We start from the raw sequence: 115,343 nt of genomic DNA, 5'->3' as shown, positions 1-115,343 counted from the left end.
CAGCGGATGCAGGGTGTCCGCCACCTTGACCGCGGGCATGGTGCTCGCGCGCAGTTCCCCCTTGGGGGCGTCCGCGCCGGTGACGGACTGCCACGCACCGTCGTCGAAGCCGGGCCGGTCCCAGCCCTGCTGCTCCTCGCGGGCATCGTAGGACTCGCCGTCGTAGAGGTCGTCGGCGGTGACCGGACCGGTGGACCACTTCCAGGTCGGATCGGTCGTCAGCCGGCTGTGGCTGCCGTCGGCGTACGTGACGTCGAGCAGCATGACCGCCTGCCGCTTGCCGGTCCAGCGAAAGCCGTACGGGCTGAAGTTCTCGCCGTACCCGTTCCCGAGCCACAGCCCCACGGAGTTGGCGCCGCCCCGCAGCTGCCGGGTCACGTCGTAGGTGTCGTACAACACTCGCCGTTCATAGGGGGTGTTGGCCGGGGCGAGAACGTGATCACCCACCTTCGCCCCGTTCAGCCGCAGTTCATGGAGGCCGAGACCGGCCACATAGGCGCGGGCCCTGGCGACCTTCTTGTCGGCGACGCGGAAGTCCTTGCGCAGCAGCGGGGCTTCCGCCTTGTCCTCGGACGGGGTGATCCACTGCGCGCCGTGCCAGTCACCGGCCGTGCGCAGCGCCGCATCCCAGTGCGCGGGTGCGCTCCACGGGGACGGCCTGCCGCGCCCGTCCCAGACACGGACCGTCCAGTAGTAACGCGCACCAGGGGCAAGCGGTTTGCCGCCGTACTCCACAGCGACCGACTCGCTCGAACGACGCCTGCCGCTGTCCCACGCACTGCCGTGCCCGCGCGCCAGTTCAGCCGGGCTGCTCGCTACCAGGACCTGGTAGGCGGACTGTGTCGCGTTGCGCTCCCCACTGGTCAGCTTCCAGCCCAGCAGCGGGTGTTCGGCCTCGACGGCCGACGGATCGGTGCGTCCGTCGACGGTGACGCCTTGAAGGTGGAGCCCACCGGCCGCGATCGCGGGATGGGCGCTGCCGGTGAGCAGCGCCACCGTCAGGAGCGCAGCGGCACACAAGGGTGCCGGCGCTCGCCTGTGTGTGGCGCGGGTGCTGCGTAGGAGCATGGGGGGAGCCTTTCGCAGGCTGCTTGTTTCCGGGGCAGGGACCGTGGTGGGCCGGGGCCGCTTCCCGTGCCGTGTAAGCGCGGCGCCAAGTATGAAACGTTTCACGAGACCTTAGGTGGCTGCTGTGAGCAGCGTCAACGGCTACGTCAGGTTCAACTCACCGAATAACGCAGGTGTATGCGATCCGCTTGATGTGCAGAGGGTCAAGTTCTGAAACGCTTCATACATGGATTGCCTCACGCGAAGAGGCTGCCGGCCGCACAAGGTGGCGCCGCCTTCCACCGCGATGCCTTGCTTCGACTGGCACGCGACGAAGGTCACCGGCCCGCGTGCAAGGTGAGCTGCCGGTGGTCGACACCGCCCTCCCTCGTGCCGTACGGCAAGGTCGAGTTCGCCCCGGACGGCTGTCGGCAATGTCCGGTGAAGGCCGCCTGCACGAACACCGACGCCAGGAAGGTCAGGAAACCGACCACCGAATTCAAACCCGGCGCGGTACCCCCGCGAGGACCGTCCGTTCAGCTCGATGATCTGCCAGAAGGCGCCCGACCAAGATCCCCGACAGCGTCCGGTGGCGCCCGCACGGGCGGCGGCCGACAGGAGGCGTCCGCGCTCAGACTGTCCCTCCACGCCCACCGGCACGAGCATCCCGCTCCGCGCCCGCAGGCCGGGTGGGATGCTCCTGCGGATTGCGGTGGTTACCAGCCGGAGGTGAGTTTGGTGGCGGCGCCGAAGGTGGTGTCGCCGTGTCCGGCCCAGATGTAGAGGTTTCCGGTGGAGTCGTCGCGGGCGATGATGTCGGCTTTTCCGTTGCCGTCGTAGTCTGCGACGGAGGTCTGGGTGAAGTTCCAGCCTGCGGTGATTTGTTTGGCGGCGTTGAAGTAGCCGCCCGGGTTGTGGGTCCACATTTTGAGGTTTCCCGCGGTGTCGCGGGCGATGATGTCGGCTTGGTGGTCGCCGTTGAAGTCTGCGGCGGTTGTCTGGGTGAAGTTCCAGTCGGTGGAGAGTTGGGCGGCTGCGCCGAAGGTGCCGTCGCCGTGTCCGGCCCAGATCTTCAGGTTTCCCGCGTTGTCGCGGGCGATGATGTCGGTTTTGCCGTTGCCGTCGAAGTCTGCGGCGGAGGTCTGTGTGAAGTTCCATCCCGCTGTTACTTGTCGGGCCGTGCCGAAGGTTCCGTTGCCGTTGCCCGCCCACATTTTCAGGTTTCCCGCGTTGTCGCGGGCGATGATGTCGGCCTTGCCGTCCCCGGTGAAATCGCCGGCCGCGGTCTGGCTGAACGGACGCCATCCACCGGTAACCGTCACGGCGCCGGCGAACGTGCCGTCCGCGCGGCGCAGCCACATTCGCAGCTCGCCGGTGGAGTCATCGCGGGCGATGATGTCAGCCCGTCCGTCACCGTTGAAGTCCGCGCCGGCCGTCTGCGACATATTCACCGAGGGGCCGCCCGAGCCCATTGCCAGCGTGTCAGCGAGCTTCTGCGAGCCGGCGTCGTTGAAGTGCAGGTGGTCGTCGCCGACGGTGAAGTAGTCGGCGCGCAGTTGACCCGGCATGTCCGGATCCCGGGTCGCCAGATCGAAATCGGTCCGGCCGTCCACGTCCGAAGACGCCCTGATGTAGGCGTTGACCTGCTGCCGGACGGTGTCTTTGGCATCGCTGTAACCGGAGTAGCCGCCGAACGGCGGGATGGTCGCGGCCACGACGCGGATTCCACGGGCCCGCGCCCGCGCCGCGATGCTGCGGATGCCCTGCTCCACGGCGGCCGCCGATGCGTTGTCGAGCGCGATGTCGTTGACACCTTCGTAGAGCACGAGGGTTCGAACACCGGCCTGGGCGAAGACGTCGCGCTCCAGCCGTGTCTGTGCGCTCGGCCCCGACTGGTCGGCACGGTCGGTCAGCAGCCGGTTGCCCGACAGCCCCGCGTTGACGACTCCGGTCACCTGGCCCTCGCGGTTCACATCCTGTGCATAGAGGTCCGGCCAGCGCCTGTTGGCGTCCAGTGTCGAGTGCGCGCCGTCGGTCTGCGAATCGCCCAGCGTGACTGTCGTGCCGATGTCACTCGTGGTGGCGACGTCGATCCCGTTGAGGAACGTCCAGAACCTGAAAGTGCCGGGAAAGGCCGTCGCTCCGGTGTCAGCAGTGTGGTCCCCGGCCAGGCGGGCGCTGGTGTAGGACGTGCTGAGCGCGTGCGAATGCGTGGGTGCCGTTTTCACCGGTCCGGGAAGGTACACGCTGACCAACAGGGTCTTGCCGGCGGCGACCGGATACGCGACCGGATCGCTGTAGACCTCGGCCCCGGCTGCAAGGGTGGCGTTCCGGGCGCCGCTGAACGTCAGCGATACCGGCGGCAGCGCCGGGGTCGCGCCGCTCTGCTGCGTGGCCACCGTCACGTGCCCGAGGGCCACGGGGCTCGAGCTGAACGTGTTGGCGAACCGGAACCGGGCGGTGCTGCCGGTGGTATTGGGCCGCACGGCCATCCGCAGCGTCTGCCGACTCCAGTCGGGCGACTGCGGCACGGTCGGCGCCGAGCCGAACGACGTCGCCCAACTTCCGGTCCAGAATTGCCCGTTCGGGGCGGCCTCGGCGGCACGTACGGCTATGTCGAAGACATGCAGCGAGGCGCCGGAGGTACTGGCCTTCCTCGGCAGCGTGACGGACGCGACGGTCTTGCCGCGGTCGAGTGGCACGGTGACAGCCGAGAGCCGTCCCGGACCGATCTGCTGTCCAACCGCGCTGAGGCGCTGAGGTACCGCGACAGCGGTGCTGGCGTCGGCCGGCCCCGACCAGTCGTTCACTGCGAGGGTGTAGCGGGAGGTGGTCCCGTCGGTGTACGTGACCGTACCCTTCGCCGAAACGGGTCCGTTGGACGCCGCCGCGAGAAAGCCGAGGGCATCTCCTGAGCCTTTGACCGCAACGGTCTGGCCATCGGAGACGACGTTGTCGGGGGCGCCGGGCGGCACGTCCGCCCGGGTATATGTCGTGCCGTTGACCGTAGCCGTCACTCCGCGGTGCCAGCCGGCCCGGTTCAGGTCGGCCGCCAGGAAGGTGTTGCCCGCACCGTCGAAGCCAGCCGTCCGCGACACGACCGACCCCTCGTCGCGGACGGCTACGTTGTCGAAGGCGGCGCGCAGGCTGCCATGGGCTTCGGCGCCCTGTGCGGGCACCGGTGTGGCGGACAGCGTGCCGGCCGCCACGGCGCAGATGGCGGCGACTACGACTCCGACTCGTCTCTGGTGGAGGTTGTGCCGCATCGGAATTCCTCTCATGCGGTGGTTACCAGCCGGAGGTGAGTTTGGTGGCGGCGCCGAAGGTGGTGTCGCCGTGTCCGGCCCAGATGTAGAGGTTTCCGGTGGAGTCGTCGCGGGCGATGATGTCGGCTTTTCCGTTGCCGTCGTAGTCTGCGACGGAGGTCTGGGTGAAGTTCCAGCCTGCGGTGATTTGTTTGGCGGCGTTGAAGTAGCCGCCGGGATTGTGGGTCCACATTTTGAGGTTTCCCGCGCTGTCACGGGCGATGATGTCGGCTTGGTGGTCGCCGTTGAAGTCTGCGGCGGTGGTCTGGGTGAAGTTCCAGTCGGTGGAGAGTTGGGCGGCTGCGCCGAAGGTGCCGTCGCCGTGGCCGGCCCAGATCTTCAGGTTTCCCGCGCTGTCGCGGGCGATGATGTCGGTTTTGCCGTTGCCGTCGAAGTCTGCGACGGAGGTCTGTGTGAAGTTCCATCCCGCTGTCACTTGTCGGGCGGCGCCGAAGGTTCCGTTGCCGTTGCCCGCCCACATTTTAAGGTTTCCTGATGTGTCGCGGGCGATGATGTCGGCCTTGCCGTCCCCGGTGAAATCGCCGGCCGCGGTCTGGGTGAAGTTCCAGCCCGCGGTGACTTGTTTGGCGGCATTGAAGTAGCCGCCCGGGTTGTGGGTCCACATCTTCAGGTTCCCCGCGGTGTCGCGGGCGATGATGTCCGCCTGATGGTCACCGTTGAAATCCGCCGACGTCGTCTGCGAGAAGTTCAACGTGACGTCCTCGACGGTCTTGTTGTACTTCAGCGCTTGATAGTTACCGGTCGGCCAGCCCGCCAGCGTCGAGGCGTCGAAGTCACCGGTGTACTTGTTGGTGACGACATCAGGGTTGCTTTCCGCGTAGTAGGTGAACGTGTTGGCCGACTTGTCCTGCCAGCCGCCGAACAGCACCACGTGTCCGTTGGCGCGGTCGTTCAGGGCATCTCCTGCCTGGGCGTTCGATCTGTTGATCGCCGTCGAGACATTGGGCAGGGTCTCGGTCGTGTAGGAGCCGAGCCCGTCGGCGGACGTGTGCCAGGCCATCGAGATGTAACCCGAGCAGTCTTCGCGGTACGGCGTCCCTTGCGGGTCGTCGTGGGTGGCGCTCTGGCTGTACGGCACCTTCTGATCTACCCAGGTCTGGGCGCGGGCGATGATCTCACTCCGGGTGATGGTTCCGCCCTGACCGGATGCGGCCTGGGCGGGGGTCGGTGCGAGTACGACCGCGGGAAGGCCGGCTGCCAGCAGGCCGGTGACGCACCGCATGACGAGAGGACGACTGATGGACATGCAGGATCTCCAAGTGGTTTCGGTTCGGGCGTGGATGGACGGACGCGTGCAGGGCCGGGCCGGCGACGGGCAGGGGGACAACAGGTGGATCAGCGCGTCGGCAGACCGGCTGCCAGGGCGTTGAGGACGGCCGGGTCCTCGCGTGTGTCGTAGGCGGGTGCGGCGTTCTTCGCCCACTCGTCGAAGTGCAGGAGCATGAGAACTCGGCCGCGGCGCACGACGTAGACGTGGTTGGTCTGGATGCCGTCCGCTGAGATCCCCTGGACTCCGGTCCAGTGCCGTGACCACGCGGCAGCGTCGGGTGAAGTAGCGGTACGGCTTACCGTCGTGTCTGGTGCCAAGCCGTACCGCGCCTGGTAGTCATCGGTGCGCTGTCGGCAACCGCCCATGTCCGCGAGGAGCCTGAGGTACCCGCTCCGCGCTGCTGTCGGCGTCGTGAAGGACAGAATGTCTTGGACAGCCGGGGTCTTCTGGACGCTGATGAAGCCCTGCTGCCGCCAACCGGTCGCCCCGGCTACGGAGACGCACTCGTTGAGGGTAAAGGCCCCTTTGAGCTGCAGCGTCTGAGATTCCGTCATGGGCCGCCAGTGGCGCGTCGCGGCGGCAGGGAGCTGCGACGGGGCGATCTGCGCCACGGCAGACGGGGCCGCGGCAGCCGACCGGTGCGAGGACGGCGGGACATTGGCGGACGCGGTGCCGCCGTCCGGCGGGTTGGCCCCTTCGGCAGGGTCCGGTATGCCGACCATTCCGGGTGTCGTGGCACGTGCGGCGCCGTCGGCGGACTTTGGCTCGCGAACGGAGTGCGCGGCCGCCGCACCGGAATCCCGCGACCATCCGGCAGTACAAGCCACTCCTGAAGCCAGAATCACAGTGACCGTCACGGCCCCGACCGCTGTCCGGACGCGTGTCCTGGTAATCGACCCCATACCCGTACCCCCTCCGCCGATAATTCACGAATTCCCATCAGGCCTTCCATCCGCTTCTCAGTCGAAGTCTTCGCCGATCCCATCGGTCAGCAAGGAAACTCTCCAATGCCGGAATTCCGGCGAGGTCGATATTGCCTCGCGACATAGGTCGAGTGAGCGCAGTACCGGCTCCGTTCCCTCGGAGTCAGCCAGGAACAGGACAAGTTCGATACATCCGCGGCCGACCCGTGAACGCATGTGCTCAAGCCCTTCGCCGACAGTGCTGTGGGCCCAGATCACGTCTTGGAGGGAGTGCGCTTCCACCTTCGTGGGAGCTGGTCTCCAGAGGCTGCTGACGCTGAGACAGATGAGATACACACTCGCCAATACCCTTCGCTGCCCAGGATGACGGACGTCGGCGCGGCGAACCCCGGAAGAAAGAATGACAGTGGTCGATGTATCACCTTGACTCATGCTTTCCCTCCCCGCCGCGCCTAGAATTCTGTCGCCCGGAGACGGGCATGGAAAGTGTTTTGAAGTGGCATCAAATGGCCTGTCATCATGCTGCCTTCATGGTCAATCGGTACTATCCCGCCCTGCTGCCCGAACAGGCGGCTCCGCCTTGCGGCGGCACATGGCGTCTGTGAGGATCGCCTTGTACCGCGGGGTAGTTGACGGGAAACGCGGGACTGGAGGCATCGTGCTGGAAATGCTGGGTCTGAAGACAATCGACGAGCGGATCTACCTGGCCATGCTGACGACGCCGGGCAGCGGCGTCGCCGAGTTGTGCCATGAGCTGGATCTGCCGGAGACAGCCGTGCGGGAAGCACTCGACCGGCTGGCCGACCTCACCCTGCTGCGCCCCTCACTCGCGGTCGACGGCTCACTGCGCCCGGTGGCGCCACAAGTGGGCCTGGAAGCACTGCTGGCACGCCAGGAGGATCAACTGGCCGTGCGAAGACAGGCGTTGGCTGTCAGCAAGGCCGTCGTGGCTCTGTCCCTCGCCGACTGCCGCGTGCAGCCATACGCTCCGTCACCCACGATGGAGCGCCTCGTGGGCGCGGACGTGATCCACACCAGGATCGAGGTGTTGTCCCACGACACGCACAGCGAATTTCTCACCGTGATGCCCGTCGCCGCGCAGCCGCAGAACTGCCTCGATGCGCGCCGCTCAACGGACCGGAGCGTCCTGGAGCGCGGCGGCCGCGTCGCGACCCTCTTCCACGACAGCGTGCACGACGATCCGGCCGCGAGCGACTACGCGGCCTGGCTCACCGAGCTGGGCGGCGGAGTCCGCACGGCAGCGGCGCTGCCGCCGCGGCTGCTGGTCATGGACCGCCGGGTGGCCGTCGTCCCGCTCGACCCCGACGACCCCGAGTGCGGCGCGCTGTGCACCACTGAGCCCGGTTTTGTCGCCGCCCTCGTCGCCGTTTTCGAGCACGCTTGGGCCACCGCCGTCCCGCCGAGTCCCCGCCGCTCCCAACTCACGCCAATGGAAAGGGAGGTGCTGCGGCTGCTCGGCACCGGGCTGACCGACGAAGTGGTCGGCAGATGCTTGGGCATCTCGCTGCGCACCGTCCGCCGTCACATGTCGACGCTGATGCAGCGGCTCGACGCACGTAGCCGTTTCGAGGCAGGCATCAAGGCGGCGCGGAACGGCTGGCTATGACGCAGTGCGCGGGACTGATCGAGCCGGTATGCGCCGCAGAGCCCGTCCGTCGCCGGTTCTCATTCCCACCGAGCGGGTCGCCCCAACTCCGTTGGTGCCGTTCCCGCAGCATGACCGGGGTCGCACCCCCAGGGCCGACATCCGCGTCGCGTACACCAGCGGCAGCCGTGACCGATGCGAGCCGGAACAGTCCCATCCCGTCTGCGGCGATCGGCAGTCACAGGCTATTTACGGCGTCGTGGCGAAGCGACCGGGAAGGTTCGCCGTGGCCTGTATTGTCCGGCGGCCCCATGGCGGTCTCATGGCCGACGCGTCGGACAGTGCTGCGACGTCAGGGATGCGCTCTGGGCAGAGAGGGCCGACCCGCGGCGGCCGCGCATGTGGGGACGAGGCGGGCTTGGACTTTGGTGAACCGGTGCATGCGGGATTGTCGGCCCGCTCCGTGTTACGCCGTATGGGGTCGCTGCGGGGAGCGGAGTACGAGAAGGGTGATTTCGCTGGGGGCGAAGATGCGGAACGGCGGGCCCCAGAAGCCGGTGCCGCGGCTGGTGTAGAGGAGGGTGCGGGTGCCGTGGCGGCTGAGGCCGGCGAGGGCGGGCTGGTCGATACGGACGAGGTGGTGGAAGGGCCAGATCTGGCCGCCGTGGGTGTGGCCGGAGAGTTGGAGGTCGATGCCGCCCGCTGCGGCCCGGTCGACGAACTTGGGCTGGTGGGCCAGGAGCAGGACGGGAAGGTCGGGGTCGGCGCCGTTCAGGGCACCGGCGAGGTGGGCGCCGTGGCCGGCCAGGCCGGAGGACTCGGCGGTGACGTCATCCACGCCGGCGACCACAAGGGTGTCGCCGCCGCGTTCCAGCAGCAGATGCCGGTTGCGCAGCGGCTCCCAGCCCAGCTCGTCCATCAGGTCGACCCAGCCCTGGGCCTCGCTGTAGTACTCGTGGTTCCCGGTTACGTAGACGCGGGCCCGAGTGGCTCGCACGGTGCCGAGCGGGGCGGCCTGGGCGCGGCGGCGTTCGGCCGTGCCGTCCGCGATGTCTCCGGTGTGGCAGACGAGGTCGGCTTCCAGGGTGTTGACCGTCTCGCAGACCCGTGCCGACCAGCGGGCGCGGTCGAGCGGGCCGTAGTGGGTGTCGGTGATGAGGGCGACGCGCGTGCCGTCCAACCCGTGCCCCAGACGCGGCAGTTGAACGTCGAGTTGGCGTACCCGGGGTACCCGGCGGGCCTCGGCGTACCCCCAGGCGAGCAGCGCGGCGGCAACGCCGAGGACCGCCCAGGTGACGATCCGGGCCCGGCTCTCCCCGTCGCCCGCGCCGGCCAGGGTCAGGGCGGGGCGCAGCAGGGCGCCGAGCAGGACGGACCAGGTGAACAGTACCCAGCTGGTCCCGAGGAGGGTGTCCCCGACGATCGCCGCCCAGTCCTGCTGCCGTCGGCCGTGGCCGCGCACCATCGCGAGCGGCATACCGATCAGACCGAGGACGAACAGGACGGTGCCGCCCAGCGCCACGGGGAGCGGCCAGTGCTGGCCGGCGTGCACCAGCACCCAGCAGGGCACAGCCCACAGTAGGACGGGGGCGATCAAAGGGATGTAGCGCATCAGGCGGCGCAGTAGGCTTTGCTGGGGCGCATGCGCCGTACCGTCCGCGGATCGGGCTTCGCTGATGTCGGTCACGCTTCCCTCCTCAAGTAACCAGACTGCCAACGCGGCACTGTATCCGGTCGTCCTGGGGGGACGTCTTGCCGGTCTATTGATCGAGCCGGACGAGTGTGCTGGCGAGGGTGATCTCGGCGACGTGCCGCGCTACGCAACCCCCGCCGCCGCCCACGTCGCCAGTCAAGCCCGACAGCGGGCGCAGGTGATGGCGGAGGAGCTGCCGGCGGATGCCGGACCGGTGCGTTCGTGGTTGATGATGGCTTCTCCGACGACTGCTGGTACACGTGTGAGCGCCGACCCGGGCCGCCGCGTCGGACGCTGCGCCTGCCCCGGCGGTTCTCCGGCATCTGTCCCATGCCTCCGAGCCGGCCGGCGATGTAGGTTGCCGTGCCGCCTCGATCGCGGCCTGGGCGAGGTTTGCGTCCGTGGGCACCAGGTCGGCCTTCGCGATACGGACCGTTGCCTCCGCGCCGCCCTTTGATTCCGGGTCGTACGGCACGCAACTGACCACTTGACAGCCGAAATGCCGGCCGGCGGCAACCATCTGCGGATGCCGCACTGGGATCCCGGCGATGTGCTCGACGGTGACCGTCTTCGCGTTGCCGGTCAGCGTATAAGTCGGTGACCCGCCGATCCGGCGCAAGGTCCTGTCCAGACAGGCCACCAGTATGCCCAACGTGCAATCCCGGACCGGGATCACCACCCGGAACCGCGACCACGACAGCCACGCGCAGAACAGCCAGGTCCGACGCCCACCGATGCGGGGTCCTCTCCCAGTCGAACAGCAGCCAGCGGCCCGGCTCGGGAACCCACGGCTGATAGATACGGCGTTTGCCCGCCTTCCACGCCATCTTCGCCGAGTTCACCGCCCGCCTCGTCGAGCGTGCGCCGCCCAGGTAGCCCATCGTCACTAACTTCTCGTGGACCACATCGGCGCGGATCGTTGCCTTCGACTGCTCAACCCATTCCTCGACCTTCTCCAGGAACGTGTCGATCATCTTCGGCCGCGGCTCTCGTTCATAGGGATTGCACCTGCTGGCACGGGCTTCGACGTACCGCTACACCGTCTACGGGTCGTGTCTCGCCAAGGTCGCCGCTGACCAGACGGTCCCGGTCAGGTCATACGCCTCAAGGATTTCCATGGTCTCTTTGTCGGACTTCGTCACATGTCCTCCAGGCTTCACAGTTTCGCGATCGCTCCTGCGTGATCATGAGCACCATTACGGGTCTGCCGCGTAGACACAGGCGTCCACGCGGCAGACCCGTAACCGTGAGAGCAGGGCGTCGCCGCGCGTGCACATGCACGGCACTTCACCGTTCGTGCGGTGTCAGTTGAAGTCAGCGCGGTGCTCCTCACACCACTGGCGGAAGGTGCGCGGTGCGGTGAACGGTTAGAACCTGTATCCGAACCCCTCTCACCGGGTTGCTGAAGCTGGTTGAGGCTAGTGCCCCGTGGACGAGGGCTCATGTGCCACGTGCGGTGGCCGAGTGGGGGCGGCCTGCTTGACGAGGCGCCGTGGAGATCGGCCCGCTCCGGACCGCCCGCTCGCCGGTACCGATCGAGGGCACGCTCGCCACGCTGGCCCGCACGTTGCGAGTTACCTACCTCGTGGGCCTGTTCAGATACAGATCGGCCTGTTCAGATGCAGATCACGATCTTTCCTCGGGTGCGTCCGCGCTCGGCGTGCGCGTGGGCGTCGGCGATCCGCTCCAGTGGGTAGGCCTGTTCGATACGGGGTGTGTAGCGGCCTTGCCCGCCCAGTTCCGCCGCCGCGGACAGGAGAGTGGAATCGTTCTCCGCGTTGACCACATGCGTGCCCAGGCGCTGGCCGCCCACGTGGTCGGCGACCGTCGCGACGCGCTTCGGGTCGCCCGCGATCGCGACGAGGTCGTCCAGGGATCCGGAGGCCGCGGTGTCGAGCACGATGTCGACGCCGTGCGGAGCGAGGGTGGTGAGGCGCTGTGCGAGGCCGGGGCCGTAGGTGGTGGGAACGGCGCCGAGAGAGGTGAGGAACTCGTGATTGCGTTCACTGGCTGTCCCGATCACGGTGGCACCTTGCGCTGCCGCGATCTCGACCGCCGCGCTGCCCACGCCTCCGGCGGCGCCCTCGATGAGAAGGGTGCGCCCCGTGAGGGAGCCGAGCGCGTTCAGTCCACCCATCGCGGTCACTGACGCGAGACCGGCACCAGCGGCCTGCTCGTCGCTCCACGTGGCGGGGGTGTGCGCCCAGGCCGAGAGGATGAGCAGCTCCGCGGTCGCCCCGGTGACACCGCCCAGTCCGAAGACACGGTCGCCGATGCTCACCCCCTGCACCCCGTCGCCGATCTCGTCGACCACACCGGCGCCGTCGCGCCCGGGAATGGCGGGCAGTTCCAGGGGAATCAGCTGGTGCAGGGCGCCGGCGCGCAGCTTCCAGTCGATGGGATTGACGCCGGCCGCCGCGACGCGGACACGGATCTCACCGGGTCCGGGGTGGGGGTCGGGGGCCTGCTCGATCACCAGGCTCTCCGCTCCGCCGTATTCGTGGAACCGGGCTGCGCGCATGATGGTCTGCCTTACTTTGACGGGCCGGAATGACGTGTTCATCCGACGCTCGTCACTCTAGAACCTGACGTTGACGTGAGGTGCAAGCCGCAACTGCCGCCCGACCGGAGGAGGAGGGCAGGCGCGGATGGGTGAGGTTGCCGAGCGGGCAGGGGTGAGCGTGGAGGCCTGCGCCACTACGAGGAATCACGCCGCCCGTCACGGTCGACACCCATGTGCCCTCGGGCGGGCTCGGGGATCCCGGCGCGGCGCGAGGACTGCCGTGCGTACGTGAACCGCGTGAACGCCCTCGGGTCCGCCACCGGGTCATGATCAATCTCGGCGCCGGCAACGGTTCGATCGGCCCCCAGGGCTGCCCCCGGAGCCGGCATTGCTAGCCTGAACCTGACGTCAACGTGAGGTACGAGCGGGAAGGGAGTGACCTGCGTCATGCGCATCGGACAGCTCGCCAGGCGGTCAGGGGTCAGCGTGCGGGCCCTGCGCTACTACGAGGAACAGCGGCTCCTGGAATCGGCGCGGACGGCCGGCGGGCAGCGTGACTATCCCGACGAAGCCCTGGAGCGGGTCCAGCTCATCCAGGACCTCTTCGCGGCCGGCCTCTCCAGCCGTACCGTCGTCGAACTCCTGCCTTGCGTGAGTACCGGCGTCGCGACCCCCGCCATGCTCGACCAGCTCATCATCGAACGCGACCGCATCGCCGCACGCATCCAGGACCTGACCCGGGCCAAGACCAAACTCGGCCGCGTGATCGAGAACGTGACCGCGGCGAACGTGGCGCAGGACTGATCAACCCGTCGCGAGGGGCGGGGCCCCGACCTGTCCGGCATCTACCGGACACTGGCCGGCCGCGGGAAGCCCCAGCCGTATCCGGAGGCCGTCGAAACAGCGAGCGTCGCTCTCGCTACCCCGGACACACGCCGGGCAGCGGTGGGCAGGGCAGGCCGCGGCTGACCACGGTGCCGGCGCACCGCAGGACCGGTCAGCCGCAACCACTCCGGTCGGACAACGTCCACGAGCGGATAGCAAGGGTCCGGGCGGCCTGCGACTGGATCGACCACGCCACCGATACCGGAGAGGTGGACATGTGATTTCCTGTGGCCATCAGCCTGGATTCGTATGGCCGCTTACCTGGACTTCGCCATGGCCTCTCTCACACTCGCAGGCCCGGCATCCTGGCTGGTGCCGGGCCTGTGGGGCGCCGCGGGCCCGGCGTCAGCCGTTCGGGTGGGCCCGCCTATCTGCCTCCGCCGTTCACGACTGACTCACCTCGGCTGAGAACCAGTCCACGCTCATCCCCGCGCCGGAGCTGATGTCGGCCGAAGGGGAGGTGCAGCCGCAGACCTTGTCCGGATACGAACCGCCGATCGCCACATCGAAGATGGCGAAGTACCCGTGGTCGACGGCGGCCTTCCAGGTCGCGTCGGAGACCTCGTTCTGGTTCACCGCGAAGGTCTGGACGCCGTCCAGGTAGAAACGCAGCTGCTCGGCCGCCGTGTCTCTGCGGTCGACGGTCACCGAGTACGTGTGGTAGCCCGACTGGCAGCCGTCACAGGCCTGCAACCCGCTGCTGATCCCGTCAGGATCGTGGCACTCGCCGGCCCACTGGCCGCAGTGGAAAGTGGTGGAATGCTGGCTGAGTGCGTTGACGTCTTCCATGATGTCCAGCTCGCCGATGCTGGGCCAGTTGGTGGCCCCGGCCGGGCGGGCGTCGGCGCCCATCGCCCAGAAGGCCGGCCAGTAGCCGAGTCCGCTGGCCGGGTCGGGCTGTTTCAGGGAGGCGCTGAGCTGCATCTGTCCGCCTGCCGGTGCGGCGAAGTCGGTGCGTTGGGTCTCCACCCGGCCGGATGTCCAGTGCCCCGAGGCGTCTCGTATGGGCTTGATCACCAAGTGACCCGAGCCGTCTTGGTAGACGTTTTCCGTCGAGTCCGTGGATGTTTCGATCTCGCCGGTGCCCCAGTTGGCGGCGCCGCCGGGGTAACTCGTGCCCTTGTCGTAGAGCCAATCGGCTGTGTTGAGGCCTGTTCCACTCGCGCCGTCGAAGTCGTCCCTGAACATGGTGGTCCAGTCGGCGGCGGCTGTACGGGCCTTGGCGGCCGGTTCGCCGGCCGCGGCGGTGCCGGAGAGCCCGACGGGATCCGCCAGACCCGTGAGTCCAGCCAGTGGGAGGCAGAGTGCGAGTGCGGCGAGCGCGACCGGCAGACGCCGTCGGGTGCGGTCTCCGGGGCCGGGAGAGACATCTGGCGACCTGCTGAGGAAAGCGATCCTGTTCATGGGGGCTGCTTTCGTGGGGGTGGGGGGAGAGGAGACTGAGAGCGCTCTCAGCCGCCGTGCGAATGACTGTCGGGCACGGCGACTGACCCCGTCAAGGCGCTTGCAACGTTCACTTCCTGAAGTCAACTTGGCATGGGCGCAGGCTAGTTGACGTACGGCCTTCACCTGTCGATGTCGTGAGGGGCGTGCGTGACGAAGTGTGTTCAAGCCGCGGTGGCCTCTCAGGCCAGTTCGAGGTGTATCCGGTGCCGCCGCTCAAGGTTCGCGGCCACGGTGGCGCGGCGATGTCCGTCGACCGTGGACGACACGACACGACACGACACGACACGACGCGGTGGCCGGCGCCCGTGAGGGTGATGTCGAGTGTCGCCTCGCGGTAGGGCTGGTCTCGCAAGGCGGCCAGCACCATGACCTTCACCGAGGACGGCAGCTCGCCGGTGCGCGGGTGACGGTCGGTGAGGTCCACCGCGGAGAAGGCGCCGTCGTGGATGCGCAGGGCGAGACGGCCGCGCTGCAGGACGTCGAGCACATCGACGATGTGTCCAGTGCCACGGACCAGGCGGAACATTTCGGAGATGGGCGCTGTGTCGCCCGGCCGCGCGTAATTGAGCAGCTTGCCGCCCCTCAGCCGCTGCAGCGGGTGGAACTGCCTGAGTCCTCCTCGACGACGACCGGTCCTCGATCCCGGCCTCGTCCAGAACGAGGTTCTGCTGGGCGGTCGACTGCTGGTCGGTCGGGACCCGCCGCCGAGGGCCCATTTCCGTACGGAGGATCGGACTCTATCCGTCACCAAGCCCTGTCATTAATGAGGTTGAACTCGCGATGTCGTGCTGCTGATCAGGCGGGTCGGATGGTCAGGCCGGTCTTGGTGAGGCCGCCGTCTATGAGGTGGCCGCGGTACTGGATGTGCCGCAGGCTGCGCCGGACGGTCCGGACGAGGTGTTCTGGAGTGCTGAAGGCGACGTTGGGGAGCCATCCGCGCCGTAGGAGGGACCAGATCCCTTCCCTTCGACGGGGTTGAGGCCGGGTGCGTAGAGCGGCAGGTAGTAGACGGTCAGCCAGTCCCGGGCTTCGGCGAACTTCCGCAGACCGGCGGCCTTGCGGACGTTGAAGTTGTCCCGGAATCGCTGGACCGAGCGGACACTGACCCGCAGATCCTTGGCAATCGACGTACTGCCCTCGCCCCGGGTGAACCGCTCAGCCGCCTGAAGCCGTAACTCCTCACGCTTGAACTGCCGTTCAGTAGTCAACCCGCCATCAGCTGAGCAACTTCAGAAGGCGGAACGGTTCTATCGACAAGCTGCCGATCTTCCGCCTTCCCCGGTCCTACACTTTCCGGCAACAGGAGAACCATAGAATCAACACAGAAAGCGATCATGAATAGAACCATAAAGAGAGCCGCGAAACTCCTTGCGGCGCCGGCCGTCGCCCTGACCCTCCTCTTACCCGTGCTCACCGTGACTGCGACTCCCGCAGCCGCCGCGACCGATGCCTACACCTTCACCAACCCCGACGGCACCCTCAACGCGACGGGCACCGGTGACGGTAACCAGATATCCGTCACCCCCGACGGCACCAACTACACGAACTGGCGCCTGATCACGCTCAGCGACCCCGGCACCTTCAACATCGCCAGCACCTCCTCCGGGAAGTGCATCTACTCCGCCCAGCCCGCCGTACAGCAGTCCTGCGGCAAGGACGGCGAGCAGTGGCACTTCCGCCCCGTCGACGGCAAGCCCAACATCTTCGGCATCGTTCGTCGCGACGACTCCAGCGGCACCGAGTACTGCATGGACAACCGGGGCGGCCTCCATCTGTGGGGCATCCTCGCCCAGCCCAACGCCTGCAACGGCAGCGCGAGCCAGGAATGGACGATCCCCGCGTCGAAAGCGGCCGAGGCGCTGAAACTCTCCCTCGACTACTACGCCGACCTGTGCTCCAAGAAGACATCCACCTGTTCGTGGACCGAGAAGTCCGAGGGGCAGCCCGAAGCCCTGCCCCGCACGCCTGCCTCATCGGTCTGGTACAACGACACTGCTTCGTCCATGAAGCAGGTCTTCACCACCATTTACCACTCCGGATGGTCGCAGGCATACTCCGTGGGCGTGTCATCCTCCGTAGGGGTGTCCGTTCCGGTCCAGGCCATGATCTCCAGCCAGTTGACCGCGACGACGGTGTACACCTCCGACGAGACGACGATCAACGGCATCGCCGTGGACGTCCCGTCGAAGAACTACGCCTGGGTCGATTTCGCGGCCGTCGGCAAGAAGGTCACCGGAACGTGGACGTTCGACACCGACAACCAGCCGTGGACCACGGACTCGACGGTCACCGTCCCTGTCCTCAACTCGGCCGCCGGATCGACGATGTACATCGCGCGCACCAGCCCCGATGTGCCGGGCAGCAGCACGGGCGCGACCAGCCCTGACGTCAAGCCACAGACGTTCGCGAAGACCACCTCGAAGACGCTGGATCTGCCCGAAGACGCCAGCATGACCGCCATCAACAACACGGCGACGATCACCGCCGACGGCGGGACCACCGTCGCCACCGTCACCCCCGGCACCGTCACCGACACCGACGGCACTGTGCACAAGGTCGGCCTGACCGTCTCCGGCAACACCGTGACGCAGACGATCGAAGGCGCCACCGGCGACACGGTCACCGGCACCATGAGCCCGCCGGTGTACTCGGTGAAGGACGTCGGCGCCGCGTCGGTGGCCGCCGCGAAGAAGACGGCGAAGATGTCGGCGTTCGCGATCAAGAGCCCCGCACTCAGCGACGACAAGAAGAAGCGCCTCCAGTGCCTCGGAGACAAGATGGGCGAAGGCGCTACGTTCGGCCTCCTCGGTGCCGCCCTCGGACAGCCCGAAGCCGTCATCGGCGGAGTCTTCGGCGGCCTCATCATCGGCCTCGCCGAATGCTCCAGGTGACCTGACCCACTGCTGAACGAAGCGTCCCCTGCCTGTGACCGGGCGGGGGACGCTGTGTTTCCGGAGAAAAGAAGAGCTCCGCCAGCAGCGGTCCTTCCTGCCCTCCACGAGCTGGTGCTGTCGTACAGAGTGTGCGCTCCACCCATGCTCGCCGGTGCGGCGGCGCCCTGGCCGAGCGCGGCCATCCGTCACCCTGTCCCGGAGGCTCTGGCCCAGGGAAGCGGCAACGGAGCGCACTCGGGTGCCGGTGCGCTCCGTAGCCACCCCGCAGTGTGCCAATGCTGATACCCCTCAGGGGAGCACCTCCCGATTCCGGCACCGAGGACTGAGGCTCATACGAGCGCCGTCAGGAGGGAGTTCGGTGAGTGGCTGCCGGACGGCGCGCGGCAGGCCGAGCTGCTCCCGGGCGGCATGGACGGCATCGAGTTGAAGGGCACGGTCCGCACCCCAGTCGAAGAGCTCGGCTGCTTGTTCCGGTGTGGCGAGGAGACGGCCATAGGTCTGCTCGCTGGCCCCATCACGTGCTGAGGGGCCACACCCGGTGATGGCTGCGGCCATCCGCACACGGGCACACGGCCCGGCATCGTGGTAGGCGTGGCCCGAACCGTCGTAGAGGTAGCCGAGGTAGGCCGGCTCGCTGATGCGGACCGACGCCTCCTCGAACGCCTCTCTGCGCAGGGCGGCGGCAGGGTCACCTTGATCGCCGGGTTCCAGCGTTCCGCCAGGAAGACATGCGGAACCGGTGTCTTCACCGATGAGTACAAGGACCCTCCCATCAGGTGAAAAGCACCACCCCCAGGACTGTTTGGTTCGCAGCCCCGGTGTGACGGGCTCACTTCGCCAGGACCAGCGCTGTGACTTGCGATGGGTGCGAAGAACCCCGAGGCGGTCCAGTGCCGTGGGCGCGATCGGACGGCTGTCTTCGAGGAGAGCAGCGCCTGATCCGTTGATGCGGGCCCGGAGCGCGGACAAGGCTCGGCGTGCGTCATTCGGAGACATGAGCGCGGGCAGTTCCGCAGGTTCGACGAAGTCGACCCCCAGAATCTCATCAGCAGGGAGCTGGATGGCAGCGATCTGTTCAGGGCTCCAGACGCCTCCGTCGTAGACGTGCAGGACCTCACCCGGGAACGTCGCAGGGTAGCCCGGGGCGGTGGGAGGGACCCAGTCCACGGCCAGGCCGTGCACGAGAGACATGCTGACGCCGAGCTCCTCGAGGAGTTCGCGTGCCGCGGCCCGCGCAGGAGCTTCTGCGACATCAACAGCGCCCCCGGGCAAGAGACGCACACTTCGGTAGTCGACACGTTGAACGAGGATCCGGCCGTCACTATCGGTGATCAGCACGGACGCCCCGGCCCAGAGGGTAGAGCGTGAGCGTGCGTACTCACTCGTCGACATGCGGGGCCGCTGAGGACCAGCAGAGCCAGTGTCCTGGGAGGCATCCATCAAATTCTCCTTCAGGCGTCGTGCATCACGATGACAACCGCTTCGACCGGGCGAGAGCGGCCTGTTGCCGGTAAGAGGCAGTGCCGGTGCGCCGTGTCTCCGTGACGGGGGCGCGGTTGTTCGTGGTCCGCAGATGCTGCGAGCACGGTCTCCCCGTCCCGCTGTGCCCGATCGACGATCACGCGCTCTTCCCGGCCGCGACGGGAGCCTTCGTCGGCCCGACAGAGGTGGGTCGCAGCGCGCCGCCGCCGTTCCACTGCGCGACCAGACGGCACTGCTCCTTGTCGATGACGTCTCCAGACGGCAGGCGGTGACCAGGCGTACCGGCCGGGTACACGGTCACGACCGGGTCGGTTCCTTGTCCGTCGGCGCCACGCACGTCGCGGTCCCAGGTCCTCACGGTGTCCGCCAGTCGCTCGGCAAGAGCGGGGCCCCGGTCACCGAAGGCGTGAACGACCCATTCCCACTCGCATTCAGCGGGTGTGTCGCTGTGCCGGGTCCGGACGTGCTTGAGGTAGGCCAGTGAGCCTTCGTCCAGGAGCGCCGGCGCGTCGGAGCCGGACGCGATCCGGACGCTGGCGGCGTCCTTGCCTTCGGCGACGGCAAGGCGGCAGAAACCAGGCAGCAGAGTTGTGGACGCGTACAGCTGCAGGCTGCCGAAGTAGAAGTTCGGGCCCATGGTGACCCCGGTGGCGAGGTCGTGCCGCGGGCCGCGTAGCGCCTCCTCCAGCCCGTCGATGCTCTGGGGTCGACCGTCTTCGAAGCGGATCTGCACTGTGCCGTCCAGCAGATCGGCAACAGGGGTGGCGCGGGCGTGCGCGCCCTGGGCGGGAACGAACCCGCAGTGCGTGAACCTCTCAGCGACCAGCACATCGCCCTGGCGCTGGAAGGTGATCGCCCGGGTGTAGCCACCGATCTCGAGCGGCAGCACGAGCCGGCCGCCCTCGGCGAGCTGCTCCCGCCATGCCGCGGCGATGTCCCAGCAGTTGTACGTGATCACGATTGCGTCGAACCCGCCGCGCGGGACAAGGCGCGAAGGTGCGCCGAGGGCGGCGTCGCCGCGGAATACGGTGACGCCCTCATTGCCGGTCTCCGCGAGGAACCGCTGTGTCCGGTGCACGACGTATGCGTCGATGTCGCTCGTAACCACCCGGCCGCTCGGTCCAACCACATGGGCGAGCAGCGCGGCGTCGTATCCGCCGGAGCCTGCTTCCCACACGGCCGAGCCCTCTTCGAGGCCGATGCCCTCGATCATGTCGGCCTGCAGCCATGTCGCGGACACCGAGCTCGTCGCCCGCCCTTCCTCGTTGCGGCGGGTGACCATGGCCAGGTCGTCGTCGTAGGCGGTCTTGAGGTCCGTCTCGGGGGCGAAGCGGTGCCGGGGCACGGTGCGCAGCGCCTCGCACACAGCGGGGGAGGAGGCCCAGCCGCCGGCGATCACTTTGTCGGCCATCGCGTGCCGACGCCGGGCGGCTTCGGCCGGTTCACCTGGCACGGCCACCGCGGCTGACGTGCAGGCGTAGGAGTGGACGGGACCCAGCCCTGGTAGCACTCCGGGCCACACCTCGTTCAGCGCGTGGGCGGCTGGCATGAAGACCGATCCCAGGGTGGCCAGGGTATGCAGCGGGTGCCACTCCCAGCGCGAGAATTTGTCCGCCTCGGGCAGTCCGAGCTCGCCCTCCCATTCCGTGATGCGCACGACCGGGGTGATGCGGCGGAGGTCCAGCCGGTCATCGTGGAGGACTGTGATGACGTGGGCGTTCTCCTCACGGGCCGTCAGCCCGGTTTCCCCCGCCAGCTCCCTTACGGCAGCGGCCTGTGCGGACTCTCCTTTCTCGATTCGGCCTCCGGGCAGTTCCCACATGCCTTTGGTGGAGCGGCCCAGCAGAACCCGTCCCGAGGCATCGGTGAGCACAGCGGCTGCCCCCATCACCGCTTGCGGGGTCGGCCGCCCCTTCTCCACCGCGGTGAACGCCCCGCCCGGACCTCGCAGCATCAGCACCGCCAGGCCCTCCACGTCGAACCTCGTGGCCTCCTCGAAACCGTCCGTGAGCTGGATGAGCTCGTCCTCGTCCAGGGCGATGTGCCGACGCTCCCGCGAGGTGTGCTCCACGACCGGGGTGATGACGACGAGCGCACCCTCGTCCCGCAACTGCGCCCCCAGGGCTCGCAGCACCGCGGCTCGATTCCGGATGAAGGCGGCACTCAGCCGCATGGTCACCAGGTCGTAACCACGCGCGTGCCCCTCCGGCGGGCCGGGCAGCGCATCATCCTCGACATCCAGGCACAGCCACCGCACCCCCTGCACCTCGGGATGCTCCGCGCGGGCACGTGCGAGGGCCCCTTCGGTGAAGTCGACCGCGTCCACGCGGTAGCCCATGCTCGTGAGCACGACGGCAAGGCCGCCGGTTCCGCACCCGACATCGAGAGCCCGTCCGTTCTCGGGCGCAGGGACGTGCTCGGCCAGCAAAGCCCTCTCGGCATCGCTCAGCGGACGAAACCCCTTCCCCTCGTCGTAATGCTCCTGCCAGGCTTCCCTTCGGACACGCTTCAACGCTCTGCTCTCCTGTTCGCCGTACGGTTCTTGACGTCTGAACTCGATGGGGGGGGTGGGCCCTGCCGGGCCGTTCAGATCCAGTCCTTCGGCCCGTACCGCGCGGCCGGGTGCTCCTTCAGCAGGGCCCAGTACCGATCCCCAAGGCTGAAATGCCACCATTCCGTTCCATAGTTCACGAACCCCGCAAGTGTCATGGCGGTGGTAAGGATGGCCCTGTTCGTCCGGGCGGTTGGGGAGATGTTGGCGGCGTCGGTGAAGCAGACGCCCTCACTGTCTTCGGGGTTGGCGTTCATCGCCGTGCCCATGTCCAGTTCCCGGCCCGAGGTGTCAACGAGGGTCAGGTCGACGGCCGCGCCGGCACTGTGCGGGGCGATCTCCGGAGGCGACACGTAACGGCTGGCAGCGGACCGCACCGCCTGCTCCGTCCACTCCGGGTGAAGGTCACGAAGACTGCCGGCGTACCGGTCGAAGTACGTCCGCTGCAGGGGTGGTGGCCGGTAGCCCTCGACGACCAGCAGAAGAAGGCCGTCAGGAAGGCCCTGTTGGGCATCCAGCAGCTGTTCGCGGACGTGTTGACGCAGGTGCGCGAACGCCCCGTCCGGGTCGCTCCTGCGCTCATCGACCAGCAGTGGTGTCGGCCCCGAGCGGATGTCGACGAGCGGTTCGCCATTGTCGTGTACCGGAACGGAGGCCACCCGCGGGTCGGCCATCAGGATGATGCTCAACTGTTCCCTCAGTCCCAGGAGTCGAAGTACGAAGTCGTGCCAGTCAGCCGGGCCGTCAGCACTGCGTCCAGACGGGCGAAGTCCTGCGGCGGCATCAGCGGTTCCCACTCGTCCAAGGCGAGGACGGGCACCGCGTCATGCTCGTCCGGGTACGGCACGATGGACCGGATCTGTTCCTCGGTGAGCCGGCCGCCGTCGAAGACAGTCGCCGTCGTGCTGAAAGGCCAGTCGTCTCCGGGGAGACCGTCAGAGCGAGGCGAGCATGCGGGGCGGCCCCGCAACGTCGAGACCGGTTTCCTCCCGGCACTCGCGCTGCGCCGTCTCCCACGGCCGCTCACGGTGATCAACCGTGCCGCCCGGGACTGCCCGGTTTGGGTACGGACGATGCGTACTCCTCCACGGGGAGCAGCTTGCGAGCGGCCGACGTCACCGTGCGGGGGAGTGCCCCCGCGTGCAACGCCAGCAGAGCGGGCGGAAGCTGCCCCGCAAACGCCAGCAAGGCGACCTGACCGGTGGTGGCGTTCCGCTGGAGCACGGCCAGCACCCGAAGGGCCATGGAGCTGATCGAGCGGCCGGCGACACTGGAGGTGAGGGGTGTGGACACGAAGCACCCCCTCTGCCGGCTCCAGGCGCTGGGCGGACACACTCAGCGGTCTGCGCCGGGCCGTCTGAGTCCGGGGTGACCGGGCCCGGGGCACCGATGGGCCGGGTGCCCAACTCCTTTGGAGGCTGGGGATCCGCGGGCTCGCGCTCATCGTCACCAGCCCAGTTCCGTGTAGGGGCTGCCGGCGGAGATCCCTTCGATGGCCGCGCGGGTGTAGGCGACGAGCTGCTTCGGCAACTTCGTCGGCTCCCACCACTGCCAGGCCAGGCACTTGTCCGGTTCGAGAAGCTCGGGAACGCCCTCCCAGCGACGAGCCCGAAACACCAGCTGCATCAGCGGCTGTCCGCCGGGGGTGCCAACGACGTGCACTACGTGCGCAAGCCTTACGTCGGCCGGGTCAATGACCAGCCCTGCCTCTTCTCGGGCCTCTCGGACCAGACATGTGAGAGCGGACTCCTGCTCGCACTTCCCTGCCAGGTAGTGCCAGGTGTTGCCCGCGAAAGCGGAGTCGGGATGGCGTAGTCCGAGGAGGATCCGGCCCTCATCGTCCTCCAGGTGGAGGTGGACGCCCACTCCGTTCAGCACCGTCCGGCCACCCCCGTCCCACACCGGCCGTGCGGTGCCCGGTCGGGCCTTCGGGGCGTTTTCGGCCGCGTGGCGGTGGATCAGGTCGGCGAGTCCGGGGCTCAGGCGGAGTCTGTCCAGCTGGTCGGGAGTGAACCAGTGCAGCAGAACCCCCTCCCGCAGCTGGAGCCGGTCGGGGTCCCCGTTCCACCGGCCGGTGAAGACGCGGATGGGTACGTGGAGTCCGTCGACACTGATGGCCTCCTCTACGGAGTACGGCTCCAGATCCTGCAGGTGCAGACCGGGGACCTCCTCGGACAGCTCGCGCGTCACGGTGTCGGCGAGGTTCTGGTCGCCCCGCTCGCGGCCCCCGCCGAGCAGTGCGCATGTCCATGGCTCCCAAATGCCGGGACGGTCGTCTCGAAGATGGAGAAGATAGGACCCGGCTCCGTCGTGGATCAGGGCTGATGCGTTCACCGGCTCCGGCCGGCCGTCCAGCCCTGCGTCACGGATCTTGGCGCGCAGAGTCGGTGAGGTGACGTCGCAGAGCGGGAGCCACCGGGCGCCGGACACCTCCTGGTCCTGCAAGGCAATCTCGGGCGGCAGCTCATCGACGAGGTAGAACGCGAAGCGGAGGTCATAGTGCTGGTGCCGGGGTTCTCCCTTGGCAGGGCTCTCGTCGATGTCGTGAACGTCGATGTCGATCGGTGCGCCGAGTGCCTGCGGGGCCAGGCACAGGGCACCTGGTGGAATACCTGCCTCCTCCAGCAGCTCGCGCAAGGCCGCGGCAAGCAGAGTGGGATCACCGGGCTCGACGTGACCTCCCGGGACGAGCAACAGGCCGCCGGTTGCCCGGTGGACGATGTGCAGCACCCGGCCGCCGCGGTCGATGACAGCCGCGCGGCAGGTGACATGGCCGGGAAGAGTCGTACGGCTGGACGGGTCGTCAGGGCCGTCCAGGACGGCCGACAACCCGGCCAGGGACGCACGCTCCTCCGGATGCAGAGCCAGATAGCTTTCGACGGTCGCGCGGATGTGGGAGCGATCGACCGGCACGTCAACACCTCGGGGAAGCCTGGAAGGACTGGTGGACAGGTCGACGGAGTACCCAGGGGCCGCGGGCAGGCGCCGGGCCCATGAAGTGACGTCGGGGGCCCTCATGCGCGGGTCCCGTGCCTTTCGCCGTCCGGCTCCGAGGTGACCTGGTAGGAGAGCAACTGCTGGAACAGGCCGCCCTCGTGCTCGGCGAGTTCCTTGTAGGTGCCCTCTTGCACGACCCGGCCCTCGTCGAGGACCACGATCCGGTCGGCGACAGCCACGTTGGTGATGCGGTGTGTCACCAGCAACACCACCCGGTCCTGGGCCAGGTCCCGCAGCCGCTGGAAGATCCGGTACTCGGCACGAGGGTCAAGGTTCGCGGTCGGCTCATCGAGGACCAGGAGCCCGGCCTCGCGGAAAAAGGCCCTGGCCAGCGCGATGCGCTGCCACTGGCCGCCGCTCAACTCCTCCCCGTTCAGCCACTCGCGGGCCAGGAGGGTGTCCAGGCCGGCGCCGAGTTTGTCGACGACCTCGTGGGCGTCGGCGGCCTCACACGCTTCACGCACCGCCGCGTCACCGCGGGCCGTGGGCTGCCCCTGGTTCACGTTCTCGCGCACGGTCAGCGGCCAGTGCGCGTAGTCCTGCGGGACCAGAGCCACCTGCTCCCACAGCGCCTGCGGGTCGGCATCGTCGGTGGGGACGCCGTCCCACAGCACCTGCCCGCCCGTGGGCAAGTACAGCCCGCTGACCAGCTTCGACAGCGTTGACTTCCCCGAGCCGTTGAAACCGACCAGTGCGGTGACCTCGCCCCGGCGCAGAGTGAGCGAGACATCGGACAGCGCATCGTGGTCCTTCCCCGCGTAGCGGTGCGAGACCGACTTGATCTTGATCTCGTCCGGCGGCGTCGGGCGGTGCTCGCCGCGGCGCATGGTGTATCCGCCCGCCAAGTCGAGGAACCTGCTCCAGTCATCCATGTAAAGACCCGTACGCACAGCTCTGGCCCCGACGGCGACCAGCCCGCGGACCGACTGGCCCACCGCCTGCAGAGCGAAGACAGCCGTACCGGCGTGCCCGACGCTGATGCGTCCGTTGGCCAGCAACCACACCACCGCTGCCCACACGACGGCCGATCCGAGGCCGCCGCACAGCGCGCCGACCAGCGACATGCGGGCACCCTGGTCGGCCGCGGTCCGATCCTCGCGATTGATCCGGGCGACCGTCTGCCGGTATCGGCCGGACAGGAAACCGGCCATGGTGCCGGCGCGGATCTGGTCGGCTGCCTCGCGCGTGAAGATGTGCCAACGCAGCACCGACAGCATGCGGTTGTCACCGTTGCTGCGGAGGTTCGCCAGGTAGCGGACCCGGGCGGCGCTGACCTGGGCGAGGGCCTGCGGCAGGCTGGCCGCGACCAGGAGGGGAAGGAGCACCCAGCTCACACCGGCGAGCACGATGGCCCCGGCGAGGAAAGAGGCAGCCGAGGCGATCAAGTCCTGGCCCTCGTTGATCAGATCACCGGTGACCTGAGCTCCGCGGTCGGCGGCCTCCCGGTCACGGTTGAAGTCGGGGTCGTCGTAGGCGGAGAGCTCCACTGCGGCGCAGCCGGTGAGCAGCATCTGCTCGGCCTCGCGCGACATGAGCGGGCTCAGCCGGGAGGACAGCCAGTTGACGGTGATCCCCAACAGCGCCCGCACCCCGGATGCGGTAGCCAGCAGGGCTACGGACGGCCACGCCTGGAGGAGCCGGTGGTAGACGTCTCCGCTGGTCAGCAGCGCGGTGAGGGTGCCACTGATCGCGATGAGGCCGAGGGCCTGCATCACGCCGGCGGCCATCTGGCACACCAGGAGGCCGGTCGTGGCCCGTCGGTCAACGCGCCAGGCGAGTGCCAGCGACCGCCGGACCAATTGGGGCAGGCGCCGGGCCATGTCGCGCATCCGGATGGAGCGGCCGGCCGCTTCACGGCTGCCGGTCAGGTCCACGTACCGCATCTCCGGGGCGGGGATGGCCTGTCCGGCACCGGCGGCTGTCGCGGCTTCCGGTGACTCAGCGGGCGGGGTGGGCGGAAAGGAGGAGGGGCGCGGCCCCGGGACTGTCTCGGCGGCTTCATCGGTCGGCTCACTCATGCCGCCCACCCCGTATTCAGACGTGATGAGCGGCGGGTGTCGTCAACACGGAGCACCGTCGCGAAGGCAGGCTGTCGTTCGATTCCAGAAGGCTGATGCACGGGAGTGGGCGCGGGATTCATGACGTTCCTCCATCTGGCGGCGAAGTGGCACTGGTGCTCTAAAAAACGCGTCGGATCTGGTCTCGTCACGGCCCAAGGAGCTGGATTTACTGAACACGAGTTCTAATGGCGGGTGTTGGATGCGTCAGCTCTGGGCGGTGGTCTTTCAAACTCGTTCGATCAGGCGGTATCACCCTTGCGGGGGATTGCGCACGGGTGGACTTGCAACTGGGCATGAAGAGGTGTCGTACCTGCAAGACATCTGTCGCCGTCCCTGTTCGGCTTCCCGGCGTGGATGCTTAGCGGCTGTCTCCGTGAGGCACCGTCGATGGGGGCGCCAGGATGACTGGGCTGCTGTGCTGCGCCCACAACGCTGTCTCGACCGTCTGCTCCGACTGGGCGAGCTGTGCCGGAGCTCGGTGTCTTCTGCCTTGATCCGGGAGATCTGGACCTTGCGAGGGTCGGGGATCTCGCCGGCCTCGCGCATGACGTACAGGCGCCGCTCGAACTCGACGCGCAGATGAGCGTAGGGGTGTGTGCCGTAGAACGAAGAAGTCGATGTCACCGGTGGCCTCGATGCCCCGGCGTCCGATCAGCTGCTTGCTTGCTGGCCGACTGTGGCAGGGGCGCGATGCGGTGGGACGTGTGTCAGGGCAGCCGCTCGGCGACGGTGAGGGCTTTGGCGACCGGCTCGATGATCCACAGGAACAGCTCGGGCTGGGACGGGTCGCGGTTGATCTTGCGGGACGCGATGGCGGGGGACCCGAAGTAGCTGGTCCGTGCCTCGCGTTCGATCTCGTGGATGGCTGGCAGGAGGGGGTTATTCCGACTGTGCACTATTCCCACGATTGATCTCCGGTTCGGCCGGGTCTGGGCCTGCCGACGGTGTGCGGCTCCTTCGGATGTGAAGGTGAAGCCGTCTGTGAACAAGGCGCCCCGGCTCGGATTGCCCATAGGGCGGGCTCGGTGTGAACGGAGTCCGACGGTGAGCCTGGCCTCGGGGAGAGGCCGATCCAGAGGTGGTGGCAGACGAGGGCGTCGTCACGTCGGTCGGTCGCGTAGGCCGGCGTCTTGGGGTATCTGGGGTTGTTGCCCCCGAAGAGGACCGAGGACGAGGCGCACCCAGCGGAACTCGCCACGACCCGGAAGGTCATCGCGGAACTCGCACCGACCGGGGCCGAATCCGAACCGCCCGAGTCGCCCACCGCCTACCAGGCCATCCTGAATGCCTTCAACACCCACCCCGATCAGGCGTTCCGGGTCCGTGAACTGCACGAACTCTTTGGCATGCCCACCGAAGACCCGGCCATGAGCGTCACCCGCAGCCGCCTTGGACGCCTCACCCGTCAAGGCTCCCTCACTCAGAGGTCGTTAAGTCCGTTTCTGGCAGCGGCCTGGTCCGGGCTGGGTGAGGAAGCCCTGGCGAGTGAGGCGTCCGAGGCGAGCGCGGGTGACGTTGACCGATGCCTCGACGGTGGGCATGTCGAGTAGTTCAAGGAGCTCACGGGCTCGGTATTCCCGGTCGGGGTGCTGGTTGAAGGCGTTCACGATGGCCTGGTAGACGTTGTTCGTCTCGGGCGGTTCCGACCAGCGAAAACGACGCCCTCAAGTTCGGAACGACAACAGCGCCTGAGGCGCGCGTGTGCGGATCGCTGGACGGTGCGCGTTCTCAGCTGTGCGGAGGGAGGGACTTCACTCGATGAAGACCTTCACGGAGTCGGGGCTCCCGCCGTTTCGGTTGACGCCGATGAAGAAGTCGCTCCCAATGTGGGTAACATCTTCGAGCTCGTCGGTCAGGTTGTTCCCCGGGATTCCGATATCGCTCTCCACGTTACCTCCGGACCAGTTGTACTGGTACACCCAGTTCCACCCGGTATCGGGCGTTGAACTGTTGATGGACTTGGTGTTCCAGATGTAGTTCTCGGAGCAGTCAATGCCTTGGTCGGAACGATTGTCGTGACTCGTCAGGTTGCTCTTCACCAGCGTCCATCCGCTCGTCAGCGAACCGGCGCCGGGGTGGGTCCACAGGTTGCCCAAGCGGCGGGCGGCAAATTTGCCGGCTCCGTCGGCCGCCGTCGCGCTGTAGCAGAGGCCGCTGATATTGCCGATGGGTAGATGGACTACCTCGCTTGCGCCAACAGATCCCGACGAGTTCAGGTGAATGATCGTCACATCGGCGCTCGGGTAAGCCGATTGACTTCCTTGGGTCGCAATCAAGGCAGGCCCCTGGCCCTGATAGTTCGGATGGTAGGCGAGGTCGTTACCGTGGCCGAGTGCGGGTATGGAGGTCGGCGCCCCGGCGCAGGTCCAGCTGGCACCGTCCCAGGTTGAGCCGTCGCGCGACCATCTGGACAGGACCGGCTCCGCCCCGCCCGCCTTGGTGAAAATGATGTAGAGCCGGCCGCCCGGCCCCGCGGCCATGCCTTGCATGACGGTGCGGCCTGCCCTGCATGCACTGCTGTTCGGGATGTTAAGCCGTTCTGCCCCACTTCTGTCTGTAGCGGCGTGGGCGGACGTTGTCGAGGCAGTGGCGATTCCGGTCAAGAGTGCCAGTACGGACGCGAAACTCAGTAGTTTCTTCACTCGGTGCCTCTCCTTTATAGATAAGGGGGAGGTTAGCATTAGGCGTATACCTTGCATCCGAGGTGGCGTCAACTCGCCGCGACAGCAACTCTTGTGACGGTCAGTCAGTCGGGCACGGCTGGGTACATCGTTCAAGTTTGAGAGCTCGTTAAGAGGATGTCTCACATGGTTGGTGTGGCTGCGCGTTTCTCGTTGTCCGATGGCTCTTGCGCTTTGGACAGTTGACGCGTAGGGGTCCGGTTGGCCGGACTACCGAAGATTGATCGCCGGCCTGACCGTTGCGGCCATCTGCCGAGGAATCGGCGGCTCTGGCACAATCGGGGATCCGTGTCCACAGGTGCTGATCCCGGCGCTCCCTGCGTTGCCCGAGTTCCGGGAGTAGATCCATGCCAGTCATAGCCCTGTCTGTCACGCCGAACGGGTACCTGTTGTCGGCGTCCTGGTTGGTCTGGCCCTGATTGGGGGGCCTGGCCTGGGATGTTTGCGCGGCTCAGGGGAGCCGATCCTGGCCTGGCTCCAGCCAGCGGGCATGGCTGTTGCGTGGGGCGGATTCATGTTTCAGTCCACTGCTGCGATCGTCGGCGGAATGGCTGGGTTCCTCATCGGAGCGTCGGTGATCAAGTGGTGCCGCTGGCGCCTCTCGAGCGACGACTTCCGTCGAACACGCAAACCCAAGCTCCCCCCGATCTGACGCATTGGAAGCGACGTCAGCGCCAACTTGTAGCGCTCAGTCACAGCCGTTTGCTGATGCGGCATGGTTCTGGACCGTGGGTGTTGATCTGTCGCATCGGCTTGTGCCGGACGAACTGTGGGAGCTGTCAGCTCCGTTGTTGCCGAGGTTCGCTTCCCGTCCGCGGGGCGGTGGTACGGCTCCGGTGGACGAGCGGGCGGTATTAACGGCCATGGTGTACGTGCTGACGAGCGGGTGCGCGTGGCGGTTTCTGCCGGAGTCGTTCGGTGTCTCACCAGCCACCGCGCACCGTCGGTTCGCCATGTGGACCAAAGCCGGGTTGTGGCACAGGCTGCACCAGGCGGTGTTGGACGAGCTCGGTGCCGGGGGTGAGTTGGACTGGTCGTCCGCGATTGTCGATGCCGCGTCGGTGCGGGCGAAAATGGAGGTATCGCTTACTGGCGCGAATCCGGTCGATCGCGGTAAGAAGGGCAGCAAATTGCATGTGCTGTCCGAAGCCCAGGACCTGCCGCTATCCGTGGCGGTGTCGGGCGCGAACCTCCATGGCAGCCGGGCGTTCAAGCCGCTGATCCTCGGGATACCCGCAGTTCGCTCACGGCGCGGCCCCCGCCGGAGACGACCGGTGAAGGTCCGAGGATAAGGCGTACTACTCCGCGGAACATCTGCGCTGGCTCCTCGGTCGCAGCCTCATCCCCCGGATCGCCCGCCCCGGCATCGAGTCCGGCGAGCGCCTCGGCCGGCACCGTTGGAAGATCGAGCGGTCGATCGCGTGGCTCTTCGGCTACCGCCGCCCCACGGTCCGGTACGAGCGAAACGGCAGCCACTTCCTGGCGTTCCTCGGCCTCGCCGCAACCCTCACCTGCTACAGGAGATTCGCAAAGCTCACCACGTGAGACGTCCTCTAGTCCGGTCTTCCATGGTTCGTGATCGCTCGATCGTGGTACTGATCGTCACGCACGCCGTCTACTCGGCATGTCCATGATGAGGTGTGGGCATGGAGCGAGAGCCGTACCCGAGCGACATAGACCGACCGGCAAATGGATCCACTTGAGGCGCCGGGTGGTCGAGCGGGTGTCCCAGCACTAGCGCTTGGCTGCACGTGGAATGAGCATGCGGAGCGGGACGAGTGCGGCGGCGAGGTGGAGGTAGAAGTCCACGGCCTTGCCGCTCTTCTCGGTGCAGCGCCGCAGCTTGCCGTAGTCGTTCATCCAGGAGTGCGTGCGCTCTGCCACACAGCGTTTGCCTGCCCGGATCGGGGCCGGGACGTTTTGCGGGCGATCTCGGCCGTGAAGCCCAACTCGGCCAGCAGGACATGGGACTTGGCGCTGTCGTAGCCGCGGTCCAGGTTGACGTTGACGTCTTGGGGCATCGCGCCGACCTGGGTGCCGGCCGCCTTCAGCGTCGGGCCGAGCAGGGGCGAGTCGTGCCGGTTGGCGCCGTCGGAGACGATACCCAGCGGAACGCCGCAGGCGTCGGAGGCGACGGGGCGCTTCAGTGCCTGCTTGCCCCGGTCCATCGGTGACCGTCCAGCCTTCTCGCCGCCCGACGGGGCCTTGGTCATGTAGCCGTCGACCGAGATCTCGGTCAGCGCGAGTCCGATCACGCGGTCGTAGGCTTCGAGGGCCAGGGCGTGCACCCTCTGCGCTATCCCCGGGTCAGCCCATTGTTTGACGCGACGTCGAATCGAGCGGTCCGAGTATCCGGGGCTCGCGGTCCGCTCGTGTCCGGAACCGTGGACCAGGGCGAGCACGACGTGCTCGAACACGACACGGTCAGGGATCCGGCGGCGGTGGCACACCAGCGGATGGCCCGCCGCGTACCCCTCGGTCGGTCTTAACGACCTCTCAGTGGCGCACGGCGGGTCCGCGTACACCGAGCCGAGCACGGCGTCTGGTGGTTGCTTGTCGGCCTCGGTCTCGCCATCGTGGCTCTGGCTCTGGTCAGTACGGGAACTGGGCGAAGGTGACCGCCGCGCGTGCCGCGTTCCTCTTCGAAGAGGTGGACAAGGGCGGATGAGTCTGCTTCCGCAGCGTGACGTGCTGGATGTGCTGGATGAGTTCCGACAGTGCTGGATCACGGCTGGATACGATCAGCTTAAACGGGCGTTTTCGCAGGTGGGAGCCCTGCACTAAACGTTCCGCTGCAAAGTGTGAGCGGCGCAAGAAGGGGCCGGTCTCCGCGGAGGCCGGCCCCTTCTGTGTCACCAGGTGGGTCGGGCCCCGAGAGGTTGAGCGGCTGCGTCGTGCGCCCGAAGGGCGCTAAGTAGGCCATATATCCACAACGTGCGGTGGGGTGGTGGCTGTTCGGGGCTGTCCTCTCCGGGGGTCATGGATGCAACGTGCGCCTAGCGGTCGGGGGCCATCACGGATGGTCGCCATCCACCCGAGGAAGTTCACAGCCCCTCCACGAGGCGGTCGTATCTCCGCCCTCAAGTGGAGTAGTGACGGCGACTTTCGGCCAGGAAGATCAGGATGAGGGGCCGGCGGTCCCGCGCTGGGCGGCGAGGCAGGGGGGTGTCGTGGGGGCGAGGGGGCGGGTGGGGGTGTGACCTTGAGCTTTGGGCTCGGGGGTGGCGGTGCGGCCCGGTTGTGGGCGTGGGCGGGTCGGGTCGGCGCTGGCTGCTCCGGTGGTCCGGGCAGGGGTGTGGCCGGTGGGAGAACTCGCCGCTGCTTGGGTTTGTTTTCGGTTTTGTGGCAGGTGAGGCCAACGTCAGCCGTATCAAACCCGTGCACCGCATCTCGACCGAAATAATTCCCATGAACCATTTCTCGGACTTCAAGTTCTGGTGAGGCGCCCGGAGTCGGTGCTATAAGTGACGAGCCCAAGGCCAAGGACTGAATGAATTCGCAACGGTCTGCGTGCCGGCCGAGAAGGATCATTCCATCGAAAGGGGGGATTCCGATGAAGAAGATCGTCGTACGCAAGACCGGCGGTGTGAAGCTTACTACGAGCGCGAGCGCCTACTGGCCGCCGATGTGTATCGCGGCGCAGAACTGATATAGGACGTGGTGCCCGTAATTCCTCGAATTGCGGGCACCACGTCGCTGTCCCTACACGATGCCGGGAGGTCGCCCGGCGAATCCGACGCGGAGGCGGCATGGCGGATACTGGGCAGACCGCGGAGCCTGCATTTCATCAGTTGACATTCATTCCGGAGGGCGACGAGGTGCTTGTCGGCAGGGCCGACACCGATTCGTACGCCCTCTTTCCCGCCGACGGTGCGATGCTGCTCCGCAAGCTCACCACTGGCATGCCCTTGGTTGACGCCGTCGCCTGGTACAACGCCGCCTACGACGAACCCGTCGACATGGACGACTTCCTGGAAACCCTGAACGAACTGGGGTTTGTTCGGGATGAGGGTGAAGATCCGGTCGCTGCGGCGCCGGCTGCCGTACGGTACGCACGGCTCGGTCGGGCGGTCTTCTCGCCGGTGGCCTGGGTCGTCTACGGGGCGATAGCTGTGGTGTGCGTGGTGCTCCTGGTGCGGATGCCCGATGTGCGCCCATATCCGAGGACCCTATTCTTCAGCGATTCGCTGCTGCTGGTGCAGGTCGGTCTGCTCTTCGCCCAGTTGCCATTCGTCTTCCTGCACGAGTCCTTCCATGCGCTGGCCGGCCGGCGCATAGGGATACCCTCTCGTCTCGGCGTCGGGCGCCGGCTTTATTTCGTGGTGTTCGAGACGACGCTGAACGGATTGCTCGGAGTTCCCAGGAGAAAGCGTTACCTTCCTTTCCTGGCCGGCATGGTCGCCGACGCCGTGATTTTCAGCCTGCTGATCTGTGCGGCTGCCGTCGATGCGCATCGACACGGTCATGACCTTTCCTTCGTAGGGCGTTTCACGGTGGCTCTCGCCTTTGTCACCGCGCTGCGGTTCGTCTGGCAGTTCTACCTGTTCCTGCGGACCGACCTCTATTACGTTTTCTCCACAGCTCTCGGCTGCGTCGCCCTGCACGACGCGACGCGTGCGCTCATCCGCAACACCCTCAGTCGTCTGCTGGGGCTGCGGCACCGCATGGTGGACCTGGAGCAGTGGTCGGACCGGGACCGCAAGGTCGCGCGCTGGTACGCGCCCTTCGCCGCGGCAGGCGTGCTGGTGATGCTGCTGACCGCCGCCGGCACCGCGGTCCCGGTCCTCGTCCACTTCGTGCGCCTCCTCGTCGACCGGCTCGGCCACCCCGGGCATCCGGACTCCGGCTTCTGGGACTCCGTCGGCTTCCTGGCGCTGAGCGTCGTGCAGTTCGGGCTGGTCGGCGTGGTGGCCCTGCGCGACCGCGCCCGCGAGCGGCGGCAGCAGCAGCGTACGGAAGCAGCTCCGAAGCCCGCCCCCGCCCCCACCCCGGACACCGCGCCCGCCTTGGACATCGCACCCCTCCCCGCCTCCGCCACCCTTCACGCAGAACAGGAACGCACCCGATGAGCGAGCAGCCCGCACACCTGTGGATCGTCGGTGTCACCCGCCGGGACCGAGACGCCGCGCTGGACGCCGTCCTCTCCCGGCCCGTCGCGGGCGAGTTCCACGCGGTCAGCAGCCACCACCTCGGCCGGGGCCCGTACGCCGGGACCGCCGCCCTGCTGAACCTGGTGGTGCCCCGGGTGTGGGCCGAGGCGCCGGAGCTGGTGACCGCCCACGATGTCGAACTGCTGTCGGTCGCCCCCGATCTGGAGTCCGTCGTGGCGCCGTCCCGCGAGACCCTCACCTCGCTGGCCATCCCCGAGGAGCGCACCCGGTTCTACGGCCCCGGGCGGACCCGGCGCCTGGCACACGGTGTGGTGGAGTTCCTGAACCGCTGGGCGGCCGACTCCGGCCGGCCGGTCACCGTACGCTTCGATGCCGTGCACGCGGCGGACGCCACCGAGCAGGAGCTGCTGGCCATCGTCCTGCGCCGGGTGGACCCGGCCCGGCTGCGCGTCGTCGTGGCCACCACCGCTGACCCGCTGCCGCCGCACGCTGCGGAACTGGCGGGCGCGCTGGCCGGGTACACCGTACGCGTGGACGCGCCGGCCACCGCCCCTGGCTCCGCCGCGCCGCGGCAAGGCGCCGACCCGGTGCGGTCCTACGTGGATTCCGACGGCACCTCCGACATCGCCGACGAACGGTCCGCCTACGAGGCCGCGCCCGCGAAGATACGGGCCGAGCTGCACGACGCCAGGGCCGCGGAGCTGGAGCGGACCCTGCCGCAGGCACACCGGCTCGGCGCCCTCCCGTACCACCTGGAGCGTGGGAGCGACCCGCACGGCGCGGGGCTGAGGGCGGTGCTGGGGGCGACCGGCCGCTGCGTGGACATGGGCTTCTACCACGCGGCGATCGAACTGGGCCGCCGGGCGAGGGCGCTGGCCGACCCCGAGCGGGACGAGGACGCGTACTGCTCGGCGAGCACCAAGTTGACGAGTTCGCTGGCCGTCCTCGGGCAGGCGGACGAGGCGGAGGAGATCTACTTCGACCTGCGCAGCCGGTTCACCACGCCGATGGTGCACCTGTTCTCCAACTACGCGCTGGGCATGCTGTACACCCGCCACCGCGCGCCCGAGGCCCGTAACCACCTCACCGCCCGCGCCCACCTGCACACCGCCATCGCCCTGGCGTCACAGATGCCCGAGGCGTCCCGCTCGTTCCAGAAGGTCTTCCAGCAGAACGGGCTGGCCCTGGTGGAGATGCACATGGGCAACCTCATACGGGCCGAGGAGCTGGTGACCGAGGGGCTGGCCCAGCTCGACGCCGACCTGGCGCCGGGCGAGCACGAGTTGCACCGCTCGGTGCTGCTGCACAACCGCGGGCAGGTGCGGGCCGCGCTGGGCCGGGTGGAGGAGGGCGTCGCCGACCTCTCCCGGGTGATCGCCGCCGACCCCAACCACCCCGAGTACTACTTCGACCGGGCCTCGCTCCACCGGCGGTCCGGCGACACCGACGCGGCCCTGGCCGACTACCAATGCGCCATCGACGTCAGCCCTCCGTTCCCCGAGGCGTACTACAACCGTGGTGACCTGCGCGCGGAACTCGGCGACGTCAAGGGCGCCCTCGCCGACTTCGGCTACGTACTGGAACTGGAACCGGACTACCTGCGCGCCCGGATCAACCGCGCCTCCCTGCTACTGGAGGCCGGCGACCTGGACGGTGCCCGCGCGGACGTGACCGAGGGCCTCGCCCACCACCCCGACAGCGCCGAGCTGTTGTGCACCCGCGGTCTGCTCGCGCTGGAGGACGGCGACACCGATGCCGCCCTGGCCGACTTCACCACGGCCCTGGAGTACGACCCGGCCCTCTATGAGGCGCTGGCCAACCGCGCGGTTCTCGCCCAGGAACTCGGCCGGGCCGACGACGCGGTCGAGGACCTCACCCGTGCCCTGGAACTCGTCGGCCCTGATGCGTCCCTGCTCTACAACCGCGGCTACGTGCACCGCTCCGCCGAGCGGTGGCAGGAGGCGATCGACGACTTCACCGCCGCCCTCGACCTGCCGGACGCCGACCGGGGCGAACTGCTCTGGGAACGGGCCGCCTGCCGTGCCGGAGGCGGCGACCTCGACGGGGCCCGGAGCGACCTGCGCCTGTGCGCCGGCCTGGACGAAGCCCCCTACGCCGACCGGGCCCGTGAGCGCCTGGCGGAACTGACCGGCACTCCGGAGTCGGTGTAGGGGCCGCGCCCCTCCGCAGGGCCGGCAGCGTGGATGACCTGGTCGCGCGCGGTCTGGACGGCGATGCTGAACCCGCAGCGGTCCGGGTCGGTGCCCGGAAGGGACTCGGCGGGTACGGCGGCGGGGTAACGACGGGCGTCGGTCAGGCTCGTAGCCAGGCGGTATGCCGGTAGCCGACCTCGGGAAAGAGACACATCGCGAGCAGGAAGTAGACCTCGACCCGCGACGGCAGATCACGCGGACGCCGCTGCACGGTCCTCGTCTCCGACAAGACCGCGTCCACGAGCTCGAACGGCACAACCGCCGCCAGCTCCCCCAGATGACCAGGCGCGAACCGGCCCCCGGGCCACAGTGGCGGTACGGGTGATGGTCGTCAGCGCGGGCGGCACGACACAATGACGGGGCAACGGAGCTCCTTCGGGACAAGCTGTCTTGGTCGACTGCCTGTACCAACGAGCTCCGTTGCTTTGCGTCGGTAATCCTGCAACGCGCTTGCACGACCTGCGAAAACGCCAACTACCCGGCCTTGGGTCAAGGCCCGGTGACCCGGTGACCCGGTGATCAGCGTGGACAGCAAGAAGAAGGAACTGATCGGCGACTACAAAAACGCAGGCCACGAATGGCAGCCCACAAGGCAGCCTGTGAGGGCAAAACGCACGCCTTCCCCGGCCGGGCGGAGAAGGCGATTCCGTACGGAATCCATGACGTGGCGGCGAACACCGGCTGGGTCAGCATCGGCACCGATCACGACACTGCGGCCTTCGCCGTCACCTCGATCCGGTGCTGGTGGCAGGCCCGCGGCCGGCACGACTACCCCCGCGCCCGCCGGCTGCTGATCACCGCCGACGGCGGGGGCTCCAACGGCTGCCGCACCCGCGGCTGGAAGACCCAGCTCGCCAATCTCGCTTCCGAGACCGGCCTTGAGATCGCGGTGTGTCACCTTCCGCCCGGCACCTCGAAGTGGAACAAGATCGAGCAGCGGCTGTTCTCCCACATCGCCATGAACTGGCCAGGCACACCCCTGACCAGCCACGAAGTCATGCTCCAAACCATCGCCGCGACCACCAGCCGCTCTGGCCTCACGGTGCATGCCGAACTCGACAGCGGTGAGTACCCCACCGGCATCCACGTCAGCGACGATGAGATCGCTGCCCTGCCCACACTCGCCATCGCTCCCACGGCGACTGGAACTACACCCTCCACCACCCGCGTCCGATGGACGCGGCGACCACCGGCAGCACACCGGACGAGGCCCTGGCAGACAGACCGGCTCGCCTCACGCGGCGTTCGCTCCAGGACCCAGAACTGACCGGGATGCCCCGCCGGCAGCTCAGCGAACTCATCGACGTTTTGGCTCCAGCGATGGAGGTTCAACGCGAGCAAGCGCTCCGCACACGACGAGGTCACGAGCGCCTGGTGGCCCCTGGCGCTGGTGCCAAAGCCAAGCTCACCTCAGCCGACCGAGTCCTGGTCACCGTCCTCCATCTGCGAAAACTCGCGACCCTGGACCTCCTGGGCCAGCTCTTCAACGCTGCCGTCATGATCATCAGCCGCGCAGTGAAAGACGTCCGCCCGCTCGGGAATCCCATGGTGTTTACCTGCCTGCCTCAACAGCCCGTTTCCGCACACGGGAAGACGTCGCCAGGTTCCTCGACCTCGACAAAAGCAAGATCAAACCGACGTGTTGATTCCTGGCAAAACCTAAGTAGCAGTCACACCAAGCAGTTCGCCGCCGGTATAACGTGGCGCGCTTTCCATGGTCGTGGCCGCGTGCCTGACGGGCATAGTCGTGAGACGAGCTTGCCGAAACGTCCTGGTCGACCGCGACCGGTGCGAGAACTCGCCCGCCGGGGCGGGGCGGCAGATCCGGCTGTGGCATGCCCGTCAGTTACCCGCTCCGCGTCCCCGCTCTGTCATACCGAGAACAGCCAGTTCACCCCGTACGGCCTGATCCGTCACGCAAGCCCCAGCGAGGTGACGCCGCGTCAAAGCGGCGATGGGTCCACGTGAAACGTTAGCGAAACGTTAGGAGAACGTAAGCGTCAGCTGAAATGGTGATATTCCCCCGGTGGGGGAGACAGCCCTTTTCGATTATGGCACGGACGCGATTTTGATCGTGTCCGTAATCCAGGAAATGGAGTAGTCATGAAGAAGATCAAGGCGCTTGTGAGGAAGTTCAAGAAGGATGAGGACCTCGCCAACCACGCGTGGGTTCTGCACGTCATCTAGTTCACCTTTCGTTGGCGGGGGGAAGCGACCATGTCGCTTCCCCCCGCCAACGCTTGGGTGTGTCTCTGGTTGTCGCGGTCCGTGGCGGTCGAGACCGTATCGGGCTCTGCCGCAGGTCAGGTCGCAGCACAACGCACGGGGCAACGCACGCTCCCGCCCGTTCAATGTCTGGAATTCTCCGCCCGCTGCGGGGAACCCATTTAATTGCCATTTTCAATGGAGGCGCGATTCTCGTGGAAGAAGCGGCACCGGCGGAAGTTCGCGGCCATTCCATCGTCTACGCCCCGCGGATTCAGGACCTGCTGGCCAGGGAAGAGAAAGTGTTCCGGATCGACGCGACCACGGTCGGCGTTTCCGACTGTGACCTGATGGCCGAAGTCGTCGGGGCGCGCCCTGTTCTGTCAACAGAGCGCTCGGTCTACAAGCCCGCAGCGGGAGCCGAGATCCCCCACGACAGCGCGACACGGACGATCCGTGCTCTGGGGCAGGACGTCATGGAGGGCATCCGCACTCCGCCGCCCCCGGCAAGCGGGCTGGACGGCGCCTGGCCCTACGCGGCCACCTCCTACCTGCGCCAGTGGCTCTTCGCGTCCGACCCCCTGCCGGTCTCCCTGTTGTCGAAACGTCGCGTCACGCGCTCCCACACGCTCTCTCGGATCGTCGACCGTGCCATCACCTTCTGGCCGGAGACCGAAGGCGGACACGAGCGCACCGCGCTGGCCGAGCAGATCCGCAGCGCTTCCGACACCCAAGAGCGCAGGCAGGCCATCGCCATGTACCGGCGAGCGACAGCCACCCTCTGCGACGGCGTGGCCGCACTGGCCGGCAACGCACTGTGGCTCCTGGGGCCGGCGCGGGAACGAGAGGAAGCCCGCGGCGACCTCACCGCGGTTCTGTGGGAGACGCTGCGGCTGCTCCCGCCCGCGTGGATGCTGTACCGAACCGGCGGGAAGGCATACACCGGACTGCACCCCGAGATCCGCCCCGAGGACAACGTCGCGCTCTTCCCCCTCCTGATGCATCGTCACCCGGATTACTGGTCCGATCCGTTAGAGTTCCGGCCCGAGCGATGGGCCGGGGTGGCGGATCCCGAGAAGACGCCCGCGTTCATGCCGTTCGGGTTCGACGGTGCCCGCTGCTGGGCCAAGCACCTGGTCGTACCCCTCGCCGAACGCCTGCTGACCGTCGCTCTCGACAACCAGCTCGTCATTCGCGGCCTGCAGCAGGAGACCCACGTACCCCTGCGCTCCCTGCTCTCCGTGCGGATCGACGTGGAAACCGGGGCATGACCCGGCACCACGCCCTGGCGCCGGCCACTGATGCCGGCAAAGGCAATGCGGCCACCGCGCAGGACCGCTCCCGCCGGGGAGCCCGCTCCAGCCCTCGTTCCGGGCGGACGCCGCCGGCCCGCGAGTACCGAACTCCCTGACACCACAGGAAACGCTATGGAATCGCCCACGCTGGCCGACTGGGTCGGCGACGTCACGAGTTTCACCAGCCACCAGTGGCAGCGCGAGCCCGCGGTCTTCACGCCGGAGACACTCGCCTCGCCGTTCGACCTCGACGAGTTGGACGCCGCCTTCGACTCAGGGCTGCTGCGCACCCCCTACCTGGAGATGGTCCGCTCCAACAAGGTCACCGTCCCGGCCGATGCGTACACCACGTCTCGCGTGGTCAACGGCACAACGCACCACGGCTTTGCCGACCGCGCGAAGGTCGTCGCACTCCTGCGCGCCGGGGCGACGCTGCTCCTGCGACATGTCGACCAGTGGCACCGCCCCACTGGCGATCTGGTGACGCGGTTGTCCGGGGAGCTCGACCGGCGCGTGGAGGCGTTCTTCTTCGTCACGCCCGCAGACGGTCAGGGCCTCGCGATACACCGTGACGACGCCGACGTGTTTGCCCTCCAGGTGGCCGGACGTAAGACCTGGTACGTCCACGGCGCGCCGACTACGGCGGACTGGTCGTTGGGCGAGCTGCCGGACGGCGAGCACTCGCCCCAACTCCTGCACAGCGTCCTCGAGCCCGGCAACGTGCTCTATATCCCGCGCGGCTTCGCCCACCGCGCGGTGGGCGAAGCAGGGCTCTCCGCCCACCTGTCGCTGACGATCCGCGACCTCTCCCTGCAGGACCTGCGGACAGCCCTCGAACGGTGCTTGACCGAAGGGCTGGATGTCCCTGCGCGCCCGCTGGGGGAAGCCGCGATCGCAGACGCCTGCGCCACACTGCTCAGCCATGTCCGGGCGAAGCTCGCCACGGTCGAAGCAGGGGACCTGCGACTCGCCGCACGGGCGGTACAGGCACGGCAACAGGTCGAGGCGACACGGGCGGAGACATTCGCCGGGACGGCCCGGGACTGGGAGTCCGGCGTACTCGGTGCCAAGCGCGCCGGACTGGCGTCCGTCGTACGCACATGGCGCAGACTGCGCGACGCGGCACGCACCACGGACTGACGCGAAGCCACGACGTTCGGGCCGCTGTCGGCTCGTCCGTTGTCCTCCGCGTGCAGTCGCCCTCCACTGACCACTTCGAGACGGATTCCCGTGGGGCTGCCATTCGGAGAGTCTGCAGTGGCAGATGTGGGTCACTGCGATGGCGGTAAGGGCCAAGCCGAGCCTGTGCAGCTGCTCGGCGGCCTCACGCCAAATGGGGGACTGTAAAACGTTCGGTGTAACTCCCGATCATGGAAGATGCATCGATGAACCAGCGACAACGTGACCGAGGTTGAGACTGCCGAGCCGTCTGAGGCGGCGCCGTCGAATTCTGTGGACGACCGTTTGATTGATGAGCTGGTGGGGCGGGCTCAGGCTGAGGGCCTTCAGTTGACCGGCGAGGGTGGGCTGCTCCAGCAGCTGACCAAGCGGCTCCTGGAGTCCGCTCTCGAGGGCGAGATCACCGACCACCTCGGCTATGACAAGCACGTTCCCGCCGGGAAGAACGGCGGGAACAGCCGCAACGGAACCCGTGCCAAGACCGTGCTGACCGACGTCGGCCCGGTCGAGATAGCCGTGCCCCGCGACCGCGAGGGTTCCTTCGAGCCAAAGATCGCAAAGAAGCGGCAGAAGAGCCTGTCCGGCGTGGACGAGATGGTCATCCACGCTCGCCGCGAAGGGCCTGACGACCGGTGAGGTCCAGGCTCACCTGTCCGAGGTCTATGGGGCCGACGTGTCCCGCCAGACGATCTCCACGATCACCGACAAGGTCCTCGATGGCATGGCCGAATGGCAGAACCGGCCCCTGGACGCCGTCTACCCGGTGATCTTCATCGACGCGATCCACGTGAAGATCCGCGACGGCGCGGTGGCCAACCGGCCCATCTACGTGGCCCTGGCCGTTACGGCCGAGGGCCCGGCGGGACATTCTCGGGCTGTGGGCGGGTGACGGCGGGGAGGGCGCCAAGCACTGGATGCACATCCTTACCGAGATCAAGAACCGCGGAGTGAACGACGTCCTCATGCTGGTCTGCGACGGGCTGAAAGGGCTGCCCGACGCGGTCGATACTGTCTGGCCCCGCACGGTCGTGCAGACCTGCGTGGTCCACCTGTTGCGGAACTCCTTCCGCTATGCCGCCCGCCAGGACTGGGACAAGATCGCGAAGGTGCTCAAGCCCGTCTACACCGCGGCGACCGAGGAGGCCGCACTCGAGCGGTTCGCGGAGTTCGCCGACGCGTGGGGCAAGAAGTATCCGGCGATCGTCCGGCTCTGGGAGAACGCGTAGGAGGAGTTCACGCCGTTCCTCCGTTTCGACACCGAGATCCGCCGCATCGTCTGCACCACGAACGCGATCGAGTCCGTGAACGCGCGGATCCGACGGGCAGTGAAAGCCCGTGGTCACTTCCCCAACGAACAGGCCGCCCTGAAGTGCGTCTACATGGCGATCATGTCCCTGGACCCCACCGGCAAGGGCCAGGCACGCTGGACCATGCGCTGGAAAACCGCACTCAACGCCTTCGACATCACCTTCGACGGCCGGCTCTCTGCGGCCCGTCAGTAACTACAACAATCCGAGTTACACCGCTCGTTTGACAGACTCGGTCCTGACTGAACGTGAGGAGAAGAACAGCGTCGCCATCGCCTCCGACGAATCCTTTTGGCGGCTGGACCAAAACCTTCACCGACCCCCGCCTCTGCGCGGCCATCGTCGATCGCCCCACCTTCAACGGCACCATCATCGAAACCGGCACAGACTCCTACCGCCTCGCCAGCACACGAGCCCGAGCCGAAGAGCCCGCCAAGGCCGGCTGACCTCGTGGTCCCGCATCCGGGCCGCCACCCAACAGGCGGCGGCCCGGATGGGACACCGAGGCGGCCGTGATGAGACCGCTCATCACCGGTCGAGACCGCCGCTTTGCTCCAGGTCATCCATGAACTGCTCGTGCACTCGAAGCTCGCGGCCTCTGCCCGGACTCGTCAAGACGATGGTCTTCGCCTCCCTGAGTGCCGTGGGGCCAGCCCCCAGTAGCTCGCGCGTGATCACCACCGCGTCGAGCACCTCGACCCGACGCTCACTCAGCAGCCTCTGCACGACAGCCATCCCACCGGCACTCGTCAGCAGCGGTCGGCACTCATCCACGAGCGCCTCTAGCCGGGCCGTCCTCTCCGGATGCAGCTCTCTGATCACCATCGCGGTGCCTCCTCGCCTCACAGATCCGCGCTCGGCCCCCGATCATGCCCCAAAGGTCCTGAGCGCCGTCATTTCTCGTCCACATCTGCGGAGGCTTGGATCACCCACCGCCTCCCAAACAGGCCGACAAACGCTGCTGCTGAAAGTGAACAAGGCCACTCCTGCCGATCGGCCGCATCGCCGCTGACCTTCCCTTCTACTCGGGCAAGCACAAGAAACACGGTATGAACGTGCAGATCCTCGCCAGCCCCTTCGGAAGACGACTGTGGGCCTCACCGGCCTTGCCCGGAGCCGTCCACGACGTCCGCGCGGCCCGTGAGCACGGCATCATCGACGCTCTCGCCCGAGTCGACGTTAGCTGCTGGGCCGACAAGGGCTACCGGTGCGCCGGCGGCACGGTCCGCACCCCGTACTGGGGGCGCTGGCACACTCTTTCCGCCGGTCAGCAAGCGGTGAACCGGTCCCACGCGAAGATCCGCGCACTCGTCGAACAGGCCATGGCCACCCTCAAGTCCTGGCGGCTCCTGCGCAAGCTTCGATGCTCCACCACTCGAATAACCGACGTCGTGAAGGCTGTCCTGGTCCTTCTTCACGCATCAACGTGAGGCTGGGCATCGCTCAATAGGTCAGCCACTCCCTGTCGGGGATCAAGTCATCAATCCATTCCTGGCCTCGCATGGCCCACTGAGGCGCAAGGAACACTGGGCGACACCGAGCGTGGTCACCATTCTGCTGGCAGCGCAGGACCAATCCCAGACTGAGGAGGTACGGCTCCCCGCGGGGCCCGAAGCGCAGGCCATCGACATACTCGGGCAGAGTCGGATCCTCAAGTGTTGACGCGGTCTCCTCTATCCAAGGTTCCAGTTCCGAGGGCAACCGGCCAACCAAAGGAGTGCCGTCGAGGCTGACCTGGGGGCCCCGGCAGGCGTCGACAGCTACTGCAGCCAGGGTCCGGGTCTCCTGGTCGTAGTAGGTGTCGATGCCAACCCCGTTGAAGGGATACCACCGCGCGTACATCTCGCCCCATCCCGTGATCGGCTCGCCCAGAGCGGCTGAGACTTCCTCCTTGCTCTGACCGAACCGCATGGGCCCCACGGACTTCAACGGCACCCATGTCCACTCAGGGCGCTCCCCGTCCCAGAGAGATCTTTCCGCCCACCAGACCAACGAACCCACCCCTCATCGGCACGTGCGTGCAGGAAGCATTCTTGCAAGGCCATGCCAGGGAAGGCACCATGCGCCTGACTGCGGAGCCCGTTCCAGAAGTCCGGAACGGGCGCTGGGCGGCTGTGGCGGCGCCGCCTGGCCAAGGGGCGTGGGCGAGAATCGAAAGTGCGGGCAGCGGCCCGAGCGTGCCCACTCTGGCGGGCGGCGCGGGTTCCCGAAGGGAGCGGCCATGCGTGCTCAGGTACCGGACTGGAACTCCCCGCGCGCCCAGAGGCTCATCGCGGACGGCGACGTCGGAGGCCTGATCCGCAGGGCGCGCCAGCAGCACGGCCGGCGGCAGATCGACCTCGGCAAGGCGACCGGCTATTCCGCCTCGGCCGTCAGCCGCCTCGAGACCGCCGAGCGCCCTGCGACCGGCCTGGACATGCTCAAGCGGTTCGCCGAAGCCCTCGTCATTCCTGCGGTGGTACTTGCCGCAGTTCTCCGCGTAACCCCGCCTCGGGCCACTACAGTTGCCAGCGCCCAGCGCCCAGCGCCCAGCGCCCAGCCCTACGGCCGCTGCCTCGCCTTCTCCGCCCGCAGAACGAGGTTGTGGGCGCAAAGCGAGTAGCGAAATAGTGAACGGGTCCGGAACGTTGCTGAGCGGTCACGGACAGTGGCTGCGCCCTATGGGTGCCTGAAAGGGTAAAGCTCCTTCCAGGCACCCATTTTGAGGTTCTAGAAGAACCCAAGTTTCTTCGGGCTGTATGAAACCAAAATGTTCTTCGTCTGCTGGTAGTGCTCCAGCATCATCCTGTGGTTCTCCCGGCCGATCCCGGACTGTTTGTACCCGCCAAATGCAGCATGGGCCGGGTACGCGTGGTAGCAGTTCGTCCAGACCCGGCCTGCCTGGATGGCTCGGCCCGCCCGGTACGCGGTGTTCGTGTCGCGGGTCCACACACCCGCCCCGAGCCCGTAGAGGGTGTCGTTCGCGGTGCGGATCGCGTCGTCGAAGTCCGAGAAGGACGTGACGGCGACGACCGGGCCGAAGATCTCCTCCTGGAAGACCCGCATCCGGTTGTCGCCCTCGAAGATCGTCGGCTGTACGTAGTAGCCTCCCGCCAGCTCCCCGTCGTACTCGATGCGCCTGCCGCCCGTAAGGATCTTCGCGCCCTCCTGCTGGCCGATGTCCAGGTACGAGAGGATCTTCTGGAGCTGGTCGTTGGAGGCCTGGGCGCCGATCATCGTGTCCGTGTCCAGCGGGTGGCCCGGCACGATCTGTTCGGTGCGGGCGATGCCCGCCTCCAGGAACTCGCTGTAGTGGCCGCGCTGGATCAGCGCCCGCGAAGGACAGGTGCAGACCTCGCCCTGGTTGAGGGCGAACATGGTGAAGCCTTCGAGTGCCTTGTCGCGGAAGTCGTCGTCGGCCGACCAGACGTCGTCGAAGAAGATGTTCGGCGACTTGCCGCCCAGCTCCAGGGTCACCGGCTTGATGTTCTCGGAGGCGTACTGCATGATCAGCCGCCCCGTCGTGGTCTCCCCGGTGAACGCGATCTTCGCGACGCGCGGGCTGGACGCCAGTGGCTTGCCGGCCTCCGCGCCGAAGCCGTTGACGATGTTGACGACGCCCGCCGGAAGCAGGTCCGCCACCAGGCTCAGCCAGAAGTGGATCGACGCGGGCGTCTGCTCGGCCGGCTTGAGGACCACCGCGTTGCCCGCCGCGAGGGCCGGCGCCAGCTTCCAGGTGGCCATGAGAATGGGGAAGTTCCACGGAATGATCTGCGCGACGACGCCGAGCGGCTCGTGGAAGTGGTACGCGACGGTGTCCTCGTCGAGCTGGCTGAGCGAGCCCTCCTGAGCGCGGAGCGCACCCGCGAAGTAGCGGAAGTGGTCGATGGCCAGCGGAATGTCGGCCGCCAGGGTCTCCCGTACCGGCTTGCCGTTCTCCCAGCTCTCGGCGACCGCGAGCTCCTCCAGATGAGCCTCCATCCGGTCCGCGATCCGGTTCAGGACCGAGGCCCGGTCGCCCGCCGACGTGGCACCCCAGGCCGGCGCCGCGGCGTGTGCCGCGTCCAGGGCGAGCTCGACGTCCTCGGCGGTGCCGCGGGCGATCTCCGTGAACGGGCGGCCGTTGACGGGGCTCGGGTTCTCGAAGTACTGGCCTCGGGCCGGCGGTACGTAGGCGCCACCGATCCAGTGGTCGTAGCGCGACTCGTACGAGACGATCGCGCCCTCGGTGCCCGGCGCAGCGTAACGGGTCATCTCTGTGGCCTCCCGGATCCGGTGCCGCCCGCCGTTGGACGGCCCTCGGCGCGAGGCTAGGCAGCGCGACGTTGCAACCCCGTTGCGTACCGCGGGCGGGCGGCTAACGCAGTTCCGCGTCGAGCGTCCTGGCGCGGGCCAGCAGGGCGGGCCGCTGCGCCGCCGGCGCGGCCGCGGCCAGCGCCCGCCACGCGGGGAGGTCGTCCTCACCCCACGGGCTGGACGCCCAGTCCGCCAGCAGCCCCGGATCGCCGCGCGCGATCAGCGCGGCCCGCAGCGAATCGTCGAGCCGACGCCGCAGCCGGACGACCGACGGGGCCTGCGAACCGGGCAGCAGGGGCCCCGCATAGGCACTCAGCGCCGCGGCCACCGCACCCGAGGCCAGCCGGCGCGCGACGGTGTCGAAGTCCGCGTCGACGGGGGAGGCGAGACGGTAGGGGCGGGAGAGCAGCAGATCAGGGCCGAGCAGACGGCGCAGCCGGGAGAGCTCGGCCCGCAGCGTCACCGGGGTGACCGACTCGTCCTCGTACAGTTCGACAAGGAGCTCCTCGCCGCCGATGCCCTCGGGGCGCCGGGCCAGCGCGACCAGGATCTCGCTGTGCCGCCGGCTGAAGCGGAGCGCCCGGCCGCCCACGATCAGCAGCGCCTCGTCCCTGCCGAGGGCGGTCAGCCGTACCGTCCCGGCGGCCGGGGACGGGGCGAGCAGGGCCAGTTGGGATTCGGCGGCGCGGGCGACGGCCTGCACGAATGCCAGGCTGTGCGGATGCGCGAGCCCGTTCCCTCCGGTGATGTCGACCGCGCCCAGTACCCGTCCGGTGTGCGGGTCGTGCAGTGGCGCGGCCGCGCACGTCCACTGCTGCACCGGACGCAGGAAGTGCTCGGCCGCGAACACCTGGACCGGGCGGTCCACGGCGATGGCCGTTCCCGGCGCGTTGGTCCCGGCGACGGATTCCGCCCAGCGGGCGCCCTCGACGAAGTTCATCCGTCCGGCACGCCGTCTGGTCACCGGGTGCCCCTCGACCCACAGCAGTCTGCCGTGGGCGTCGCACACCGCCAGGAGGTGTTCCCCGTCCGTCGCGTAGGCGCTCATCAGCTCCCGGATAACCGGCATGGCACGGGCGAGCGGGTGGGACTCCCGGTACGGTCCGACGTCGTCGGCGTCCAGATCGAGCAGGGCCGCGCCGTCCGGGCAGACGCGGGCCCGCGCCGAGCGGCGCCAGGATTCGCCGACCACCGGGCGGACCGGCCGCTCCAGGCGGCCGGCCGCGGTGAACACCTCGTGCGCGTGCCGCAGCTCGCCGAGCCGTTCACCGGGGTCCGCATCGGCTGCCAGGGCCAACCAGGGGTCCGTCAACTCACCCTCCCGTCCAGGGGCGCCGTACACCCCCATCGTCGTCGCGGCGGACGCCCGCGACAACCGTGGTGCGGAGAGTAATCGGAAGGGCCGGACCCGGCCTTCGGTCAGCCAGTGCCGAGCAGGTTGACGAGGCGGATGTAGCGGACCCAGTCCCAGTTCGGGCCCGGATCGGTGTGGTCGGCGCCCGGGACCTGCGCGTGGCCGAGAATGTGCGCGCGGTCCTTGGGGATGCCGTAGCGGTCGCAGACCGAGGCGGTCAGCAGCGCCGACTTCTCGTACATGGCGTCGGTGAAGTAGGCGGGCTGGTCCACATAGCCCTCGTGCTCGATGCCGATGCTGCGGGTGTTGTAGTCCCAGTTGCCCGCGTGCCAGGCGATGTCCTGCTCCCTGACGCACTGGTCGATGTACCCGTCCACCGAGCGAACCACGTAGTGCGCGGAAACCTGCTTCGCCGGATTCCGGAAGATCGCGACCGCGTCCGAGAACGTCTCCTGGGTGACGTGGATGATCACATACTGCACGGGATACGCCGAAGGGCGCGTCGAAACCGTGTAGTTGGACGTCGATGCCGGTACCCAGTGGGCCGACGGATAGTCCGTGTCGCCCGCGACCGCCGCGGCGGCCCGTGCGGAGGCGGGGAGCAGCGCGGCCGCAGCCGTGGCCGCGGCGCCCTGAAGGATCCTTCTCCGGTGCATGTGAACTCCAGCTGTGTGTGGGGGGAGTGGGAGAGGCGAGAGGGGGCCGGTGCGGACGGATCCAGGAGAACGGCTCGGGCGTCTGCGGCAGCGGGCCCTCGTGGGGGAGGGGCCGCCGGCCGATTCCCCCGACATCCGGGAACTCCCTCTTGTCCGATGACCGGAATATGTTGTCCGGTGTACGGCCGATCGGCTCGCGGGCCCTACCGTACGGGTGCCGAGCGGGTGGCGGAAGACGTCAGGAGCCCGAAATCGCTCTGGTGCGGGGGCTGTTCGGCCACTCCGGCGAAGCCCCCGCCCTCATCCCGGTCCCGCCCGCCGGTGGGCTGCCGTCAGACCTCGGCCTGGTCCGCGTCGGCCAGGGCCGCCGCCGGATCGTCGTCCGGGGGACCGGCCGGGACCCACCGTCCGTTCTCCTCGCGGTACGGATACCAGCGCCCGTCCCGTCCGTAGCGGAGCTGGACCGCGCCGTCCACCGACGTCCAGCGGTTGTGCTCGGCCCGCAGCCGGGGTGCCTCGTCCTCCTCCCAGGCGACGGCGAGCTGCGACCTGGCGTGGGCCAGCGATGCCGCATCCGGGGTCCACTGCTCGTCGAGCACGGAGAGCGCCGCGGTGCCGCCGTACTGCCAGGCACGTACGGCGATCCGCAGGCCGGCCGGCCCGCGCCCCGACCCGGTCGCCAGCCGGGTCGCGATCCATGGCACGGGACGCGCGTCCGAGGCCAGCCGCACCGCGTCCTGTTCCGGCGTCAGCCCGGCCGGTACAGGCTGCAGTGCGTGACCCGGGGCCAGCGCGTCCGCGAGCATCCGGTGAGCACGCGCCGCGCTGTCCGTCGCCAGCATCTCCAGCGCCGTCGGGTCCACGCCGGGCTCCGGGTCGGTCTCCGTGTCCAGCGAGGGAGACACACCGGCCTCGGCGGGAAGCCCGGGGGGAGGGGGCAGCGGCGGGAGTGCGTCGCCGGCCGCGTGGGCCTCCGCCGCCGGGACCCCGCGCACGCCCCGGTCCCCGGACCCCGGTGCGGAGGCATCGGCGGGCCCGGAAGGCTCCTGCCCCGCGGCGCGGGCGGTGATCCGCACCTGGAGCTCGTCCAGCAGCAGGCGCTCGCCGCGTCCCCGCATCAGCAGCAGAACGAAGGGGTCCTGGTCCAGCAGCCGCGCCACCTGATAGCAGAGGGCGGCGGTGTGCGGGCAGTGGTCCCAGGCCTCGCAGGTGCACTCCGGATCGAGGTCACCGATGGCCGGAAGCAGCTCCACGCCCGCCGCGGACGCGTCCTCGACCAGATGCGGCGGCATCTCCCGGTCGAGCAGTGCCGCGATGTGCCCGGCCCGGTCGGCCGCCATGTCCAGGAACCGGTCCCACTCCTCCTCGCTCAGCTCCTGGAGCAGCACGTCGCTGCGGTACGCGCTCGAGTCCCGGTCCTGCACCACAGCGGTGATCCGGCCGGGTCGCACGGACACGACACCGACCCGGCCCTCACGGGCGAGCCGGCGCCCCTTCTTGAGCTGCTGGCCGTCCAGCGCGGTGTCCTCCAGCGCCTTCAGCCATGCCCGGCCCCACCAGGACTCCGCGAAGCCGCGGCCGCTCGGGGGCGGCAGGGCGGCGAAGGTGCGTTCCTGCACGGGGGCCGAGGGCGCCGTGTCGTCCTGCTCGTCGGCTTCATCCCTGTCGGCGTATCCGTCGGGGGCGTACCCGTCCGGCTCATAGGCGTCGGGCTCGTATCCGTTACTCATCGTGCGCCCCCTCGAAGTTCCACCAGGTCGGCCAGTTCCGCATCGCTGAGCTCGGTCAGGGCGCTCTCGCCGGAACCGAGGACCGCGTCCGCGAGCCCCTGCTTGCGGGCCAGCATGTCGGCGATCCGGTCCTCGATGGTGCCCTCGGCGATCAGCCGGTGCACCTGCACCGGCTGGGTCTGCCCGATGCGGTACGCGCGGTCGGTCGCCTGAGCCTCGACCGCGGGGTTCCACCAGCGGTCGAAGTGCACCACGTGACCCGCCCTGGTGAGGTTGAGACCGGTCCCGGCCGCCTTGAGCGACAGCAGGAAGACCGGGGCCTCACCCGCCTGGAAACGGTTCACCATCGACTCCCGCGCGGCGACCGGAGTGCCGCCGTGCAGGAACTGGGTGCGGACCCCGCGCGCCGCCAGGTGCCGTTCGAGGAGCCGGGCCATCTGCACGTACTGGGTGAACACCAGAACAGCCGCGCCCTCCGCGAGAATGGTGTCCAGCAGCTCGTCGAGCAGTTCCAGCTTTCCCGAACGGCCGGCGATCTGCGGCTCCTCCTCCTTGAGGTACTGCGCCGGATGGTTGCAGATCTGTTTGAGCGCGGTCAGCAGCTTCACGACCAGGCCCCGCCGGGCGATGCCGTCGGCGGCGGAGATCGCCGCGAGCGTCTCCCGTACCACCGCCTCGTACAGGCCCGTCTGCTCGGCCGTCAGGGAGACCGCGCGGTCCGTCTCGGTCTTCGGCGGCAGCTCCGGAGCGATACCCGGATCGGACTTGCGCCGGCGCAGCAGGAACGGACGCACCAGTGCGCCGAGCCGCTCGGCCGCCGCGGGGTCGCTGCCGCCCTCCACCGCACGCGCGTACCGGGTACGGAAGGTGCCGAGCCGCCCGAGCAGTCCGGGGGTGGTCCAGTCGAGGATCGCCCACAGCTCGGAGAGGTTGTTCTCCACCGGGGTGCCGGTGAGGGCCACCCGGGCCCGCGCTCCGATCGTGCGCAGCTGTTTGGCCGTCGCCGAGTACGGGTTCTTCACGTGCTGCGCCTCGTCGGCGACGACCATGCCCCACCGGGTGGCCGCGAGCTTCGGGGTGTCCAGCCGCATCGTCCCGTACGTGGTGAGGACGAACTCGCCGTCCGCCAGGTTCTCCAGACTCCGTGAGCCGCCGTGGAACCGGCGCACCGGGGTGCCCGGCGCGAACTTCTCGATCTCCCGCTGCCAGTTGCCCATCAGGGAGGTCGGGCAGACGACCAGGGTGGGGCCCGCGGCCGATTCGATGGTCTGCCGGTGCAGATGCAGCGCGATCAGAGTGATGGTCTTGCCGAGCCCCATGTCGTCGGCGAGACAGCCGCCGAGTCCGAGTGAGGTCATCGTGTGCAGCCAGTTCAGGCCACGCAGCTGGTAGTCGCGCAACGTAGCGGTGAGCGCCGCGGGCTGACCGAGCTCCGGCTGTCCGCCCCGCGCCTGCCGGGACTCCGGATCGGCGACCCGCTGCCGCAGTGCCTCCAGCCAGCCGGTCGCCCGGACCTCGACCCGGCGGCCGTCGACCTCGGTGGAGCCGGTCAGCACCGCGCCGAGCGCGTCGATCGGAGTGACCTTGCGGTCCTGCGTCTCGCGGGCGCGGCGCGCTTCCTCGGGATCGATCAGCACCCACTGGTCGCGCAGCCGTACCAGCGGCCGGCCCGCCTCGGCCAGCCGGTCGAGCTCGGCGCGGCTGAGCGTCTGGTCACCGAGCGCGAACCGCCAGTCGAACGCGAGCAGGGCGTCCGCGGACAGGAGCGAGGAGGTGTCCGAGGCGGTACGCAGGGGCTCCCGGGAGTCGCCCGGCCCGTCCCCGCGGTCCTCGTCGCCGGGCGGGCCGATCACGGCGCGCGCCGTGAGCTTGCGGGCCAGCTCCCTGGGCCAGTGCACCTGCACGCCCGTCGCGGCCAGGGCCTGTGAGGCGGGGCCGAGCAGTTCGGCGATCTCCTCGTCGGCCGGTTCCACGGCGTCGGGCACGGCCGCCGACAGCAGCGGGGTCAGGGGCGGCCAGGCGCGGGCGGCCCGGCGCAGCATCAGCAGGGCGTCCATCCGGGCCTTCGGCCCGAGGGCCGCAGCGGCCGGCCCGTTGCCCGTCCAGATCGTGGCGGCGTCGGTGACCAGGGTGGGGTCGCTGACGCTGTGGATCTGCGGAACCACACGGAAGGAGGGGCCGGACCGCTGTCCCTCGGACGCCTCGTAGGTCCGGTCGAGTCCGGACACCTCCACACGCAGCGAGAGCCGGACACCCGCGTCGTGCCCGGCCGCGACATCGGCGACCCAGGCCCGCTGGTCCGGCAGCTGCCGCGGGGCGTCCGCGGTGAACGCCGGGCCGCCGGCGGCGAGGGCGGCGGCGGGTGTGCGCGGCAGGCTGTCGGCGACCGCGTCGAGGAACTCCCTTACCAGCCACTCCGGTTCGGGCAGCAGAAGGGGCTCATCCGTCGCATCGAGCGGTACCGCATGGGCACTTGGCGGCATGGCGGCGGCCAGTGCGCGGATTCGGGCCTGGTCGTCCGCGGTGAGCGGTCCGGCCCGCCACGCGTCGTGATCCGTGGCGCTCAGCCCCGGCAACAACAGCCCACGCGCGGTGAACTGAAGGGCCAGCAGCCCGGCCGTCCCCCAGAAGGAGGCCGCCGGCGAGGCGTGCGCCGAGCCCCTCGCGCGGGTCAGTACCGGCAGAGCGTCCCGCACGGGGAGCAGCCGTGCCGGTACCTCGTACGGCTGAGCGTCGGAACCGGTCACGGTCAGGCCCTCGACGGTCCCTGGGGCATCGGGCGGACTGCTACCGTCGGGGCACCAGAAGGCGACGCGTCCGGTCCGGGAGGGATCCGCGGGCAGGAACACCACGGAACAGCCGACGAGTGCGGAGATCTCGGAGAGCGTTGCTGCGGGGAGGCTGTGCACAGCGATGTCAGATTCCTCAAATTTGACTAGTGGGCCGAGGTCGCCGAGGGTACTCCATCGCATCCGGCGGCGGGGCTAGTTGCCACATGATTCACGTCACATGCCTGAGTCCGATATGTCGGCCAGGTGTAGCCAGCCCCCCTCCGGAATGAGGGGGTTGGCACCAGGAAACCTCGGGTGGTGGCTCCATGGCTGCTATACATCTGCGACCCGTACGTTTCATCAGGTCAGCGCACCTCTAGCGCACCCCTTAAGACCGGAGACATCATGCCTCAGGCCGCAACCACCGTCGCGGAACGAACCCGCGACAGTGCCGGAAGTGCCGGAAGTACAGGAAGTGACTTCGCGCCACTGCTGCGGGCTGTCAAGGGGCAGGGACTCCTCGAACGCCGCACCGGCTGGTACGCCGCGGGCATCGCCGCCAATCTGCTCGCCCTGGGCGCCGTGCTCACGGGAATGGTCCTCCTCGGCAACACCTGGTGGACCCTGCTCCTCGCTCTGCCCCTCGCCGTCTTCTGGTCCCGCACCGCGTTCGTCGGGCACGACGCCGGACACGCCCAGATATCCGGTGACCGCCGGGCGAGCCGGGCCATCGGCCTGGTGCACGCCAATCTGCTCCTCGGTATGAACGAAGCGTGGTGGAACGACAAGCACGTACGCCACCACGCCAACCCCAACCATGTGGACAAGGACCCGGACGTCGGCGTCGGCGCCCTCGTCTGGACCCAGAAGCAGGCCGCACAGCGCGAGGGCTTCGCCCGCTGGCTCACCCGTAACCAGGCGGGGCTGTTCTTCCCGATGCTGCTCCTGGAAGGCATCGCCCTGAAGATCTCCGGCTTCCAGTACCTGCGACAGCAGCCCGCCCGTGAGCGTGTCCTTTCCGCCCTGCTCCTGGTCGCACACCTCGGCCTCTACGTCACGCTGCTGCTGTCCGTCATGTCGCCCGGAAAGGCCGTCGTCTTCGCGCTCGTGCACCACGCGCTCTTCGGCCTCCACCTGGGCATGGCCTTCGCCCCGAACCACAAGGGCATGGAGATGCCCGACCCCGACGGCGACCGCTGGGGACACCTCCAGCGCCAGGTCCTCACCTCACGCAACGTACGGGGCGCCGTCCTCACCGACTGGTTCCTCGGCGGGCTCAACTACCAGATCGAGCACCACCTCTTCCCGAGCATGCCCCGCCCGCATCTGCGGCTGGCGCAGCCCCTGGTCAAGGCCCACTGCGAGGCGCTCGGCATGCCGTACGCGGAGACCGGACTCATCGAGTCCTACCGCCAGGCCCTCGACCACATGCACGAGGTCGGCGCGCCGCTCAGGTGACCGTTCCCGACGGGTTCGGGCAGGCTGGAACCGATGAGCACGCACAGGCGTTCTCACAGACAGGAGCGGCCACTGGCCGCGAAGGAGGCGTGGACGATGTCGAACAGCGCAAAGATCGCCATCGGGGGAGTTGTCGTCGCAGTCGTCCTGATGCCGTTCATCGGGTTCTGGCTGTCACTGCTGGTGCTCATCGGAGTTCCCGCGATCGCCTATCTGGTACTGGATCCCAGCCAGCGGCGCAGGCTCCGCAGAATCACTCGTAAGGAGATCGGCCGCTGAGCGATGCGGTCCTCCCCGATCCGGGCCCGGCGTTCCGGATCGGTGCCTCCGGGCCCCGGCTCCGGCACCAGTGACAGCACCCCTGTCCGGGCGCCTCAGGAGGGCCGTACGGCCAGTGCGTCCAGGGCCTTGAGCAGACCGGGCAGTTCCGTGCCGCGCCCGACCGGCAGTATCTCGCCCGGTACCTCGTCCAGCAGCAGGAAGGCGATGTCGTCGGTCCTGGCCACCATGGACCAGCCGGGGCCGTCGGCACGGATCGTCCGGGCGTCCCCGGAGGCGAACGAGGAACGGACCCGGCCGGGCGGCGGGGGAGCGTCGACATAGGCGTGGGCTTCGGCGAGAGCCCGCCGGACGCCGGGATGCGTACCGGAGGGGGCGCCGTGCTCCGGGGCTCCTTCGCCCTCCGTGACGTTCTCGCCGTTTGCGGCACCCTCGCTCTCCGCGGGGCCGGAACCGGCATCCGTACCGGTCCCACCGTCTGCGCCGGACGCGCCACTCTTCTCGGTGGTCCCCTCCGCGCCACCGTCGCCCGCCGGCGCGAACGCTGTCTCGTCGTCGATCTGTTCGCGCCAGGCCGCCCACTGCAACGCGATCGCGTCCGCGCCGAGGCGACGCTGGGCCGGGCCCCACGCGTCGGTGTCCGGCGGAGCCAGCGGCGGCAGATCCCCGCCCTCCGTGCCGGGATCCGGCGCCGGGTCGTGCGGGGCGGCCACGCCCGGCGCGGCGACCGCCACGGTGAGCGGCCAGCCGGGGAGAGCGCAGACCACCGTGCGGTCGTCCGGCGACAGGTCGTACTCCATGCCGCAGTCCCAGGACGCTATCGCCACGGCTACCAGGGACACGTCATCGACGACGACGGTCCACCTGGCCCCGTCGCCGTCCTGGCCGATGACCAGGCCGTACCCCTCGGCATACGCCTGGAGGCCGAGCGCGGCACACGCGGCCGGGTAGTCGTCGCCGAGGACGCTCGGGAACTGCGCGGGGGTCAGCAGGACCGCGGTCAGCACATACAGTGCGTCGTCGTCGGCGACCGCGTTGTCCGTCCCGGTCACTGCACCCTCCTCATCCGTCATGGTTGTCCGTCGGCGCACCTTAACCAGTGGGTAACCCACTCGTCGAGGCCCTGACAACGCAGAACACCACGCCCGGTGCGCCGTGGACGGGGCTCCTACGCGTCGGCCAGGCCGAGCAGCGTACGGGCCACCACTTCGGGTGATTCGTCGCGCTCACGGGCGAGCGCGATGACCGCCCGGCAGGCCAGTTCCCCGACGCCGAAGGAGAGCGCTTCCGGCGACACCCAGCCGCTCGCCTCGTCCATCCGCTCCTGGTCGTCCTCCACCGATGCCGCGACGAACGTGGCTGCCGCATCGAACAGATTGTGCTGCCGACGCTCCGGCGCCCTGGTGGCAACGCCGGACCGGCCGCCCTTGCGGCCGGGGTTCACGGCTCTGCGGAGTATGCCGAACATGTCGGTCATGGGGACCGCCTTTCCTGGATATGTATGTGCCGGACAGGGTGTGCGCACGCTCGGGGACATGCCTCGCCGTGCGTGGCGTCCCTGTCCTCCGTGCGTACTCACGGTCCTGCCCGCAGACGTAGGCTTGGACACTCGACCTGGACAAAGAGGGGGCGGTGCGGTGACGCGCTACGACCGGCTCAAGGACATCCAACGTCTCGACCCGGAGCGGGACTTCCTGGAGATCTACCGGCTCACGGCCACCTACGAATTCCCCTGGGACATTACCCGTGCCCTCGAACTCGCCCTGTACCGGACGTATGCCGTCCCGAGCATCGGCCGACTCCTCGCCGAGACAGCGGAGCTGACGGGCCGTTCACAGAAGAGGTACGACGACACCGCGCTGCTCCTGGACGCAGTGGTCGAGCACGGTTTCGACAGCGATCCGGGGCGTACGGCCATCCGCCGGATCAACCGGATGCACCGCAGCTACGACATCAGCAACGACGACATGCGCTATGTGCTGTGCACCTTCGTCGTCACCCCGAAGCGGTGGCTCGACACCTATGGCTGGCGTCGGCTGTCCGGGCACGAGCTGCGGGCCTGCGCCGCCTACTACCGGACCCTGGGCGCCCACATGGGCATCAAGGACCTGCCGCACACGTACGAGGACTTCGAGCGCACCCTCGACGCCTACGAGAACGAGCACTTCGGCTGGGACGAGGGAGCGCGAGAGGTGTCGGACGCCACGCTGGCGCTGATGGCCTCCTGGTACCCGCGCCCCCTGGCGCGGGTCGTGCGCGGAGCGAGCCTCGCCCTCCTCGACGACTCGCTGCTACGGGCCTTCCGTTACGGACGTCCGGGCCCGGTGGCGCGCGGCCTCACTCGGGGCGCCCTGCGCCTGAGGGCCCGCGCGGTCCGTCTGCTGCCGCCCCGCAGGACCCCGCACTACGCCCGTCAGAATCCGGAGATCAAGGGCTACCCGGGTGGTTACGAGGTGTCCGCACTCGGCACCCACCCCACACCCGGCACGGGCGGCTGCCCGGTCCGGCACCTCCGCAGCCCGGACGCCCCGGCCGAGTGAGCGGACCGGCCGGCACGGTAGGCGAGACCTCTAGGATCTCCCTCTCGGACCTGATCCTGATCCGGACGACAGCCCCGAGGGGTTTCAGCTTTCAGCCCATCCGTTCGGCCAGGACGAGAAAGCGGTCCTTCTCGTCGATGTACGTATTCAGTCGCCAGCCCGAACGAGCCAGCAAGGGCCGGAGGCTGGGCTCCGCCCGCAGATCGTCGTCGGTGAGCGTCCGGCCGTGCCGCGCGGCCAGTGCCGCCCTGCCGATGGGATGGAACAGCGCCAGCGGCCCGCCCGGCCGCACCACGCGCGCAAGCTCCGCCAGGTCCCGTTCCGGTTGCGGCAGATGCCCGATCAGTCCGGCCGCGAACACCGCGTCGAGCGCATGTGTCCGCACCGGCAGCCGGGCGGCGTCGGCCTGGAGCAGCAGCCCGCTGCGGCCGCGGCCGGCGTGTGCCGCGGCCTCCAGCATGGCCGCGGTGAGGTCGGCGCCCAGCACCGTGCCCCTGGGTCCGACCGCGGCCCGCAAGGCGGGCAGCGCCCGTCCCGTACCGCAGCCCGCGTCGAGCACGGCGTCGCCCGTGCGCAGACCGAGGGCGGAGACCGCCGCGGCGTAGGCCGGGCCGTCGTCGGGAAAGCGGGTGTCCCAGTCCGCGGCGCGAGCGGTGAAGAAGTCCTGGACATGTGTGTGGTCATCGGCCATACGGACATGATCGCGTAATGACCGCTCGAACGAAACGGCATGAACTCGGACGTGTGTGCGGTAATGCGGTGCGGCCGTTCGGGAAAGCGTCAGCCTGCCCGTGCCGCGCACGCCGGACCGCCGGACGGGCGCGGTTCGCCGGAACGTCCCTCGCTCAGGGCTGCCGTCCGTCCTTGCGCAACTGGGTCAGCTCGTCGTTCATGGCGTCCAGGAAGCGGACCACGACCGCCAGTTCGGTCTCGTCGAACTGGCGCCGGGCCGTGTCCGTGCTCTCCGCCAGCGGCATGAAGAAGTCGCGGGCCACCGCCTTCGCCGCGGCTGCGTAGTGCAGATGCACCACTCGGCGGTCGCTGTTGTCCCGGACCCGCCGGATGTGCCCCGCGCGCTCCAGCCGGTCCAGGCACGCCGTCACAGCCCCAGAGGTGAGGTCCAGCTGCTCACGCAGTCCTCCCGGAGTCATCGCCTCCCCCGTTCCGGTGCGCTCGGCGTCGAGGATCGCGATGAGCGCCTGCACATCCGTGGGGTGCAGACCCTGGGACTGGGCGAACTCGTGGGCGATGCGGTTGAACTCGCCGTTCATTCGGCGCAGCAGCACCGCGAACGACTGGAGCCCGGTGGGTCCGTCGTCCATGCCTCTGTCCGGGCCTCCGTCTGCGGTACGCATGCCTCCAGAGTAATATCTCTCAATCATTGAGATAATGAATGATCGAGAGAAAATGATCGTGCACCGAGGAAAATGATCGTGCACCGACTTCTGGGGAATCAATGAAGCCCGTACCGCGGCACCGCATCGTCCGTTGGCTGGTGCCGGTGGCCCTGCTCGTCGTGTGGCTCGGCATCGGCGGGACGCTGGGCCCGTACGCCGGAAAGCTCGGCGAGGTGTCCACGAACGACCAGGCCGCGTTCCTGCCGCGCAGCGCGGAGTCGACGAAGGTGTCCGAGGCCCAGAAGGAGTTCCAGCGGTCGGGGACCGTGCCCGCGATCGTCGTCTGGACGAGCGAGCGGGGCCCGCTCCCGGCGGATGCGCGGGCCGCGGCCACCCGGGCTCTCGCATCCCTGGCCGGAGTGCCGGGAGTCGTCGGAACGCCTTCGCCCGCACTGCCTGCCGAGGACGGCGAGGCGCTCTCAGGCGTCGTACAACTCAGCTCGGACCTGGGTGACGCACTGCCCGGCACGCTCGACCGGGTACGTGAAGCGGCCGATTCGGTGGCCGGAGCCAAGGCCGGGATCGCCGGCCCCGCAGCGAGCCAGGCCGACCTCAAGGACGCCTTCGCGGGGATCGACGGGCTGCTGCTGGGTGTCGCGCTCGCCGCCGTGCTGGTGATCCTGCTGCTCGTCTACCGCAGCCTGCTGCTCCCGTTCCTGATCATCATCAGCTCCGTCCTCGCCCTCGGACTCGCCTGCGCGATCGTCTACGCTCTCGCGGACCACGACGTCGTACGCGTGGACGGCCAGGTCCAGGGCATCCTGTCGATTCTGGTGATCGGCGCGGCCACCGACTACGCGCTGCTGCTCACCGCACGCTTCCGCGAGGAGCTCACCCGGCACGGGGACCGCACGGCCGCGGCCGTCGCCGCGCTGCGCCGTTCCTCCGGAGCCATCGCCGCGAGCGCCGCAACCGTGGCTCTCGGTCTGCTCGCCCTGCTGCTGAGCGATCTGACGAACAACCGGGCGCTCGGCCCGGTGGGGGCCATCGGCATCGTCTGCGCGGTGCTGAGCACGCTGACCTTCCTGCCGGCGGTACTGGTCCTGTGCGGCCGGGCCGCCTACTGGCCGGCGAAACCGCGTCCGGCGGACGAGGCGGCCGGGGGACACGGAATCTGGCGACGGGTCGCGGCCCGCGTCGACCGCACCCCGCGCAAGGTCTGGATCTCCACCTCCCTGGCCCTCGTCGCCTGCGCGGCCTTCGCGCCCACGCTGAAGTCGCACGGCGTTCCGCTGGACGAGATCTTCGTGAACGACGCCCCGTCCGTCTCGGCGCAGGCCACCCTGGGGAAGCACTTTCCGGGCGGATCGGGCAACCCCGCCGTCGTCGTCGCGAACGGCGCCCGCGCGGCCGAGGTGACCGCGGCGGCGGAGGCGACGCGAGGCGTCGCCTCCGCGGCACCCGTGACGGCTTCCGGACGGCCGGGCGCGGGGCCGCCCGTCGTGGTGGACGGCCGCGTGCGCGTCGACGCCACGCTGAGGGACGCCGCGGACAGTGATGCGGCCAAGGCCACGATCCAGCGCCTGCGTGCCGCCGTGCACGCGGTTCCGGGAGCCGACGCGCTCGTCGGCGGCTACACCGCGCAGCAGTACGACACCCAGCAGACGGCGGGGCGCGACCGGGGCATCATCGTGCCGGTGGTGCTCGTGATCATCCTGGTGATTCTCATGGGGCTGCTGCGATCCGTGCTGATCCCGGTCCTGCTGGTGGCCACGGTGGGCCTCAATTTCCTCGCGACCCTGGGCGTTTCGGCGCTGGTCTTCAGACATGCCTTCGGGTTCAGCGGTACGGATGCCTCCGTACCGCTGTACGGATTCGTCTTCCTGGTGGCGCTCGGCGTGGACTACAACATCTTCCTGATGTCCCGTGTCCGGGAAGAGGCGTTGGTGCACGGGGCCCGGCAGGGCGTGCTGCGGGGACTGGTCAGCACGGGCGGGGTGATCACCTCGGCGGGTGTGGTGCTGGCCGCCACGTTCGCCGCGCTGATCGTCATTCCGCTGGCGTTCCTCGCTCAGATCGCCTTCATCGTGGCCTTCGGGGTGCTCCTGGACACCCTGGTGGTGCGTTCACTGCTCGCGCCCGCGCTGGTCATGGACATCGGCCCGAAGGCCTGGTGGCCCGGTGCGATCAGCGGCCGCGGGGCGAAGGCGCGGGGAGCCGGCGGGCTCCGGTGAAGCGGTACGGGTCCCGGCCCGCGCTCCGCGTGCCGGAGTGCGGACCGGGACCCGTACCTGTCCGGTCACCCTGCTGAAGAGGTCAGACGTTGACGCCGTAGTCGGAGGCGATACCCGCCAGGCCGGAGGCGTATCCCTGGCCGACCGCGCGGAACTTCCACTCAGCTCCGTGCCGGTACAGCTCGCCGAACACCATCGCCGTCTCCGTCGATGCGTCCTCACTCAGGTCGTAGCGGGCGAGCTCCACCCCGTTGGCCTGGTTCACCACACGGATGAACGCATTGCGCACCTGGCCGAAACTCTGGCCCCGGCTCTGCGCGTCATGGATGGATACCGGGAAGACGATCTTCGCGACATCCGCCGGGACACCCGCCAGGTCCACATTGATGGACTCGTCGTCGCCCTCGCCCTCACCCGTCAGATTGTCACCGGTGTGCTGGACGGAACCGTCCGGGCTGTTGAGGTTGTTGTAGAAGACGAAGTGCAGGTCGGAGAGGACCTTGCCGGTGTCCGAGCACAGCAGCGCGCTGGCGTCGAGGTCGTGATCGGCGCCCGTCGTCGTCCGTACGTCCCAGCCCAGGCCGACCGTCACCGCGGTCAGGCCGGGCGCCTCCTTCGACAAGGAGACGTTGCCGCCCTTGGCCAGGGTCACACCCATGAACTTCCTCCAATGATCCAGTGATCCGTTGATCAGCACTTCTTCGGCCGTCACCGAGTTGAACGACGGCCCTTCCCCTGTGGTTCCCTGATTGCGCAAGCCGTGAAGTGGGGAGGCGGCGCAGAGTCTGCGGCTGTGCCGCTCACTGAGGCGTCTCCTCCTTCATGGCCTTCGCCTCACTCTTCAGGATCCGCATGGATTTGCCCAGGGCGCGGGCGGTGTCCGGCAATTTCTTCGAGCCGAACACCACCAGCACGACGATCGCGACGACAAGCAGGTGCCAGGGTTCGAGGCCGTTGCGCAGCATGCGCTTCACGCCCTTTCTTCGGGTGTTTTCCGGTCAATGTTTCCGGCAGGCGTTTGTGGGCAGCGGATCGGACCGACGATGGACGGGTCCGGTGATCCATCCGGACAGAAACACTTGCTACATTGCGCAACTTTACAACCATGCGTGTGTGGTTCGAGTCCGACTCCATGGAAGCCGGACGAACTGGGGTGGGCAATGGCTGGCAGTCACAAAGGGGCAGCGACAGGGGGGCGGCGGAGCCGTCTGCGCAGGACGGCTCTGTTCGGGCTCTCCTTCCTTGTGCTGCTGGTCGCCGGAGTCGGCTGGGGATACCTCAAACTGACCGGCAGCATCGATACGTTCAGTGCCGACGGAGTCTCCGGCGACCGACCGCCCGACACGTCCGCAGGGCAGAACGTCCTCGTCATCGGATCGGACTCACGGTCGGGTGCCAACAGCGGTCTCGGCGGTGGCACGGGCGATGTCGGGCGCTCCGACACCGCGTTCCTGCTCCATGTGTACGCCGACCACAAGCACGCCGTCGCCGTGTCCATACCGCGCGACACACTCGTCGACATCCCGGCCTGCAAAAAGCCCGACGGCAGCTGGACGGCCCCGCAGCACAACGCCATCTTCAACGGGGCGTTCTCGGTGGGGGAGACGGCCGAGGGCAACCCCGCCTGCACTCAGAACACGGTCGAGCACCTCACCGGCCTGCGTGTCGACCACACCATCGTGGTGGACTTCGCCGGCTTCTCCGCGCTGACCTCGGCCGTCGGAGGGGTGCCCGTCTGTCTGCCGCAGGACATCTACCAGCGCGACCTGAACCCCAAGCGAGCCACCCAGGGGGCCCTGGTCTTCGGCAAGGGACCCCAGTCGGTCTCCGGACAGCGGGCACTCGACTACGTACGGATCAGGCACGGCATCGGCGACGGATCCGACATAGGGCGCATCAAGCGGCAGCAGGCCTTCGTCGGCTCCCTCGTGAAGAAGGTCAAGTCACGTGGCCTGAACCCGACCACCCTGTTGCCGCTCGCCAACGCGGCGACCGACGCGATGACCGTGGATCCGGGGCTCGGATCGGCGGACCGGCTGCTGTCGTTCGCCATGTCGATGAAGAACGTCGACCTGCACAACACGAAGTTCGTCACCATCCCCTGGCGCTACCAGGGCTCCCGCGTCGCGATCGTGGAACCGGACGCCGGCGCGCTGTGGACGTCCCTCAAGGCCGACCGCACCCTCGACGGCCAGAACGCCGCAGGCAAGAGGGAGAGCGGCGACTCCGCCGCATCCGGCGGGGCATCCGCCTCTCCCACGACTCCCGTCTCCGGCGCGGGCATCGACGTAGCCGTCTACAACGGCACCACCGTGACCGGACTCGCGGCCCAGGCGGCGGAGCTCCTGCGCTCGCACGGCTTCACCGTCACCGGTACGGCCACCGCGAACGCCCAGGACCGGACCGGCACCCTCGTCACCTACGGTCCCGGCCTCCAGGACAAGGCCGCGACCGCGGCCCGGCTCTTCCCGGGAGCGCGGACCACAGAGTCGGCCGACGCCGGAATCCAGGTGATCGTCGGCAGCGACTACGCCGCGAACCCTTCGGCCGCCCCCGCGACACCGACGCCCGATGCCGTGCCGTCCGCCGTCGCCGACGAAGCCCGCTCGGCCGACGACGACCCGTGCAGCGACCTCTCGTACGGCTGAACCGACCGCGGTTCCCCCGCCGACCCGGCCGCTGAATCCGGTTGCCGGTTCCCGAGTGGTCGGTGCTCGCCGCGGTTACGAAAGTCCGCGTTTGCGTTCATAGCGGTTTCGCGCCGCAGCGAGGCCGCACGCGTACAGCGCGAGGACGCTGGCGAGCAACAGGTAGTAGAGCGGCGGCAGCGCGCTCATGCCCAGCGGCGGGCCGAGCGGGGTGAGCGGCAGCAGGACTCCGACGACCGCCAGACCGGTCGCGGCCGCCCGCAGCGGTCCGCCCGTGCGGCCCTCCGCGGTCCGCCGGCCGGTGCGCAGCAGCAGCATCACCAGAGCCTGGGTGAGGAGGTTCTCGGTGAACCATCCGGAGTGGAACGCCGCCTGGTCGTCCGCCCGGGAATCGTGCAGAGCAAGGGCCAGCACGGCGAAGGTCGCCAGGTCGGCGGCGGCGTTCAGCAGCCCGAATCCGGTGATGAACCGGAGGAAGTCCCGCGGACGCAGCACGGTCGGCCGCCTGAGCACAGAGGACGCGGGACGGTCGAAGGCGAAAGCGAGCTGCGCCGCGTCGAAGCACAGGTTCTGGACCAGCACCTGCGCCGGAAGCATCGGAAGGAAGGGCAGCAGCAGACCAGCGGCCAGCATCGCGATCACGTTTCCGAGATTCGAGGAGAGCGTGATGCGCAGATATGTGGCGATGTTGCCGCTGCTGCGCCGGCCCGCGGTGATCGCGTGGTCTATGGCACCGAGGTCCTTCTCGGCGAGGACGACGTCGGCGGTCTCCCGGGCCACGTCGACCGCGTTGCGCGGGCAGATGCCGACATCGGCGGCGTGCAGGGCCGGCAGGTCGTTGACACCGTCACCGAGGAATCCCGTGGTGCGCCCAGAGGTGCGCAGCGCGGCGACGATCCGGGCCTTGTGCCCAGGAGTGCAGCGGGCGAAGACGGTCGCCCGGTCGGCCGCGCGGGCGAGCTCCGCCGCGGACAGCGCGTCGACCTCCTCGGCGGAGACGACCTGCCCCGGATCCAGCCCGAGGTCCCGGCAGGCGCGGGCCGCCGTGCCCGGGTGGTCCCCGGTGAGCACCTTCACGGCGACACCCCGGCGTGCCAGCACCTCCAGGGCATCGGCAGCGCTCGGCGTGAGCGCGTCCCGCAGGGCCACGAAGCCGAGAAAGGCCAGCCCGTGTTCGTCGGCCGGCGTGTACGTACCGAACCGGGCGGGCCGCTCGGTACGGGCGACGGCGAGCAGCCGCAGCCCTTCGGCCGCCTCGCGCGCCGCCACGCCTGCCAGCCGCTCCCGTTCCTCCGGGTCCAGGTCGCACCGCTCCAGGACGGCCTCCACCGCCCCCTTGGTCACCAGTACATGGGTGCCGAATCCGCCGGGGAGCCGGACGACCGCGGTGGACAGACGCCGCACCGGATCGAAGGGCAGGGCGGCCACCGCGTCGTAGGACCCGACAGCGGTACGAGGAGTTCCGCCGCCCGTGCCGGACAGTGGGTCCTCCAACTGCTCCGAGGCGTCCAGCACCGCCTCGTCGAGGGCGTCGGGCGCCGGCAGGTCGGCGAGCTGAAGCGTCCACATCGCATTGACCGCCGCCCAGTGCAGCGCCTGCGGATCGGGGTTCCCCGCCCGGTCCAGCGAGCGGTCGACGACGGGCCGGTCCTGGGTGAGGGTGCCGGTCTTGTCCAGGCAGAGCACGTCGATCGCGCCCAGGTCGTGCAGCGCGGGCAGCCGCTTGACGATCACCCCGCTGTTCCGCGCGAGCTGCGAAGCGCCCCGGGCCAGCGCCGTGGTGACGATGACCGGCAGCATCTCGGGCGTCAGCCCCACCGCCACCGCGACGGCGAACGGCAGCGTCTCCAGCCCCCGCCCGCGCAGTGCGGCGTTGGCCATCAGGACCAGCGGCGGGGTGAGCAGCATGAACCGGATCAGGGTCCAGGAGATCCCCTGCACCGACCGGTCGAACGCGCTGGCGCCGCGGCGGTGTGCCGACCGGTCGTACGCTGCGGCGAACCGGGTGTCCGCACCGGTCGCGACCACCACCCCCGTTCCGCTGCCGGACGTCACACTGCTTCCCTGGAAACACAGCTGACGCTGGGCGAACACGCCCGCCCCTTCGTCGGGCACGCTGTGCGGCGAGGCCGCGTCCCCCTCGCGCTGTCCGGCGTCCGCGGGATGTTTCCCGACCGGCGCGGACTCCCCGGTGAGGGCGGACTGGTGCACGGTCAGGCCGCTCGCGCGCAGCAGCTGCACATCGGCCGGTACGAGGTCTCCGGGACCGAGCCTGATCACGTCACCCGGCACGAGCTCGCCGACGGGTATGTCGCGGGCCTGCGGCGCCGCGTCGGGGCCGCTGCGGCGCAGCACCGTCGCGGTCGTCGCGACCAGCTCGCGCAGCGCGGCCGTCGCACGGTCGGCGCGGTGCTCCTCCGCCGACCGCAGCACACAGCTGACCACCACGAGGACCAGCGTCACGGACGCCGTACCCCACGCGTTCACAGCGGCCGAGACCAGCCCGAGGCAGAACAGTACGGAAGTGAAGGGGTCCCGCAGGGTGCGCAGGAAGCGCAGCGGCCAGGGGACCGGGCGCCAGGCGGGAAGGAAGTTCTCGCCGAACCGGGCCAGCCGCTCGTCCGCCTCCGTCTCCAGCAGGCCCCGCGGCCCGCTGTCCAGCGAACGGAGGACCTGGAGCGAGGTCGGTGCGGCGGGCGGTCGCAGGGGCGCTGGGGGACGGGCGGCGGTGCCGGGCATCGGCACGACGACAGCCGGCTGGTCGCCCGTCCCCGACGCGGCAGCGTTCTCAGGCACCGAGCTCATGGAGCCGTACCGGTTGCGAGGACGGGGCGCCGGCCCGCTCCGCGAGCTGGCCGACCATGAGCCGCACGACGGCCACCACACCGGGATCGTCGACCAGGTACACCTGCCGGCGGCCCTCGCGCCTGGAGCGGACGAGACCGGCCAGCTTCAGTTTCGTCAGATGCTGGCTCACCGACGGCAGCGTGCCGCCCACGCGCTCCGCGAGGCCCGTCACGTCGCTCTCGCCCTGGGCCAGCGCCCACACGATGTGCAGTCGGGCGGGCGTCGCCAGCAGACCGAAGGCGGCGGCCGCCTGGGCCAGCACCTCCGCGGGCGGATCCTGGAAACCGCCGCCGGCACCTGTCGACACTCTTGTTACTCCCGTCCGCGTGGGCCGACTCCTCGCACCCGAGGGGACCAGTGTATGCGCCGGACGCAGAGCTTCCGGGGCGAGCCGTCATCGGCCGGCGGCGAGCTGAGCGCCCCTTGGCCCGATCCCGCCCTGTCCGATCCGTGGAGGGGCGCTTGCCCGTACGTGACCGGTGCGCAAGGCTTACACGTAAGTGGGGCACGGGGAACGTATGAACGGGGAGGAACGGAATGGCACTGGACAGGGGACTCGACTGGCTCCTTGACGATCTCACCAGCCGGGTGGAGCACATACGGCACGCTCTGGTGCTGTCGAACGACGGCCTGGTGACCGGAGCGAGCACGGGTCTGGCACGTGAGGACGCGGAACATCTGGCGGCGGTCTCGTCCGGGCTGCACAGCCTCGCCCGTGGATCGGGACGGCACTTCCGCGCCGGAAAGGCCCGGCAGACCATGGTGGAGTTCGACGAGGCACTGCTCTTCGTGACGGCCGCGGGGGACGGCAGCTGTCTGTGTGTGCTGAGCGAGGCCGAGGCCGACGTGGGTCAGGTGGCGTACGAGATGACGCTGCTGGTCAACAAGGTCGGAGAACACCTCGGTGTGGCGGCGCGGCAGGACGGAGGCGCCGGAATCAACCGGATCTGACGAGTCCACCGCTCAGCGCTGCCGCCCGGCCCGGGAGTTATCCACAGGCCGGGCGGCAGTCGTTCTCCCCGCGCTACCGTGGTCACGGAGAGTATTCGAATCTCACGGGGGAGAATCGTATGCCGGTGACGGATGCGGTACGTACGAACGGCGCCCAGACGGTTGCCGTAAGCCGGGCGGCTGCGGAACTTGTCTTGAATCGAGGCGAGTTCGAGCTGGCGGTGCACCTGGGAATTGTCCGGGTGGAGGCGGGGCGCGGCGGCGGGCGGCCCAGGGTCCGCCAGGGGGAGATCGACCGGCTCCGGTCGGAGGACGGCTTCCCTGGCACTCTGCGGGAGCGGGTGCGCACGGTGGGGACGGCGGAGGGTGCGCGGCTGCTCGGTATCAGCCCGGTCCGCTTCACCCGGCTGGCCCGCGCGGGATGTGTCACACCGGTCGCGCTCTATCTCAATCGCTACCGGGCGGTGGTGTGGCTCTATCTCGCCCAGGAATTGGGCGGGCTTGCGGCCCGCTCGCCCGAACTGCTGGTGGGCCGGAGTCCGGCCTGGATGCGCGACCGGCTGGACTCCGGTACGGACTGCCGCCCGCGCAACTGGCGCTCACGGCGGATCGAGCGGCTGCTGACCCTCACCGATGATCCCTGGGCACGTGCGGCGGTCGTGGCCCAGGCGCTGGATCCGGCCCAGTTGGCGGAAGTGGTCGACGACCCGTACGAGCGTGCCTACTTCGCCAGGGTCCGGCCCGAACCGGTCTTCGGGCAACGGGGGTCGTCGGCCACGCGGGACGCGATGGGGCGCCTGATGCTCGCCGATGAACCGGACGAGATCCTCTGGCGACGGGTCAACCTCATCATGGAACTGGACAGTGCCCGCGAGCTCCGTCAGGCGCCACGCCCCGGAGACGAACCGCGGCCGGACCTGGATGCGCTTGGCCGACCGCCCGTATCAGCCGAGCCTTTCGAGCCGGCTGAGCGAGCGGAGCCGACCGAACCGACCGAACCGGCTGTACCGGCTGTACCGGCTGTACCGGCTGGGCAGGGAAGCTCCGTCGGCCTGCTGGCCAGGCTCCGGCTGCGCCGGGTGAGCGGAGACCGGCGTCCTCGCATGCGTGCCGGCCGTGCTGCTGCCCGCTCCGCCGGGCGCGGTACGCCAGGCGGGCACCGTCCGCTCACCGGGCCGCGGGGAGGTTCACAGCGGGAGGATGCCATGGGCGGGGAATAAGGGTTCGCGAACGGTGGTCGGAGCGGGCAGTCTTTGCGCCATGTTGATCAGGGAAGCAACCACCGGGGACTGGCCGGCCGTGTGGCCGTTCTTCCGCGAAATCGTCTCCGCGGGCGAGACCTTCACCTACCCCCTCGACCTGGGGGAGGGCGACGCCCGTGACTGGTGGCTCGTCAAGTCGCCCAACCGTACGGTCGTCGCGGTCGCCGACGACGGGACGGTTCTGGGTACGGCGAAGATGAACAGAAACCACATGGGCAACGGCTCCCACATTGCGAGCGCCAGCTACATGGTCGACCCCCGGCACGCCGGGCGCGGGGTTGGACGGGCCCTGTGCGAGTACACGATCGACTGGGCCCGCGCGGCCGGGTACCGCGCCATGCAGTTCAACGCCGTGGTGGAGACGAACACCGCCGCGGTCGGGCTCTACCGCTCGCTCGGCTTCGAAGTCCTGGGCACGCTGCCCGAGGGCTTCGACCACCCGAAGCAGGGGTTCGTGGGACTGCACATCATGCACCGACGGCTCTGACAGCGCCCGGCGTACGGGTCCGGCTGCCGCGCCCGGCTTCCGGTACCCATCGCTCGCTCACTCGGCCGGTCGACCGGCGTGAGAGAGGGGGCCCGAGCGATACGGTCCGGTGCCATGCGCTCACTTCGCGCCACCGCCGGGTCGGCCGACGCCCGTCGACGGTGTCCGGCATGTCCCAACCAGCGACGATGTGCTGCCAGTTGTGACGTCGAATGGTGTGTGGGGCGGGTGCACATACAGGGGACGGGGGCAGTACTGTGCGCCCCACCGCCATTCGGGCGATGAAACATTTGCGGAGGAACAATCCATGACCATACCCAGGAGATCGCTGCGTGCCGCGGGAACCCTCGCTGCCGCTGCGGTTGTCGGCCTGACCGGCGCGGTTCTCACCGCCGGCCCGGCCGCAGCTCACACCCCCACCTGGGACGTGACCTGTACCGAAGTGAGCCTTCACCTGACCGCCTACAACGACAAGGTCACCAACAAGGTGACCGTGACCGTTGACGGTAAGGAGCTGCTGCCGGCGGAGACCTTCGGCAAGGGGCTCGAGAAGACGATCGACCTGCCCGAGCACGACAAGGCTCTGACGGTGCATCTGTCCGTCAAGGCCGGTGACGGCGACCAGTACTCGAAGGAAGACACCAAGCAGGCACCGGTGTGCGAGGGCAAGACGCCCACGCCGACGCCTTCCGAGACGAAGCCGTCCGAGCCGTCCGAGACGCCCACCACGGCGTCGCCCACCCCGACCGACACGCCCAGCGAGACCGCTTCGTCGTCTGCGCCCGCCGCAGCCACGCCGAGCCCCAGCTCGCCGGATCTGGCCGAGACCGGCTCGTCGTCAGCCACCCCCATCATCGGTGGTGCGGCTGTCGCCGTGCTGCTGGCCGGTGGCGGCATCATGTGGTCCGTGCGCAAGCGTCGCACCGCCCAGCACTGACGTAGTCCGGCGGTCCGGGCGCGTTGAGCGCCCGGGAGTCCGGCCGAGGGGCGTGCCGCATCGCGTTCAGCGTGGCGGCACGCCCCTCAACGCTGCCCGCCCAGCCCTGCCCCGCCTTTACCGGCCGGGGGAATCACCGGCTCCGCTGTGTCCCGGTGTTCCGGTGGACCGGAGGGGACGTGGGCGGCGCGGCCGGGCCGATCTCGCACCAGACGGCCTTCCCCTCGCCGCGTGGCTCGATGCCCCAGCGCGTGGCGACGGCGTCCAGGAGGAGCAGACCCCGTCCTGAGGTGGCTGTCTCACCCGGTGTCCGGCGCCTGGGCCACACGCTGGAGCGGTCCTGCACCGACAACCGCACCCGCCGCACCGGTTCCGGCAGCACCTCCAGGGTGAGCACCGCTCCGCCCTCCGTGTGCAGTAGCACATTCACCAGCAGCTCCCCGGTCACCAGCTCGGCATCGTCCGCGAGTTCGGCCATGTCCCAGTCGGTCAGGGCCTGGCGCACGATCGTCCGTGCGTCGGAGAGCCCCTGCGGGTCGGCCTGGTGGATGTACTGATGCAGCCGGGGCGCCTGGGGCGAGCCCGGGTCCGGGCTGCGCCGCAGCACCAGCAGCGCGACGTCGTCGCCCGAGCCCCAGCGTTCCCAGAGCCGGTCCGACAGATGATCGGCAAGCGCTTCCGCGCCCGCCGGACCCGCGCTCACCTCCTGGACGAGCATGCGTACCCCCGCGTCGATGTCGGCGCCGGGCTCCTCGACCAGCCCGTCCGTGTACAGGACCAGCGTTTCGCCGGGGACCAGGTCGAGCCGGGTCTCGGGGAACTCCTCGTCCCCGAAATAGGTCGAGATGCCCAGGGGCAGGCCTCCGCGCACCCGCGGGCTGCCGACCCGGCCGTCCATGTGCCGGATCAGCGGACCGAAGTGACCGGCCCGCACCACCCTTACCGTTCCGGTGCCGAGATCGACTTGGGCGTACGTACAGGTGGCGAACCGGTCCGTGTCCAGTTCGGCCAGGAACCGGGACGCCCGCGCCAGCACCGTCGAGGGCGGATGCCCCTCCCCGGCGTACGCGCGCAGCGCGATCCGCAACTGGCCCATGATCGCGGCCGCATGTGTGTCATGGCCCTGCACGTCGCCCACCACGATGCCGAACCGGTCCTTCGGCAGTGCGATCACGTCGTACCAGTCACCGCCGACCTGACGGCCGCTCCACGCCGCGTGGTACCGGACGGCGATCTCTCCGCCCTCGATGTCATGGATCCGCCGGGGGAGCATCGTGGACTGGAGACCGGTGGCGAATTCCCGCTCCTCGTCGAAGAGCGTGGCCCGCTGGAGGGACTGCGCGACGATGGCGGCCAGCCCCAGACACAGATTGCGCTCGTCGGCGTTGAAGGCCGTGCGCTCGCGGTAGAAGAGCGCCAGCCCGCCGAGTGAACGCGCCTGTGCGACGAGCGGCAGGTATGCCGCGGCCTGGAATTTCAGCTGCCCCATATACGGTTCCAGCACCGGATAGCGCCGGGTGAGCGCGCCGAGCGAGCTCACGAAGCGTGGCCGGCCGCTGAGAACGGTGTCGGCCAGCGGGAACCTCCGGTCGAGACGGCCCTGCCCCAGCTCGTCGATGACCTCCAGGGAGTCGCCGCTCAGCGCGATGACGTTCAGCGTGGCGTTGTCCAGCAGGCCGAGCGCGAGCCCGTCGGCGCCGAGCCGTGCCAGCCCGCCCGGACCCGTCAGCGCGGCCGTCACATCGTCCACGGTCACTGCCCGCGACAGTGCACTCGTTGTGCGTTCAACGATGTCGGTCTGGCGTTGACGGCGCTTTTCCAGTTCCTGCACGAAGGCCGAATGGGTGACTTCGGCCGTCGCGTCCCGCACCACCCCGATCACCCGGTGAGCCCGCCCGTCGGAGCTGCGCAGGATGCGCGCCTGGATATGGGTCCACTGGTCGCCGCCCTCGTCGGTCGGGACCCGGAAATGGACGCTGTACGAGCTGTGTCCGTTCTTGACGGCCTCCTCGATCGCCACGTCGAGACGGATCCGTTCCGAGGGCTCCAGCCGCTCCACCAGGGACTCCGGCCGTGAGTCGTATGCGGCCGGGTCCAGGCCGAACACCAGCAGGCCGGCGTCGTCGATGTCCAGCGTCCCGGCGTCGAGATCCCACTCGAAGCTTCCGGTGCGGTTCATGGCGAGCCGCTCAGCCGTCCCGGTGTCGCCCTTGTCTGCCTTCTCGACCAACGTGCGGGGTCGGGCGGGGATGATCGGTGGCCGGTCGTGATCGGTCATTCCTGCTCCGAAGATCGTCCGGCGGGGCTGCCGTCCTGCGTGACCCAATTGTCTGGCCGGTCGGGTACGGCTGCCACAGCGGAAACTCCTCCGGACGTCGTCCCGGGCCCCATGTGCCAGGGACACCCCCTCGTACCAGGGCTTCGGGGCCGCCCCGCACAATGGCAGCGGAAGGCCGTCCGTGACCGGCGGACCGGCACGTACTGGGGCTGACCGGAGCGCACGTATGAACCACGAGGATCCCGTCCTGCTGCACACCGAGGGGCGCATCCGCCACATCACCCTCAACCGGCCCCGCGCCCTGAACGCGCTGAACCACACGATGGTGCTGCGCATGGCGGAAGCGCTCGACGCGGCGGAACAGGACGAGTCGGTTGCCGCCGTACTGCTCACGGGGGCGGGGGAGCGGGGACTCTGCGCCGGCGGTGACATCCGCGCCATCCGCGACGACGCGCTGGCCGGCGGAGGTACCGCACGGGACTTCTGGCGCGACGAGTACCGGCTCAACGCCCGTATCGCCCGGTTCCCCAAGCCGTACGTAGCGATCATGGACGGCATCGTTATGGGCGGCGGGGTCGGTGTCTCGGCCCACGGCTCGGTCCGGATCGTCACGGAGCGTTCGCGCATCGCGATGCCCGAGACCGGCATCGGGTTCGTCCCGGACGTGGGCGGCACATACCTGCTGGGCAGAGCGCCCGGCGAGCTCGGCACACACCTGGCGCTCGCCGGGGAAGCCGTCGGCGCGGCGGACGCGCTGCTGTGCGGGCTCGCCGACCACTTCGTGCCGTCGCGGGAGCTTCCCGGCCTGATCGCCGCCCTCGACGTCTGCGCCACGCCCGCGGACGTCGTCGCGACGGCGCAGCGGTACGCCGCCGCGGCTCCCGGTGGCGAGCTGGCCGCTCAGCGCGACTGGATCGACTCCTGCTACGGGGCCGGCACCGTCGAGGAGATCGTCGAGCGCCTCGCCGACCGCGGGGCGCCCGCCGCGAAGGAGGCCTCGGTGACGATCCTGGCGAAGTCACCGACCTCGCTCAAGGTGACGCTGGAGGCCGTCCGCAGGGCCCGGCGGCTCGACAGTCTGGAAGCGGTGCTCGACCAGGAGTTCCGTGTCTCGTCCACCGCCTTCACCCGGCCCGACATCGTGGAGGGCGTACGCGCCCAGATCGTCGACAAGGACCGTAACCCGCGGTGGAACCCCGCCGGACTCGCCGAGGTCACCGAGGCGGACGTGGCGCGGTTCTTCGCACCGCTGGGGGACGGCGAACTCGGTCTCGGCCCCGGAGCCCCGGCGGCCCGCTGAGGCGCCGCTCGGGTCAGAGGGCGTTGGGCCCGGTCACGGTACGGAACGCGATGCCCAGCAGGTCCGCGACGGCCCGGAAATCCCTGGCGCGGTGGCCGGTGCACAGCGCCCAGTGGTGACCGATGCCCGTGGCGGACCAGGCATCGGTCCACTCGCCGGGATCGAAGCCGAAATCGACCCGGGAGGTCGTGTTGCCGATCTCCAGGAGGGGACCGGGCACGACCTCCCCCTCGGACGTGATCAGAACGAACGAGCCGTCGGCCTCCTGACCGATACCGAAGGTGGTGACCGGCCCGTGGACGACATCGAATTCGACGCTGACACCCCAGCCCCGCTTGCCGTGGTACACACCCAGACCGCGCAGCAGCGGGTCCTTCGCGCTGATGGCCAGATGGGCGGGGCCGTCGTGACCCATCTCCACGACCCCGTCGCGGAAGTTGAGCGCCTGCAACTCGGTGAACGAACCGCCCGCCCCCATGGTGTCGGCGATCAGCATCGCGAGGCTGGTGCGCAGCTCGTACTCACCGGCCATCGGCACCCCGCGGGCGGTCAGCAGCGAGGCGCCCAGGATCATGCCGGCGCCCAGCCGTTCGTGCGTCTCGCCCTCCAGCCCCCGGTGGTAGTAGGCGAGGCTGTCGAGCGCGAAGTCCTCCACCAGCCGGTCGAGACCGACCGAGACCCTGGCCGCCCATGCGAGGTCGCCCTCGTCGACGGAACCGTCCAGGGTGAAGACCTCACGGGCCAGCGCTACCCGTTGGGCTGTCTCCCCGTCCGTGACGGCCGCGACCCTGACCCGCAGGTCGTCGAACTCCAGGACCTCGACATGACCGCCGAACTGCGCGGAGACCAGCGTCATGTCGGTGGAGACGTCGAGCATGCCCGGGTACAGGTGCCCCATCAGCCCATGGCGGCCGTGGCGCAGGGCCCCGCGCACGCCGGCGGCCGAGATCCACCGCCGGATCCTGCCCCAGGCGTTCTCGTCACGCAGATGGCCGGAGACCGAGCGGAACGGGATGCCGCTGCGCCGGAACACATTGGCGACCTCCGGCAACGGGCACTGACCGCAGTACGCCAGCCACTCGCCCGTGCCGGTGTTCGGATGGTCCATGGCCTCGGTCGGCTGGAGGTCGATCACCAGCACCGGGGTGTGGGTGCGCTGGGCGATCGGCAGCACCATCGACGCGGTGAGGTACGTCGTCAGGAACGTCACCACCAGATCGCAGTCGGCCCGGCGCAACTGCTCCGCGGCCTTGGCCGACTCCTGCGGATCGGAGACGAAACCCGCGTCGATCACCTCGCAGCCCATCTCCTCGAACCGTGCCGTCACGAACCGGGCCGACTCCCGCAGCCGGTCGAGAAGGCCGGGGAACTGCGGCCAGTACGCACCGAGCCCGCCCGAGACCAGGCCCACCCGGGTTCGGCGGCGCGACGTCCGTACAAGGGGGCTGCCGGGTTCGGCGGCGCGGTCGTCAGACATCAGGTATTTCCCTTCCTCGTAAGCCATTTCCAGGTCCGGTCCGGGTCCCGTCCGGTCCGGCAGCGGCTCGGTCCAGTGGGGCGCTGGTGCGGTCCCTGACCCGGTCAGGCGTCCGCCGGGACCGGCCCCGGGCTGAGCCGGGCCTCCGCGCGGTCCCAGTCCTGTCCGTTTCCGCGCGGTTCGTAGTGCCGCAACTCCTGTGTACGGGCGACCAGCCGGCGCATGTCGGCGAGGTCGCCCACCAGGCCGTGAGCGCGGGCCTGCAGCAGGATGTTGCCGAGCGCCGTGGCCTCGGCGGGCCCCGCCGTCACCGGCAGCCCGCTCGCGTCCGCCGTCCACTGGCACAGCAGCTCGTTGCGCGAGCCGCCGCCGACCAGATGGATCCGCGTCGGCTCGCGGCCCGCCAGCTCCGCGGCCCGCCGCAACGTCCTGCGATGGGCCAGCGCCAGACTCTCCAGCACACACCGCACGTACCCTCCGGGACTCCCCGGAGGCGTCTGCCCCGTCCGCAGCAGATGCGTGTCGATCCGGGACGGCATGTCGCCCGGCGCGAGGAACGCCTCGTCATCGGGGTCGATCACCGCGGCGAACGGCTCCGCCGCGGCCGCGTCGGTCAGCAGCCCGGCCAGACCGAGAGCCGGGCCCTCGCGGTCCCACGCCCGGCGGCACTCCTCCAGCAGCCACATGCCCATGATGTTGCGGAGGTACCGGACGGTGCCGTCGACCCCGCGCTCGTTGGTGAAGTTCGCCGCCCGGGACTCCTCGGACAGCACGGGGGCATCCAGTTCCAGACCGGCCAGCGACCAGGTGCCGCACGAGACGTACGCGAAATCCGGCCCCGTCGCCGGCACCGCCACAACCGCCGACGCCGTGTCGTGCGAGGCGACGGTGGTCACCGGGGTCCCGGCCGGCAGACCCGTCGCCTCGGCGACGTGCGCCAGCAGTGTCCCCGCCGGATCGCCCGGCTCACGCAGCGGCGGAAAGAGCGAACGCGCCAGCCCCAGCCGCCCGATCAGCTCGTCCGACCAGCCACCGAGGCGCGCATCGAACAGACCGGTCGTCGACGCGTTCGTGATCTCCGCACCCACCGACCCCGTCAGCCAGTGCACCAGCAGATCCGGCATCAGCAACAGCGTCCGCGCCGCCTCCCACTGGGCCGTTGCACGGTGTGCCAGCAACTGGAACACCGTGTTGAACGGCAGATGCTGCAACCCGCTGACCGCATAGAGCTCCGCCGCGCCGCAGCCGTCCGGCAGCCGTTCCGACATCCCGCTGTTGCGCCCGTCCCGGTAGTGGAACGGCACCCCGAGCAGCGCCCCGTCGGCATCCAGCAGACCGTAGTCCACCGCCCAGGTGTCGATGCCGATGGAAGCGACCGGACCACCGCGCCCGGCCGCCCGCAACCCGTCCAGCATCCCCTGGTGCAGGGCCAGTACGTCCCAGCGCAGCCCGTCCGGCAGCCGCACCGGGGTGTTGGCGAAACGGTGCGCCTCGGCCAGCACCAGAGTGCCGGGACCGACCCGGCCCGTCATCACCCGGCCGCTGGTGGCACCGAGGTCCACGGCGGCGAAGACGGCGTCGCCGGCCGGACGGTCGAATGAGTTCACAGCCATGGGGATCGTGTCCGGGTCATCGCAGGAAGGCCGCCGCCACACCGGCGTCGACAGGGATGTGGAGACCAGTGGTGTGCGTGAGGTCGCCACCGGTCAGCGCGAACACGGCATTGGCGACATGCTCCGGCAGCACCTCGCGCTTGAGCAGGGTCCGCTGGGCGTAGAACTCGCCGAGCTTCTCCTCCTCGATGCCGTACGTCGCCGCCCGCTGCGCGCCCCAGCCGGCGGCGAAGATCCCCGAGCCGCGCACCACACCGTCCGGGTTGATGCCGTTCACCCGGATCCCGTGCTTGCCGAGCTCCGCCGCCAGCAGCCGCACCTGATGGGACTGGTCGGCCTTGGTCGCCGAGTACGCGATGTTGTTCGGACCCGCGAACACGGCGTTCTTGGAAGCGATGTAGATGATGTCGCCGCCGAGATCCTGAGCCCGCATCACCCGGGCGGCCTCCCGCGACACGAGGAACGAACCGCGTGCCATGATGTCGTGCTGCAGGTCCCAGTCGCGCGCCGTCGTCTCCAGCAGCGGCTTGGAGATGGAGATCCCCGCGTTGTTGACGACGAGGTCCACACCGCCGAAGGCGAGCACGGCGGCCCTGAACGCCTCGGCGATCTGCTCCTCACTGGTGACGTCGACCGTCACCGCGACCGCCCGGTCGGCCCCGCCGAGATCCCGGGCGACCGCGGCGGCGTTCTCCGCGTTCATGTCCGCGACGACCACACACGCGCCCTCGGCGGCCAGCCGGCGGGCGATGGCCTTCCCGATCCCCGAACCCGCACCGGTCACCAGCGCCACCCGGGTGGCCAGCGGCTTCGGCTTCGGCATCCGGCGCAGCTTGGCCTCCTCCAGGTCCCAGTACTCGATCCGGAACTTCTCGGACTCCTCGATCGGCGCGTACGAGGAGACGGCCTCGGCGCCACGCATCACGTTGATGGCGTTGAGGTAGAACTCCCCGGCGACACGGGCGGTCTGCTTGTCCTTCCCGAACGAGAACATGCCCACCCCGGGCACCAGCACAATCGCCGGATCCGCACCGCGCATGGCGGGGGAGCCGGGGACGGCGTGCCGCTCGTAGTACGTGCGGTATGCCTCGCGGTACTCCTGGTGCAGCTCCTTCAGCCGCGCCCCGGCCTCGGCCACCGGCGCGTCCGCGGGAAGGTCGAGGACCAGCGGGCTGACCTTCGTGCGGAGGAAGTGGTCCGGGCACGAGGTGCCCAGCGCGGCGAGGCGCGGATGCGCGGCGCGGGACAGGAAGTCCAGCACCGGTCCCGCGTCGGTGAAGTGACCCACCTGAGGGCGGTCCGTCGACGCCAGACCGCGGATCAACGGGGCGAGAGCCGCGGCTCGTTCGCGGCGCAGCTCCGCGGTCAGGGCCACCCGGTCCGGCAGTACGGGACCGAAGGGCTCGGCCCTGCCGTGATCCTTGAGGAAGGTCTCGGCGGTACGGATCATCCACAGCGCGTTCTGCTCGCACTCCTCGGAAGTCTCGCCCCAGGCGGTGATTCCGTGACCGCCCAGAATCACGCCGACCGCCTGCGGGCTGGCCTCCTTGACGGCCGCGATGTCGAGACCGAGCTGGAACCCCGGCCGGCGCCAGCCCACCCAGGCCACCTTGTCACCGAAGCACTCGGCGGTCAGCTTCTCGCCTTCGGCCGCGCACGCCAGCGCGATCCCCGAATCCGGATGCAGGTGGTCGACGTGCGCCGCCTCGACCAGGGCGTGCATGGCGGTGTCGATGGACGGCGCGGCACCGCCCTTGCCGTGCAGGCAGAAGTCGAAGGCCGCCACCATCTCGTCCTCGCGCTCGACGCCCGGGTACACCTCCTTGAGGGCGCGGACCCGGTCCAGGCGGAGAACGGCGAGACCCGGCTCCGTCAGGGTGCCGAGGTCACCCCCGGAACCCTTGACCCAGAGCAGCTCGGTCCCGCCACCGGTGACCGGATCGGCGCCGACGGCCTTCACCGACGTGTTGCCACCGGCGTAGTTGGTGTTGCGGGGGTCGGAGCCGATCCGGTGCGCGCGCTCCAGGAGCGCTGCGACCTCGGGGTGCGTCGCGGACGTCATAAGGGTTCCTTCGGGGGTGAGAAGTGCGTTGACGGCAAGGGGGACGGGGGCCGTACGGACGGCTCAGGCGCCCCAGCCGGCCTGCGTGCCGCCCACCCGGGCGGCGGCGATGCGTTCCTGGTTGCCGGAGGCTAGGTAGGCGGCGAACGGGTCACGGGCCAATCCCTGCTTCTCACGCACCTCGGCGAGCAGCGGCCGCACATCGGTGTTGTACGCGTCCATCAGGACGGCGTTCGAGGCGAGGACATCGCCCGACTTCTGCGCGGCGCCGAGGGCGTCCCCGTCCACCAGCAGCGCCTTGGCGGTCGCCTCCTGCACATTGGCGACCGACCGGATCACCGCCGGGATCTTCGCCTCGATGTTGTGGCACTGGTCGAGCATGAAGTTGACGTTGGTCTCGGACTTGAGACCGCCGTTCCTGACCACCTCGTGCATGATCCGGAAGAGCTGGAAGGGGTCGGCGGCACCGGCCATCAGATCGTCGTCCGCGTAGAAGCGGGAGTTGAAGTCGAACGCGCCGAGCCTTCCCTCCCGCAGCAGGATCGCCACGATGAACTCGATATTCGTGCCCGGCGCGTGGTGACCGGTGTCCACGACCACCTGGGCCTTCGGGCCGAGCTTCAGGCAGTGCGCGTAGGCCGTACCCCAGTCCGGCACATCCGTGGTGTAGAACGCCGGCTCGAAGAGCTTGTACTCCAGCAGCATCCGCTGGTCGTCGCCCAGCCGCTCGTACACCTCCGTCAGGGCTTCGGACAGCCTGTCCTGGCGGGCAACGATGTCGTCCTGCCCGGGGTAGTTGGTGCCGTCGGAGAACCACAGCTTGAGATCGGGCGAGCCGGTCTCGTCCATGACGTCGACGCACTCCAGCAGATGATCGGTCGCCTTGCGCCGCACCGCCGCCTCGGGGTGGGTGACCGATCCCAGCTTGAATTCGTCGTCCTGGAAGACATTGGAGTTGATCGCGCCGATCCGCAGCCCGAGGCTCTCGGCGTGCCCGGTCAATGCGGCGTAGTCCGCCACCTTGTCCCAGGGAATGTGCAACGACACCTTCGGCGCGACCCCGGTGAACGTGTGGACCTGCGCCGCGTCCTCCATCTTCTCGAACGGGTCGCGCGGCACGCCCGGCTGCGCGAACACCTTGAAACGGGTCCCGGAATTGCCGTAACCCCACGAAGGAGTCTCGATCACCTGAGACTTCAGGGCTGCCTTGACGGCCGACACATCAGACATGAACACCTCGTAAGCAGAGTCATCCGGCGACGGTAGCCGTCAGGATGATGTGAATCGTTTCATCTGGAACGTACGCTAGGTTTGGCGCCAGCGACTAGTCAAGCAGCTGGCCAGTCTTCTTCTTGGTTTGAATCAATTCACCACGGATTGGGGCGACCCGGCCGAAGACGGACCGGGCCGGCCCGAGGTGATTCTCGGGCCGGCCCGGTCGGGTCAGTTGGCTTCCGCCACGTGGCCTCCGCTGGAGACCGGAACGCGGTGCGGTCGTCGCTGCGGGCGTCCTCGACAGTCCGACGGTCCGACCTCGTCGGGGCCGCTGGCGGACAGCAGCCGCTTGTGCGGGGAGCAGACCGCGCCCTCGGGGAACTGCACGGCCCTCGCGCCGGCTGCCCGGCACGGCTCAGTGGCCGCGGCCCGACATGCTCGGCTGGAGCGAACGGACGAGGTCGAAGAACCGGGACTCGTTGCCCGAGAGCCCGGCCCGCCGCAGCGCGCCGTCGGCCTCCTCGATCGGTGCGGCGAGCACGGGCATGTACAGGGGGGCGTCATCAGGGTCGCAGAGCACGGCCCGAGTGGCCTCCAGTAAACGGACGTACGCCTGCGCCGCGGCGAGTTCGTCATTGCGCATCTCAGCATCTCCAGGTCAGAGGTGTCGGACCCACAAGCATCCCCCATGGGTCTGACAACGCCCGGTGCGACAGCTCGGGGCGCGGTCCCCAAGGGCTCTCCCAGCCCTTAGCGGCGTTCCGGGCCACGCGCACCGGCCGGTGGTTCGACCTCCAGGAATCTTCGGCGGCGCGGCCCGCGGTACAGCAGCGCGGTCCACCCCGACTCCCGCAGCACCGCCGCGCACCGGGCCAGTTCGCCGTCCTCCTCGTGCGCCGCCCCGCTGCCGGGAGGCCCGAGCCACTCGACCCGTACGGTGCCCGGCGTCGCGCCGGCTTCCACCCGGTACCCGGTCGCCGTGCGCCGCCCCGACGCGTCAACGGCCGACGCGGACAGGCCCGATGCCTCCAGCGCGAGGGCGACGGCCCGTACCGGCCGGTGCAGTTCCCACGGGGCCGGTACGGACTCCGGGGCCGGGTGCCCGGTGTTGGCCAGCCGACGTATCTGCACCATCCCGGCGAACGCGGTCCGCACCGCGGCGGCACGCCTCGCGGCCGGGCCCGGGGGTGACTGACCCTCCCCGGTGGCCGGTTCGAAACCGGTCTCCTCCTCGGCGCCCATCCGCCTCCCCCTTTCGCCCGTACACACTGGCTGCCAGTGTGCGCCGCCCCACTGACAACGGGCCCCCGGACACGGACGGCGAGGTCAGGCGCGGTCCCTGAGCACCTTGCCCGGGTTGAGGATGCCGTGCGGATCGAGCGCGGCCTTCACCGCGTGGTGCATGGCGAGCACCGCGGGTCCCAGCTCCTTGTCCATGCCGCGCATCTTCAGCAGCCCGACCCCGTGCTCGCCCGTGACCGTGCCGCCGAGCGCGATCGCGTCGTCCAGGATGTCCTCGAAGGCCGACTGGGCGCGGGCGCGTGCGGCTTGGTCACCCGGCGGCGTGATGATCAGGGGGTGCAGATTGCCGTCGCCGGCATGGGCGATGTTGGCGATCAGGACGTCGTGCCGGGCCGCCGTCCGCTCGATCCGCGCCAGCATCTCCGGAACCGCCGTCCGCGGTACACACACGTCCTCGGTCAGGACCGGACCGAGCCGCTCCAGTGCCGGATAGGCCAGCCGCCGGGCCTGGAACAGGGCATCGGCCTCCTGCTGGTCGGTGGAGACCGCGGCCCAGCTCGCGCCGGCCCGGTCGAAGCAGTCCCGGATCAGTTCGGCCTCGGCGTCGCCCTCGGCTCCGGGGGTGTCGACCCGGCCGAGCAGCACCACGTCCGCGTCCGCCGAGAGTCCCATCTTCTTCCAGGCGTCCACGGCGGCGAGACAGTGCCGGTCGACCAGTTCGAGCGCGGACGGGATGACGCCGGACGCCGTCACGGCGCTCACCGCCTCACCGGCGGCGACCACCGACGAGAAGTAGCCCGCCACCGTGCGCTCCTGGAGCCGTGCCGGACGAAGGCGCACGGTGATCTCCGTGATCACCCCGAGCGTGCCCTCGGAGCCAACCATCAGCCCGGCCAGGTCGTATCCCGCCACGCCCTTGGCGGTACGGCGGCCCAGTGAGACGACTTCGCCGAGCCCGTTGACGACCTCAAGGCCCAGCACGTAGTCGCGCGTCACCCCGTACTTGACGCAGCACATGCCCCCGGCGTTGGTCGCGACGTTCCCGCCGATGGTGGACCACGGTGAACTGGCCGGATCCGGCGGGTACCAGAGCCCGTGCTCCGCACAGGCCGCCCGGAGATCGTCGTTGACCACACCGGGCTGGACCACTGCCAGCCGCTCGGCCGCGTCGATGTCGACGATCCGGTCCATGTCCTCGAACGACAGGACGACCGCCCCGTCGACGGCGTTCGCGCCGCCGGACAGACCGGTCCCCGCGCCGCGCGGCACCAGCGGAATGCGGTGGGCGACGCAGTGGCGCACCACGTCCCGCACCTCGTCGGTGCTCTGCGGGCGCACCACCGCAAGCGGCATCCCGTACGGAGCCCACTCGGCCTCGTCGTGCTGGTACCGGGCCAGGCCCGCCGGATCGGTCAGTACCCGCCGGGCCGGGATGCTGTCGACTGGTGCGTTCGCCACGATGGTGGCCACCTCCCATAAAGATGTATTACCCACCATTGTCGCGCGCGGGGCAGCCGGCCCGTGGGGGAGGCCCCTGTTAGGGCCCCGTTCAGCGGTTCCGGAAGCCCTGTCGGTCCTGCCCGGCCCGGCAGGACCCCTGATGAAGGACACCACGTGGATCGGGCCCGCGGCGAAGCTCGGTAGGCTCGGTCGCTCATGAACCCCGCACACCGGAGGATGCAGGCACCGTGCCCGATATCGACCGAGCCCCCGGCACCGACCCCGTGGACAGCACCGGCCGTGCCGGCCTGCGCGCCGACTGCGGGAACTGTTTCGGGCTGTGCTGTGTCGCGCTCACCCTGACCCGGTCCGCGGACTTCGCCATCAACAAGGACGCCGGGAAACCCTGCCGCAACCTTCAGGACGACTTCCGCTGCGGCATCCACACCCGGCTGCGCACCGAGGGCTTTCCGGGCTGCACCGTGTACGACTGCTTCGGCGCCGGCCAGAAGGTCTCCGGGGAGACCTTCGGCGGACAGGACTGGCGCGCGGCCCCGGAGAGCGCCCAGCAGATGTTCCAGGTCTTCCCGGTCATGCGACAGCTGCACGAGCTGCTCTGGTACCTGACGGAGGCGGCCGAACTGGCGCCGGCCCGTCCCCTCCACGGCGAGATCGGCCGCACCCTCGACGCGACCGAGCGTCTCACCCACCTCGACGCCGAAGCCTTCGCCGACCTGGACGTCGCGGCACACCGGGACGAGGTCGCCGCCCTGCTCTCGCGCACCAGCGAACTCGTACGTGCGACCGCTCCCCGCAAGAAGAAGCGCAACCACCGAGGTGCCGACCTCATCGGGGCCCGCCTCAAGGGAGCGGATCTGCGCGGTGCCGACCTGCGCGGCGCCTACCTCATCGCGGCGGACCTCACCGGAGCCGATCTCCGGCTCGCCGACCTCATCGGAGCGGACTTCCGGGACGCGGAGCTGTCCGGTGCCGACCTGACCGGAGCACTCTTCCTGACGCAGTCACAGCTGAACGCCGCCCGGGGCAACGGCGCCACCCGGCTCCCTCGGTCGCTCAGCCGCCCCACGCACTGGGAGCGTTGAGGGCGACGGCCGAAGGGTCATGCCCTGGGCGCGTCCCCGTCCAGCGGGGCCTCCAGCGCCGCCTTCAGCCGCTGGAGCGTGGTGCGGATGTTGCCGCGCTGGAACTCGGCGAACGTGTGCCCCCGGGTGGCCGCCCGGTCGAAGGCGTTGGCCAGGAAGTCCGGCCAGCCGCGGCGGTCGTCGGTCCAGGTCTCGGTGACCCGTGTGCCACCGTCCACGGCCTCGAACCGGTACTCCCACGTGGCGATCGCGCCGGGGAGCCGCGGCCGCCGGGCACCGATCGCGTGGACCCGGAAGGCGAACCGCTCGCCCGGATCGGCCGCGGTCACCGTGCAGCGTGTCGTCCAGCGCATCCGCCCGCGCTTGTTGCGGCCCTCGAAGACCATGCCAACGTACGCGTCCCGGCGCTCCCCGAGCACCTTCGCGCCCCGGTTCTCCGGACTCCAGCGCCCCATCGCGGTCGGGTCGCTGAGCTGCTCGTACACGGCCGAAGGGGAGGCGAGAACCACGATGCCGTCCGACACGGACATGGTGCGGGGCATGAAGTACTTCCGATCCGCGGCCGACTCCGGCAACCACCGGGCGTCGGGCCGACCGCACGGCCGACGGGCTCCCGGGCCCCACACCCTACTCACCGGTCACATAGACCGTGGCGACGGGCGCTCGCAGAACGGTCCCAGCGGCCACACCTCCGGCGCCCCCGGTCAGGAACGCCACCGGGATCGAGAACGCCTACGGGATCGAGAACGCTTCCGGTTCGTGGTTCGTTGCACAGGGTGGCGTATTCGGAACACCACCGACAACCGGACCGAGGAGCCCCGCACATGCCCAGCCGCACAGAGCCCAGCCGCACAGAGCCCAGCCGCACAGAGCCCAGCCGTACCGAGCCCGGCAGCACCGACGCAGGTCGCACCCGCCTGATCGAACGGCTCATGGAGCAGTTCCCGCACGTGCCGCGGGAGGCCGTGATCAAGGAGGACCTGCTGCGCGGCGGCCTGGCCTTCGACGAGTCCGCGCTCAGCGACAACGAGGGCGGTGACGTCAAGCCGAAGTCGTACTTCATCTTCTCCTTCGACCACGGCACCCTGCCCGAGCTGGGGGCTGCCGCCCTGCGCCGGCCGCCGGAGGAGATCGTCCTCACCGGCGGACCGTACGAGCTGCGGCGCACCGTGGTCTCCGTGCGGGTGAATCCGGCATCTCCCTACCGGGTCGCGGCCGACGACGACGGAGTGCTCGGGCTCTACCTCGACGGCAGGCGGATCTCCGACGTCGGGCTCCCCCCGATGCCGGACTACTACCGGCACACGCTGGAGAACGGCAAGTCCGTGATGGAGGTCGCGCCCACCATCCAGTGGGGCTACCTCGTCTATCTGACGGTCTTCCGCGTCTGCCAGTACTTCGGCGCGAAGGAGGAGTGCCAGTACTGCGACATCAACCACAATTGGCGCCAGCACAAGGCGGCGGGCCGCCCGTACACCGGAGTGAAGCCGGTCGAGGAGGTCCTTGAGGCGCTGGCCATCATCGACCGGTACGACACCGCGAAGACGTCCACGGCCTACACGCTCACCGGCGGTGCCATCACCTCCCACATCGGCGGCCGGGACGAGGCCGACTTCTACGGCCAGTACGCGAAGGCCATCGAGGAGCGCTTCCCCGGCCGCTGGATCGGCAAGGTCGTCGCCCAGGCCCTTCCCAAGGCCGACGTACAGCGGTTCCACGACTACGGCGTGCAGATCTACCACCCCAACTACGAGGTGTGGGACCCCCGGCTGTTCGAGCTGTACTGCCCCGGCAAGGAGCGTTACGTCGGCCGCGACGAATGGCACCGCCGCATCCTGGACTCCGCCGAGGTCTTCGGCGCCCGCAACGTCATCCCCAACTTCGTCGCGGGCGTGGAGATGGCCGAGCCGTTCGGCTTCACCACGGTGAAGGAGGCCATCGAGTCCACCACCGAGGGCCTGCGGTTCTTCATGTCGCACGGCATCACGCCCCGCTTCACCACCTGGTGTCCCGAGCCCACGACTCCGCTGGGGAAGACGAACCCGGACGGCGCGCCGCTGGAGTACCACATCCGGCTGCTGGACGCCTACCGCTCGACGATGGAGGAGTACGGACTCAGCTCGCCTCCCGGCTACGGCCCGCCGGGTCCCGGACGCGCGGTGTTCTCCGTCAGCTCCTTCATGGACAGCCTGCCGGCCCGCCCCGGCGACGAGAGGCCCTGACCGCCGGTCAGCCGGCGACGGATCGGCCGCGGCGGCGAGTTCCCGTACGACCTGGGCGAAGCCCCGTACCGGCGCGGTGTCGATGGCGCGCCGATGCCCCCGGTCCCGCAGGCGAGGCCCGGACCTCACGCGCGAACCTCAGCAGCCGGCCTCAGGCCCGCCACTCGGCAGTCCGCTCGGGGGACGCCGGGACCGGGGCCTTCTCGATGGCCGCCGCATCACCCCGGTTGCCGTGCACCGGAGCGATGTCCTGCGCTGCGTGAACTGGTTCCTGCCGGTTCACCGACCCGGCAGTGCCCGGAGCTATTCCGGGTGACGGCGAAACGATTCCTCTACCACTCCGACGGATGGGACCCACAAGTCGCGGGCACTTAACGGATGAAAGCGGAATCACGCGAACCACTTGAAGGCGGTGCCCATGCTCCATGGTGTCGATGTCAGCTCGCATCAGTCGTCCCTCGACACGGCCGGTCTGGACTTTGTCTTCATCAAGGCCACCGAAGGGCGTTCGTACGTCAACTCGCGTCTGGCCGACCAGACGAAGCGCGCACGGGACGCGGAATGCGTCGTCGGCTTCTACCACTTCCTGTGGCCCGGGAACATCACGGCGCAGGCGGAGTACTTCCTGAGCAAGGCGCCGGAGAAGGCGGGGGAGCTGCTGGCCGTCGACTGGGAGGAGAACGGTGAGGGCACCCGTGCGAGCAACGCCGAGAAGGACCAGTTCATCCGCGAGGTCAAACGGCTGCGGCCGCACCACCGGGTCCTGCTGTACTGCAACCGCTACTTCTGGCTGAACCACGACACCACGTCGTACGCCGGGGACGGTCTGTGGATCGCCGACTACGTCACTGCGGGCAAGCCCCGCATCAAGGCCACCTGGCGCATCCATCAGTACACCGACCATCCTCTCGACAAGGATGTCGCGAACTTCTCCTCGCGGGCCGCGATGCACACCTGGGCGCGGGGGTAGCGACCGGGCCGGTGGTGAGAAGAAGCGAGAACCGGCCATCCGAAATACTCTGTTCCGAGGCTTGTGTGCCTGGCCGCCGCGTTTCCGCGCGGCAGGCCGGGCACACGGCACCGAAGCGGAGGAGTACTCATGAGAGCCGCCGTCGTCCGCAGCTTCACCGAGCCTCTCGTCGTCGAGGACAGGCCGGTTCCCACCCCGGCCGGGCACCAGGTCCTGGTACGGATGGAGGCCTCGGGCCTGTGTCACACCGACATCCACGCGGCCCGGGGGGACTGGCCGGTCAAACCGAGTCCGCCCTTCGTCCCGGGCCACGAGGGCATCGGCATCGTCGAGGCGGCCGGCGACCAGGTCTCCCATCTCGCTGTGGGGGACCGCGTGGCCATCCCCTGGCTCGGCGAGGCGTGCGGACACTGCGACCACTGCGTCTCCGGCTGGGAGACGCTCTGCCTGGCGCAGCAGAACAGCGGCTACTCGGTCGACGGCAGCCATGCCGAGTACGCCCTCGCCCACGGCACCTACGTCGTGCCCGTGCCCGACGGCATCGACCCGCTGGACGCGGCACCCCTGACCTGCGCGGGCGTCACCACGTACAAGGCGGTGAAACTCTCCGGGGCGCGCCCGGGGACCCGCGCCCTCGTCTCCGGGATCGGCGGGCTGGGGCACCTGGCCCTGCAGTACGCGCGGATCTTCGGCGCCGAGACCATCGCCGTCGACGTCACCGACGAGAAGCTGGCTCTCGCCCGGGAACTGGGCGCCGATCATGTCATCGACGCCCGCGTCCAGGATGTCGCCGAGGAGACCCACCGCCTCGGTGGCGCCGACGCGGCGATCTCGCTCGCGGTGAGCAACGAGTCGTTCGGCGCGGCCTACGGGGCGCTGCGCCGGGGCGGCACCCTGGTCCTCGTGGCCCTGCCCGCGGAGGGCAAACTGGAACTCCCGGTCTTCGACACGGTGCTGAACGGCACGAAGGTCATCGGTTCGATCGTCGGCACCCGCGAGGACCTGGCAGAGGTCTTCCAGCTGCACCGGCTCGGCCGCACCCGTGTGGTCCGCGAGAGCCGGGATCTGGCGGACATCAACTCCGCGATCGATGAAGTCCTGAAGGGGAAGGTGTCGGGACGCCTCGTCTTCGACCTCGCCGGCACGCCGGCCTGATCACCGCGCCCGCACCCGTCCGGATCCATGGGTGTGCACCCATCATGGGTCGGGCCCTACCGTGAACGTGATGAACATGAACGAGACCCCGCCCAGCCTCCTGGGACTCACGACCTATCTGATGTCCAGGACCGGCAAAGTGGCCCGCGGCCGGCTGGCGGGGCGGCTGACCGAGCGCGGCCTGCGGCTCTGGCACATGGCTGTGCTGGCGGCACTGGTCGATTTCGGTCCGCACGTGCAACGGGAGCTGGCGGCCCGGCTGTCGATCGACCGCAGCGACATCGTGAAGATCGTGGACGACCTGGCCGTCGCCGGACTCGTGGAGCGGGCCCGCGACAGCACCGACCGGCGCCGCGTCATGGTCACCGTCGGCCCGGCGGGCCGTGCGCTGCTCGACCGCCTCCACACCGAGGCGCTGACCGTCCAGGAAGATCTCCTCGCGCCCCTGAGCAAGGCGGAACGCACCCAGCTGACAGCCCTGTTGAGGCGCGTGCACGACCATGTCCAGGACGATGCCGGGGCACGGCGGCCAGGTCGATGACCGATTCGGCCGCCCTGGTGCGGCAGACTTCTGCGGTGACCACAGCCGCGGCTCAGCCGCCTCGTGACCGTGCGCTCGGGCGCGGTATCTCCACCCTCATCCCGCAGGCCGCGACTGAGACCCCGGCCGAACAGGCCGCTGCGGTTCTGACCGCGATGCAGAGCGTTCCGGTCCGTGTCGGTGTGCTCCAGGCGGCGGTGGTGCTGCTGGAGGAGCGGGTGCGTGCGACGAATGACGGAGCGGAACGCGCGGCGGCCGCGACCACTGTGGCGATGCTCCGCACCGCGATCAGCCAGGCGCGCTGACCCGGCGCGGCGGCACCGCGACGGCCCGGCTCATTCCGGCCAGGGCGAGTCGAGGATCGTACGGACGAAATCGCCGCGCTCGAAGCCCGGCACGTAGTGCTCCAGCACATCCGCCTTGACGTTGCCGAACGTCGTCTCCGGCTTCTCGCGGATACCGTCGGTGAACGTGCCGAGGATGCGCTGCTTGAAGTCCGGCCGTGGGTGCAGGGCGACGATCCGGGACCGGTCCTCCTCGGAGATGTCCCGGTAGCCGATGCCGAGTACGTCGTACTCGACCCCGGCGGTCACGAGCGCCACCTCGGGCTCCAGGTACTGGGGGATACCCGGTGTGGTGTGCAGCGCGATGGCCGTCCAGACCCTGCGGACGCTGTCCTCCGGGACGTGGTGCCCCTGGAGGAACCGCCGCGCCTCGTCCGCGCTGTCCACCTCGAAGCGGCGCCCGCTCGTACGGAAGCGCTCGCCGAGACCGAGGTCGTGGAACATCGCGCCGATGTAGAGCAGCTCGGGGTCGTAACCAAGATCGCGGTTGCGGCCTTGGAGGGCCCCGAACCAGAAGACACGGCGCGAATGGTGGAAGACGAGTTCGCTCGTGGTGTCCCGGACCAGCTGGGTCGCCTCGCGCGCCAGCGCCGTATCCGGGACCCGTAGCCCGGCGACGGAAGGGGGATCGGTGGTCACGGTGTTCACCTGCGCTCTCGGGGACGTATGTCCGGCGGACGGTACGGGGGTCCCGTGCGTCCGGCGGGCGGCGTGACGAACCGCCCGCACCTCCACCATCCGCGTCCGTCCCACGGGTCACAACCCGGCGCCGCGCCGGGCGGGCCGCCTGCCGGCGCTCGGACCGGGCGGCCGAAAGCCGGTCCCCGGCCGGGGCCGTGGTGACTGTGCCTGCGCGAACCATTGACACCCCTCCCGGCCTCTCACTACCGTCACGCCAGCATTTCGAACGGACGACGAAATATCGAACGCCACGATGCCACCGCTTTGTCGCCCGACTTGACGGAAATGGCCGAAGACGGCTGCCTCCTGAGCCGAGCGTTTTTGACTGCCCGCTTTCCCGAACCATGTCCGAAATACCGAACAGCTCATGAAGGGCATCCCGGCCCGCCCAGCCGTTTCCCTCGCACCCGGAGGATCGACATGCGCACCTCACCCACCGCGACCGTTCCGCGCGCCGCACGGACCGCCATGGTCCTCACCGCCCTCGTCCTGTCCGTCACCCTCGCCGCCTGCGGACAGAGCGGCGAAGGCGGCAGCAAGGAGAAGAAGGCGGGCGGCAAGGGCTCCACCATCGGGATCGCCATGCCGACCAAGTCGTCCGAACGCTGGATAGCCGACGGCAAGAACATGGCCGCCGAGTTCAAGAAGCTCGGATACAAGACGAATCTGCAGTACGGCGAGAACGACGTCGACCAGCAGGTCTCCCAGATCGAGAACATGATCACGAAGGGGGTGGACGTCCTCGTCGTCGCCGCCATCGACGGCCGCGCGCTCAACGACGTACTGCACCAGGCGGGGGAGCGGGGCATCAAGGTCATCTCGTACGACCGGCTCATCCTCGGCACCCCGGACGTCGACTACTACGCCTCCTTCGACAACGAGAAGGTCGGCGAGCTCCAGGCCGGCTACATCGTCGACAAGCTCGGGCTGAAGTCCGGCAGCGAGAAAGGCCCGTTCAACATCGAGCTGTTCGCCGGATCGCCGGACGACAACAACACGCGCTACTTCTTCCAGGGCGCCTGGAAGACCCTCAAGCCCTACATCGACAAGAAGCAGCTGGTCGTCCGCAGCAAGCAGACCAAGCTCGACCAGATCACCACCCTGCGCTGGGACGGCGGCACCGCCCAGAGCCGCATGGACGACCTGCTGACCGGTGCCTACTCCTCCGCTCAGGTCGATGCCGTGCTCTCCCCGTACGACGGCATCTCGATCGGCGTCATCTCGTCCCTGAAGTCGGACGGGTACGGCACCGGCGCCAAGCCGTACCCCGTCGTCACCGGTCAGGACGCCGAGGTCGCCTCCGTGAAGTCGATCATCGCGGGACAGCAGACACAGACCGTCTACAAGGACACCCGCGCCCTGGCCAAGCAGGCGGTCCAGATGGCCGACGCCGTACTCAACGACAAGAAGCCCGAGGTCAACGACACCAAGACGTACAACAACGAGAAGAAGGTAGTGCCGGCCTTCCTCCTCGACCCGGTGAGCGTCGACAAGAGCAACTACCGGGCCCAGCTGGTCGATTCCGGCTACATCAAGGCGAGCGACCTCCGATGACGGCCCCGAGGGCAGCCGCGAAGCCCGGCCCGGCGGCCGGGCCCGCCCCGGTCCTGGAGATGCGGTCGATCGTCAAGACGTTCCCCGGCGTCAAGGCGCTCTCCGACGTCTCCCTGACCGTCGCCGAGGGCGAGGTGCACGCCATCTGCGGGGAGAACGGCGCCGGGAAGTCGACCCTGATGAAGGTCCTCAGCGGAGTGCATCCGCACGGCAGCTACGAGGGCGAGATCCGCCTTTGGGGCGAGGACTGCGCGTTCAAGGACATCCGGGCGAGCGAGGCGCGCGGCATTGTGATCATCCACCAGGAACTCGCCCTGGTGCCGTACCTCTCCATCGCGGAGAACATCTTCCTCGGCAACGAACACGCCCCACGCGGCTTCATCAGCTGGAACGAGACGCTGCGCCACGCGGCGGCCCTCCTGGACCGGGTCGGTCTGCGGGAGAATCCGCAGACCAGGGTCGCGGACATCGGCGTCGGCAAGCAGCAGCTCGTCGAAATAGCCAAGGCCCTGGCCAAGAAGGTCGAGCTGCTGATCCTGGACGAGCCGACCGCCGCGCTGAACGACGAGGACAGCGCCCAGCTCATCACCCTCATCAAGGAGCTGAAGAGCCAGGGCATCTCGTCGATCATCATCTCGCACAAGCTCGGCGAGATCGCCGCGGTAGCCGACTCCGTCACGGTCCTGCGCGACGGCCGGACCGTCGAAACCCTCGACGTGCACGCCGAATCGACCACTGAGGCCCGCATCATCCGGGGCATGGTCGGCCGCGAACTGGACAGCCGCTTCCCCGAACGGACCCCGTACGAAGGGGAACCGGGGGCCCACCCGGCCCTGGAGATCCGCGACTGGACCGTCCACCACCCGATCGACCAGCACCGCAAGGTCGTCGACCATGTCTCCGTGCAGGCCCGGCGCGGCGAGATCGTCGGCCTCGCCGGACTGATGGGCGCCGGCCGCACCGAACTCGCCATGAGCGTCTTCGGCCGCAGCTACGGGACCGACATCAGCGGCACGGTCCTCAAGGACGGCCGGGAGATCCGGACCCGCACCGTCTCCGAAGCGGTCCGCCACAAGATCGCCTATGTCACCGAGGACCGCAAGCGGTACGGCCTCAACCTCATCGACACCATCGGCCGCAACATCAGCCTCGCCGCCCTGGGCAAGGTGTCACGGCGCGGGATCGTCGACGAACACGAGGAGACCCGGATCGCCGAGTCGTACCGCACCTCCATGAACATCAAGGCCCCCACCGTCTTCGAGCAGGCCGGCCGGCTCTCCGGCGGCAACCAGCAGAAGGTCGTCCTCAGCAAATGGATCTTCGCCGGTCCGGACGTCCTCATCCTCGACGAACCCACCCGCGGGATCGACGTCGGCGCGAAGTGCGAGATCTACACCGTCATCGACCGGCTCGCCGCCCGGGGCAAGGCCGTCGTGCTCATCTCCTCCGAACTCCCCGAACTCCTCGGCATGTGCGACCGCATCTACACCATGTCGGCCGGCCGGCTCACCGGCGAAGTCCCGCGCGCACAGGCCACGCAGGAGGTCCTCATGCGCCACATGACCAGCGACAAGAGGTAGCAGGAAATGGCCCAGACCCCCACCGTCACCCCGCAGCGCACCGGCAAGGCGGCCCCCGCCCCACCCGTGACGACCGGCACGGTCCTCCTTGCCGCGGTCCGCCGCAACACGCGCCAGTACGGAATGCTCATCGCCCTCGGGCTGATCGTCGTGCTCTTCGGGATATGGACCGACGGCGTCCTGCTCAAGCCGAACAACGTCACCAACCTCGTCCTCCAGAACAGCTACATCCTGATCCTCGCCATCGGCATGATGATCGTCATCATCGCCGGGCACATCGACCTCTCGGTCGGCTCGCTGGCGGCCTTCGTCTCCGCCGCCTGCGCCGTGATGATGGTCGAGCACGACGTGCCCTGGGTGCTCGCACTCGTTCTCGGCCTCGTCCTCGGGGCGGTCGCGGGCGCCTGGCAGGGCTTCTGGATCGCGTACGTCGGCATCCCCTCGTTCATCGTGACGCTGGCCGGGATGCTGCTGTTCCGCGGCGGAACGCAGATCCTCCTGGGCAGCCGCTCGCTCGGCCCGATCCCCGACGGCTTCCAGAAGATATCCACCGGATATCTCCCGGAGGCCGGACCGCACACCAACTACCACAACCTCACCCTGCTCCTGGGGCTCGCGCTGCTGGCCTTCGCCCTGCTCCAGGAGGTCCGCGACCGACGCCGCCAGAAGCGCTACGAACTCGACGTCCTGCCCCGGAACCTCTTCCTCGCCAAGTGCGCGGCCATGGCCGCGGCCGTACTCGCGTTCACCATGACCCTCGCCAGCTACCGCGGTGTCCCGGTCGTGCTGCTCCTGCTCGCCGTCCTGCTGATCGGGTTCGGCTACGTGATGCGCAACGCGGTGATCGGCCGTCATGTGTACGCACTCGGCGGCAACCGCGCCGCGGCGAAGCTGTCCGGCGTCAAGGACCAGCGCGTCACGTTCCTCGTGTTCGTGAACATGGGCGTACTCGCCGCACTCGCGGGCGCCGTCTACGCGGCCCGGCTCGGTGCCGGCGTGCCCCAGGCCGGCACCAACTTCGAACTGGAGGCCATCGCCGCCGCGTTCATCGGCGGTGCCTCCATGAGCGGCGGCGTCGGCACGGTCTTCGGCGCCGTCATCGGCGGCCTCGTGCTCGGCGTACTGAACAACGGCATGTCGCTCGTGGGCATCGGCACCGACTACCAGCAGGTCATCAAGGGCCTCGTGCTGCTCGCCGCCGTCGGCTTCGACGTCTACAACAAACGCAAGGTCGGCTCGTGACCGCACCCGTGACCACTCGTGCCCGGACGGCGGCCCGGCGCCCTCCTCGTGGTGACGATGGGGCGACGATCATTTCGTTGGCGCCGCGACCACGGGCTCTGCCATCCTGATCACCGCGCCCGGCGGGGGCGGCGGGCGAAGGACGGCAGAGCAACGTTGATGAGCGTCTTCGGCACGGCGTGCGGGCAGGTACGGGGAAGCGGCCCGGACCGGGGTGTCGTCGCCGTCCTCGGCATTCCGTACGCCGAGCCGCCGTTCGGAGCGGACCGGTTCCGGGCACCACGCCCCCGCGGCCCCTGGGCGGGCATCCGCGACTGCGTGGACTTCGGGCCCGTTCCACCGCAGTCGGCACAGTTGCCGGGAGCACCGAACTGGTCGCCCGGCGACGAGGGCGTCCTCAGCCTCAACGTCTGGACCCCGGCCGCGGGCAGCGCAGCCCCCGGCCGCCCGCTGCCGGTGCTCGTCTGGATCCACGGCGGCGCCTACACGTTCGGGTCCGGTGCGCAGCCGGACTTCGACGGTGCCGCGCTCGCCCGCGCCGGCCTGGTCGTGGTCACCCTCAACTACCGCCTCGGGTTCGAGGGCTTCGGCCACGTCCCGGGCGACGGCGATGACCCCTGCCCGCCCAACCGCGGGCTGCTCGACCAGATCGCCGCCCTGAAGTGGGTGCGCCGCGACATCGCCGCCTTCGGCGGGGACCCGGCAAACGTCACCGTGGCCGGGCAGTCATCCGGAGCGACATCGGTGGCCTGCCTGATGGGCATGGACGGCGCGCGGGGGCTGTTCCGGCGCGCGATAGCGCACAGCGCGGTCGGCCCCTGCTACTCACCGGAACTCGCCGGACACCTCATGGAGAAGGTGGCCGCCGAGGCAGCGGTCCCCGCGACGCGCGCCGGACTGGCAGCCGCCTCGCCGCAGACGCTGGTCAAGGCGTCCGACGCCGTCGTGGACGGGTACCGGCAGAACCCGCACTCCGGACGCCACCACTGGGACCCGGTCATCTACGGCCCGGTCATCGACGGAGTGCACCTGCGCGCGGACCCGCTCGCCCTCCTCGCGGGCGGGGCGGCCTCCGGCATCGACCTGCTCGTCTGCCACACCACCCAGGAGTACTGGCTGCTGGATGCCGTCGGCAGCAGCGCGAAGGTCACCACGGAGGAACAGCTGAACCGCTTCGCCGCCGACTTCGGGCTCCCGGACTCGTTGACGCGGGGCTACCGCGGGCTCATGCCCGAAGCCCCCGTGGGCGACGTCCATCTCGCCCTGTACGGAGACCTGATGTTCGGCGAGTACAGCAGCCGGCTCGCCGACGCCCACGCACGAGCCGGCGGGCGCACCTTCCTGTCACGCTTCGCGCGGCAGCGGGGCGGACCGCAGCCGGTCGCGTACGCCTGGCACTGCGCGGACGTCCCGTTCGCCTTCGGGAACCTCGGCGAGGAGAGTGTCCGGTTCCTGACCGGTGGCGCGCCGACGGCCGCGGACCATCAGCTCTCGGACCGGATGGCCGCCGCCTGGGCCGGATTCGCCGCCACCGGCGAGCCGGGGTGGGAGCCGCTCGGCACCTCCGGCGGTCCGGTCCGGACCTGGGAGACGACGGACACCACCAGGGCGCCGGCCCCCGGCCACTGGTCGGACAGCGGGACGGTCCGCGCACTGTGGCGGAGCTTCGGCTACCGGCCCCTGAGGCCCTGACTCGGTGCGCCCGGCGGCAGGCAGGCCGTTCCTCACAGGGGCGGCAGCCGCAGCGGCCCCCTGCCCTCCCGTACCTTGCCGGCCTCCCGCACCTGGCCCACCGGCTCGCCCCGCGCATCCGTCGTCACCACCACGGCCCGGTCACCCAGGCACCGCTTCTCGCCGTCCGGCCGCTCGCAGTAGAGCACGTACCCGGTGAGCCGGTCGACCGTTCCCGGTTCCAGCCTCCACACCCCCTGGTACTCACTCATCTGCACACTCGGGTACGACGCCCGGAGCCGCGCCTCCACCGCGGCCCTGACAGTCGCGGCGAACTTCTGCCGTGTTTCGAAGGGCTGGACGATCCGGGCGCTGCCCGTGGTGTCGACGCGCCCCTGCGAAGCGGAGTAGCTCGCGACGAAGTACGGACGCGACTGCAAGGAGGCCAGCAGAGGCGTTTCGCTCAGCCGCATCGCGGTCGGGTGCGACTTCTTGCCGGCCGGGCGGCGCTGGGCGACGGCGGGGGAGGCGATGTTCACCGAAGCTCCTCGGGCGTGCGCGGTCCCACCGCTTCGCCCGTCCGCCTCCACCCAGCGCCGGACGCAGGAGCCGATGTCGCCGAGTACGCGTGTCACGGTGGCGTTGGTCGGTGAGGCCACGATCCACGGGGCTCCGGACGAGGGCTCCACCCCGATCACCTCGTGGCCGCAGCTCCTGAACGTACGGGTGAGGAGCCGCAGCCGGGCCGCTTCGGACCGCCCCCTTTCGACCGCGTCGTCGAGGACTCTCCGGCAGTCATGCGTGTTGCACGTTCCGGCCTCGGCATCGACGCGGATCCGGACGACCGCGTCGGGGTCGCCGTTCACCGAGAAGGCGACCTCCGAGCCACCCGCCTGCGGGAACAGCTTGCGCACCTCGATCACTTCGAGGACTCCCGGGTAGTGCTCGTCGGCCAGCGTCTCGGCGAACCGGCTGTCCTCCTTCGTGCTCAGCACCCCGCAGCCGCCGAGCACGAGCGCGACCGAGCACATCAGCGCACCGGTCAGCCCGAATCCGGGCCTACGCGTTTCCGATGATCTGTGTCCTGGCCATCTGTGTCCCGGCGATCCGTTCATATCCGCTCTCCTCGCCCCGCCCGCCCCGAACGGCGCTCTCCGGCGCCGCCCCGTTGTTCATCTGACCTGACCGTAGGGCGAGTTCGGGTCCACGGGATGAGTACGCCTACTCAACGGGCGGGCCCGTACAGCCACTCATGCATTGGCATGGACCTGCAAACGACTCTGGGCTACAGTCCGGAACGGCACACTCTGAGAGCGCTCTCAGGCGAGACGCCTCCCGGACGCCTGCTGTTCCTCCCCCACGTCGCCGGAACAACAGAAGGGCCAATGCCTTGAGACGCATCACAGCTCTGCGAACCGCTCTGTCCGCCGTGCTCCTCGTCGGAGCCTGGGCGGGCGCGGGTTTCCCCTCCGCCTCCGCCGCAGACACCCCCGCCACCGGACCCCGCACCGTCTCCGACGCGCCTCCGGCGTCCGCCGGACTGCTGACCGCCATGCAGAAGGACTTCGGGCTGACGGAAAGTCAGGCCAGGGCGAGGCTGTCCGCGGAGAAGACGGCGACCGCGATACAGGAAAAGGCGAAGCGCGCCGCCGGAGCCACGTACGGCGGCTCCTGGTTCGACCCGTCGACGGGCGGCCTCACGGTGGCCGTCACCAGCGAAAAGCAGAAAGCGGCCGTGCGGGCGACCGGTGCGGCCGTACGCCTGGTCACCCACACCGCGCACCGGCTCGACACGGTCAAGGCGCGGATCGACAAGCTCGACGCGCCCGCCGGGGTCAGCAGCTGGCACGTCGACCCCGAGGCCAACAAGGTCGTCGTGAACGTCGTCGCCTCGGCACGGGATGACAACGATGTCCGCAAGTTCGTCGAGCGGGCTCGCGCGGCCGGACCGGTCGTCGTCGAACAGACCGCCCAGGCACCGCGGACCTTCGCCGCCGGGACCGTGGGCGGCGACCCGTACTACACGGGCAACGTACGGTGCTCCATCGGCTTCTCCGTGTACGGCGGCTTCGTCACCGCCGGACACTGCGGACAGGCGGGTGCGGCCGTCAGCGGGTGGGACGGCTCCGCCATCGGCAACTTCCAGGGATCGTCCTTCCCCGGCGACGACTACGCCTGGGTGAGCGTGGGCAACGGCTGGTGGACCGTCCCCGTGGTCCTCGGCTGGGGCACCATCTCGGACCAGCTCGTACGCGGCTCCGCCGAGGCCCCCGTCGGTGCCTCGATATGCCGCTCCGGATCCACCTCCCACTGGCACTGCGGCAACGTACTGGCCACCAACGAGACGGTGAACTACAGCCAGGGCGCCGTCTACCAGATGACCAAGACCAGCGTGTGCGCGGAGCCGGGCGACTCGGGCGGCTCCTTCATCAGCGGGGACCAGGCACAGGGAGTCACCTCGGGCGGCTGGGGCGACTGCACCTCGGGCGGCGAGACCTGGCACCAGCCGATCAACGAGATCCTGAACCGCTACGGGCTGACGCTCCACACGGCCTGACCGCCGAGATCATGAACCGGTACGGGCCGGTGCTCCACACGGCCTGACCACCACGACCGGTCCCGGGGGCCTGTCGTGCGGAGCGTTCCGCTTCCGCGCGACAGGCCCCTCGCCGTGCCCCCGGCCTCCCCGGCGGGCCCGCACGAGCCGGTCCGCGCCCCAATCGCGCCCCCACCGGGACACCCCCTGCTTCCGGCCGGAACGACGACGGGGCTCCGGCGCGGTCCCCGGGACGTACACTCCACTCATGGGTCACACAGACGCGGTGAGACAGGCACCTCACCTGCTGTGCCACGCCGCCCCCCAGGCGCGTTGTCGCGCCCTGCACGGTCACGGCTGACCAGGACCCACCGCAGCCGGCCACACCGCGACGCCATTCCGCTTCCGGCCGTGCTCGCCCCCTCCGCCACCGGAGTTCTTCCACCGCCTTCGCTGCGCACACGGCAGCACCCCGCACCATGCGCAGCTCCCGCGGCGCGCCGTCGGCAACCCCGCGGCGGCGGCCGCCGGGTGCCGAGCCGCATTTTCGAGAGGACCCTGCATGAAACTGAGGGAGTTGCTGGCCGGGCACGATCACGAGGTCCTCCTCGGCGATCCGGAGACCCCGATCACCGCCGGAGCATGCTTCGACGCCCACCGCGTGACACCGGGTTCGCTGTACATCGCCGTGCCCGGCCATCGCGAGGGCGGTCCCGAGGCTGTCGGCCCGGCACTGGCGCGGGGCGCCGTGGCCGTGCTGGTGGACAGCGAGGCACCGGACATCCTGGCGGCGGTGCAGGCGTCGCCCGCCGGCGCGTGTGTGGTGCGGGTGGCGGACACCCGTACGGCAGCGGCGGTCGTCACCTCCCGCTATCACGGGGAACCCGGCCGGAGCATGGACATGGTGGCCGTCACCGGCACCAACGGGAAGACCTCGGTCTCGTACATGGTCGAATCCGTGCTCAGGATCGCCGAGGGTGCGCGAGTCGGAGTGATCGGCACCGCCGGCAGCCGGATCGGTGACGAACTCATCCCGATGCCCCGCTCCGTCCTGACCACGCCGGAGTCACCGGACTTCCAGTACCTCCTGGGGCACATGCGCGACCACGAGGTCGGCACGGTGGTCCTGGAGGCCACCTCGATGGGTCTGCTGCACCACCGGGTGGACCGCGCCTTCCTCGACGTGGGCATCTTCACCAACCTCACGCAGGACCACCTGGACGACCACGGCACCATGGAGAACTACCGCGATGCCAAGCTCCGCCTCTTCCAGGGGCTGTGCCGGAGCGCCGTGGTCAACGCCGACGACCCGGTGGGCGCGGCCATCGCACCCACGATGCCGGGCATGGTCACGACGTACGGCATCGACGCCGAGGCCGACTACCGGGCCACGGACCTGAGCATGAACGCCTTCGGCACCCGCTTCACCCTCCACCACGAGGGCAGCAAGTACCCCGCGGCGATCCCGGTACCCGGACGGTTCTCCGTGTCCAACGCGCTGGCCTCCGTGGCGGCCTGCCACCTCCTGGGCCACGACCTCGCCGGGCTGGTGGCCGCACTCGACCGGATGCCCCCGGTCCCCGGCCGGCTGGAACGCTTCGAGACTCCGCGCGGCACCGCGGTGATCGTGGACTACGCCCACTCCCCGGACTCCCTGGACAAGGTCCTCAGCGCGGTCCGGGACTTCTCGCAGGGCCGGGTCATCACCGTCTTCGGCTGCGGGGGAGACCGGGACGTCACCAAGAGGGCCCAGATGGGTGAGATCGCCGGGACCCGCTCCGACCTGTGCGTCCTGACGTCGGACAACCCCAGGAACGAGGACCCCGAAGCGATCATGGACCAGATCGCCCCGGGTCTGGAGGGCACCGGAACCAGGTTCGAACGCTACGCGGACCGGCGCTCCGCGATCGCCTTCGCCCTGGAGTCCGCCGGACCCGACGACGTCGTGCTGGTGGCGGGCAAGGGCAGCGAGCCGTACCAGATCGTCGGCGATCAGCTCATCCCGTTCAGCGACATGGCGACCGTGCGCGAACTCGCCGCCCCGCAGGACTGACAGCCGGCGCTCTGCGCCCGCCGCAGAGCGCCACGTTCCGCAGAGGCGTCAGACCGTCAGCCGGAGACCGGCACGCTGTCACGCGGCAGTACGTATCTCTCGGTCTCGCCGGATCCACGGTCCAGCGCGAACCGCTACCCCTCGCCGCAGTCATCGCGGCAGAAATCCCCGCGGACAGCGACGCGTCAACTCGTGTCCTCCTTGGTGGGCATACCCATGACGCCTGTCCGCGGGCCGGACCACGGGCCTGCCGGCCGGCCGCCCTGGAACCACAGCCGCTACTCGTAGTACTTCGGAGCTACACGACAGGTGCGCCCCACGGAGGGACGCCGACTACAGAGCGCGGTTCATACCTTCCTACCGGAAGCACGAAGCACATCCGGTAGGAAGGACTCACCCCCCTCATGCCCGCTCGCCCCCGCAACAGCCGGCTGCGCCGAACCCTGTTGGCCGCCCTCGTCGCCACCTCGGTCGCCGCGCCCGTGTCCGGAGCCGCCGGCCCCGCAGCCGTACCGGCACCCGCTCCGGCCGCGTTCACCCCGCTGCGGGACGCCACGCAGGGCACCCTCGACGCACGCTACGCCGCCACGCGCGACGGCATCCTGGCAGCCGAGCGCATGGCCGCGGGCCACGGCGACCGAAATCGGGCCGCGGCACTGCGCGGGATGGCGGACCCCCGCCGCCACTTCCTCCTCTTCGACGGCCGCGACGGCGGCCGGACCGCTGAGGTCTTCGGGGACCTGGCACAGGCCGAGCGGATCGCCGTACTGGTGCCCGGTGCCGATACCAACCTCGACAGATACTGGCGCCTGAGGAAAGATTCCACCTCCCTGCGAAGGGAGTTGGGCCCCAAGGCCGCCGTCGTCGCGTGGCTCGGCTACGAAACGCCGGCCACGGTGAGCCCGGCTGCCCTCACCACCGGACGAGCCGACGCGGCGGCACCCGGGCTCGGACGGTTCACGCACGAACTGCACACCGCCAGACCGGCCGCCAGGATCTCCCTGCTCTGCCACTCCTACGGCTCGGTCGTCTGCGCTCGGGCCGCGCCCGGTCTGCGGGACGTGGCCGCCCTCGTCCTCTACGCCAGCCCCGGCACCGGAGCCGGAAACGTCCGCGCCCTGCACACACGTGCCACCGTCTGGGCCGGCCGGGGTACGGACGACTGGATCGCCGGCATTCCGCACACCCGTCTGCGCCTCCCCTTCGGCTCCATCGGCTTCGGACCGGACCCGATGTCACGGAAGTTCGGCGCCCGCACCTTCGACGCGGGCACCGGCGGACACAGCGACTACCTCAGGCCCGGTTCCCGGCCCCTGAAGAACATCGCCCGCATCGTCTCCGGCACGGCACCCTCCGGGACGAGCCGGCATGCGTGAATTCATCCAGCGGATCGATGCCGCCACCCCGCACCACCGCGACCGGGCCGTCGACGCGCTGCGTGCCCTCGCCATCCTGGGAGTCGTGCTCGGCCACTGGCTGGTGACCGCTCTGGTCGTCGACAGCGGTACCGTCCACGCCGCCAGCCCGCTCCAGCACATACCCGAACTCACCCCGGTGTCCTGGGTGTTCCAGACACTCGCGGTGTTCTTCCTGGTGGGCGGACAGGTAGCGGCCAAGAGCTATGCCTCGGCCCGCGCCCGGGGCACCACGTACGGTCGCTGGCTCGGCGCCAGGACAGCCCGGCTGTTCCGGCCGGTCGCGGCGCTGCTGGTGGTCTGGGCCGTGACCGCGGGCACGATGCTCGCCTCCGGAGTCGGCTACGACAACCTGCACGCCCTGCTCAAGCTCGTGCTCTCACCCCTCTGGTTCCTGCTGGTCTTCGCCGCGCTCACCGCACTGACCCCGCTCGTCGCCCGGCTCCACCCACTGTGGCCAGTCGTCGTGGTCGTCCACGTCGACATCATCCGGCTCGGGCTCGACGGCCCCGCCCGGCTCGGCTGGATCAATGTGGCCGCGGGCTGGCTCGTCCCGTACTGCCTCGGCACGGCTTGGGCCCGCGGTGCCCTGCGGTCCCGCACGACCGGCTGGACCCTGCTCATCGGCGGTGCGACGGCCACCACCCTGCTGGTCCTCCTCGCCGGATACCCCGCGGCCATGGTCGGCGTACCGGGCGCCGGCATCTCCAATCTCAACCCGCCCACCCTGGCCGCGGCCACCTTCGGGCTCGCCCAGTGCGGGGCGGCACTGCTCCTGCTCGGGCCGCTGCGGCGGGTACTCGTGAAGCCTGCCGCATGGGCGGCGGTGGCCCTGGTCAACCTCAGCGCCATGACCGTCTTCCTCTGGCACCAGACGGCGATGATGGCGGTCACCGCGACGGGCCTTCTCACCGGCCGCGCACTGCCCGGCCTGCACACCCGTCCGGACGGGATGCAGTGGATCGTCACCCGGCTGCTCTGGTTACCGGCCTTCGCCGTCGCCCTGACCGTGTGCTGGGCGGCGTTCAGATCGCACGAACAGCGCCGGCAGGGACGCACAACAGTGGTGCGGGAAGCACGACCCAGTCGGCCCGGCGAGGCACACCGTGCTTAAAGTGGCAGCCATGCGTAGTCGATGGGCGCGGTCCGGGGCACTGCTGACAGGGTGTCTGAAGACACTCCCGCGGAGCCTAGCCCACGACCTGTGGACCACGGCCGGCGACCCACCGCCCCGTCCGGACCGGCCCGGAGTGCACGACTGGCTCCCGGCCCTCCTGGTGCCACTCGTGCTGTGCACGGTGCCGATCGCGGCCTTCAGCATCAACACCCTTGCGTGGCAGTACGGGCTGGACCACCGGAGCGCTTTTCTCCTCGGCGGGATTCAGTCCGCCGCACTCATCGCCGCCCTGTACAGGCCGGTGCCAGCCTGGTGGGTGGCGACCACCGTCACGATCGTTGTCACGCTGACCGCGAGATTCCAGGGCGCCGATGCCGTGCTTCCCTGGACCTGGCCCGGAATCGTCGTACAGGCAGGGGTGCTGCTCATGATGGCACTGCGGCTGCGCCCCCGGATCGCCGTCGAGGCACTCACCCTCAGTGTTCTGGCGGGCCTGGCCTGCACCCCGTACGGCTTCGTGGATCCCACCGCCGACACACGCGTCGCCGTGACAGTCCTCGTCACGGCCGTCGTGGTCGGCGCCGCACTGCGCGGCCGTCAGGTCGCCCGCACCGAACTCGTGGTGCAGGAGGAACGCACCGCAGAGGAACGCAACCGCCGCACCCTCCTTGAGGAGCGCAACCGCATCGCCCGCGAACTCCACGACGTCGTCGCCCACCACATGTCGGTGATCTCCATCCAGGCCCAGGTCGCCCCGCACCTGGTGGAGGATCCGTCCGACGAGCTCAAGGAGAACCTCGCGGGCATCCGCGAGAACGCCGTCGACGCACTCATCGAACTGCGCCGCGTTCTCGGCGTGCTCCGCTCCGAGGACGCGCGGTCCGCCGGGGCGCGGCACACTCCTCAGCCCACCCTCGAGCGTCTGCCCGAACTGCTCGACAATGTACGAGGGGCGGGCCTCAGGGTCACCACCGACATCACAGGCACCCGGGGTCCCATCCCGCCCGGTGTAGATCTCTCCGCCTTCCGTATCGTGCAGGAATCCCTGAGCAACACCATGCGGCACGCGCCCGGAACGGCGGTACGCGTCCGGATCGCGTACCGGCCGCACTGCATCACCGTCCGGATCACGAACACCGCGCCGGACACCCCGGCCCCGCCCCCGCGCGACATCGGCCACGGTCTGCTCGGTATGCGTGAACGCACGGCCATGCTGGCCGGTGAATTTGCCAACGGGCCTACTCCCGAAGGCGGTTACGAGGTAGTGGCGATACTTCCGCTGGAGGAACCCGTATGACGATCCGTGTTGTCATCGCCGACGACCAGATGATGGTGCGTCAGGGATTCACGGTCCTGCTCGACGCCGAGCCCGGGATCGAGGTCGTAGGCCAGGCGGTCGACGGCCTGGACGCCGTGGCCAAGGTCGCCGCACTCACGCCGGACGTCGTCCTGATGGACATCCGTATGCCCGGGATCGGCGGCATCGAGGCCACGCGCCGCATCACCGAGCCCGCCGGGTCCACGGTCAGGGTTCTCGTCCTGACCACATTCGACCTCGACGAGTACGTGTACGAAGCCCTGCGTGCGGGCGCCTCCGGATTCCTCCTCAAGGACGCCTCGGTGGCCGAACTGTCCCAGGCCGTAAGGGTGGTGGCCGCGGGCGACGCCCTCCTCGCGCCGAACATCACCAAGCGCGTCATCGCCGAGTTCTCCCGGGTCACCCGGACTCCCCGCACTCCGGAAAGGGGCCGCGCGGGCGTCCTGACGGAACGCGAGACCGAGGTCCTGGCACTCGTCGCGCAGGGGCTCTCGAACGCCGAGATAGCCGCGAATCTGGTGGTCGCGGAACAGACGGTCAAGACCCACGTCGGCCGGATCCTGGGCAAGCTGGGACTCCGGGACAGGACCCAGGCCGCCGTGTTCGCCTATGAGACCGGCCTGATACGCCCGGCCGGCTACTGAACCCGGGTCATGACACGGCGGAGGCCGTCGAACGCTGTGTGGCCGCCCGCCGGAAGAGCGCGGTCCACAGAAAGGGTTCGCCGAACAGCGGCGACTCGGACGGCTCGTCCCGCATACGGCGCAGCTCGATCTCCGCGAGGTCGGAGAAGATCCAGCGCAACGCCTCAGGTGTGTAGGCGAGCCCGCCGTGGAGACGCGACTGGTCGTAGAATTCCCGGTCGCTCAGCTCCGAGCCCATCGCACCGGCCGCGAAGCAGGTGAGGGCGAGGTGACCGCCCGGTGCCAGGGCCCGGTCGAGCAGGGCGCGGTAGCTGATGCGCCGGTGCGGCGGCAGGTGATGGAAGCAGCCGGAGTCGTAGATCAGGTCGTACGGCAGGCCGGGCTCGGCGGCGAGAAGGCCGAAGGCGTCGCCGCAGCGGAAGCGGACATCGACACCCGCCTCCTCCGCCCGGCTCCCGGCCCAGGCGATCGCGGCCGGTGACAGGTCGACAGCATCGACCTCGAATCCCATGGACGCCAGGTAGAGGGCATTGCGGCCGGGACCGCAGCCCAGATCGAGTGCCCGGCCCGGCTTGATCAGACCCCGGTCGACCAAGGAAGCAAGATTCTCATCGGGCTTCGACACGAAGAACGGCACGGGCCTCGAACGGTCGGCGTAGAAGCCGTCCCACCAGGGAGCCCCGTTTGCCGTCCAGCGGTCGGCCTCCGGCGCGAACAGGCCGTCGAGCAGCCTCAGTACATCGTCCACGGTTCGTATGTTCCGGTCCATCCGGACCTCCTTTCCCGATACCGAAACGATAGGTCCGAACAGCACGTAAGGCCAGGTCAGGTGGGCTGTCGGGAGCCTTGTCGCGGGTCCCTGAAAGGCCCGTGCGCAGCACGGCGGGCAGCTCCGCGCGACCGGGGCGAACGGCTCTCCGAAGGCCCGTCGCGTGGCGCCACGGGCCCATTCCCGCTGCCGCCGAGCCCATCATTGTGGCCTGTTCCCCCAACCGTCGGCCACCCCCGCGATCAGACGCCGAAACCCTGTGCGGTGAAGCCCGCGCGGGCCGCGAGAGCGGTCAGCTCCTCCACCCGCGCGGCCCGGAGACACACCACCGGGTAGCAGTCCGATTCGATGTCGAGGACGGCAAGCGCCGCACCGACGTCGCGGTAGTGCCGGCCGCACGCCTCCAGGAAGTCGTGGGCCGGCAGCAGCATCTCAACCGCCCCGACCAGCACCCAGGGATCCACCGACGGCCGGGACTCCAGCCCCCGCAGCCGCGACCGTATCTCCTGCGAATCCTCCTTCCAGTCCAGCTCCGCCAGCAGCCGGTGCTCGGCGAGCCCGTCCACGAGCGCTATCCAGGCGAGGTCGTGCACGGGCTCATCGATACCCCGGTCCTCCAACGCGGCGGCATGCTCGCGCACGTACCCCGCGGGGTCGTCGTGGGCGTGCAGTACCCGCTCGGCGACGGACTCATGGGCCGGAGCGAGCAAGGCCGCGACAGCCGCCAGGGAGGTACGGGCTTCGTTGGTACCGGACATGGCGTGCGCTCCTTCGGCAGCCGTGCGACTGCGTCCGACAGTGTGACGAGGGCACCCGGTCCGGAGCCCTGGAAAAACCCTGCCACAGGGGTACGACAACGAGGCCCCGCAGGAGCGGCGCCATGGGGCGCCGGAGGGGCCCCGGGCGACGTATCAGCCGTCGAGGACACCGACTTCCAGCCTGCGGAGCCGGTCCGGATCCGCCACCACGTCGATTCCGGTGATCAGTTCGTCGACGATCGTGAAACCGAGAACCAGCCGCAGCCGCCCCTGAGGCGCCATCGCGAGCGCGACCGCACCGTCGACCAGCGCGACCCCGGTGAAGAGCGCCCGCCCCGTGGCCGCCATCGCACCCTTCGCCACGACGTGCGCGCCACGGACCACGAAGGGTTCGGGGGTGGGCACGACCGAGCGATCGGCGTGAAGCACCACATCCGGATGGAGAAGTGCGACCAGGGCGTCGAAGTCCCCGCCGCGGGAGGCGGTCAGGAACGCCTCGACGACCCGCCGCCGGCGCGCCAGATCCGCGTCGGGCAGAGCCGTACGCCCCTTGACCCGGCGACGGGCCCGGCTCGCGAGCTGCCGGGCCGCGGTCGGCGAACGGTCGAGCATCGGGCCGATCTCGTCGAACGGCACGGCGAACATGTCGTGCAGTACGAAGGCGAGCCGCTCCGCCGGCGCCAGTGAGTCCAGGACCACCAGCAGCGCCAGCCCCACCGAGTCGGCGAGCAGTGCCTCCTGCTCGGGATCGTCGCCCTCCTCGGCGCCGCCGACCCGGTCGCCGTACGTGTCGAGCGGATCCTCACGCCGCGTGCGACGGGCGCGGAGGATATTGAGACAGACCCGGCCCACCACGGTGGTCAGCCACCCGGTGAGGTTCTCCACATCGCTGATGTCGGACCGGTCGGCCCGCAGCCAGGACTCCTGGAGGGCGTCGTCGGCCTCGCTCGCCGAACCGAGCATCCGGTAGGCCACGGCCTTCAGATGGCCCCTGTCCCGCTCGAACCGTTCGGCCAGCGACGTGCGGTCGTCCATCGGAGCCAGTCCTTTGTCGGCAGGTGTCATGCAGTTGACACCCGACAACCTACTGGTGTGACCAGGGATGAGGACCACGCACCTGACGGTCCGTACCGGGGCGGACCGTCACGGGACGGCGGACCCGGCTCAGACCCCGGCCGCTCGCGCTGCCTCGTACACCTCGGTCGCCACATCGATGAGCTCAGTGGCGTCACGGGCGGTGCCCTGGAGGTCCAGAATGAACTCCGGAACGCCCGTGGCGGCGTGTGTCACCAGGTCCTCGACGATCTGCGCGACGCTTCCGTGGAACGGCTTCCGGCCCCGGCCCGCCACCGGCTCGGCGCTGTACCGCGCGTTGACACGGGCACAGACACCGACCGGCCGGTCCCGCCCCCGCTCGGCCGCGACGTCCCGCACCCGCTGCCACTGCTCGGCCAGTTGCGACGCGCCCATGGCCACGGGCATCCAGCCGTCGGCCCGGTCGACCAGCCGGCGAGTGGCCCGCGGGCTGTTCGCCGGGAGGAAGACGGGGATGGGACGAGCCGGTTTGGGCCCCACCTCGGACGGGGTGATCGTGGTCAGATCCCCCTTGTACGAGACGGGGTCCGGGCCCCAGACGGCCGCGCACACGTCGAGCAGCTCGTCCAGGACCGCGCCGCGCTTCTCGAAGGGGGCGACGGCCGCGGCCGCGTACTCGTCCAGGGACCATCCCGTGCCCAGCCCCGCGATCACCCGGCCACCGCTGGCGGCGTCCAGCGAGGCGAGCGAACGGGCCAGCTGGAAGGGGACATGCAGTGGTGCGACGAGAATACTGGTCCCGAGCCGGGCGCGGTCGGTGGCCGCCGCGGCCAGCGTCAGGGTGACCAACGGGTCGGCGACGCTGCGGTAATGATCCGGCCAGGCCAGCCCCGGAACTCCGTACAGGCCCTGGGTGGCCGGATCGGGGAACAGAACCCGCTCGAACACCCACAGACTCTCGTACCCGACCGCTTCCGCGGCCCGTGCCACGGCGGCCACGTCGCGGCCGAGGTCGTACTGCTTCATCTGCGGAAGGCCAAGACCGAGCGGGACCGGCATACGTGAGGCTTCCTCTGTGAGGTGTATGGGACAACTACCCTACGCCGGGGCAGTGGTGACGAGGCGTCCTACCCGGTGAAGCGGTGGTTCCCGGAGCCGACCCGGTACACCGCGCAGCCCCCCTCCTCGCGCAGGAATGTGGCGCGGGTGTGGGTGACCGAGCCCGGGGTGTCCGTGGGGACCCACACCTCGGCGCTCGTGTTGGGAGGCACGGCGCACCGCAGGTCGATGCCGCCGGAGCGCAGTTTCCACTGAGTGGAGACGGGGCCGTAGACCGAGGCGAACGTGGCGCGGGCCGATGTGACGTCGCCGCCCGGCCGAGGACGGATCACGATCTCGCGGAAGCCGGGCCGGCCCGCCGAGATACCGGCGATGTTCGTGTACATCCACTCGCCGACGGACCCGTAGGCGTAGTGGTTGAAGGAGTTCATGTCGGGGGTCTGGAAGCTGCCGTCGGGCTGGATGGAGTCCCAGCGCTCCCACATGGTGGTGGAGCCCTTGTCGATCTGGTAGCCCCAGCTGGGGAAGGAGCGCTGCTGGAGCAGGCGGTAGGCGACATCGGTGTGCCCGGTGCCGGTGAGGACCGGCAGCAGCCTGGGCGTGCCGAGGAAGCCAGTGGACAGATGCCAGTCCTTGGACTCGATCAGTGCGACGAGCCGGTCGGCCGCCGCCTCCCGCAGCGCGTCCGGCAGCAGGTCCATCGACAGGGACAGCACATACGCCGTCTGCGTGTCGCCCTTCACCCTCCCTTCGGCGGTGACGTAGGCGGCCTGGAACGCCTTCCGTACGCGCGCGAAGAGGTCGAGGAAGGGGGCGGGGTCCTCGCCGAGTTCCCTGGCCGTCCGGGCCGCGAGATCGGCACTGTGCGCGAAGTACGCGGTGGCGATGACGTCTTTCGGGGTCTCGTCGGAGACGTTCAGCCAGTCGCCGTACCCACTGGCCGGCCGCAGCAGGCCGTCGCTGTTCTTCTCCAGGTACGTCAGCCAGGCCCGGATGGACGGCCAGGCGTCCGCCAGGACCTGTCGGTCCCCGTACGCCTGGTACAGCGACCACGGGACCGTGACGCCCGCGTCGCCCCAGCCGGCCGCGCCGTTGCCGACGTTGCCGACGATGGGCGCCACGTCCGTGAAGGCGCCCTCGGCGGTCTGGGCGTCCCGCAGGTCCACGAGCCACTTGGTGAGGAAGCGGGCCGACTCCATCGTGTACGCGGCCGTCGGCGCGAAGACGTTGATGTCACCCGTCCACCCCAGCCGCTCGTCGCGTGCGGGCGTGTCCGTCGGGATGGAGAGGAAGTTGCCCCGCTGGCCCCAGGTGATGTTGCTGTGCAGTTTGTTGAGCATCGGGACGTCGGTCTCGAACTCGAAGGTGAACGGGGCGGACGTGTGCATGACGCGACCGGTCAGCGCGCCGGCCGGGGGAGTGCCGGGGAGCCCGGTCACCTCGACGTAGCGAAATCCGTGGAAGGTGAAGCGCGGTTCGTACGTCTCGGCGCCGCCGCCCCTGAGGACGTAGGTGTCGGTCGCCGCGGCGCTCCGAAGATTCGCGGTGTAGACGGTGCCGTCGGGATTGAGGACCTCGGCGTGCCTCAGCCGCACCGTCGTACCCGCGTCGCCCGAGAGGCGCAGCCGCACCGAGCCGACCATGTTCTGCCCCAGGTCGAAGACGAAGACCCCGGGCGCGGGCTCGGTCACCTTCCTGGCGGGAAGCTCCTTGGCCACCCGGACCGGGCCGTCCACCTGCGCGACGATCAGCCGGGGTGCGCTCTCGCCCGCGCCGCGGACCTCGGACCAGGTCCGGTCGTCGAAGCCGGGCGAGGTCCAGCCGGGGGTCTCCTTGCGCGCGTCGTACGTCTCTCCGCTGAGGAGATCGGCGGAGAGGATCGGCCCGGAGGCGGCCCGCCAGTGCGTGTCCGACGTGATACGCCGACTCGTCCCGTCCGTGTACTCGATCTCCAACTGGGCGAGCAGCGAGGGACGTTCCCCGTACTGGTGGGGCCCGAACATGCCGACATTGCCCGCGTACCACCCCGGTGCCACATACGCACCGATGGCATTCGCGCCGGGCCGCAGCAGCGTGGTCACGTCGTACGTCTGGTACTGGACGCGCTCGCGGTAGTCGGTCCAGCCGGGAGCGAGCTGATCGCGGCCCACGCGGCGGCCGTTGAGATGGGCCTCGTACAGGCCGAGAGCGGTGGCGTACAAGCGCGCCCGTGCGACCTTCTTGCGCGGCAGCTCGAACTCGCGCCGTAGCTGGTTGGCCCCGAACACCGCAGGAATTACCTTGCCCCACGGGGCGGCTCCCCACACGGCCGCCTCCTTCGCCGCCGGCCAGCCGCTGTCGTCGAAACCGGGCCCGCGCCAGTTGCCGGCGGGCTCCTTGTCCGTCGACTTCCAGGAGGCGTCGGTGACGACGCCCTCTTCGCCGGATGCCGTGCGCAGGGTGAGGGCGGCGATCAGGCCGGCGGCCCCTTCGCTCGCGTTGGCCGCCGACACCGCGAGAACGTTCTTTCCTGGACGCAGTTGTGCGAGGACGTCGACGACCGCCGGGTGGCGCCAGCCCTCGTTGTCGGTCGCGAGGTCGGTGTGCGCGACCTCGGTGCCGTTCACGGAGACCGCGTACACGTTGTCCGCGCTGATGGCGAGGGTCGCCGCGGTGATCCCGTCCGCGACATCGATGGTGCGCCGGAACCAACGGGTCCCCTCCGGCGCGCTGCTGGCGGGATCGCCCTCGGGGAACCAGATCCAGGAGCTGTTCTCCAGCGACGGCGCGTCCGTGAGGGACGGGGGAGCGGACACCCAGGTGGCGGACCACTGCGCCGGGTCCATCAGGCCGGTCTCCCACCACGAGGGCGCGCTCCAGCCGGACTCGCCACCGGCCGTGTCCCACACCCGTACGGACCAGAAGTAGCGTGTCCGCGGCGTGAGCGGGGGTCCCGCGTAGGGGACGAGAACGGATTCGCCGGACATCACCTTCCCGCTGTCCCAGACGTCCGGGTGCGACAGGCCGGACGCGCTGGAGGCGACCCGTATCTGATAGGCGCTCTGCCGCACGTTCGCCTCGTCCGAGGCGAACGGCCAGCTCAGCCGAGGGTGCTGCGTGTCGAGGCCCAGCGGATGCTGAACGTACTCGACGGTCGGCGTCGAGACGCGTGGTGCGCCGCGCCGCGTCTGCGCCCGGGAGGGTGCGGGCGCGGCCACGGCTGGTGCGGCTCCGGCTGCTACGGCGCCCACCGTGGCGGCTGCGCTCGTCAGGATGTTCCTCCTGCTGATCAATGCGGCCCCTCACATAGAAAGAGATGAATCGATTCACAGAGTGGACGTAGCTGAACGTAGAGGCGGGCGGGGTGTGGGTCAATGAGTGTGCAGGGAGTTTCTTGATGGAGTGTGACCCGGGTGCGCATCCTTCATATTCACTGCTGTGCAAGCGAGTTGATTGTTTGAACGGTTTCAATCAATCAGGGAGGGGCGATGTGAACGTGTTCCACGAGGCGCGTCCGGCCGGCTCTGTGGGTGCCCGCGCCGTGCCGCTGGCCCCTCACGTGCATCTCTGACTAAAGTCAGAGAATGGATGCGGAACAGATCGACCAGGTGCGGCGGTTCAACCGGACCGTCACCGAGCGCGTGGGCGTGCTCCAGGACAACTACCTTGCCTGCGACCGGCCCATCGGCGAGGCCCGGCTGCTGTGGGAGATCGGCGAGCAGGGCCAGGACGTACGGCGGCTGCGCGAGCGTCTCGGGCTCGACTCCGGATACGTCAGCCGGCTACTGCGCGCCCTGGAGGCCGACGGTCTGGTCACGGTGGAGCCGCACCCCCGGGACAGACGGGTGCGTCAGGTCAGGCTCACCCGGGCGGGCCGCGCGGAGCGTGCCGTGCTCGACGGCCGCAGCGAAGAGCTGGCGGGTTCCCTGCTGGCCCCGCTCGACACCGCCCAGCGCGCCCGGCTCGTCGCCGCGATGGCCGAGGTCGACCGTCTGCTGACCGCCTCGACGGTGATCCTGGACGCCCTTGACCCGGAGCATCCCGATGCCCAGCACTGCCTTCGGTCCTACTCCGGCGAGCTGGCGGAACGCTTCGAGACCGGCTTCGACCCCGTGCTGAGTCTGCTGCCCGACCCGGCCGGGCTCCGTATGCCGCACGGTCTGTTCCTGGTCGCCCGACTGCACGGCGAGCCCGTCGGCTGCGCCGGTCTGAAGCTGTCGCAGGACGGTTCGGCCGAGATCAAGCGCATGTGGGTCGCGCCCCGCGCCAGGGGCCTCGGCCTCGGACGCCGGTTCCTGGCCGAGCTGGAGGCGCGGGCCCGCGAACACGGCCGCGACGTGTTGCGCCTGGACACCAACCGGGCGCTCACTGCCGCCATCCGCCTGTACCGCGCCACCGGTTACGAGGAGGTCCCTGCCTTCAACGAGGAGCGGTACGCCGACCACTGGTTCGAGAAGAGGATCTCCGCGGTTTCACCGGAGTGACATCACGCGCGCTCCCCACCCCCGGCCCTGACCGAACCCGGCCGCACGGGGACGCTGTTCAGCGGCCTAGCTGACCAGGTGTGCGACGCATCCGCTCCGACAGCTTCCGTCGCGGGGGCCGGGCGGTGATGTCGCCGCCGCGGGACTGCCCGGCCAGGAGTACACGCAGGGCAGTGGGAGTGTCGGCGTCGACGGCCGGTCGGATCTTGATCTCGCCGCTGCTGCGTTCCAGGCCGTCGGTGTCGACCACGACGCCCGGCCTGGTCACCAGGATCAGGTTCCCCCCGATGCGCAGGTCGACATCGATGTGAAGGGTGTTGTGGGTGATCAACGCGTCGGTGAAGTCGAGCTTCGCCTCGCAGAACATCAGGCGGATTTCCATACGGCGCGGAACCAGCCAGCGGCCCGTGCGTGAGACATCACCGAAGCGCTGGTCGATCCGGACCAGCTCCTTGGCCTGTGGGGGCATTCCTTCGGAGGGCAGGTCGGCGGTCAGCCGGGCCAGATCACCGGTGGTGCGGGCGGACAACGCCGCGTCCAACCGCTCGTCCAGCTCGGCAGCGGTGATCCGGCCGTCGCCCGCGGCAACCTGAAGGATCTCCACGACCTGGTCCCGGTCGCGGTCGGATGCCCGCATATCGGCCTTTGCGATGGGCCCGGAAGTGTGGTCGGCCGGTCTGAGTTCATCCGTCATACCGGCATTCTGGAGTACCGCCCTGAGCGCCGCAATGTTGGCGATCACGCTCCTCGCAGGGATGGAAACCACCGTCCCAGCCGGTCTCCCGCTCCCCAGGGGACAGCTCCGCAGGGGACAGCTCCGCGCGTCGAGGCAGCAGGGAGGGACACTGCGAGGTCGCCGTTGGCCAGGGGCAGGGCCGGCGCATCGACGCTCATCGCGGCCGCGAAGTCGGGATGAGCCGCTGCGTCGGTCCCTCGCCCCCGCTGTTACTCCTGCCGCTCCGCTTGAGCATGACAAAGGTAGGAGCTGTCAGGGCAATGCATGATCGGGTCATGTCAATAGATGCTCGAAAGATCGAATTTCAATCATTTTCAGTCACCTGTCGCGCGCCTGAGTCTCCACCGGGTACTCAGTGGTCCCGTTGAGATCCGATGTGTGGAAGCGGCGGTGATTCGGTGATGGATGCATCCGGTTGTGTGCGGTGCCGGGAGTCGATGTGAGGACCGTTGACAAAAGTGTGACCTGCTAGAAACCTGTCACCTCGACACCGCAAAAAATTGACCAGATCACTCAAAATACTAGGCAATGAGCGTGAGATTCCCGGCAGGTTGCTCGCTCTCGCTCCTGCCGGCGTACCTGATCGTTCCCCCCCATCGGTGCACCGGCAGCCCACACCCCGGCCCCTGCCGGGGGCGGGGGGCGGGGGGGGGGCGGCGGGGGGGGGGGGGGGGGGGGGCCCCCCCGGGCCCCCCCCCCCCGGCGGCCCCCCCCCCCCCCCCCCCCCCCCGCGCCCGGGCGGGGGGGGGGGCCCCCCCCCCCGCGGCCGGTGATGCGTCGTCGTGCCCTCCCGGTCCCGCAGCCCGACGGAACAGAGGACAGCATGAGATGGAAGCAATTCAGATGGCGGTTCCTCATCGGTGCGGTGACAGCCGCGCTGATGACGGTCGGGCTCCTGCCGGTCACCGCCTCGGCAGCCGTACAGGGCCCCGACCTCGCCCTCGGTAAGCAGTCGACGGCCAGTGGGTCGAACGGCGCCTACCCGGCGTCGAATGTCACCGACGGCAGCCAGCAGACGTACTGGGAGAGCTCCGGCGCGCTCCCGCAGTGGGTGCAGATCGACCTCGGGGCCCGGTTCGACGTCGACCAGGTGGTGCTGAGGCTGCCGAACACCTGGGAGGCGCGGACCCAGACACTCGGCGTCCAGGGCAGCGCGGACGGAAGCAGCTTCAGCGCCCTGTCCGCCCCGGCCGCACGGGAGTTCACCCCGTCGGCGGGCAACACCGTCACCGTCGGCTTCACCGCGAAGCAGGCCCGTTACATCCGGGTGCAGGTGACGGCCAACACCGGCTGGAACGCGGCACAGCTCT

The 115,343-nt window shown here is 69.4% G+C and carries 88 protein-coding genes and 10 pseudogenes (2 of these 98 cut by a window edge); 44 read left to right on the top strand and 54 right to left on the bottom strand.

The genetic code is table 11. The features are described 5' to 3' along the window. From ACZ6S6_RS09820 to ACZ6S6_RS09805, 4 genes are all read right to left on the bottom strand, one after another. Nucleotides 1-1,068 carry the start of a family 78 glycoside hydrolase catalytic domain gene (locus tag ACZ6S6_RS09820; RefSeq protein WP_469704653.1) on the bottom strand. Its footprint begins 1,650 nt before the window's first position, so the window shows 1,068 of its 2,718 coding nt (coding positions 1-1,068); it begins with the start codon at nucleotides 1,066-1,068; its stop codon lies off the left edge, out of view. 695 nt (nucleotides 1,069-1,763) lie between these two features. Further along, complete coding sequence (locus tag ACZ6S6_RS09815) at nucleotides 1,764-4,313, bottom strand: FG-GAP-like repeat-containing protein (protein ID WP_469704651.1); 2,550 nt, start codon at nucleotides 4,311-4,313, stop codon at nucleotides 1,764-1,766. Nucleotides 4,314-4,335: 22 nt separating this feature from the next. Further along, nucleotides 4,336-5,595, bottom strand: coding sequence for an FG-GAP repeat domain-containing protein (locus ACZ6S6_RS09810; RefSeq protein WP_469704649.1), 1,260 nt, complete (start codon nucleotides 5,593-5,595; stop codon nucleotides 4,336-4,338). 113 nt (nucleotides 5,596-5,708) lie between these two features. Continuing rightward, complete coding sequence (locus ACZ6S6_RS09805; RefSeq protein ID WP_469704648.1) at nucleotides 5,709-6,254, bottom strand: hypothetical protein; 546 nt, start codon at nucleotides 6,252-6,254, stop codon at nucleotides 5,709-5,711. Nucleotides 6,255-7,233: 979 nt separating this feature from the next. On the opposite strand from ACZ6S6_RS09805, the gene ACZ6S6_RS09800 reads away from it, so the two are divergent. After that, entirely contained in the window at nucleotides 7,234-8,193 is a 960-nt protein-coding gene (locus ACZ6S6_RS09800; RefSeq protein WP_469704993.1) for a helix-turn-helix transcriptional regulator, read from the top strand. Nucleotides 8,194-8,638: 445 nt separating this feature from the next. On the opposite strand, the gene ACZ6S6_RS09795 is transcribed toward ACZ6S6_RS09800, so the two are convergent. The 3 genes from ACZ6S6_RS09795 to ACZ6S6_RS09785 form a co-directional block, all read right to left on the bottom strand. After that, nucleotides 8,639-9,859: a metallophosphoesterase gene (locus ACZ6S6_RS09795; protein WP_469704647.1), complete on the bottom strand. Its 1,221-nt coding sequence runs from the start codon at nucleotides 9,857-9,859 to the stop codon at nucleotides 8,639-8,641. Between the two features lie 73 nt (nucleotides 9,860-9,932). After that, nucleotides 9,933-10,517: a hypothetical protein gene (locus ACZ6S6_RS09790; protein WP_469704645.1), complete on the bottom strand. Its 585-nt coding sequence runs from the start codon at nucleotides 10,515-10,517 to the stop codon at nucleotides 9,933-9,935. A gap of 963 nt (nucleotides 10,518-11,480) precedes the next feature. Then, a complete protein-coding gene (locus ACZ6S6_RS09785) occupies nucleotides 11,481-12,386 on the bottom strand; it encodes an NADP-dependent oxidoreductase (protein WP_469704644.1) in 906 nt (301 codons plus the stop codon). A gap of 429 nt (nucleotides 12,387-12,815) precedes the next feature. Here ACZ6S6_RS09785 and ACZ6S6_RS09780 point away from each other — a divergent pair, with 429 nt between their 5' ends. Then, the gene (locus ACZ6S6_RS09780) at nucleotides 12,816-13,172 is read left to right on the top strand and encodes a MerR family transcriptional regulator (protein ID WP_267024031.1); all 357 of its coding nucleotides are present in this window, start codon (nucleotides 12,816-12,818) and stop codon (nucleotides 13,170-13,172) included. A gap of 170 nt (nucleotides 13,173-13,342) precedes the next feature. Next, entirely contained in the window at nucleotides 13,343-13,474 is a 132-nt protein-coding gene (locus ACZ6S6_RS09775) for a DUF6192 family protein (RefSeq protein ID WP_362955438.1), read from the top strand. 163 nt (nucleotides 13,475-13,637) lie between these two features. Here the strand turns inward: ACZ6S6_RS09775 and ACZ6S6_RS09770 are convergent, their stop codons facing one another. From ACZ6S6_RS09770 to ACZ6S6_RS09755, 4 genes and pseudogenes are all read right to left on the bottom strand, one after another. Beyond that, nucleotides 13,638-14,657, bottom strand: a complete 1,020-nt coding sequence (locus tag ACZ6S6_RS09770; protein ID WP_469704642.1) for a glycoside hydrolase family 16 protein — start codon at nucleotides 14,655-14,657, stop codon at nucleotides 13,638-13,640. A gap of 109 nt (nucleotides 14,658-14,766) precedes the next feature. Continuing rightward, nucleotides 14,767-15,225, bottom strand: a complete 459-nt coding sequence (locus tag ACZ6S6_RS09765) for a hypothetical protein (RefSeq protein WP_469704640.1) — start codon at nucleotides 15,223-15,225, stop codon at nucleotides 14,767-14,769. A gap of 269 nt (nucleotides 15,226-15,494) precedes the next feature. Beyond that, nucleotides 15,495-15,775: pseudogene (locus ACZ6S6_RS09760) on the bottom strand (transposase); the annotation flags it as partial. 27 nt (nucleotides 15,776-15,802) lie between these two features. Then, nucleotides 15,803-15,907, bottom strand: a pseudogene (locus ACZ6S6_RS09755) (hypothetical protein); the annotation flags it as partial. A 126-nt stretch (nucleotides 15,908-16,033) separates the two neighbouring features. Here ACZ6S6_RS09755 and ACZ6S6_RS09750 point away from each other — a divergent pair. After that, on the top strand, nucleotides 16,034-17,590 hold the full coding sequence (locus ACZ6S6_RS09750) for a hypothetical protein (protein ID WP_469704639.1): 1,557 nt from the start codon (nucleotides 16,034-16,036) through the stop codon (nucleotides 17,588-17,590). Nucleotides 17,591-17,881: 291 nt separating this feature from the next. Here ACZ6S6_RS09750 and ACZ6S6_RS09745 read toward each other — a convergent pair whose 3' ends face one another. The 9 genes and pseudogenes from ACZ6S6_RS09745 to ACZ6S6_RS09705 form a co-directional block, all read right to left on the bottom strand. After that, nucleotides 17,882-18,931: an NUDIX hydrolase gene (locus ACZ6S6_RS09745; protein ID WP_469704636.1), complete on the bottom strand. Its 1,050-nt coding sequence runs from the start codon at nucleotides 18,929-18,931 to the stop codon at nucleotides 17,882-17,884. A gap of 280 nt (nucleotides 18,932-19,211) precedes the next feature. Continuing rightward, nucleotides 19,212-21,587: a methyltransferase, FxLD system gene (gene fxlM, locus ACZ6S6_RS09740; protein WP_469704634.1), complete on the bottom strand. Its 2,376-nt coding sequence runs from the start codon at nucleotides 21,585-21,587 to the stop codon at nucleotides 19,212-19,214. A gap of 74 nt (nucleotides 21,588-21,661) precedes the next feature. Continuing rightward, a complete protein-coding gene (locus tag ACZ6S6_RS09735; protein ID WP_469704633.1) occupies nucleotides 21,662-22,315 on the bottom strand; it encodes a M15 family metallopeptidase in 654 nt (217 codons plus the stop codon). Between the two features lie 8 nt (nucleotides 22,316-22,323). After that, on the bottom strand, nucleotides 22,324-22,473 hold the full coding sequence (locus ACZ6S6_RS09730) for a hypothetical protein (RefSeq protein WP_362955450.1): 150 nt from the start codon (nucleotides 22,471-22,473) through the stop codon (nucleotides 22,324-22,326). An 88-nt stretch (nucleotides 22,474-22,561) separates the two neighbouring features. Continuing rightward, nucleotides 22,562-22,657 (bottom strand): annotated as a pseudogene (locus ACZ6S6_RS09725) (NUDIX domain-containing protein); the annotation flags it as partial. Nucleotide 22,658: 1 nt separating this feature from the next. Beyond that, nucleotides 22,659-22,919, bottom strand: coding sequence for a hypothetical protein (locus tag ACZ6S6_RS09720; protein WP_469704631.1), 261 nt, complete (start codon nucleotides 22,917-22,919; stop codon nucleotides 22,659-22,661). A 153-nt stretch (nucleotides 22,920-23,072) separates the two neighbouring features. Next, the gene (locus ACZ6S6_RS09715; protein ID WP_469704629.1) at nucleotides 23,073-24,539 is read right to left on the bottom strand and encodes an NUDIX hydrolase; all 1,467 of its coding nucleotides are present in this window, start codon (nucleotides 24,537-24,539) and stop codon (nucleotides 23,073-23,075) included. A 101-nt stretch (nucleotides 24,540-24,640) separates the two neighbouring features. Beyond that, a complete protein-coding gene (locus ACZ6S6_RS09710; protein ID WP_469704991.1) occupies nucleotides 24,641-26,506 on the bottom strand; it encodes an ABC transporter ATP-binding protein in 1,866 nt (621 codons plus the stop codon). Between the two features lie 884 nt (nucleotides 26,507-27,390). Next, the gene (locus ACZ6S6_RS09705; protein ID WP_362955456.1) at nucleotides 27,391-27,579 is read right to left on the bottom strand and encodes a hypothetical protein; all 189 of its coding nucleotides are present in this window, start codon (nucleotides 27,577-27,579) and stop codon (nucleotides 27,391-27,393) included. Nucleotides 27,580-27,813: 234 nt separating this feature from the next. Here ACZ6S6_RS09705 and ACZ6S6_RS09700 point away from each other — a divergent pair, with 234 nt between their 5' ends. Continuing rightward, on the top strand, nucleotides 27,814-28,233 hold the full coding sequence (locus tag ACZ6S6_RS09700) for a hypothetical protein (RefSeq protein ID WP_362955458.1): 420 nt from the start codon (nucleotides 27,814-27,816) through the stop codon (nucleotides 28,231-28,233). Between the two features lie 201 nt (nucleotides 28,234-28,434). Here the strand turns inward: ACZ6S6_RS09700 and ACZ6S6_RS09695 are convergent, their stop codons facing one another. Next, nucleotides 28,435-29,325, bottom strand: coding sequence for a hypothetical protein (locus ACZ6S6_RS09695; protein ID WP_469704627.1), 891 nt, complete (start codon nucleotides 29,323-29,325; stop codon nucleotides 28,435-28,437). A gap of 767 nt (nucleotides 29,326-30,092) precedes the next feature. On the opposite strand from ACZ6S6_RS09695, the gene ACZ6S6_RS09690 reads away from it, so the two are divergent. Further along, a protein-coding gene (locus ACZ6S6_RS09690; RefSeq protein WP_469704626.1) for an IS5 family transposase occupies nucleotides 30,093-30,909 on the top strand; the annotation gives its coding sequence in 2 pieces (ribosomal slippage) (nucleotides 30,093-30,652 and nucleotides 30,651-30,909; 819 coding nt in all). Nucleotides 30,910-31,098: 189 nt separating this feature from the next. Here ACZ6S6_RS09690 and ACZ6S6_RS09685 read toward each other — a convergent pair. Next, nucleotides 31,099-31,823: pseudogene (locus ACZ6S6_RS09685) on the bottom strand (transposase); the annotation flags it as partial. 1,290 nt (nucleotides 31,824-33,113) lie between these two features. Here ACZ6S6_RS09685 and ACZ6S6_RS09680 point away from each other — a divergent pair. Further along, the gene (locus tag ACZ6S6_RS09680; RefSeq protein WP_469704624.1) at nucleotides 33,114-34,433 is read left to right on the top strand and encodes a hypothetical protein; all 1,320 of its coding nucleotides are present in this window, start codon (nucleotides 33,114-33,116) and stop codon (nucleotides 34,431-34,433) included. Further along, nucleotides 34,430-36,646 carry a tetratricopeptide repeat protein gene (locus ACZ6S6_RS09675; RefSeq protein ID WP_469704623.1) on the top strand — a complete coding sequence of 739 codons (2,217 nt, stop codon included), beginning with the start codon at nucleotides 34,430-34,432 and terminating at the stop codon, nucleotides 36,644-36,646. Before ACZ6S6_RS09680 ends, ACZ6S6_RS09675 begins: the two co-directional genes overlap by 4 nt. Nucleotides 36,647-36,815: 169 nt before the next feature. Here ACZ6S6_RS09675 and ACZ6S6_RS09670 read toward each other — a convergent pair. Beyond that, nucleotides 36,816-36,998 (bottom strand): annotated as a pseudogene (locus ACZ6S6_RS09670) (transposase domain-containing protein); the annotation flags it as partial. A 196-nt stretch (nucleotides 36,999-37,194) separates the two neighbouring features. On the opposite strand from ACZ6S6_RS09670, the pseudogene ACZ6S6_RS09665 reads away from it, so the two are divergent. From ACZ6S6_RS09665 to ACZ6S6_RS09640, 6 genes and pseudogenes are all read left to right on the top strand, one after another. Then, nucleotides 37,195-37,853, top strand: a pseudogene (locus tag ACZ6S6_RS09665) (ISAzo13 family transposase); the annotation flags it as partial. Between the two features lie 68 nt (nucleotides 37,854-37,921). Next, a pseudogene (locus tag ACZ6S6_RS09660) lies at nucleotides 37,922-38,334 on the top strand (helix-turn-helix domain-containing protein); the annotation flags it as partial. Nucleotides 38,335-39,108: 774 nt separating this feature from the next. Further along, a complete protein-coding gene (locus ACZ6S6_RS09655) occupies nucleotides 39,109-40,164 on the top strand; it encodes a cytochrome P450 (protein ID WP_469704622.1) in 1,056 nt (351 codons plus the stop codon). 156 nt (nucleotides 40,165-40,320) lie between these two features. After that, nucleotides 40,321-41,328: a JmjC domain-containing protein gene (locus ACZ6S6_RS09650; RefSeq protein WP_469704621.1), complete on the top strand. Its 1,008-nt coding sequence runs from the start codon at nucleotides 40,321-40,323 to the stop codon at nucleotides 41,326-41,328. Nucleotides 41,329-41,640: 312 nt separating this feature from the next. Beyond that, nucleotides 41,641-42,869 (top strand): annotated as a pseudogene (locus ACZ6S6_RS09645) (IS256 family transposase). Between the two features lie 22 nt (nucleotides 42,870-42,891). After that, nucleotides 42,892-43,120, top strand: a pseudogene (locus ACZ6S6_RS09640) (ATP-binding protein); the annotation flags it as partial. An 82-nt stretch (nucleotides 43,121-43,202) separates the two neighbouring features. On the opposite strand, the gene ACZ6S6_RS09635 reads toward ACZ6S6_RS09640, so the two are convergent. Continuing rightward, nucleotides 43,203-43,499 carry a hypothetical protein gene (locus tag ACZ6S6_RS09635; protein ID WP_469704620.1) on the bottom strand — a complete coding sequence of 99 codons (297 nt, stop codon included), beginning with the start codon at nucleotides 43,497-43,499 and terminating at the stop codon, nucleotides 43,203-43,205. 158 nt (nucleotides 43,500-43,657) lie between these two features. Here ACZ6S6_RS09635 and ACZ6S6_RS09630 point away from each other — a divergent pair. Together ACZ6S6_RS09630 and ACZ6S6_RS09625 are read left to right on the top strand one after the other, a co-directional pair. Then, nucleotides 43,658-44,104: pseudogene (locus ACZ6S6_RS09630) on the top strand (transposase family protein); the annotation flags it as partial. A gap of 791 nt (nucleotides 44,105-44,895) precedes the next feature. Then, nucleotides 44,896-45,276: a helix-turn-helix domain-containing protein gene (locus ACZ6S6_RS09625; protein WP_469704618.1), complete on the top strand. Its 381-nt coding sequence runs from the start codon at nucleotides 44,896-44,898 to the stop codon at nucleotides 45,274-45,276. 107 nt (nucleotides 45,277-45,383) lie between these two features. Here the strand turns inward: ACZ6S6_RS09625 and exaC are convergent, their stop codons facing one another. The 5 genes from exaC to ACZ6S6_RS09600 form a co-directional block, all read right to left on the bottom strand. Next, nucleotides 45,384-46,907: an acetaldehyde dehydrogenase ExaC gene (gene exaC / locus ACZ6S6_RS09620; protein WP_469704616.1), complete on the bottom strand. Its 1,524-nt coding sequence runs from the start codon at nucleotides 46,905-46,907 to the stop codon at nucleotides 45,384-45,386. A 103-nt stretch (nucleotides 46,908-47,010) separates the two neighbouring features. Next, complete coding sequence (locus tag ACZ6S6_RS09615; protein WP_469704614.1) at nucleotides 47,011-48,261, bottom strand: GAF domain-containing protein; 1,251 nt, start codon at nucleotides 48,259-48,261, stop codon at nucleotides 47,011-47,013. A 107-nt stretch (nucleotides 48,262-48,368) separates the two neighbouring features. Continuing rightward, entirely contained in the window at nucleotides 48,369-48,959 is a 591-nt protein-coding gene (locus ACZ6S6_RS09610) for an N-acetylmuramoyl-L-alanine amidase (RefSeq protein WP_362955489.1), read from the bottom strand. Nucleotides 48,960-49,291: 332 nt separating this feature from the next. Then, nucleotides 49,292-50,689: an SWIM zinc finger family protein gene (locus tag ACZ6S6_RS09605; RefSeq protein ID WP_469704613.1), complete on the bottom strand. Its 1,398-nt coding sequence runs from the start codon at nucleotides 50,687-50,689 to the stop codon at nucleotides 49,292-49,294. Then, the gene (locus ACZ6S6_RS09600) at nucleotides 50,686-53,598 is read right to left on the bottom strand and encodes a DEAD/DEAH box helicase (RefSeq protein WP_469704611.1); all 2,913 of its coding nucleotides are present in this window, start codon (nucleotides 53,596-53,598) and stop codon (nucleotides 50,686-50,688) included. Before ACZ6S6_RS09600 ends, ACZ6S6_RS09605 begins: the two co-directional genes overlap by 4 nt. Nucleotides 53,599-53,865: 267 nt before the next feature. Between ACZ6S6_RS09600 and ACZ6S6_RS09595 the strand changes: the two genes are divergently transcribed. Together ACZ6S6_RS09595 and ACZ6S6_RS09590 are read left to right on the top strand one after the other, a co-directional pair. Continuing rightward, nucleotides 53,866-54,918, top strand: a complete 1,053-nt coding sequence (locus ACZ6S6_RS09595; protein ID WP_469704609.1) for a fatty acid desaturase family protein — start codon at nucleotides 53,866-53,868, stop codon at nucleotides 54,916-54,918. Nucleotides 54,919-55,014: 96 nt separating this feature from the next. Beyond that, complete coding sequence (locus ACZ6S6_RS09590) at nucleotides 55,015-55,197, top strand: hypothetical protein (RefSeq protein ID WP_123465650.1); 183 nt, start codon at nucleotides 55,015-55,017, stop codon at nucleotides 55,195-55,197. 95 nt (nucleotides 55,198-55,292) lie between these two features. Here the strand turns inward: ACZ6S6_RS09590 and ACZ6S6_RS09585 are convergent, their stop codons facing one another. Together ACZ6S6_RS09585 and ACZ6S6_RS09580 are read right to left on the bottom strand one after the other, a co-directional pair. After that, the gene (locus tag ACZ6S6_RS09585; RefSeq protein WP_469704608.1) at nucleotides 55,293-56,249 is read right to left on the bottom strand and encodes a hypothetical protein; all 957 of its coding nucleotides are present in this window, start codon (nucleotides 56,247-56,249) and stop codon (nucleotides 55,293-55,295) included. Nucleotides 56,250-56,365: 116 nt separating this feature from the next. Then, the gene (locus tag ACZ6S6_RS09580) at nucleotides 56,366-56,674 is read right to left on the bottom strand and encodes a hypothetical protein (protein ID WP_362955504.1); all 309 of its coding nucleotides are present in this window, start codon (nucleotides 56,672-56,674) and stop codon (nucleotides 56,366-56,368) included. Between the two features lie 160 nt (nucleotides 56,675-56,834). Between ACZ6S6_RS09580 and ACZ6S6_RS09575 the strand changes: the two genes are divergently transcribed. Continuing rightward, the gene (locus ACZ6S6_RS09575; RefSeq protein ID WP_469704607.1) at nucleotides 56,835-57,737 is read left to right on the top strand and encodes an oxygenase MpaB family protein; all 903 of its coding nucleotides are present in this window, start codon (nucleotides 56,835-56,837) and stop codon (nucleotides 57,735-57,737) included. Nucleotides 57,738-57,828: 91 nt separating this feature from the next. Here the strand turns inward: ACZ6S6_RS09575 and ACZ6S6_RS09570 are convergent, their stop codons facing one another. Both ACZ6S6_RS09570 and ACZ6S6_RS09565 read right to left on the bottom strand, forming a co-directional pair. Continuing rightward, nucleotides 57,829-58,428, bottom strand: coding sequence for a class I SAM-dependent methyltransferase (locus tag ACZ6S6_RS09570; RefSeq protein ID WP_469704606.1), 600 nt, complete (start codon nucleotides 58,426-58,428; stop codon nucleotides 57,829-57,831). 154 nt (nucleotides 58,429-58,582) lie between these two features. Next, complete coding sequence (locus tag ACZ6S6_RS09565) at nucleotides 58,583-59,092, bottom strand: MarR family winged helix-turn-helix transcriptional regulator (RefSeq protein ID WP_469704604.1); 510 nt, start codon at nucleotides 59,090-59,092, stop codon at nucleotides 58,583-58,585. A 101-nt stretch (nucleotides 59,093-59,193) separates the two neighbouring features. Between ACZ6S6_RS09565 and ACZ6S6_RS09560 the strand changes: the two genes are divergently transcribed. Beyond that, nucleotides 59,194-61,308 (top strand): MMPL family transporter, encoded by a 2,115-nt coding sequence (locus ACZ6S6_RS09560; RefSeq protein ID WP_469704602.1) that lies wholly within the window; start codon nucleotides 59,194-59,196, stop codon nucleotides 61,306-61,308. Nucleotides 61,309-61,390: 82 nt separating this feature from the next. On the opposite strand, the gene ACZ6S6_RS09555 is transcribed toward ACZ6S6_RS09560, so the two are convergent. Both ACZ6S6_RS09555 and tatA read right to left on the bottom strand, forming a co-directional pair. Next, entirely contained in the window at nucleotides 61,391-61,966 is a 576-nt protein-coding gene (locus tag ACZ6S6_RS09555; protein WP_123466495.1) for a TerD family protein, read from the bottom strand. A gap of 142 nt (nucleotides 61,967-62,108) precedes the next feature. Continuing rightward, entirely contained in the window at nucleotides 62,109-62,273 is a 165-nt protein-coding gene (gene tatA / locus ACZ6S6_RS09550; protein ID WP_362955649.1) for a Sec-independent protein translocase subunit TatA, read from the bottom strand. A gap of 195 nt (nucleotides 62,274-62,468) precedes the next feature. On the opposite strand from tatA, the gene ACZ6S6_RS09545 reads away from it, so the two are divergent. Beyond that, nucleotides 62,469-63,956, top strand: coding sequence for an LCP family protein (locus tag ACZ6S6_RS09545; protein WP_469704601.1), 1,488 nt, complete (start codon nucleotides 62,469-62,471; stop codon nucleotides 63,954-63,956). A 75-nt stretch (nucleotides 63,957-64,031) separates the two neighbouring features. Here the strand turns inward: ACZ6S6_RS09545 and mgtA are convergent, their stop codons facing one another. Next, a complete protein-coding gene (mgtA, locus tag ACZ6S6_RS09540; RefSeq protein ID WP_469704600.1) occupies nucleotides 64,032-66,761 on the bottom strand; it encodes a magnesium-translocating P-type ATPase in 2,730 nt (909 codons plus the stop codon). Beyond that, on the bottom strand, nucleotides 66,745-67,110 hold the full coding sequence (locus tag ACZ6S6_RS09535) for an ArsR/SmtB family transcription factor (protein WP_362955522.1): 366 nt from the start codon (nucleotides 67,108-67,110) through the stop codon (nucleotides 66,745-66,747). Before ACZ6S6_RS09535 ends, mgtA begins: the two co-directional genes overlap by 17 nt. 230 nt (nucleotides 67,111-67,340) lie before the next feature. Here ACZ6S6_RS09535 and ACZ6S6_RS09530 point away from each other — a divergent pair, with 230 nt between their 5' ends. The 4 genes from ACZ6S6_RS09530 to ACZ6S6_RS09515 all read left to right on the top strand — a co-directional run bounded on the left by ACZ6S6_RS09530 (nucleotide 67,341) and on the right by ACZ6S6_RS09515 (nucleotide 70,440). Continuing rightward, nucleotides 67,341-67,754: a roadblock/LC7 domain-containing protein gene (locus ACZ6S6_RS09530; RefSeq protein WP_362955525.1), complete on the top strand. Its 414-nt coding sequence runs from the start codon at nucleotides 67,341-67,343 to the stop codon at nucleotides 67,752-67,754. A 119-nt stretch (nucleotides 67,755-67,873) separates the two neighbouring features. Further along, complete coding sequence (locus tag ACZ6S6_RS09525) at nucleotides 67,874-68,974, top strand: DUF6397 family protein (protein WP_469704599.1); 1,101 nt, start codon at nucleotides 67,874-67,876, stop codon at nucleotides 68,972-68,974. Between the two features lie 40 nt (nucleotides 68,975-69,014). Next, nucleotides 69,015-69,503 (top strand): GNAT family N-acetyltransferase, encoded by a 489-nt coding sequence (locus ACZ6S6_RS09520; RefSeq protein ID WP_362955530.1) that lies wholly within the window; start codon nucleotides 69,015-69,017, stop codon nucleotides 69,501-69,503. A 307-nt stretch (nucleotides 69,504-69,810) separates the two neighbouring features. Continuing rightward, nucleotides 69,811-70,440, top strand: coding sequence for an LAETG motif-containing sortase-dependent surface protein (locus ACZ6S6_RS09515; RefSeq protein ID WP_469704598.1), 630 nt, complete (start codon nucleotides 69,811-69,813; stop codon nucleotides 70,438-70,440). A 133-nt stretch (nucleotides 70,441-70,573) separates the two neighbouring features. On the opposite strand, the gene ACZ6S6_RS09510 is transcribed toward ACZ6S6_RS09515, so the two are convergent. Further along, entirely contained in the window at nucleotides 70,574-72,718 is a 2,145-nt protein-coding gene (locus ACZ6S6_RS09510) for a SpoIIE family protein phosphatase (protein ID WP_469704597.1), read from the bottom strand. 226 nt (nucleotides 72,719-72,944) lie between these two features. Here ACZ6S6_RS09510 and ACZ6S6_RS09505 point away from each other — a divergent pair, with 226 nt between their 5' ends. Beyond that, a complete protein-coding gene (locus tag ACZ6S6_RS09505; protein WP_469704596.1) occupies nucleotides 72,945-74,018 on the top strand; it encodes an enoyl-CoA hydratase/isomerase family protein in 1,074 nt (357 codons plus the stop codon). Between the two features lie 13 nt (nucleotides 74,019-74,031). Here the strand turns inward: ACZ6S6_RS09505 and ACZ6S6_RS09500 are convergent, their stop codons facing one another. The 7 genes from ACZ6S6_RS09500 to ACZ6S6_RS09470 all read right to left on the bottom strand — a co-directional run bounded on the left by ACZ6S6_RS09500 (nucleotide 74,032) and on the right by ACZ6S6_RS09470 (nucleotide 83,085). Beyond that, the gene (locus ACZ6S6_RS09500; protein ID WP_469704595.1) at nucleotides 74,032-75,495 is read right to left on the bottom strand and encodes an arabinose isomerase; all 1,464 of its coding nucleotides are present in this window, start codon (nucleotides 75,493-75,495) and stop codon (nucleotides 74,032-74,034) included. A 104-nt stretch (nucleotides 75,496-75,599) separates the two neighbouring features. Further along, complete coding sequence (locus ACZ6S6_RS09495; RefSeq protein ID WP_469704594.1) at nucleotides 75,600-77,108, bottom strand: rhamnulokinase; 1,509 nt, start codon at nucleotides 77,106-77,108, stop codon at nucleotides 75,600-75,602. 16 nt (nucleotides 77,109-77,124) lie between these two features. Further along, nucleotides 77,125-79,170 carry a bifunctional aldolase/short-chain dehydrogenase gene (locus ACZ6S6_RS09490; RefSeq protein ID WP_469704592.1) on the bottom strand — a complete coding sequence of 682 codons (2,046 nt, stop codon included), beginning with the start codon at nucleotides 79,168-79,170 and terminating at the stop codon, nucleotides 77,125-77,127. A gap of 63 nt (nucleotides 79,171-79,233) precedes the next feature. Then, nucleotides 79,234-80,400: an L-rhamnose isomerase gene (rhaI, locus tag ACZ6S6_RS09485; RefSeq protein ID WP_469704591.1), complete on the bottom strand. Its 1,167-nt coding sequence runs from the start codon at nucleotides 80,398-80,400 to the stop codon at nucleotides 79,234-79,236. Nucleotides 80,401-80,800: 400 nt separating this feature from the next. Continuing rightward, complete coding sequence (locus ACZ6S6_RS09480; protein WP_469704590.1) at nucleotides 80,801-81,028, bottom strand: hypothetical protein; 228 nt, start codon at nucleotides 81,026-81,028, stop codon at nucleotides 80,801-80,803. A 107-nt stretch (nucleotides 81,029-81,135) separates the two neighbouring features. Beyond that, nucleotides 81,136-81,627, bottom strand: coding sequence for a hypothetical protein (locus ACZ6S6_RS09475; protein ID WP_469704589.1), 492 nt, complete (start codon nucleotides 81,625-81,627; stop codon nucleotides 81,136-81,138). An 84-nt stretch (nucleotides 81,628-81,711) separates the two neighbouring features. Then, nucleotides 81,712-83,085, bottom strand: coding sequence for an FAD-binding oxidoreductase (locus ACZ6S6_RS09470; protein WP_362955559.1), 1,374 nt, complete (start codon nucleotides 83,083-83,085; stop codon nucleotides 81,712-81,714). 230 nt (nucleotides 83,086-83,315) lie between these two features. Between ACZ6S6_RS09470 and ACZ6S6_RS09465 the strand changes: the two genes are divergently transcribed. Next, nucleotides 83,316-84,170: a pentapeptide repeat-containing protein gene (locus ACZ6S6_RS09465; RefSeq protein WP_469704588.1), complete on the top strand. Its 855-nt coding sequence runs from the start codon at nucleotides 83,316-83,318 to the stop codon at nucleotides 84,168-84,170. Between the two features lie 17 nt (nucleotides 84,171-84,187). Here the strand turns inward: ACZ6S6_RS09465 and ACZ6S6_RS09460 are convergent, their stop codons facing one another. Then, entirely contained in the window at nucleotides 84,188-84,712 is a 525-nt protein-coding gene (locus ACZ6S6_RS09460; protein ID WP_362955565.1) for an SRPBCC family protein, read from the bottom strand. Between the two features lie 282 nt (nucleotides 84,713-84,994). Between ACZ6S6_RS09460 and ACZ6S6_RS09455 the strand changes: the two genes are divergently transcribed. The 5 genes from ACZ6S6_RS09455 to ACZ6S6_RS09435 all read left to right on the top strand — a co-directional run bounded on the left by ACZ6S6_RS09455 (nucleotide 84,995) and on the right by ACZ6S6_RS09435 (nucleotide 89,363). Further along, complete coding sequence (locus ACZ6S6_RS09455) at nucleotides 84,995-86,392, top strand: radical SAM protein (protein ID WP_469704587.1); 1,398 nt, start codon at nucleotides 84,995-84,997, stop codon at nucleotides 86,390-86,392. Between the two features lie 418 nt (nucleotides 86,393-86,810). Beyond that, complete coding sequence (locus ACZ6S6_RS09450; RefSeq protein WP_362955571.1) at nucleotides 86,811-87,362, top strand: glycoside hydrolase family 25 protein; 552 nt, start codon at nucleotides 86,811-86,813, stop codon at nucleotides 87,360-87,362. A gap of 129 nt (nucleotides 87,363-87,491) precedes the next feature. Next, nucleotides 87,492-88,517: an alcohol dehydrogenase AdhP gene (adhP, locus tag ACZ6S6_RS09445; protein ID WP_362955575.1), complete on the top strand. Its 1,026-nt coding sequence runs from the start codon at nucleotides 87,492-87,494 to the stop codon at nucleotides 88,515-88,517. A 76-nt stretch (nucleotides 88,518-88,593) separates the two neighbouring features. After that, the gene (locus tag ACZ6S6_RS09440) at nucleotides 88,594-89,058 is read left to right on the top strand and encodes a MarR family winged helix-turn-helix transcriptional regulator (RefSeq protein WP_469704988.1); all 465 of its coding nucleotides are present in this window, start codon (nucleotides 88,594-88,596) and stop codon (nucleotides 89,056-89,058) included. A 35-nt stretch (nucleotides 89,059-89,093) separates the two neighbouring features. Then, nucleotides 89,094-89,363, top strand: coding sequence for a hypothetical protein (locus tag ACZ6S6_RS09435; protein WP_362955578.1), 270 nt, complete (start codon nucleotides 89,094-89,096; stop codon nucleotides 89,361-89,363). 30 nt (nucleotides 89,364-89,393) lie between these two features. Here the strand turns inward: ACZ6S6_RS09435 and ACZ6S6_RS09430 are convergent, their stop codons facing one another. After that, nucleotides 89,394-90,041 carry an HD domain-containing protein gene (locus ACZ6S6_RS09430; RefSeq protein WP_362955581.1) on the bottom strand — a complete coding sequence of 216 codons (648 nt, stop codon included), beginning with the start codon at nucleotides 90,039-90,041 and terminating at the stop codon, nucleotides 89,394-89,396. 510 nt (nucleotides 90,042-90,551) lie between these two features. Between ACZ6S6_RS09430 and chvE the strand changes: the two genes are divergently transcribed. The 4 genes from chvE to ACZ6S6_RS09410 all read left to right on the top strand — a co-directional run bounded on the left by chvE (nucleotide 90,552) and on the right by ACZ6S6_RS09410 (nucleotide 96,151). Then, nucleotides 90,552-91,637, top strand: coding sequence for a multiple monosaccharide ABC transporter substrate-binding protein (gene chvE, locus ACZ6S6_RS09425; RefSeq protein WP_469704986.1), 1,086 nt, complete (start codon nucleotides 90,552-90,554; stop codon nucleotides 91,635-91,637). 59 nt (nucleotides 91,638-91,696) lie between these two features. Next, a complete protein-coding gene (gene mmsA / locus ACZ6S6_RS09420; protein ID WP_469704984.1) occupies nucleotides 91,697-93,217 on the top strand; it encodes a multiple monosaccharide ABC transporter ATP-binding protein in 1,521 nt (506 codons plus the stop codon). A 6-nt stretch (nucleotides 93,218-93,223) separates the two neighbouring features. Next, on the top strand, nucleotides 93,224-94,459 hold the full coding sequence (gene mmsB, locus ACZ6S6_RS09415; protein ID WP_362955584.1) for a multiple monosaccharide ABC transporter permease: 1,236 nt from the start codon (nucleotides 93,224-93,226) through the stop codon (nucleotides 94,457-94,459). 159 nt (nucleotides 94,460-94,618) lie between these two features. Beyond that, nucleotides 94,619-96,151, top strand: a complete 1,533-nt coding sequence (locus tag ACZ6S6_RS09410; RefSeq protein WP_469704585.1) for a carboxylesterase/lipase family protein — start codon at nucleotides 94,619-94,621, stop codon at nucleotides 96,149-96,151. Between the two features lie 32 nt (nucleotides 96,152-96,183). On the opposite strand, the gene ACZ6S6_RS09405 is transcribed toward ACZ6S6_RS09410, so the two are convergent. Next, on the bottom strand, nucleotides 96,184-97,161 hold the full coding sequence (locus ACZ6S6_RS09405) for an SCO7460 family lipoprotein (protein WP_469704583.1): 978 nt from the start codon (nucleotides 97,159-97,161) through the stop codon (nucleotides 96,184-96,186). A gap of 359 nt (nucleotides 97,162-97,520) precedes the next feature. Here ACZ6S6_RS09405 and ACZ6S6_RS09400 point away from each other — a divergent pair, with 359 nt between their 5' ends. The 6 genes from ACZ6S6_RS09400 (at nucleotide 97,521) to ACZ6S6_RS09375 (ending at nucleotide 105,213) form a co-directional block, all read left to right on the top strand. Continuing rightward, complete coding sequence (locus tag ACZ6S6_RS09400; protein WP_469704582.1) at nucleotides 97,521-98,687, top strand: S1 family peptidase; 1,167 nt, start codon at nucleotides 97,521-97,523, stop codon at nucleotides 98,685-98,687. A gap of 541 nt (nucleotides 98,688-99,228) precedes the next feature. After that, a complete protein-coding gene (locus ACZ6S6_RS09395) occupies nucleotides 99,229-100,719 on the top strand; it encodes a UDP-N-acetylmuramoyl-L-alanyl-D-glutamate--2,6-diaminopimelate ligase (RefSeq protein ID WP_362955596.1) in 1,491 nt (496 codons plus the stop codon). Between the two features lie 404 nt (nucleotides 100,720-101,123). Further along, nucleotides 101,124-102,095, top strand: a complete 972-nt coding sequence (locus ACZ6S6_RS09390) for an alpha/beta hydrolase (protein WP_469704580.1) — start codon at nucleotides 101,124-101,126, stop codon at nucleotides 102,093-102,095. Next, complete coding sequence (locus ACZ6S6_RS09385) at nucleotides 102,088-103,248, top strand: acyltransferase family protein (protein ID WP_469704578.1); 1,161 nt, start codon at nucleotides 102,088-102,090, stop codon at nucleotides 103,246-103,248. The genes ACZ6S6_RS09390 and ACZ6S6_RS09385 overlap by 8 nt, the downstream gene beginning before the upstream one ends. Nucleotides 103,249-103,258: 10 nt before the next feature. Then, nucleotides 103,259-104,548 (top strand): sensor histidine kinase, encoded by a 1,290-nt coding sequence (locus ACZ6S6_RS09380; protein ID WP_469704576.1) that lies wholly within the window; start codon nucleotides 103,259-103,261, stop codon nucleotides 104,546-104,548. Next, complete coding sequence (locus ACZ6S6_RS09375) at nucleotides 104,545-105,213, top strand: response regulator transcription factor (protein ID WP_362955604.1); 669 nt, start codon at nucleotides 104,545-104,547, stop codon at nucleotides 105,211-105,213. The genes ACZ6S6_RS09380 and ACZ6S6_RS09375 overlap by 4 nt, the downstream gene beginning before the upstream one ends. A 7-nt stretch (nucleotides 105,214-105,220) precedes the next feature. On the opposite strand, the gene ACZ6S6_RS09370 is transcribed toward ACZ6S6_RS09375, so the two are convergent. From ACZ6S6_RS09370 to ACZ6S6_RS09350, 5 genes are all read right to left on the bottom strand, one after another. Beyond that, the gene (locus tag ACZ6S6_RS09370) at nucleotides 105,221-105,982 is read right to left on the bottom strand and encodes a class I SAM-dependent methyltransferase (protein ID WP_469704575.1); all 762 of its coding nucleotides are present in this window, start codon (nucleotides 105,980-105,982) and stop codon (nucleotides 105,221-105,223) included. Between the two features lie 242 nt (nucleotides 105,983-106,224). Continuing rightward, the gene (locus tag ACZ6S6_RS09365) at nucleotides 106,225-106,740 is read right to left on the bottom strand and encodes a DUF6630 family protein (protein ID WP_469704574.1); all 516 of its coding nucleotides are present in this window, start codon (nucleotides 106,738-106,740) and stop codon (nucleotides 106,225-106,227) included. 153 nt (nucleotides 106,741-106,893) lie between these two features. Continuing rightward, nucleotides 106,894-107,775 carry a sigma-70 family RNA polymerase sigma factor gene (locus tag ACZ6S6_RS09360; RefSeq protein WP_469704573.1) on the bottom strand — a complete coding sequence of 294 codons (882 nt, stop codon included), beginning with the start codon at nucleotides 107,773-107,775 and terminating at the stop codon, nucleotides 106,894-106,896. A gap of 129 nt (nucleotides 107,776-107,904) precedes the next feature. After that, on the bottom strand, nucleotides 107,905-108,834 hold the full coding sequence (locus ACZ6S6_RS09355; protein WP_469704572.1) for a TIGR03619 family F420-dependent LLM class oxidoreductase: 930 nt from the start codon (nucleotides 108,832-108,834) through the stop codon (nucleotides 107,905-107,907). A 68-nt stretch (nucleotides 108,835-108,902) separates the two neighbouring features. After that, the gene (locus tag ACZ6S6_RS09350; protein WP_469704570.1) at nucleotides 108,903-112,106 is read right to left on the bottom strand and encodes an alpha-L-rhamnosidase; all 3,204 of its coding nucleotides are present in this window, start codon (nucleotides 112,104-112,106) and stop codon (nucleotides 108,903-108,905) included. A gap of 291 nt (nucleotides 112,107-112,397) precedes the next feature. Between ACZ6S6_RS09350 and ACZ6S6_RS09345 the strand changes: the two genes are divergently transcribed. Next, nucleotides 112,398-113,297 (top strand): bifunctional helix-turn-helix transcriptional regulator/GNAT family N-acetyltransferase, encoded by a 900-nt coding sequence (locus ACZ6S6_RS09345; RefSeq protein WP_469704567.1) that lies wholly within the window; start codon nucleotides 112,398-112,400, stop codon nucleotides 113,295-113,297. A 58-nt stretch (nucleotides 113,298-113,355) separates the two neighbouring features. On the opposite strand, the gene ACZ6S6_RS09340 is transcribed toward ACZ6S6_RS09345, so the two are convergent. After that, on the bottom strand, nucleotides 113,356-113,991 hold the full coding sequence (locus ACZ6S6_RS09340) for a DUF1707 SHOCT-like domain-containing protein (RefSeq protein ID WP_469704565.1): 636 nt from the start codon (nucleotides 113,989-113,991) through the stop codon (nucleotides 113,356-113,358). A gap of 865 nt (nucleotides 113,992-114,856) precedes the next feature. Between ACZ6S6_RS09340 and ACZ6S6_RS09335 the strand changes: the two genes are divergently transcribed. Next, nucleotides 114,857-115,343, top strand: the 5' end (the start) of a protein-coding gene (locus ACZ6S6_RS09335) for a CARDB domain-containing protein (RefSeq protein ID WP_469704563.1). Its footprint extends 2,912 nt past the window's final position; the window shows 487 of its 3,399 coding nt (coding positions 1-487); it begins with the start codon at nucleotides 114,857-114,859; its stop codon lies beyond the right edge, outside the window.

The sequence above is a fragment of the Streptomyces sp. NPDC048671 genome (assembly GCF_055587045.1).
Note: the sequence above shows the minus strand (reverse complement) of the source record. Positions and strands in the feature narration are given on the sequence as shown.

What these genes read in the sequence shown, in the direction of transcription:
- ACZ6S6_RS09815 (WP_469704651.1), bottom strand. Translation starts at nt 4,313, where the DNA reads ATGCGGCACAACCTCCACCAGAGACGAGTCGGAGTCGTAGTCGCCGCC.
- ACZ6S6_RS09810 (WP_469704649.1), bottom strand. Translation starts at nt 5,595, where the DNA reads ATGCGGTGCGTCACCGGCCTGCTGGCAGCCGGCCTTCCCGCGGTCGTA.
- ACZ6S6_RS09800 (WP_469704993.1), top strand. Translation starts at nt 7,234, where the DNA reads ATGCTGGGTCTGAAGACAATCGACGAGCGGATCTACCTGGCCATGCTG.
- ACZ6S6_RS09785 (WP_469704644.1), bottom strand. Translation starts at nt 12,386, where the DNA reads ATGCGCGCAGCCCGGTTCCACGAATACGGCGGAGCGGAGAGCCTGGTG.
- ACZ6S6_RS09780 (WP_267024031.1), top strand. Translation starts at nt 12,816, where the DNA reads ATGCGCATCGGACAGCTCGCCAGGCGGTCAGGGGTCAGCGTGCGGGCC.
- ACZ6S6_RS09770 (WP_469704642.1), bottom strand. Translation starts at nt 14,657, where the DNA reads ATGAACAGGATCGCTTTCCTCAGCAGGTCGCCAGATGTCTCTCCCGGC.
- ACZ6S6_RS09765 (WP_469704640.1), bottom strand. Translation starts at nt 15,225, where the DNA reads ATGTTCCGCCTGGTCCGTGGCACTGGACACATCGTCGATGTGCTCGAC.
- ACZ6S6_RS09750 (WP_469704639.1), top strand. Translation starts at nt 16,034, where the DNA reads ATGAATAGAACCATAAAGAGAGCCGCGAAACTCCTTGCGGCGCCGGCC.
- ACZ6S6_RS09710 (WP_469704991.1), bottom strand. Translation starts at nt 26,506, where the DNA reads ATGCGGTACGTGGACCTGACCGGCAGCCGTGAAGCGGCCGGCCGCTCC.
- ACZ6S6_RS09680 (WP_469704624.1), top strand. Translation starts at nt 33,114, where the DNA reads ATGGCGGATACTGGGCAGACCGCGGAGCCTGCATTTCATCAGTTGACA.
- ACZ6S6_RS09675 (WP_469704623.1), top strand. Translation starts at nt 34,430, where the DNA reads ATGAGCGAGCAGCCCGCACACCTGTGGATCGTCGGTGTCACCCGCCGG.
- ACZ6S6_RS09650 (WP_469704621.1), top strand. Translation starts at nt 40,321, where the DNA reads ATGGAATCGCCCACGCTGGCCGACTGGGTCGGCGACGTCACGAGTTTC.
- ACZ6S6_RS09635 (WP_469704620.1), bottom strand. Translation starts at nt 43,499, where the DNA reads ATGGTGATCAGAGAGCTGCATCCGGAGAGGACGGCCCGGCTAGAGGCG.
- ACZ6S6_RS09625 (WP_469704618.1), top strand. Translation starts at nt 44,896, where the DNA reads ATGCGTGCTCAGGTACCGGACTGGAACTCCCCGCGCGCCCAGAGGCTC.
- exaC (WP_469704616.1), bottom strand. Translation starts at nt 46,907, where the DNA reads ATGACCCGTTACGCTGCGCCGGGCACCGAGGGCGCGATCGTCTCGTAC.
- ACZ6S6_RS09610 (WP_362955489.1), bottom strand. Translation starts at nt 48,959, where the DNA reads ATGCACCGGAGAAGGATCCTTCAGGGCGCCGCGGCCACGGCTGCGGCC.
- ACZ6S6_RS09605 (WP_469704613.1), bottom strand. Translation starts at nt 50,689, where the DNA reads ATGAGTAACGGATACGAGCCCGACGCCTATGAGCCGGACGGGTACGCC.
- ACZ6S6_RS09595 (WP_469704609.1), top strand. Translation starts at nt 53,866, where the DNA reads ATGCCTCAGGCCGCAACCACCGTCGCGGAACGAACCCGCGACAGTGCC.
- ACZ6S6_RS09590 (WP_123465650.1), top strand. Translation starts at nt 55,015, where the DNA reads ATGTCGAACAGCGCAAAGATCGCCATCGGGGGAGTTGTCGTCGCAGTC.
- ACZ6S6_RS09580 (WP_362955504.1), bottom strand. Translation starts at nt 56,674, where the DNA reads ATGACCGACATGTTCGGCATACTCCGCAGAGCCGTGAACCCCGGCCGC.
- ACZ6S6_RS09570 (WP_469704606.1), bottom strand. Translation starts at nt 58,428, where the DNA reads ATGGCCGATGACCACACACATGTCCAGGACTTCTTCACCGCTCGCGCC.
- ACZ6S6_RS09565 (WP_469704604.1), bottom strand. Translation starts at nt 59,092, where the DNA reads ATGCGTACCGCAGACGGAGGCCCGGACAGAGGCATGGACGACGGACCC.
- ACZ6S6_RS09560 (WP_469704602.1), top strand. Translation starts at nt 59,194, where the DNA reads ATGAAGCCCGTACCGCGGCACCGCATCGTCCGTTGGCTGGTGCCGGTG.
- ACZ6S6_RS09555 (WP_123466495.1), bottom strand. Translation starts at nt 61,966, where the DNA reads ATGGGTGTGACCCTGGCCAAGGGCGGCAACGTCTCCTTGTCGAAGGAG.
- tatA (WP_362955649.1), bottom strand. Translation starts at nt 62,273, where the DNA reads ATGCTGCGCAACGGCCTCGAACCCTGGCACCTGCTTGTCGTCGCGATC.
- ACZ6S6_RS09545 (WP_469704601.1), top strand. Translation starts at nt 62,469, where the DNA reads ATGGCTGGCAGTCACAAAGGGGCAGCGACAGGGGGGCGGCGGAGCCGT.
- mgtA (WP_469704600.1), bottom strand. Translation starts at nt 66,761, where the DNA reads ATGAGCTCGGTGCCTGAGAACGCTGCCGCGTCGGGGACGGGCGACCAG.
- ACZ6S6_RS09530 (WP_362955525.1), top strand. Translation starts at nt 67,341, where the DNA reads ATGGCACTGGACAGGGGACTCGACTGGCTCCTTGACGATCTCACCAGC.
- ACZ6S6_RS09525 (WP_469704599.1), top strand. Translation starts at nt 67,874, where the DNA reads ATGCCGGTGACGGATGCGGTACGTACGAACGGCGCCCAGACGGTTGCC.
- ACZ6S6_RS09520 (WP_362955530.1), top strand. Translation starts at nt 69,015, where the DNA reads ATGTTGATCAGGGAAGCAACCACCGGGGACTGGCCGGCCGTGTGGCCG.
- ACZ6S6_RS09515 (WP_469704598.1), top strand. Translation starts at nt 69,811, where the DNA reads ATGACCATACCCAGGAGATCGCTGCGTGCCGCGGGAACCCTCGCTGCC.
- ACZ6S6_RS09510 (WP_469704597.1), bottom strand. Translation starts at nt 72,718, where the DNA reads ATGACCGATCACGACCGGCCACCGATCATCCCCGCCCGACCCCGCACG.
- ACZ6S6_RS09505 (WP_469704596.1), top strand. Translation starts at nt 72,945, where the DNA reads ATGAACCACGAGGATCCCGTCCTGCTGCACACCGAGGGGCGCATCCGC.
- ACZ6S6_RS09500 (WP_469704595.1), bottom strand. Translation starts at nt 75,495, where the DNA reads ATGTCTGACGACCGCGCCGCCGAACCCGGCAGCCCCCTTGTACGGACG.
- ACZ6S6_RS09495 (WP_469704594.1), bottom strand. Translation starts at nt 77,108, where the DNA reads ATGGCTGTGAACTCATTCGACCGTCCGGCCGGCGACGCCGTCTTCGCC.
- ACZ6S6_RS09490 (WP_469704592.1), bottom strand. Translation starts at nt 79,170, where the DNA reads ATGACGTCCGCGACGCACCCCGAGGTCGCAGCGCTCCTGGAGCGCGCG.
- rhaI (WP_469704591.1), bottom strand. Translation starts at nt 80,400, where the DNA reads ATGTCTGATGTGTCGGCCGTCAAGGCAGCCCTGAAGTCTCAGGTGATC.
- ACZ6S6_RS09480 (WP_469704590.1), bottom strand. Translation starts at nt 81,028, where the DNA reads ATGCGCAATGACGAACTCGCCGCGGCGCAGGCGTACGTCCGTTTACTG.
- ACZ6S6_RS09475 (WP_469704589.1), bottom strand. Translation starts at nt 81,627, where the DNA reads ATGGGCGCCGAGGAGGAGACCGGTTTCGAACCGGCCACCGGGGAGGGT.
- ACZ6S6_RS09460 (WP_362955565.1), bottom strand. Translation starts at nt 84,712, where the DNA reads ATGCCCCGCACCATGTCCGTGTCGGACGGCATCGTGGTTCTCGCCTCC.
- ACZ6S6_RS09455 (WP_469704587.1), top strand. Translation starts at nt 84,995, where the DNA reads ATGCCCAGCCGCACAGAGCCCAGCCGCACAGAGCCCAGCCGCACAGAG.
- ACZ6S6_RS09450 (WP_362955571.1), top strand. Translation starts at nt 86,811, where the DNA reads ATGCTCCATGGTGTCGATGTCAGCTCGCATCAGTCGTCCCTCGACACG.
- adhP (WP_362955575.1), top strand. Translation starts at nt 87,492, where the DNA reads ATGAGAGCCGCCGTCGTCCGCAGCTTCACCGAGCCTCTCGTCGTCGAG.
- ACZ6S6_RS09440 (WP_469704988.1), top strand. Translation starts at nt 88,594, where the DNA reads ATGAACGAGACCCCGCCCAGCCTCCTGGGACTCACGACCTATCTGATG.
- chvE (WP_469704986.1), top strand. Translation starts at nt 90,552, where the DNA reads ATGGTCCTCACCGCCCTCGTCCTGTCCGTCACCCTCGCCGCCTGCGGA.
- mmsA (WP_469704984.1), top strand. Translation starts at nt 91,697, where the DNA reads ATGCGGTCGATCGTCAAGACGTTCCCCGGCGTCAAGGCGCTCTCCGAC.
- mmsB (WP_362955584.1), top strand. Translation starts at nt 93,224, where the DNA reads ATGGCCCAGACCCCCACCGTCACCCCGCAGCGCACCGGCAAGGCGGCC.
- ACZ6S6_RS09410 (WP_469704585.1), top strand. Translation starts at nt 94,619, where the DNA reads ATGAGCGTCTTCGGCACGGCGTGCGGGCAGGTACGGGGAAGCGGCCCG.
- ACZ6S6_RS09405 (WP_469704583.1), bottom strand. Translation starts at nt 97,161, where the DNA reads ATGTGCTCGGTCGCGCTCGTGCTCGGCGGCTGCGGGGTGCTGAGCACG.
- ACZ6S6_RS09395 (WP_362955596.1), top strand. Translation starts at nt 99,229, where the DNA reads ATGAAACTGAGGGAGTTGCTGGCCGGGCACGATCACGAGGTCCTCCTC.
- ACZ6S6_RS09390 (WP_469704580.1), top strand. Translation starts at nt 101,124, where the DNA reads ATGCCCGCTCGCCCCCGCAACAGCCGGCTGCGCCGAACCCTGTTGGCC.
- ACZ6S6_RS09385 (WP_469704578.1), top strand. Translation starts at nt 102,088, where the DNA reads ATGCGTGAATTCATCCAGCGGATCGATGCCGCCACCCCGCACCACCGC.
- ACZ6S6_RS09380 (WP_469704576.1), top strand. Translation starts at nt 103,259, where the DNA reads ATGCGTAGTCGATGGGCGCGGTCCGGGGCACTGCTGACAGGGTGTCTG.
- ACZ6S6_RS09375 (WP_362955604.1), top strand. Translation starts at nt 104,545, where the DNA reads ATGACGATCCGTGTTGTCATCGCCGACGACCAGATGATGGTGCGTCAG.
- ACZ6S6_RS09370 (WP_469704575.1), bottom strand. Translation starts at nt 105,982, where the DNA reads ATGGACCGGAACATACGAACCGTGGACGATGTACTGAGGCTGCTCGAC.
- ACZ6S6_RS09365 (WP_469704574.1), bottom strand. Translation starts at nt 106,740, where the DNA reads ATGTCCGGTACCAACGAAGCCCGTACCTCCCTGGCGGCTGTCGCGGCC.
- ACZ6S6_RS09360 (WP_469704573.1), bottom strand. Translation starts at nt 107,775, where the DNA reads ATGGACGACCGCACGTCGCTGGCCGAACGGTTCGAGCGGGACAGGGGC.
- ACZ6S6_RS09355 (WP_469704572.1), bottom strand. Translation starts at nt 108,834, where the DNA reads ATGCCGGTCCCGCTCGGTCTTGGCCTTCCGCAGATGAAGCAGTACGAC.
- ACZ6S6_RS09345 (WP_469704567.1), top strand. Translation starts at nt 112,398, where the DNA reads ATGGATGCGGAACAGATCGACCAGGTGCGGCGGTTCAACCGGACCGTC.
- ACZ6S6_RS09340 (WP_469704565.1), bottom strand. Translation starts at nt 113,991, where the DNA reads ATGACGGATGAACTCAGACCGGCCGACCACACTTCCGGGCCCATCGCA.